Here is a 115,343-nt window from a genome sequence, read left to right on the forward strand (position 1 = left end):
CAGGCAGCGGGCCCGGGTGCCGGGTGCCAGACGAGCCACCGCCTTCGTGCCTGCCGGGCCCGGCTGGCGCGACTGCCCCAGGGCAGCCCCGGCCCCACCCCAGAGGTCGGTCGCGGGGGCCCGTGCCGCCGCGGCCTCCGCCTCCCGCCGCCGCACGGCGGCCAGCTGCGCTTCGTAGGACGCCGACATCGCCACGGCGCGGCCGCGGTGGGTCCACGCGAAGAGGTGGCGCAGGTCGAACGACGGCCGGCATCGGGAGCAGGACTGGGGCCGCTGCGGACGGCGGTGCCGGTGCACCTCGTGCCCGGCAGGGCAGGTGCCGAGCCAGTCGCCGGCCACCTTCGGCGCGTCGGGGGGCACGCACCGCTGCCCGGTGCACCCGATCTTCACAGCGGTGGCCCGCCACACCTCGTCGTGGCGGTGCTTCGGCCCCACGAGGGCGTGCGCGATCTCGTGGAGGATGGTGTCGCGCACGTCGGCCTCGGAGTGCAGCCGCGTCAAGGGGCCGCTCAGGGTGATCAGCCGCTTGCCGTAGTGGCACGCGCCGGCCCTGGTCTTGGCGCGGTCGAGAGCCACCGTCCAGCCCCGCAGCCCGTGCGCGGCGACCAGGGTGCGAGCCAGGGCGAGGGCGTCGCGGGTCTGCATGGGCGCCTCCTGGTGGGCCGGGGATGACAGACCCTGAACTCTAGGCGGACCCCCCGACAACGATGGTTCGAGCTCGCCGGGCGGCGCCCGTGATCGCGGCTTGGGCCTCCTGCGCCAGCGCGGTGGCCTCCTCCTGCGAGCCCGCGATGGCCGTGAGCCCGCACCTGCCGTCGATGCCCAGCCCCGACAGCATGTGCAGCACGACCCCCGACCTCGTCGAGTCGGAGAAGTCCACCCGCGCCGCAGCGACCGCGTCGATGGCCGCATCGGCGCGCAGCCCCACCCAGGCCGGGTCGAGCAGGTTGTCCGTCGAGGAGTAGCACCGGACCCCGCCCTGCTCGGGCAACCACTGGCCGTGGACGGGGTCGTAGCGACCGGGCACGAGGTGCCGCAGGGCCGTCAGCGGGTGGGTGGTGCCGCCCTTGCGCAGGTTCACCTCGATGGCCAGCACGTCCCACTCCTCCCGCCGCACTGCCACGAAGTCCACGCTCAGGCGCCCGCGGGCACCCAGCGCGGCCAGCCGGGTGCCCACGGCGTCGGCGTAGGCGGCCAGCACGCCGGTGTACTCGGGGTTCGCCGGGAAGGTGCACCCGGCATACACCTGGCCTGTCTCCCCGGAGAGCACCTGCTCGTGGGTCGCGGCCACCGAGACCGACCCGTCCGGGGCCACGTCGACCTGCGCGCTGGGACTCGCGAAGGGCTGGCCGGACACCAGCTCCTCCACGACCCCGCCGCCCAACAGGTCGAGGCGGTACCACTGGGGGATGGCCTGCTCCAGCAGCTCGGCGAGGGCAGGACCGTTGACCGCCCGCCCCCCGAGGTCGCGGATGCCCACCACGATGTTGCCCTCGCCCGAGCCGCTGTTGTCGTGCTTGATGACCACGCCACGGGCGTTCGGGCAGGTCTCGATGATGTCGGTGACGGCATCAGCCACCTCCTCGACCGTGCGCACGCCCTCGCGACCAGCCGGGACGGGGACACCGCTCTCGCGGAAGATGCGACGCCCGGCGCTCTTGAAGGCCACCGGCCACAGGTCGGGAGGCGTGCCGTTGAGCGGCAGACCGAGCCGCTCGGCGACGGCGACCTCGGTGGTGGTGACGTTCCAGGGCTCGATCATCGCCGGGCGCCCGGCCACGACCTCACTGATGCGCGACAGCGCCAGCGGGTTCTCGAGCAGCTTCTCGGCCACGGGCCGGGCCGACAGGTCCTCGACCGCCACGACGTGCACCCGCGCGCGCACGCCGGCCTGCAGGTGCGAGGGCACCAGGCCCGCGTAGTAGTCCAGGACGGCGGGTCCGGGGTGGGTGGAGCAGACGAACACGAGCTCGCAGCCGGGGACCCGGGCGAGCATGAGCATCTCGGTCAGGTACCGGTGCTCCAACGACAGCAGGCGCGGCCCGTAGTGCTTGAGCATGCTCTGCGAGACGTTGAGCGAGGGCAGCACGACCACGACGTGCTCGGCGGTGCACCCGGGCCGGTTCAGGCCCCAGACGGCACCGAGGCCGTCCTGCAGGACATGGAGTGGGTCCATGTGCCCTCCAGCTTCTACATGAGACGCGCGACCTCGTCGAGCTCCGTCGCGTCGTACCAGAGCAGGTCCTCCGCCCCGTCCGCGTTCGGGAGCTCGTCGATGTGGAAGGAGACGATGTGCCGAAGCGGCACCGCCTCCCCCACGTCAACGGACGAAAGGGCACCAGCCTCCCCGCCCGCCATCACCGAGTCCGCCTCGACGTCGGCCGCCGCCACCACCCGCTTGGCGCCCGGCGTCTCCCTCAGCTCCGAAGCCGCCTCGACTGCGTCGCACAGCGCGGCGTACTCCCACTCCTCCTCGTCCCCCGTCGGCAGTGAGCGCTCCAGCCGTGCCGTCACCGCGAAGGCAGCCAGCGGCGTCCCGGTGAGCGTGCGCGTCCGGCTCAGCTCGCGCAGGCGCGAGGCGTTCAGCGGCACGTAGACCCGGGTCTGGCTCATCCCACATCCTCGAAGTCGGTGGCGTCCGGCAGGGGCGCCGGGTCGCGCAGGGAGTGCGCCGATGTTCGCAGGGACGTCTCGATGACGCGCGGCCGCCGCCCCACGTCCATGAGGTTGGCGCCGAACGCCTCGAGGTCCTCCTCGCCCGGACCGAGCACGGTGACGTGGGTCCCCTCCCGGTGCACCCGGCGCAGCTCGCGCAGGCAGCGCTGGGTCACCCGGTTGCGCCACTGCCGCTCCACCCGGGTCCTCCAGTGCTTGGGCGCGTCCCGGACGAAGCTCACCGAGGGCGCCAGCACGTAGACCTCGTCGAGGCCCAGGCCGGCCATCAGGTCGAGGTTGGTCGACGACCACGCCCCGCCGTCGATGTAGCGGCGCTCGCCCAACCGCACCGGCTGGTACCAGCCCGGGATGGCGCACGAGGCCATCACCGCCGACGACAGCGGCGCGGGAGGAGCGCCCTCGCGGCCGAACGCCACCCGCTGACCGGCATCGAAGTCCAGAGCCACGACGCACACGCCGTCGCGGGGCGCCCAGGCGTCCCCCGCCACCCAGGAGACGAGCGCCCCGACCGCCTCGATGCTGCCCCGGCCCTCGGGCACGATCGCGGACAGCACCGCGGTCGGCGGGAGCTGGCGCAGCTGGCGGGCGTTGGCGCGCAGCAGCTCGGGCGAGCCGAGGCTGACCCGCGGCCGCGGCGGCCGGTCGCCGCCGGTGTCGCGGTGGTAGTCCCACTCGTAGCCCGCGAGCGGCCCCACGTCGATGGTCCCCTCGAGCTGGTGGCGCACGAGGTCTCCAACCGAGACCCCGCAGCCGAGCAGCGCCGTGAGCACGGCGCCGGCCGATGTGCCGACGTACTCGTCGAAGTGACGGGCGTCCATGCCCAGCTCGTCCTCGAGCGCCTTGAGCGCCCCCACCATCCACGCCGCGCCGAGCACGCCCCCGCCGCCCAGCACGAGCCCCCGCCGAGGGCGTCCGGCGTCGGTGGGAACGAGCTCGGTGCTCACGGCGTCCCGCCTACCGCTGACTCGACTTGCTCTCGAGGAGCTCGCCGAGGGAGTCGACGACTCCCTGGCCGAGCACATCGATGTCGGGCATCGCGTCGCGGTCGGCGTTGAGGCCGTAGTAGACCCCGCCGTCGTAGGAGGTCAGGCCGATCGACAGCCCCTGTCCCTTGGCGAGTGGCATCACCGGGTAGGTGGCCACCATCTTGGCGTCACCGGCATACAGGGCCTGCTGCGGACCGGGGACGTTGGTGATGACGACGTTGAACAGCCGCCGCGACACGGCGCTGCCGAGGCGGGCACCGAGCGAGTGCAGCGTGGGCGGGGCGAAGCCCGCGAGCTCGGCGAGCGAGTCGGCACCCACGGCCTGCCCGCCCTCCATCTGCTGGCGCATCGCGAAGGCGATCTGGTGCAGCCGCATGGAGGCGCCCGGCTCCCCCACCGGCAGGTCGACGAAGCACGCCTTCAGGCGGGTACCAGCATGGTGCGTCTGCTCCTCGTCGTAGACGCTGACCGGCACCATCGCCCGCACCGTCGTGCCCGAGTGCACGGCCTCGCCGCGCGTGAGCAGCCACGACCGGAAGGCGCCGGAGATCGTCGCCAGGATGACGTCGTTGATGGTGACGTCGTCGGCGTAGTTGCCGCGGGCCAGCTTGCTGCGCACCTTCTTGTAGTCGTCGAGGTCCGTGCCGATCATCACGTAGCGGCGGGCCTCGCCCACCGAGGCGTTGAGCGGTGAGGTGGGCGCCGGGCGGGTCGCGGTGCGCGCGAGCGTCGACACGACGTGGCCGGCTGCCGACAGGGCCCTGCCGCCGACGGCCTTCAGGTCGACGATGCCGCCCCGCACGTTCTCGACGATCTCGCTGGGGCGGCGCACGGCGTCGACCAGCGCACCGGTGAGCAGCTCGATGTCGCTCGGCTCGTGCGACGGCCGCCACGTGTCGGTGACCAGGCCCTCGGCCGCCGGGTCGTCGTCGACGATGACGTGGGCGATGTCGACGGCGTGCACCCCGTCGACCAGCGCCTGGTGCGACTTGGTCACGATCGCGAAGCGTCCGTCCTCGAGGCCCTCGACGAGGTAGACCTCCCACAGCGGTCGGTGGCGATCGAGGGGACGCGGCTGGATCCGGGCGACGAACTCCTGCAGCTGCTCGTCGGTGCCCGGGCGGGGCAGGGCCGACCGGCGCACGTGGTAGGTGACGTCGAAGTCCTCGTCGTCGACCCACACCGGGTTCGCCAGGCGCCCGGGGATCTGCCGGATCCGCTGCCGGTACCGCGGCACGAAGGCGATGCGCTGCGAGATGAGCTGCACCAGACGGTCGTAGTCGAAGCCGTCGTCCGGAGGGTCGAACACCATGACCGAGCCGACGTGCATGGGCGTGGTCGCATCCTCCAGGTAGAGGAAGGACGCGTCGAGCGAGCTCAGGCGGTCGGGCACGCGTCCATGGTGTCAGATCGCGCTGTCTAGACTGCAGCGCGTGACGAAGATGACCCTCTCAAGGGGCACCTGGTATGCCGCGGGGGCGGCGCTGGCGCTCGCCGTCACCGCCTGCGGGGAAGGCTCAGGCTCGCCTGCCGCGAGCGGCAGCCCGAGCCCGTCGGCCACCTCGTCGAGCCCGGCCGCCAAGGACACGACGCCGCCGTCGGCCAAGACCCCGACCACTCCCCCACCCCCGAGCGACACCCCCGCGGGCCGGACCATCGAGGTCACCATCACGGGCAAGAAGGTCACCCCGGCTCCCGCCACGATCGACCTCAAGGTCGGCGAGAAGCTCACGCTCGTCGTCACCAGCGACCACGACGACGAGATCCACGCCCACGGGTTCGACGTCACCGGCACGCTCGAGGCCGGGAAGCCCTCGACCGTCACGGTGACGGGCACCGAGCCGGGCGTCTTCGAGGTCGAGACCCACGAGCCGCCCCTGATGCTCATGAGGATCGCCGTCCGATGACGGCTCTCCCGACGGTGCTGCCGGCGCACGGTGTGGGCTCGCGGCAGGACCTGCCCCTGCCCTTCGACCTGCTGCTCATCGGCGCCGGCCTGGCCCTGGCGATCTCGTTCGTGGCCCTCGGCGTGCTGTGGAAGCAGCCCCGACTGCACCGCACCGACGGCCGCCTGCTGCCCCCGGCACTGGCCCTCGCCCTCGACTCCCCCTTCGTCCGGGGCGTCTTCGCCGCCCTCTCCCTGGCCCTGACGGCGTGGACCCTGCTGGCGCTGTTCTTCGGCAAGGACGACGCCAACAACCCGGTCCCCTACGTCGTCTACGTGTACCTGTGGGTCGGCCTGGGCCTGTTGTCGTTGGTCTTCGGGCCGATCTGGAGGGTGCTCAACCCGGTGCGCCAGCTCCACCGCGGCGTGCTGGCCCTGGCCCGGGTCCCACCGGACTTCTCCCTCGCGCCCTACCGCCTCGGCTGGTGGCCGGCCGCCCTGGGCCTGTTCGCCTTCACCTGGCTCGAGCTCATCGCCCCCGACAACACGACCCTGCCCGTGCTGCGGGTGGCCATCGTGGGCTTCCTGCTCGTCTCGCTGCTGCTCGCGCTGGTGTTCGGCCGCGACTACTTCGCCACCGGCGACCCGTTCGAGGCCTGGTCGGGTCTCTACGGCTCGCTCAGCCCGCTCGGCCGCCGGGCCGACGGACGGTGGGTGCTGCGCACGCCCCTGCACGGGCCGAACGAGATCGCCGCGCGCCCCGGGCTCGTCGCCACGACGTCGGTCATGCTCGGCGGCACCGCCTACGACGGGTTCTCGTCCGAGACGTGGTGGTACACCTTCGTGCAGTCCTCCGACCTGCCCGGCCGGCTGTGGCAGACCCTGGCCCTGGTCGTGCTGTGCCTGCTCGTGGCCGGGATGCTCTGGGCCGCCGCTGCGTTCTCGGCGCTGCTCGCCAAGATGCCGGCGCGCGGCCTGGCCACCGCCTTCGCCCCCTCGTTGGTGCCCATCGCGGCGGGCTACCTCGTCGCGCACTACTGGTCGCTGTTCGTCTACGAGGGGGTCAACGGACTGGCCAAGCTGTCCGACCCGCTGGGCTCCGGCGCCAACTGGCTGGGCACCGCCGGGCTGGAGCCGAGCCTGGCGCTGATCGAGCCGACCCTCGTGGCGACCATCCAGGTCGTCGGCATCATCACCGGCCACCTGCTCGGCGTCGTCGTGGCGCACGAGCGTGCCGTCGCCCTCTTCCCCCGCCGGGTCGCGGTCACCGGCCAGGTGCCGCTGCTGGTGCTGATGGTGCTCTACACCGTCGGCGGCCTCACGCTGCTCTTCTCGGCGTAGGACACGGCGACGCCGACCGCACCGTCAGCGACGGCGCCGGCCTCCAGCCGGGTCGGGTGCGGCGACGCCACACCGGGCCGCCACGGCGGCCATCGCGCGGCGCAGCTCGGACTGCGGCGCGAACTCGAGCAGCGTCCTGCCGGCGAACAGGGCCCCGTCGAGCGTGTGCTGGTCCCAGGGCAGGAAGAGCAGGTCGTCCATCCCCGAGAACCGGCTCAGCGCCTCACTGATGCGCCGCTCCGGCCGGCTGCCCACCGCCGAGGCGCGCACCCTGTTGACCACCACCTGGGGTTTCGGCGAGGGGATGCTGCCCACGTCCTGCACCGCGCGCACCAGTCGCTGGAGCCCGATCGGGTCGGCGCTGCCCACCACCAGCAGGTCGTCGGCCTGCTCCAGCGCGGTCAGGGTGGCGGCGTTGCGGCGGGGCGCCAGGGTGTCGTAGCTGAGCTCCTCGTCGTCCTCGATGGCGAAGCCGCAGTCGACGACCACGACCTCCGCCAGCTGCCGCGCGACGGTGAGCACGTGCTCCACCGCCGGGGCGCGCAGCTCCGGCCACCGCTCCGCACGGGGTATGCCGGTCAGCACCCGCAGGCGCGGGCTCACCTCGGGCGCGAGCCGGGCCAGCGCGGGGAGGTCGAGGGCACCCTGGTCGGCTGCGCGGGCTGCGGCCGCCATGCCCGGCGCCTCGTCGAGCAGGGAGAGGGCCTGAGCGATGGACGAGCCATAGGTGTCGCAGTCCACGAGGAGCGTGCGCGAGCCGGCGGCGGCCGCCTCTGCCGCCAGGCCGAGGGCCACCGTGCTGCGGCCGGGCGCACCGGTGGGCCCCCAGACCGCGATGAGGCGGCACTGCTCCACGGGCCGCCACGTGTCGCCGTCCAGCTGTTCGCCGAGGCCCTCGCGGTCGCCGTCCGGACTCGCACCGGGCTCGCCGGTGCCTGGCTCGGATCCCGGGGCCTCGGCCGCCTCGAGCCCGACGAGGGCGTCCTCGATCTCGTGGGGTGCGGCGTCGGCCCGCACCACGACGTGGAGGCCGAGCTGGCGCAGGTGCCGCTCGGCGGCCTCGTCACCCGGCGCAACGGCGCCGGCCGCACGCACCCCGTGGCTCGCGAGGTGGTGCAGCGCCGCCCGGTCGAGGGCGCGCAGGTCGGCGGAGACCACCGCGACGTCGGCCAGCCCTGCCGAGGCGGCGGCGAGCAGGTCGGCGAGGTCGGCGCACCGGCGCACGACCGTCAGCCCGGGGGCCGACTCGAGAGAGGTGACGAGCTCGCTCTCCCACTGGTGGCTGACGGCGGTGAGGACCGCCGTGCTCACTGGTCCCCGCCCAGAGGTGACCCGGGCACCGGCACGAGGGTGACCCTGGCGCCGAGGTCGACGTCGCCGATGAGGTCCCGGATCCGCTCCGTGGGCACCATCACCTGCACCGCGCGCTCGGCCTGCGAGCCGCTGAGCCGCCCACCGGTCTGTGGCAGCCCGGCCACGGTGGCCGACTCGAGCGCGAGCCGCGCGCCCTCGAAGTCGCGCCCTGCCGCGTCGCCCTCGGGGTTCACCGGGTTGACGTAGACGTCGACCACCGAGCCGACGACCAGCGGTGCGGCCGAGCGGGAGTCGACGACGAGGGTGAGCGGTTGGAGGTCGACGTCCTCCTTGCTGCCGATCGCCGACAGGGGTACCAGCTCGCCGGGACGGACCTCGCGCAGCACGTGGGCGCCGGGCGGCAGGGGCGACGAGGCGGAGAGGTAGCGCTCCGCGCGGTCCCCGAGCTGGACGTCGACGCGGGTGAGCCGATCCGCGCTGAGCGGCTGGCCGGGGACCAGCTGGCCCGACGCGGCATACATCGGCACGCGGTCGTCGGCGGCCGCCACGGTCAGCGACCCCAGCACGGTGGCGGCGAGGACCAGCAGGATGCCGACCAGCAGACGCGTGTCCCTCCACGACGGCTTCTGTAGGCGCGCGGCCCTGGGCGTGGCGATGTCGGGCACGACGTGGCTCCCCCTTGCTGACTGGCTGCGGTCTGGTGCGTCATCATGGCGCACCGGGCCACGCTGCGGTTCGTCCAGTCCACAGTGGCGGGGATGTCCACAGGTCTTGACCGTTCAATGCGGTGAAATCGCGGTGATGCGAGACTGACGGCAATCAGCAGACGCAGCCGAACGCTTATGGTAAAAATTTGGTCAAGGACAGGTAACCTCCTGTCCAAGGGAAAGGCAGGGGCAGCCGTGACCAAGCGCTTCATCCAGCTCTCGGAGGTCTCCGAGGTGCTCGATATCTCCTCCGCCCAGGCATACGCCCTTGTCCGCTCCGGCGAGCTGCCCGCCATCAAGGTCGGCGGCCGAGGGCAGTGGCGCGTCGAGGTGTCCGAGCTCGAGAGCTACATCCAGCGCATGTACGACGAGACGAAGAGCTTCGTGGCGGCGCACCCCTTCGGCCAGAACCCGGAGTGAGGCGGGCGCGCCATGCCCGCGACCCTCGACTCGACCCTACCCGCCCCTCGCCGGGCGGGTCCGCTCATTCCAGGGAGGCCGGAGCGCCGGCCGGGCGCAGGCACGCCACGGCCGAGAACGGCACGAGGAGCCGGCCCGTGACGTTCGCGGAGCGCCTGGGCTCCTCAGGCGCGTGCTCGCTGAGGTCGAAGCAGTCCGACCCGACCGCGTCGATGGTGCCGGTCGCCACGGCGCCGGCCACGTCGGTGAGAGCCACGACCGCACGGTCACGACTCAGCCCACGCAGGGCGTAGCCGAGGCCGAAGCGCCTGCCCAGGGCCGACTCCGATGCCCGGGCGCCGACGCCCGTCACGGCTGCCACTGCCGCCAGCGGCACCAGGGCGGCCCGCCCCAGCTCGCCGCCGAGCAGCAGCCACCCGTCGCCGACGTCGGCCACGACGCCGGCCAGCGGCGGGCCGGCGACCAGGCGCAGGCTCACCGAGTCACCGACCGAGGCGGCCAGGCGCTCGTACAGCCCCACGGTCGCCCGCTCGCGCCGCGTGCGGTCCGCGACCTCCTGGTCGAGGTCGCGGCGAGCCTCCGCCTCCCACTGCCCCTCGAGGTCGGCGAAGAGCCGCTCCCAACGCATGACACCCCCCGATCTGTCGCCGGCCCGTGGCGGCCTCCGCGCCCCGCCGCTGCGCTCGAAGCCTAGCCTCGCGAAAGCACCCCTTGCCAAACGCAGGCAAACGTGCCTGACTGCACCTGAACGCAAACGAAGGCAAACGAACACTGGGGGCACCAATGCAGGGAGCGCAGATCGGCAGGGTCATCGGAGCGGGCGTCGGCATTCCTCTCGCCGGGGGCTGGCTGGGCGTGGTGGCGGTGTCGCTGGTCCGGGAGGTCGGGGCACCCACGCCCGCGAGCCCGCAGCAGGCCCTGACCCTGGTGGTGGCGCTCGGCGGGGCCGTGGTCGCGGCGTGGCTGTGGGCGGGCCTGGTCCTCGCCCTGCTCGGTCACCTGCCGGGGCGGGTCGGGCTCTGGTGCCGCCGGGCGGCGGAGCAGAGCGCGCCGCGAATGGTGCGCCGCCTCGCGGCGGTGGTCGTCGGCGCAAGCCTGGCCGGCGCCCTCGCACCCGGCACCGCCCTCGCCGAGGGCACCGGGACCTCCGCCGCCGCCGGCACGGCCGCGTCGCCGGGCTTCCGGGCCACTGGTCTGCTGCCCAGCCCTCTCGCCCACACCCCCACATCCAGCCCCACCCCCACGTCCGCCTCCGCACCCGCCCCTTCGTCCACCGCCCCGTCACCCGGATTCGGCTCCTCCCCCGTGCCCCCTGAGAAGCCGTCCGCTGCCGGCAGCGAGGTCCCTGCGCCGCCCGCGCCGGGATGGACCCCGAGCCGCCCACCGGTGCGCCCCCAGCCGTCGACCCGGCTGGTGGCGACCGCGCCACCGGCCGGGGAGCGCCTCGATGCCGTCGTACGCCGCGGAGACACCCTGTGGGACCTCGTGCGCCACCACCTCGGCCCCGAGGCGACCGACGCCGAGGTCGCAGCGGAGTGGCCACGCTGGCACGAGGCGAACCGCGCAGTCATCGGGCCCGACCCCGGCCTCCTCCTGCCGGGCCAGGTGCTCCGCGTGCCCGTCGCGACCGGAGCCCTCCGGTGAGCGCGGCGAGGAACCCCGCGGCGGAGGCAGGAAGCAGGCCCGCACGTCCGGGCCCTGCGCTGCAGCCGATCCGGGTGCTGCCCATCCCGCAGCCGCGCCCTGCGCTGCTGCCCCAGGCCACCCCCGCCGGCTCCGGCGCCCTGCCGCCCGACGGCGCGCGGGGCGGCCCCCGCTACATCCAGGACGCCTTGGCGGTGGACTTCGCCTCGGCCAGCGACGAGCAGCTCTTCGGGCCGCAGGCCACCGGCCGCAGCGGGCTGCCCGACCCGGTCCACTGGGCCGGGCACCTGGCCCAGGCGGTGGTCGAGGTGATGTCGGGCCTGCGGCAGCCGCCGCAGATCCTGCGCTGGACCACGCCCGAGGTCTATGCCGTGGTCGCGCGTCGCGGGGCCGTCTCGGCGCGCCGCGGCTCGACGGCCGCCCGCCGCGCCGTGGTCCGCAGCGTGCGGGTGTGCGAGCCCGCCGACGGGGTCGCCGAGGCCTGCGCGGTGGTGCTCGACGGCCCGCGCGTCAGGGCGCTGGCGATGCGGCTCGTCGGCGTCGACGGCCGCTGGCGCATCGAGGCGCTCCAGGTCGGCTGACCAGCTGAGGGCGGCCGAGCAGCTGGGGCAAAGGTGAACGCGCCGGCTGCTGCCGGCGCGTTCACCCTGCTGTTAGGGGGGACCCTCAGGCCTTGGCCCCGTGGCACATCTTGAACTTCTTGCCCGAGCCGCAGGGGCAGGGCGCGTTCTTCGGGGTCTCGTCGAGCTGCTCCTGCGTCAGGGTCGCCCCGGTGGAGCCCACGTCGCGGACCTCGACGCCGCCCTCGGCGGTGGGAGCCGAGTAGTGCAGCTGCGAGGCGCGCACCGGCTGCTCGAGGCCCTTGGCGCGGATCGCGATGCGCTCGCGCTCGGCCCGCTCCTCCTCGCTCTCCCCCGCGGGGGCGGCGGCGAGGACGTCCTCGCCGACCGGAGCGGCCTCGGCCGCCGGGCTGGGCTCCTCGGCTGCGGTGGGGATGCCCGAGCCGGCCAGCATGTCGGAGACGCTGACCGGAGCGACGGCCGGAGCCGGCTTCTCCACCTCGACGTTGACGTTGAACAGGTAGCCGACGGACTCCTCCTTGATCGACTCCATCATCGCCTGGAAGAGCTGGAAGCCCTCACGCTGGTACTCCACGAGCGGGTCGCGCTGGGCCATCGCGCGCAGGCCGATGCCCTCCTGCAGGTAGTCCATCTCGTAGAGGTGCTCGCGCCACTTGCGGTCGAGCACGGACAGCACGACGCGGCGCTCGACCTCGCGCATGACCTCGGCGCCGAGCTCCTCCTCCCGGGCGTCGTAGGCGTGGTGGGCGTCGGAGAGCAGCTGCTCGCGCAGGACGTCGGCGGTCAGGGCGCTGCGGCCGCCCGCGGCCTCCTCGACCTCCTCGGGGGTGACCGACACCGGGTAGAGCGTCTTCAGCGCGGTCCAGAGGCGATCGAGGTCCCAGTCGTCGGGGAAGCCCTCCGCCGTCTCGGCGTCGATGTAGCCGTTGACGACGTCGTTGACGAAGTGGCGGATCTGCTCGTGCAGGTCCTCGCCCTCGAGCACCCGGCGGCGCTCGTCGTAGATGACGGTGCGCTGGCGGTTGAGGACGTCGTCGTACTTCAGGACGTTCTTGCGGATCTCGAAGTTGCGGCCCTCGACCTGGCCCTGCGCGCTCTGGATCGAGCGGGTCACGAGCTTGGACTCGATCGGGACGTTGTCGTCCATCTTCGCGGTCGTCATGAACCGGTCGACCATCGCCGCGTTGAACAGGCGCATCAGGTCGTCCTGCAGGGACAGGTAGAACCGGGACTCGCCCGGGTCGCCCTGACGGCCGGAGCGACCGCGCAGCTGGTTGTCGATGCGGCGCGACTCGTGGCGCTCGGTGCCGAGCACGTAGAGGCCGCCGAGCTCGGTGACCTCGTTGTGCTCCGCGGCCACGGACTCCTCGGCCTTGGCGAGCGCGTCGTCCCAGGCGGCCTCGTACTCCTCCGGGGTCTCCACCGGGTCGAGGCCGCGCTGCTTGAGAGTGGCGACGGCCATGAACTCGGGGTTGCCGCCGAGCATGATGTCGGTGCCTCGACCGGCCATGTTGGTGGCGACGGTGACGGCGCCCTTGCGACCCGCCTGGGCGACGATCGCGGCCTCACGCTCGTGGTGCTTGGCGTTGAGGACCTCGTGCGGGATGCCCTTGCGGCGCAGCTGGTCGGAGAGGTACTCGCTCTTCTCGACGCTGACGGTGCCGACGAGCACGGGCTGACCCTGCTTGTGCTTCTCCACGATGTCGTCGACCACCGCGGAGAACTTGGCCTCCTCGGTGCGGTAGACGAGGTCGGCCTGGTCCTTGCGGATCATCGGCCGGTTCGTCGGGATCGGCACGACGCCCAGCTTGTAGATCGAGTGCAGCTCGGCCGCCTCGGTCTGGGCGGTGCCCGTCATGCCCGAGAGCTTGTCGTACATGCGGAAGTAGTTCTGGAGGGTGATCGTGGCGAGGGTCTGGTTCTCGTTCTGGATCTCGACGCCCTCCTTCGCCTCGATCGCCTGGTGCATGCCCTCGTTGTAGCGGCGGCCGGCGAGGAGGCGGCCGGTGTGCTCGTCGACGATGAGGATCTCGCCGTTCATGACGACGTAGTCCTTGTCGCGCTTGAACAGCTCCTTGGCCTTGATGGAGTTGTTCAGGTAGCCGATGAGCGGCGTGTTGACCGACTCGTAGAGGTTGTCGATCCCGAGGTAGTCCTCGACCTTGGCGATGCCTGCCTCGAGCACGCCGACGGTGCGCTTCTTCTCGTCGACCTCGTAGTCGCCCTCGCCGGACTCGAGCTCGCCGCGCTTGAGCATCTTCGCGATCTTGGAGAACTCGGTGTACCACTTCGTCGCCGCGTCGGCCGGGCCGCTGATGATGAGCGGGGTGCGGGCCTCGTCGATGAGGATGGAGTCGACCTCGTCGACGATGGCGAAGTGGTGGCCGCGCTGGACGAGCTCCTCCATCGACCAGGCCATGTTGTCGCGCAGGTAGTCGAAGCCGAACTCGTTGTTGGTGCCGTAGGTGATGTCCTTGGCGTACTCGGCCCGGCGCTGCTCCGGGGTCATCGAGGCCAGAATGCAGCCGGTCTCGAGGCCGAGCAGGCGGTGCACGCGGCCCATGAGCTCGGACTGGTACTCCGCGAGGTAGTCATTGACGGTGACGACGTGCACGCCCTTGCCGGTCAGCGCGTTGAGGTACGACGGCAGCGTCGCGACGAGGGTCTTGCCCTCACCGGTCTTCATCTCGGAGACGTTGCCGAGGTGCAGGGCGGCGCCACCCATGAGCTGCACGTCGAAGTGCCGCTTGCCCAGGGTGCGCTTGGAGGCCTCGCGCACCGCGGCGAAGGCCTCGGGCAGGATGTCGTCGAGGGTCTCCCCGTCGGCGAGGCGCTTGCGGAAGACATCGGTCTCGGCGCGCAGCTCGGCGTCGGTCAGCTTCTCGAAGTCCTCCTCGATCGCGTTGACCTGGGCAGCGACGCCCTGCAGCTTCTTGAGGGTGCGTCCCTCACCAGCTCGCAGCAGCTTTTCGACGATCTTGACCACGCAGTATCTCCTGGAGTTTGCGGCCGTCCTCGTCAGACGGCCCCGCCTAGGTTAGTCGAGTCGGTCGGCGCGGTGTGACCCCCCACACCATGCGCCCCTCAAGGCGCAACGCCCCGGCCCCGCGGGCCGGTTCCCACCACCGTATGCCGGGTGGCCGGCACGCGGGCGCCGCTCAGGACTGCGGCGCGCCCTCGAGCAGGTGCTGGTAGCCGGGGTGGCGCCCGATCCAGGCCCTGATGAACGGGCAGACCACCTTGATGCGACGGTCTCCGCGCTGGATGGCGTCGTCCAGGACGCCCTTGGCGAGGGCGGAGCCGACGCCCTGCCCCTCGTAGGCGGGGTCGACCACGGTGTGGGTGAACGTGATCACCGTCGAGGTGAGGGTGTACTCCGCGAAGCCCGCGAGCGCGCCATCCACGTGGGCCTCGTACCGGCCGGCCTCGTCGTTGCGGGTGATCACGGTGTCGGTGTGCGCCATGGGTCCCATTCAACACACCCGTCAGGCGTGCCGCTCCCCGGCGCCCTCGAGAGCCGGCCGCGGCTGCGGACCGGCGGGCCCCCTGCCTGCGCCCGTCGTCCGGGCGATGGCCAGGCAGGCGGCGGCGGCGCCGAGGCAGAGCGCGCCGGCCGTCAGCCAGGCGGCCAGGTACTCCCCTGTCGAGCTGCGGACCCAGCCTGCGTAGCTGGCGGCCACCCCGGCGCCGACCATGTGCGAGGCGAAGACCCAGCCGAACACGACGCTCGATCGCGCGACGCCGAAGTGCCGACGGCACAGGGCGATGGTCGGCGGCACCGTGGCCACCCAGTCGAGCCCGTAGAAGACGATGAAGAGGAACAGGTTGGGGTGCACCTGCGGGCCGAGCAGCGACGGCACGGCCAGGAGCGCCAGGCCACGCAGGCTGTAGTAGCCGAAGAGCAGGAAGCGCGGGTCGACCCGGTCGGTGAGCCAGCCGGAGGCCACGGTGCCGACGATGTCGAAGATGCCGACCAGGGCCAGCAGCCCGGCCGCGGTGGTCTGCGGCATGCCGTGGTCATGAGCGGCGGGGATGAAGTGGGTGCCGATGAGGCCGTTCGTCGACCAGCCGCAGATCCAGAAGGTGCCCACCAGGATCCAGAACGTGCGGCTCGCCAAGCTGTCGCGCAGGGTCTGCACCGCCATCCGGGCGGGTGAGGCCGCCCGCGGCGCGATCAGCGCCTGGCTCTCCCCCATCTCGTGCGGCTGCGCCCCGAGCGGGTGGGTGCCGACGTCGTGCGGGTGGTCGGCGACGACGAACAGCACCACGGGCACGAGGAGCACGGCCGCCACGGTGGTGACCAGCGCGGCATACCGCCAGCCCGGCCCGGTGGCGAGGGCAGCGATGCCCGGCAGGAAGACCAGCTGGCCGGTGGCGTTGGCAGCGCCGAAGATGCCGGTCACGAGCCCGCGCCGGTTCTCGGCGAACCAGCGGTTCGCGACGACCGCCCCGAGCACGAGCGCCATGGCCCCGGTGCCGACGCCGACCGCGAGGCCCCAGAGCAGCCACAGCTGCCACGCCTCGGTCATGACGAGGGTCAGGCCGCTGCCGGCCGCCACGAGCAGGAGCGCGCCGCTCACCACCCGGCGGATGCCGAACCGCTCCATGAGGGCTGCCGCGAAGGGTGCGGTGAGGCCGTAGATGACGAGGTTGGCGCTGACGGCTCCGGACGTGGTGGCCCGGGACCAGCCGAACTCGCTCTCCAGCGGCTCGAGCAGCGCCCCCGTGGACGAGCGGAACCCGGCCGCCGCCACCAGGGCCCCGAGCACGACCAGCGCCACCCACCAGGCACGGTGGAGGCGGCGACGTCGACCGGCGGTGGTGGGCACCGGCGGAACATAACGCGCACCACCGGTGGGGCGACAGGCGTATCCGGCCAATGAGCGGCAGGATCCCGCCTTCGTCAGCCGACGGAGCCCAGGCCCAGCCAGCCGGCCATCGAGGCGAGCTCCTCCTCGAGCGCCGGCCTAGCCTCCGGCGGGGCGTCCGGCTCCCAGTGCACCGCGTGCACGCGCAGCAGACCGGCCGCCCGGTCGGCCTTGAGGTCGCAGCGGGCGACCAGCTGTTCGCCGAGGAGGAAGGGCAGCACGTAGTAGCCGTGCACCCTGAGGTGGGCCGGCACGTAGATCTCGAGGCGGTAGGCGAAGTCGAACAGCGCGGCGGTGCGGTCGCGCTGCCAGATCAGCGAGTCGAACGGGCTCAGCAGGGCCCGCGCGGTCACGCGTCGTGGCCGGCGGGCTTCCGGGTGCAGGTATGCCGGGCGCGCCCACCCGTCGATGGTGGCGGGCAGGAGGGCGCCCTCCTCGACGAGGGAGGCGATGGCGGGCCGGGCCTGCTCGGGCTTGAGCCGGAAGTAGTCGCGCAGGCACTGCTCGGTGCCGACGCCGTGGGCGCGGGCGGCGATCATGACCAGCTCGCGCCAGGCCTGCTCGTGCGTCGGTCGCAGGGACGGGTCGAGGGCCAGGGGGGCGACGTCACGGGGCAGCACGCGCTCCAGCGCGGCATACCGGCGCTCGAACTGCTGGGTGCGGCCGGCGCTGGTGATCTGACCCGACCAGAACAGGTGCTCGAGGGCGTTCTTGACCAATGACCAGTTCCAGCCCCACTCGTCGCGCTCTCGGGGAAGGTCGTGCTCCAGGGCGACCTCCACCTGCCGGGAGGTCAGCGGGCCACGGGCGACGACCTCGCCGAGCACCGCGTCGACGAGCTCGGGGTGGTCGCGGGCGACCCGCTGCATGCCGCCCCACGAGTCGTCGAGCGCCCGCTGCATGCGGAAGTCGAGCAGCGGCCAGGTCTGCGGCGGGATGAGGCTGGCCTCGTGCGCCCAGTACTCGACGAGCCTGCGCGGCGCCCGGTCGCGCGCACGCTCGAGCAGTGCGCGGTCGTAGGGCCCGAGGCGGGAGTAGAACGGCAGGTAGTGGCTGCGAACGAGGACGTTGACGCTGTCGATCTGGACGACGCCGACCCGGTCGATGACGCGCTGGAGGTGGCGCATGGTGACCGCACCCGGGCCAGGGCGGGGGTCGGAGAAGCCCTGGGCCGCCAGCGCGATGCGCCGAGCCTGGGCCTTGGTCAGGCGGACCGGCTCGGGGGCCGACGGCGCAGCGGTGAGGCGTCCGGCAACCGTCATTCTTCGGGGTCGAGCAGGTTCTCGCGCACGGCATACATGGCCGCCTCCATGCGCGAGTGGAGCTGGAGCTTCTCCAGGATGTTGCGGACGTGGTTCTTCACGGTGTTCTCGGAGATGAAGAGCTGGTGCGCGATCTCCTTGTTGGCCATCCCGCGCGCCACGAGCTTGAGCACCTCGAGCTCGCGCTCGGTGAGTCGCGGAGCGCCCACGGTGGTGGGGCGGTCGGGGCTCTTCTTGCTCATCTGCGCGAACTCGGCCAGCAGCTTGGAGGCCATCGACGGGGAGATCAGCGAGTCGCCGCCCATGACCGCCTTGATGCCAGCGGCGATCTCCTCGCCGGGCACGTCCTTGAGCAGGTAGCCGTTGGCCCCGGCCTTGACGGCCTCGTAGAGGTCGGACTCCTCGTCCGACATCGTCAGCATGATGATCTTGGTGGACGGGACCTGGCTCTTGATCGCGGCGCAGGCCTCGATGCCCGACACGCGCGGCATCCGCACGTCCATGAGCACGACGTCGGGCAACATCTCGACGGTGCGGTCGATGGCCTCCTGGCCGTCACTCGCCTCGCCGATGATGTCGATGTCCTCCTCCTGGGTGACGACCGTCTGGAGACCGCGTCGGTACAGCACGTGGTCGTCGGCGATCACCACCCGGATGGGCTCCTGCGCCGTCTGCGCGCTCTCCCCTGCGTTCACGGTGCACATCCTGTCATGCGTGAGCGGCGGCACCGGCCCTTTTCAGCTGACCTGTCCTCGCATGGGCGCAGGTCACGGGGCAGGCGCCGCCGCTCAACGGGTGGTCAGCTCACCTTCTCCATCTCGTCCAGCGGCGCTGCCAGCGGCTGCCCGTGGCGGTCCACGTCGAGGTGGATGACGCCGTAGGACCAGCCGCGGCGGCGGTAGACGACGCTCGGCTTGTCGGTGTCGCTGTCGTGGAAGAGGTAGAAGTCGTGTCCGACGAGCTCCATCTCGTTCACGGCCTGGTCCAGCGTCATCGGTGTGGTGGCGTGGACCTTCTCGCGCACCTCGATGGGTGAGTTCCCCTGGGCCCCGAAGGGCTCGTGCTCCTCCTCCTCACCCCCGTGGGCGTGCTCCCCACTCACGCCGTTGAGCGAGGGCGCGAGGCGCGCTGTCGCCTGGGCCACCGACTCCGGGGCGTGACGGCCTCGATGGACCCTGCGCTTGTCGTGGGCCCGCCTCAGGCGCTCCATGAGCTTGTCCATGGCCAGGTCGAGTGCGGCGTACTTGTCGTCAAGACAGGCCTCGGCCCGCACGATGGGGCCCTTCACATGACAGGTGATCTCGATCCGGTCGCAGGCCTTGGCCTGGCGCTTGTTCGGCTCGTGGGTCACGACCACGTCGACGCGCTGCGCCCGCGGCGCGAGCTGCGGGATCTTGGCGAGCTTCTCGTCGAGGTGGGACCTGAACCGATCGGAAACCTGCATGTTGCGTCCGGTGACGACAATCTCCACAGTGTCCTCCTTGGGGGATTCGTGGGGTGCATGAGACGGGCCTGCGAAGCCCTCGTCAACCGCGGCACCACTCCCCTCGCCGGCTCCGCCGGCCGCCCGCTCCCCGGGCCGGGACGCCGCCGGAGGAGTGCCGGGGGCGCCCTGTCGTCGTGTTCTCCACGAGGACCGGGGGGGCCATACAGAGAAGGTAGTCGACGTCCCCGCATTCCGACAGTGGACGAATGGCCTATACCGGGGTGGGTTTGTGGTGATAAGCGCGAGCACCCCTGCGGGGCGTCGCGCAGACGGTGGCGGCGACGACCTCCCGGGCGCCCTCGCGCCGCAGCGCACGAGCCGCCTCGACCAGGGTGGCGCCCGTGGTCAGGACGTCGTCGGCGACCACGCACACGGCGCCGGCGACGCTGGGGGTCCAGCGGGGCCGCACCTCGATGGCCTCTTCGAGGTTGGCCCGACGCTGCTGCGCCGTCAGGCCGGCCTGGTCCGCGACAGCGCGCCGCAGCCTCAGCACGTCGGCGCAGAGCACCTCCGTCGGCGCGTACCCCGCGACGGCGCCGCGCACGAGCCCGAGCAGTGGCGCGTCACCGCGCCGTCGCCTGGCCTGTCGTGAGGTGGGAGCCGGCACGACCAGCACCGGGCCGTCGCCCTGCGCCAGCGTCGAGCGCGCGGCCGACCCGCGGATCGCGGCGTCGACGGCCGCAGCGAGGAGCGGGGTCAGCAGGGCGGCCAGGTCGCGGCGGTCGTCGTCCTTGTATGCCGTGACGAGGTGCCCGAGCGCGCCGCCGTAGGGCGCGCTCCCCCAGACCCGGGGCATCCCCTCCGGGCAGGGACGCGGACGGACCACCCGCGGGCCGTCGACCCACACGGCCGCGCTGACCGCGGCCCGGCACGCACGGCATACGGGCTCGTCGGCGGCACCGCAGGAGGCGCAGGCGGCCGGCAGGGCGAGCGCAGCGAGGGTGCCCAGCGCGGTGGCGCACTCGTGGACGAACCGGCCTCGCATGCCGCAAGACTGGACGTCGTCGCGATTCCCGCGTTGCGGTGGCCCGGGCGTTGTGGGCGGGGATACGCTGCCCGAGGTACCTGTGGACAAATCCCGGCCAAAGACCGGAACCGCAGGACACCGCGATCCGATAGGGCGAAAATGGCAGGCGCCGGGGTGCACAGAGCGGAGGTTGGCATGCGCTGGTTGCCGCGGCTGTCGATGGCCACGCTCATCCGGATCGGCTTCGCCCTGGCAGCCCTGACCGTCGCGGCCCTGCGCGGCGACGTCGCCGAGGCCCTCCCCTGGGTGCTGCTGGTCACGACCCTGGACCTGGTGGCCACCATGCTGCTCGCCCCCAAGCCGCCGACGCGGACCAGGCGGATCCAGGGACTGGCCGTGATCAGCATCGAGGCCCTCGCCGCAGGGGCGGCCATGGCGTACGGCGGGGTGGGCCCCAAGGCCCTGATCGTGATCCCCGCCTTCAACATCGGCCTGAACTACCGGCCGCGCTGGGTGCTGTGGATCGTCGGTCTCGGCGCCGGCACGGGGTTCGCCATCCTCTGGGCCACCGACAAGCTCAAGGACGGCGCGAGCAGCCGCATGCTGCTGTGGATCCTGGGGGCGGCGCTCATCGGCCTGCTCGGCGCGCTGTCGCGGCAGATGGAGGCGCAGGCCGCGTCGGCGTCGGTGTCGGTCGACCCCTCGCTCGCTGCCGAGGCCAGCATGCTGCTGCGCAGGCTCCACGAGCTGGCCGACTCCCTCGACACCGGCTTCGACGCCCCGGCCTCGGCGGAGATGGCGCTGCAGGACCTGGCCGGCCGCACGCGCTCGGCGCGCAGCGCCATCCTCGTGGGCTACGGCGACGATCCGGCCGTGCCGCTGGCCATCCGCGGGGCCGACCGCACCCCGTGGCCGGACCCGACCGAGCCCGGCTCGGTGCTGTGGCACGCATGGCACGAGGGCGACCCGACGCTGTCGGTCTGGGACGGGGACTACGTCGAGCGGTCGGTGATCTCGGTGCCGATGTACGACGAGACCGGGAAGCGGCTCGGGGTGCTGGTGGCGGACCGGCCGGCGATGACGCCCTTCTCCGAGGACGACCTCACGGCGGCGGTCGAGGTGGCCGCGGCCCACTCCGCCCACATCGACCTGTCGGTGGTCTTCGCCAGCCTGCGCGAGCGGGCCGGGCTCGAGGAGCGCGAGCGCCTGGCCCGGGAGATGCACGACGGCATCGCGCAGGAGATGGTGGCGCTCGGCTTCGGCCTCGACTCCGTGCGCAGGCGGGCACGCGACCTCGAGTCGCCGCTCGCCGACGACCTCGACACGCTGCGCAAGGAGGTCTCGCGGGTGCTCGCCGACCTGCGCCTGCACATCGCGGACCTGCGCATCGCCGTGCGGCCCGACACCGGCCTCGGCGCCATGATCGGCGCCCGGCTGCAGAACTTCGGCTCGGCCACGGGCATGACGACCCGCATGCACCTCTCCGAGACCGGGTTCCGGCTGCCGGCGCACACCGAGGTGCTGATCTACCGCCTGTTCCTCCAGGTGCTGACCGATGCCCGGCACGCTGCCGACACGACGTCGATGGACGTGCGCCTCAACGTGGCCGCCCCACGGGCCGAGCTCTGGGTCTCGCACAACGGCACCTCCACCCTGAGGCGCAAGGACTTCGCCGAGCACCCGCTGCGGGCTCTCGGTGCCGAGATCACCGTCGACCCGTATGGTGAGCGCGGTGTCTCCGTCCGCATGAGAATGCGGGCACGCGGCGCGGCTCCTTCCGCGACGCTGTCACACGAAAGGATCCCTCAGCCGTCATGAGCATCAACGTGATGGTGATCGACGACCACACACTGGTCCGAGAAGCCGTCTGCCGCATGATCGACAGCGAGCCCGACCTCCACGTCGTCGGGCAGGCCGGTTCGCTGACCGAGGGCCGCGTGCTGCTCCAGCAGCAGCCCTTCCACGTGCTCGTGATCGACGTGTCGATGCCGGACGGCTCCGGCCTGACGCTGGCGCGCGCGGCGCGCGAGGCGTCGCCGCGCCTGGGGATCGTCGTGCTGACCATGCACAACGACGACGAGACGCTGCTCGAGGCGCTCGACCTCGGGGCCTCTGCCCTGGTGCTGAAGTCGGCGCCCTCGGAGGAGGTCATCGCGGCGGTGCGTCGCGCCGCTGTCGCGCCGGACGCCTTCATGGCCACCGGCCTCGCGGAGGCGCTGCGCCGGCGGTCGTCGTCGGACAAGCCGAAGCTGACTCCGCGCGAGACCGAGGTGCTCGACCGGCTCGTGGCCGGTGACTCCATCGCCGCGGTGGCGAAGAAGCTCTACATGAGCGAGTCGACCGTCAAGACCCACGTCTCGAAGGTCTACGAGAAGCTCGGGGCCCACAACCGGGCGTCCGCCGTGATGGCGGCGCTGCGGCTGGGACTGGTGAAGCCGGAGTCAGCGAGCAACCTGCCCCGCTGACCCCGGCTTGGAGTCAACTCAGAAGCCAGAAAAGGCTGCGGCCATCCGAATCATTCCGGGTCCCACCACGATGATCATGAGAGCCGGGAAGATAAAGAACAGCATCGGGAAGAGGATTTTGACCGGCACTTTCTGTGCCATCTCTTCAGCCCTTTGGCGCCTGACCAAACGCATCTGATGGGACTGTTCCCGCAGGACATTGGCGATGGGTAGACCCAGTCGGTCCGCCTGCACGAGCGAGCTCACGAAGTTCTTTGCCTCGGGAACAGTAGTCCTCGCGGCCAATGAACTGAACGCCTCACCTCTCGACTTTCCGATCTGAATCTCAGAAAGCACCCGGGCGAACTCTCCTGCGATCGGCCCCGTCACCGAACGAGCGACCTGCAGGAGCGCCGCATCGAAGCCTTGACCAGCTTCGACGCAGACGGTCAGCATGTCGAGCGCGTCGGCCAACCCTCTGCGCAGTTGCTCCTGCCGCTTGGCGCCCGCGTTGTACAGAAGGATGTCGGGGAGGAAGAAGCCCGCCGCTGCAGCCCCCAAGCAGATGAGCAAGCCCCGTGCCTGGAAACCGCCAACAAGTAGCCCGAAGGCAGCTCCGACGAGTAAGCCCGTACCCTTCGCGCCCATCACGCGCTCGGGTGTCCACTTCTCGGGATTGCCTGCGAGATCAAGGCGTCGCGACAGGGAAGACGAAGCGCCAGAGGGCGACAGTCTGAAGGCGAGACGTCGCGTTTTGTCAAAGAAAGGGTCGATAAGACGGTCGGAGACGCTCAGTTCCTGGCGCGAGACTTCCCCGGGGCTAACCTGACGCTCAATGATTTGGAGGGACCGAGCGACACCCGTGACCTCGCCGGCCCCCCACGTAGCGGCAAGAACCAAGGTCGCCAAAGCAAGGGCAGTAGCCGTCAGGCCGATGATCAGCAAAAGACCAGGCACGGTCATACCTCGACTTCCACGACTTTGCGCATCCAAGCGATGCCGATTGCCAGCGAAACGAGCATCGCACCCGTCATGGCCCAACCCATGGGGTCAGTCCACAACAGCGAAATGTAGTCATGGTTGGCCTTTAACATGTAGAAGAACATGCCGATAGGAAGACCTATTAGGATATATGAGGAAAGTCGACCCTCTGCGGACAGGGCGCGTACATGGCGGTGGAGTTCCTCCCTCTCACGGATAGTCTTTGCCGTAGTCCGAAGGGTCTCCGCCAAGTTACCGCCAACCTCACGCTGAATCCGGATAGCCATGCTCGTCCATCGCATCGACTCACTAGCCATGCGCTCCGACATGTGGTCCAGTGCGTCCCCCACATCGGCGCCGATCCGTGTCTCGGCCAGAGCCCGGGCGAACTCCTTCGCCGCTGGCTGAGCCGCGTCTTTCGCCACCGCATCAAGCGCCTGGAGGAGGGAAAACCCCGTCGAGAGGCTACTCGCCACCAGTGCAAGTACGTCGGGAAGCTGCGCCTCGAACTTCTTGCAGCGACGCCTGGCCAGAAATCGGAGAACAACCGCAGGGAGGAGATACCCCAACATAGCGCCCACGCCGAGCGCGACGAGCGTCATTCCCAAGCCCCCGCGAAGAAGCATGAAGAAGAGCGCCGTTCCGACAACGACGGAGATAATGCGCAGCACCCACCATTCCCCGGCTCTGAGCGGCAAGTCTGCTCGCTCGATGAGAGCCATAGTCTTGCTGGTCGACTCTCGGCCACTCATGACCTTGTCCCCAAGGCTCACGAGACTTGCTGAGATCGCCTGCGGGTTGACAGCCCTTTCCTTGTCAGGCGCAGCCTTGAGTGCAGGAGCCACGTACCGCTCAATCCCCTCCACGCGCTGTTTGCGATTTGAGGTGAACAATGGGGCGGCCAGCGCGGCACCGACTCCAAGCAAACCTAGCCCGGTCGTAACGAGAGCGATCAGTAGCTGGAGTGGCATGCCCTGCTGGCGCGGCGCCGCCGAGATTACCGTGCTGTCGTCGCCATCGGGCGAGAGGGTTGCAGTCTGGCTGGGGACCGGCGTGGTGACTACCGGAGCGGCCCCGAAGTCGACCGTGGCCTGGGCTCGGAAGGGCTGCTTGCTGGCCGTACCGCTCACCGTCACCACCTGCTTCGACCGCACTGCAGAGTCCGGCGTGAAGTTAATGGTGACCTGCGAGTCGAGAGCCTTGGCGGCAGCGCGGAAAGCTAGACGTACCTCATCGTCATCACCAGCGGCTGCCACGCTCCCACCTCCAGCAGCAGCGAAGGCCTTTAGGACGGTGTTATCACTGTCGGCGGTCTTGAAGCCGATGACCTCCGCGCGAACACCGTTGCGCTGCAACGCTGCTGTGGCGCTGACTCTGGTGGCCGTGGTGCTGCGCGTGTCCCCACCGTCGCTCAGGAGCAGCAGGCTCCGCTCGTCATAGCCCGCCAGACCTGCGGCAGCAAGGGCCACTCCGTCGTAGAGCGTGGTCTCGCCCCGGGACCGAAGCGCGTTGACAGCCTTCTGCACCCGAGCGCGGTCCTTGGTCGGAGGCACGTCCACACCCGCGGTCGCCGCGAAGGAGACCAGGCCAACGGACACATCCTGCGGTACATCCGCAAGGAATGCGGCCACCGAGCTACGCACAGTGGCCATGCCGGCCTCACCCATGGATCCACTCGTGTCAACCACCAGCATGGTGGCTCTCTTGGCCTGGGCGACCGGTTGAATGGTGACGGGGTAGGTCTTCCCCTGGACACTTGCCGTGAGCGACTTGGGATCGATGGACACAGCTGACTGGCCGGCTCGAAAAGTCAGGACGCCCGTGAACGTCCCTGCGGCGAACTTCGTCGAACTGATCGACGCGGTGCCTGGGTCCTGGACAGCGGTCGACGCCGGGGCGGCGAGCGCAATCGCGAAGAGGGCAGCGGCCACGGCCGCGCCTGAACGGCGCAAGCGTCGAGGGAGCCCTTCTCGAGTCGTTCGCACTACATCCCCCGGACGAACAGATTCGGGGGGAGTTCGATGCCCTGGTCGTGCAGTTCCTCCGCGAACTTGGGACGCAGACCGGTGCTCACCAACGAGCCCCGGAAGCGGCCATTCTCATCGCGGCCCGCGCCATAATTGAAGGTGAAGATGTCCTGCATGGTGATGATTTCACCCTCCATGCCTGCGACCTCGGAGATCGCCACAACGCGGCGCGAGCCGTCCTTCAGGCGCGCCTGCTGGATGACAAGGTCCACCGCGCCAGAGACCTGCTCCCGGATGGCCCGGACGGGGAGATCGACGCCCGCCATGAGGACGAGGGTCTCGAGGCGGGAAAGGCTGTCCCGGGGGCTGTTGGCGTGCACCGTGGTGATCGAGCCGTCGTGACCCGTGTTCATGGCTTGCAGCATGTCGAGCGCGGCACCATCACGGATCTCACCGACGACGATGCGGTCGGGTCGCATACGCAGCGAGTTCTTCACCAGGTCACGAATAGCGATCTGGCCCTTCCCCTCAATGTTCGCCGGACGCGACTCGAGCCGGAGGACGTGGTCCTGGTGGAGCTGGAGCTCGGCCGCGTCCTCGATGGTGACGATGCGCTCGTCCTCAGGGATGAACGAGGAGATCACGTTGAGCAGGGTGGTCTTACCCGAGCCAGTACCACCGGAGATGATGATGTTACGGCGTCCGCGAACGCAGGCCACGAGGAAGTCTCGGACCTGCACGCTGAACGTGCCAAAGGCGATCAGGTCCTTGTCGGTGAAGGGGTCTGTAGAGAATTTGCGGATCGTCAGCATCGAACCGTCGAGGGCGATCGGCGGGATGACCGCGTTGACGCGCGAGCCATCGGGAAGACGTGCGTCCACGAGCGGGCTTGCCTCGTCGATACGACGGCCGACCCGACCGACGATCTTGTCGATCGTCCGGCGAAGGTGTGCGTCGCTGCTGAAGTGCGTGTCGACGGAGTAGATCTTACCTGCCCGCTCGACGTAGATCTTGTCGGGACCGTTGACCATGATCTCGCTGATCTCACTGTCGCGAAGGAGGGGCTCCAGGGGCCCGTGTCCGAGGATCTCGTCCGCCACCTCCTGAGCGATGCGGGTGCGGTCCGCGAGGGAGAGCGGTGTCTCCTCGGAGTCGATGACCTCCTGCAGGGTGTGCCGGACTCGAGTCTCGAGTTCACCCTGGTCCAAGTGCGGGTCGTACAGCTGGGGCCCCAAGGAGTCGAGCAGCGCCTGGTGGACGCTCGCCTTTACAGCTGCGAAAGGGTCCACGATGCGCGCGCGCTCCGGCGTCGCATGCGTAGGGTCCCCGACGGGCTGTTGGGCGCGTCGGACATTTTCAAGGCGATCCGCAAGGCTCATCGGCGGCCTCCCCAACTCAGGATGCGACGGCGTGTGTGCTCATCAGAACTACGACGCTCCTTTGACTCTGACCTCGACACGTTCGCCGCGACCGGCTTGACGAAGTTGTCGGCAAGGTCGCGAATAGCGACGCTGACCGGGTGCTTCGGCTCGTCGAGGACGATCGGCACTCCGCGATTGACCGACGCCGGCACCGCAGTGCTGTTGGGCACCATGACTGCGATGTCCTGCTTGATGACGGCGACAACGTCTTCGCTCCGCAGGCCCACCTTGGCATCGGATCGGTTAAGCACCACGACCCTGTCCTCTCTGGGGCTGCCGAGAAGGTCCAACGTGTCGAGCGTGAGCCGCAGGTTCTTGACTGCCGGGATGTCCAGAGTGGCGATCAGAACCAGCAGGTCGCTGTTGTCGAAAGCAGCCAGAACGTGTTCTGTGAACGCAGGCGGCGTGTCCACCACGATGAAGTCGTAGCTGCGCTTAGCCACCTTGAGTAGTTCACCAATGATGGTGCCGGGGATACGGTCGGCGTCGCTCGGCTCGGCGGGTGCGCAAGCGGCATCCAAGCCGCTGTCATGGTGCGTCACGACGGACTGCAGGCCCGGTTCATCTAGGTGGCCTGCCATCTGGACCAGATCAATGATGGAATTCTGAGGCAACATCTGCAGACTGATGCCCACATCGCCGAAGGCCAGATCGAGGTCGACCACCAAGACACGGGCGCCGGTGGAGGCTAAGTAGCTCCCGAGATTGGTGGAGAAAGTGGTCTTACCCACGCCGCCCTTGGCGGAGAAGACCGTGACGACCTTGCCGTCCTGGACTGCCTGATCGTGCTGACCCAGCATTTTCTGGGACAACTCTCGACTGCGGCGCACCGCATCCGCCAGCCCCGTCAGGTCGTCCGCTGGTATCACCTCACGGACACCAGCACGGAGTGCCTGTCCGAGCACGGCGACATCGAGTCGACGACGCAGAAGGACGACGCCCACGTCAGACCTCAAAACGCGCACTGCTTCAGAGAGGTCGCAGGCGCTCTGCATGTCGATGTCGGGACCTATAAGGACCAGGTTTTCACGCGGCGAATCCTCTAGGGACCGCATTAGCGAGACGTGGCTATCCACGCGCACTATGTCGCCACCAACCGCATAGTTGTAGCGATCGGCGCCACCAGAGTCATTGTCCCAGAGCAGGGTCACTTGCCCACCCCAGACAGGTCGAAGAGGTTTAGGTCATCGACTCGCGGGACACCGGTCATCTTGACGTCCGAGCCGCGAAGGGCCGCGTACAACTCGCCCGTATTAATACCGTGAATCAACCTGGCTGCGTCCTTTGGGGTCACGGCAACTGTGACGAGGAAGCTTGGGGCAGTCGGCTGGCCCGCCTCTCCATCGCCTTCCTTCTTTTGCCCCCCAGCAAGTGCGGTGTCTCCCATGGCGATGACCAGTACGTCCTCGAGCAGGACGCTTGTTCCCTTGACGTCCGCGTCGTTGAGAGTCTTCGATTTGTCATCATCACCAATCGCCTTGATCTTGTAACTGTCGAAGATGGCGATTCGGGTCCCCGGTGTCACGAAGGTGCCCACGCGGGCTGGATCGGATAGCTCCACCGAGACGGCGACCATGCCAGCGGGTACCTCGATCGCCTTCGTGCCGGTAGGCGTGGTTCCGAATCGGGCGGACAAAACGTACTCGCCCGGCGGAATGTCAGTTAGCGCGAGGAGGGAGCTGTTGCTGTCGGTAATTCGCGTTAGGGCCCCCGCCGGCAATCCCTTGGATGCGACAGACGTCTTGACAATGGCCCCGCTACGAACGGCATCCTTCAACGTTGTGCCGGAAGCGACCAGCTTGTTTGCCACATATACGTCCGCCGGCTGCTGCGCAGCGACAGCCCTGGAGTCCGCCCCGCGCGCATAGAGCAACACGGCGGCTACACCTACGAGCGCCACCACCGCAGCAGCGAAAATTGCTATGATTCTACGCCCCATTGGTGGACCGTCTTTCTATTGAGAGGAATTTCTTAGCCTAGGAGGCTAACCGTCTTGGGCCCAAAAGAACCTCCGCCGGACCAGACTGCGCCCCCCGGGATCAGAGGCTGCAGGTACCATCCCCACAGACATCCTTGGGTCGACTTGTCACAACCGAGCAGAACCTTCTTGCTTACCGCGGGATCATAAACCTCCGGGTCGAAGCCATTGAACAGCTTATTCGCGGCGTCGCCCTCGAAGTCGACTCCGGCAAGGTAAAAGGCTGCCATCCCAGCGACGTTGTAAACCGTGTTTTGGCCGGTGCCGGACGAGCCATTTGTGATGGGGATGTACACCACCTGCCCGACCTTCTGTGGCAGCAACGTCGAACAGTCGGAGCTGGACGACACGCCGCCGGTGCCACCAATGGTGTCGCCTATTGACGCAGCCTGACATGCCGACGACTCATCCAACCATCCGAAATTTCCTGGCGTGTATAGGCCAGGCGAAGTTGGATCCTTCCCGCAGTCCGCCACACCAGCATTAGGGTCGCTCATGACAACGATCTTTGCGATTTGATCTAGGTCAACCTCGGCTGGGACTGTAACGGTCGGGTTCTGCGATGCCGGTACCTGTGGTGACGTTGAATATGGAGGCAGAGGGGGAAAGTCGGTTCCATTGTCGGTTGCAGCCTCCCAAGCGCAGAGGCTTTGGGTTAGGGGCAAGACATTCTTTGCGTCATACGACGAGACCAATCCGGCCTGTGCGCACGCTTGAACTCCGACACCGGCGGCCTGGCCGGTCATTGCTTGCGCGAAGGCGTACGGCAGGATCGTGTCACCGTTCGTCTCTCGCGTTTTCGTGTAGACGCGCACCCACTCAGTCGGCATTGTTGCCGCCGCGACGCAGTCCGTCAGCTTCGTAGACAGCGGCGGACATGAACTCAAACCTGGGCCTGTTCCACAAATAGCGGTGAGGCCATCGGTACGGCCGATAGTTGTCGTGCCGTCAGCCGCATTCTTGTCCGCTAGGTCCTGGCGCTTCCCGGCATCTCCAGACAGGCAGTTCCCAAGCTTCGCACAATCCATCGCGACGGAGAGGGCCACAGCGTCCGCACCGTTCTGAAGTTGCCGTCTTTCGGAGTTGATGCGACCGAGATCAACAGTCAGAGCGGCGCAGCCGATCAGAACCATGCTGGAAAAGAGGAGGACAACCACGACAGCGATGGCCCCACGCTCGGAGTTTCGGCGTGGCCGCCAAATGCTGTTCATCCCCCGCACCTCATCCTGGCTGACTGACTGAAAGTCTTACCGGCTCCTGGGTGAAAGAGAATGCCGGAGAAGTTGAATGAAACCGTGACCTGCGCGTAGTCGTCACCATTAGGGCAGGTTTTGTCCAATGCTACGACAGCCGTCCCGCCGAATCCTGGATTGGGAGCCGCATCCTTGGCCCTTTGAGTCACTTGAGCCGTGGTGTAGTTGGGTGCCAAGGAGGCGAGCCGTACGCCCTCACGAGCTCCCTGACTCACCTCCAGCATGCCGCTCAGAATGCGGGAAAAGTCGATGATGCCGAAGACGAGCAGAATGAGGACCGGCAAGATGATCGCCATCTCAACTGCCGCTGCGCCGCGATCGCGCGGTATGGCCATGCCAATCCTCATTTCCTTGCTCTACCAGATGGCGGACTGAAACATCGCCAGAACTTTGGTGCCCGTAATCGTGACGGCCGCGACGATAACCGCTGCGATGAATGCCAGCAGGAGGCCGTACTCGACTGCTGTTGCACCGCGCTCAGCTCCGCGCCTCCACGGACTCATGATCTTCAGACTGCGTTGTTGACAGTGGTGAAAGCGTCGTTGATCTTGCCGCCAAGGAGCGCCACAACGGTGACGATGACCGCCGCGATGAGGGCGACAAGAAGGCCGTACTCGACGGCGGTCGCACCGCGCTCGCTGCGGGCGTGGAAGGCGCTGACCTGGAACTTGACGAGCTGACGGAGCATGTTTCCTCCTATGTTGTTCGAAGGGCATCGAGAGGCCAGCCCGGCCCCCTGATCCATCTGGGGACCGGGCCGCGCCACTCAGACCGCGTTGTTGACAGTGGTGAACGCGCCGTTGATCTTGCCGCCAAGGAGCGCCACAACGGTGACGATGACCGCCGCGATCAGGGCGACAAGAAGGCCGTACTCGACGGCGGTCGCACCGCGCTCGCTGCGGGCGTGGAAGGCGCTGACCTGGAACTTGACAAGGTGCTTGAGCATTTCAGAATCCCTTTCGAGGCTTCGGTTGCGGCTCAGACCACTGCGGTACTGCGCCGAAGTAGACGATGCCTTGGGCACGGAGCCCTACACATCGACTGTTGGGTTTCTCTGTCGGTGGCCGTTGGTCGACGTTCCCCTCAGCCGAACGGATGAGCGCCCAACCTGCAGCTCACGTGGCAGGTACGGCGAAATCCGTGCCCTTGGCGACGTCGAGCCAACTGCTGCCTGCTCGGAGCAGGACCTGGCCCCGATCTGTTGTCACGACCAGCCCGCGCTCGCCATTGATGGTGGTGATCGCCTGCGCCTCAGGCACATCCGAGACCTCCGCGGCGACCATCCGACCGCCGACCTCGGCGATCCACACCCGCACCGGGGAGGTGCTGTTGATGCGGCCCAGGACGGCCACGCGGGTCTGGTCGACCCACACGAGATCTCGGACAAGGGTGAGGGCAGGGCCGACCTCGACCGGTTCTGCCAGGCGCTCGGGCATGCCGTTGGACGCGCGCACGACGCCCGCCACGTCGACGCGCGGGTCCTGCCCTGACTCGGCGGTGGAGGCGATGGCTACGCGCTGCCCGTCGGGTGCGACCCTCAAGGCGACGACGGTACGCCCCTCCAGCCAGCCCGCGTCGACGCTCAACGGTCGGCTCCGTTCTGCGTCCGAGGGATCCGCGGCAGGGTTCACCGCCCATACCTGCGCGCGGCCACCTGCCTTGCCTGCCACCCACAGGATGTTCTGCCCGTCGAAGGCAGGCCTCGTCAAGCGCGTGCCGAATGACGGCACGCCAATCTGCCTGCCACCGCGCCAACGGGCAAGCTCGGCGCGGTTGCCGCCCACGGCGGCGATCTCATCGCCGGATCGCGAAACCGCCAGCCAGACCCAACCGGTGGGGATGCTCGGCGTGCCGGTTGGGCGCAGGGACGGCTCGGAGTCACGCTCGTCACCCAGCCGCGCCGGGTCGACGGTGAACAGCTGTCCGCCCGTCCGGAGGACTGGACTGGCGGCGGCCGATGCCGGGGCCGAGGGGAATCCCAGGTCTCCAAGGCTCGCGGGCGCCTGCTCCACTCCGGGCAGGTCGAGAGTGGAGCCCTCGACCCTGAGCGCCACCCGGTTGACCTCCGGGATCTGGGTGAGGGTTGCCACGAACTGCGCCCACAGGTTCTGCCGCCGCACGGGATCCCCTCCCGGCTTGGTCGCGGTGAGGTCGACCGTGGCCACGCCGCCTTCCACGGGCACCGCGTCGACAGTCAGACGAGTCCCCACCGGGACGTCGCTCCTGGCTGCCCCCAGCAGGTAGGCCGGCGGAGGGCTCAGCTGCGCCCGGGCAAGGCGCGTCGCCAACCCCTTGCCGACAGAGAACCAACGGACGTCGGGAACCATCCGCCGCTCGAACGACGAGATGTAGTGGATGCGGAAGGGTTTGTAGAGTCGGTCGACGTCCGATGCACTCAGCCACAGCCCAAAAACCTCCGGAACCGTGCTGATGCGCCACTCCCCCGCCGCTCGCTGAAGGGTGAAGTCGGCCTCCACGGTCGTGCCTGCCGGCAGATCGCGGTAGCGGCCGTTGGCGTCGATGCTGGCGGTCACCTTCGCCGTCGCCCGAACGGTGTTCTCCCTCAGCGCCCTGACCGAGACCGCTGACTCGTCGGTGAAGATCATGATCGAGGAGTCCGGCCGCCAGGTCGCGTCTGACGACAGCGCCATGAACGAACGGGCGACCTGGAACTCCTGGTCACTCGCGGCCCCCGCCCGCAAGAAGCCCTGGACGATCTGCTCGGGCGCCGACCCGTCTGCCGGACCGGGAAACAGGACCTTCACCGGGTCTGCTGCTGCCGCACCGACCTCCAACCCAGGCCGCACCGCGGAGTCGTTGGAGATGCCACCGCAACCACTCACCAGCAGGCTCGCGCACACGACGGACATCAGGCGACGCGGCTTCACGGCTGGCCCTTTGTCGCCGCGGGCAGTGGCTCGAGGGGCAAGGGGGCCTCGTCGATGGGAGCCCCCGAGCGCCGAGGCAGGGTCAGGCGGAAACACGAACCGTCGCCGGGCTCTCCCCAAGCCTGCAGCCACCCGTCATGGAGACGCGCGTCCTCGAGGGAGATGGCCAGGCCGAGCCCGGTCCCTCCCGTGGTCCGCGCCCGAGCAGGATCGGCGCGCCAGAAGCGGTTGAAGACGAGGGCGGACTCCCCCGGGCGAAGGCCCACACCGTGGTCCCGTACGGTGACGGCGACAGCCGACTCATTCCCCGCAAGTGTGATCTCAACGGGCCGGCCCTCGCCGTGCTCGACAGCGTTGACCACCAGGTTGCGGAGGATCCGCTCGACCCGACGTGAGTCCATCTCTGCCACGCAGTCACCTTTTGCTCGGACGGTGACCGGGCTGCCTCGCCGCGTGGCAATCGGCTGTGCCGCCTCGACGGCCCGAGCGACCGGGTCCCGCAGGTCGGTAGGCTCAGCGTCCAGCGCGGCGGCACCGGCATCGAAGCGGCTGATCTCCAAAAGGTCGGCCAGCAGTTCCTCGAACCGGTCCAGCTCGTTGTGGAGCAGCTCAGCCGACCGAGCCGTGACGGGGTCGAAGTCCTGTCTGGAGTCGTGGAGCAGGTCGGCGGCCATGCGGATGGTCGTCAGCGGAGTGCGCAGCTCGTGGGAGACATCCGACACGAAGCGCTGTTGCACCCGTGACAGGCCCTCGAGCTGGCGGATCTGCGACTGGAGACTGTCGGCCATGCCGTTGAACGACTTGCCCAGCATGGCGAGGTCGTCTTCGCCACGCGCCCGCATCCGCTCGTTCAGTTTCCCCGAGGAGAGGCGCTCCGCCACGACCGCTGCTCGTCGCACGGGGATGACCACCTGCCGGGTGACGACGAAGGCGACCGCGCCGACGAGCAGGACGAGGACCACCCCTCCGAACGCGAACGTGTTGGTGATGATCTCGAGGGTCTGCTCCTCTCGCTGCATGGGAAAGATGAAGTAGAGGTCGTAGGCGCCGGCCACCGGCAGCTCGATCTGCGAGCCAACGAGAACGGCAGGCACCGTGTCACCCGACTCGTCCGTGATGCTCGTCAGCTTGTACTGCTGCCGCCGGGGGTTGTCGCTGACCGCGGCGCGAAGATCGCTGGGGATGCTGGGGAGGCACGCCTCGTCGGAGCACACCGTCGCCACGAAGGTAGGGCTGTCGTTGTCGAGCGAACGCGTGAACACCACCTGGCGACTCGCATCGGCACCGGGCGACGCCAGTCTCTGCTGCACGAGGTCGCGCGCGAACAGACCCAGATCCGCCGCGGTCTCCGTTCTGTCCGTCGCGTCGAACGCCTGCTGCGCCTCCGTCGCCAGCCCCGAGGCCTCCAACGTGGCGATCGAGATGCGGTCCTCCTCGAGACCGTTGGAGATCGACTGGTAGAGGTAGGAGCCGAGCAACATGATGACGAGCAGGCCGAGCAGCATGGTCGTGGTGACGACCCGGAACTGCAACGAGGAGCGCCACATGTGCCGCAGAGTCCGCAGCGCGCGAACGGCGACTCTCCGGGCACCTGCCACGACACGGCCTGTGACCCCGCTGAATCCTGACCACCGATCCCTCAGGGCCGAGGTCGGCCCCGGGTGAGGCCTGGCCAACCCGGACATGGCTAGCTCGGCCCTGCCTTGTAGCCCACGCCACGCACGGTCACGACGATTTCCGGCTTCTCGGGGTCGTGCTCGATCTTGGACCGGAGCCGCTGCACGTGGACGTTGACCAGACGGGTGTCACCGGCGTGGCGGTAGCCCCACACCTGCTCCAGCAGGACCTCGCGCGTGAAGACCTGCCAAGGCTTGCGGGCAAGCGCCACCAGTAGGTCGAACTCCAAAGGAGTCAGGGAGAGCGCCCGACCATCGCGCTTCACGGAGTGCCCGGCGACGTCAATGACGAGGTCGCCGATCTCGAGGCGCTCTGGCTCCGGCTCGTCGCCGCGACGCAACCGGGCACGGATCCGGGCGATGAGCTCCTGCGGTTTGAACGGCTTGACGACGTAGTCGTCCGCGCCCGACTCCAGGCCGACCACGACATCGACGGTGTCGGTGCGAGCTGTGAGCATCACGATCGGAACTCCGGACTCGGCCCGGATCCGGCGGCAGACCTCCATGCCGTCCAGCCCGGGCAGCATGACGTCGAGGAGCACGAGGTCGGGCTTGCTCTCACGGAAGGCGCCCACCGCGGCGGAGCCGTCGGCGACGTGGAACACCTCGAGACCCTCGTTGCGCAGGACGATGCCGAGCATCTCGGCAAGCGCGAGGTCGTCGTCGACGATCAGAACGCGGCCCTTCACCAGGTCAGTCCTTCCCCGCGGTTGGTCAAGATCTCATCATGAATCATCACATAGGGAGTGCATACCTCCGCGCATGTTGGGCGCTACACGCCAGCGATGGGCGGACCTTCGCGGCGCCTGCCCGTGCCAGCGGCTACCGGCGCACGTAGACCAACCACCCCGACACCATGCGGTTCAGCAAAAAGCGCTCGTCCGCCTCAGTGGCTTTCGCAGCGGCAGTTCCCGACTCCACCAGGACAACGTCCGCAGCGCTGCGGGCCTCATCACTCCCGGCTCGACCCTCCAGGAAGTCAAGGAAGGCATCTTGGTCTCTGAGGGAGAACGCATCAATGGGGTTACTCATCCAGACTCTCACACCGGCAGCAGCAAGGGACTCTGCTAAGGGTTCGTCAGCGAGCACCACCGTGTTGACATCGGATAGCTGACGCACCACTGGCAGCAAGGCTTTCGCAGGATCAGGCGCAGCGGCGGACCCGCGTGAAAGACCCACCACCGCCAGACATAGCGCCATCAGAGTGCAGGTCAGAGTGACTGCGCGGCTCCACACAAAGGATCCGAGCGCTGAACGTCGCGAAAAGCCCAAGGCCGCAGGTGTCACGAGGAACAGGAGAAGCCAGACGCCGTGGCGCGTCGCTTCTGCGGTTGCCGCCACCAGACACACAAGGACTATGTACTCCCAAAGCGGCCGACGGCGTCGAAGGCTCGCGAGTAGAAGAGCACTCGCGGCCAGGACCATCATGAGGTCAAGTGGCGTGCCGAGATCAGGGCGGGCCCAAAGCCCCGAGTCCCGTGCGGCCGCAGCATTGGTCAAGGCCTCGACGTAGTACTCCCCCGTCCCCGGCCCGGCCGGCGTCAGCCACAGGGCCGCCATTACAGCCAGCCCAATCGTCACCGCCAGTTTGGGTTGCCGCCATACCCTCGAGAACAAGAGGTAGGCGCCGATTACCCCGACACCCAGAAGGATTGCTCCATGGAGATTGGACCACAGGGAACACAAAGGGACGAGCCACCACACCCGGGGTGACGGATTGGCATGTTCCGAGCGTAGTAGGACGAGCATGATGACGAAGGGAAGCAGTGAAAGAGCCTGAAGGCGGATGACGCCTACAGTGGCGAGGGCTCCAAGCCCGGCCAGAGCCACTGCGCCACTGAGAGCTACCGGCCCCACGGACTCACGGGCAGCGGACCAGGCCAACAGCGCGAGCGAAGAGCCTACAAGCACAAGGTTCATGGCTATAAGCCCCTGAGGGCCGACTGACGCAACAAGAGCAAGCACGAGCTCGGCAAGAACTGGGACATTGTTCCACTCACTGCTGTCCGCTACGGCGAACGGAATCCCTTCCGGGATCGAGCGCCTCTTAGAGATGTACCGCCCCATGGCGACGGCCCAATAAAGATCCGCCCCGATAACGCCGAAGAAGGCAACGATCGCGAGCACGGGAGCGATTGCTCCGGGAATCAGGACCCAAGTCGCCGTTGAGCCCGTGACGCGACGCTCCCGGTCCAGGGGCGAGATATCAGGCGATTGGCTGGCATGTGACGCGGAGGATCTTCCTACTTGAGGCACTAGACGACCATGAGAGGTGTTACCGAGCTGATCACGAGGGCATTCTTGATGAACCACCACTGACAGAGCAACCCCAAGCACACACCGCCAGCGATCGCGACGAGGCGCTTCTGGCGGGCGGCGGCAGAATTGACCAGCAGCAGACCCAAACTGGGGGCGAGGAGCGCGTAACGAATGATGCCTGACCCCATCGGCGTCAGCAAGAAGATGTATAAAGGGTAGGCCACGGACCAGGTGCGCATCTCCAGGCCCCATCCTGAGAAACGACGATCAAGTGCTGACGCGCCCAGAAGAAGCAACAGTAAGGGAACCACGGATAGTGCCGCGGCACCGAACACATCGTCGATTTGAGTGAACCAACTGAACGTGAGTCCCTTTAGAGTCCCACTCGCCCGATTGAATCGGGCGGCAGAGCCCATGAGATTCGAGGCCAGCGCTGGCCACGCGAGCGCTCCGGCGACTGACCATACGCCAAGAACAGCTGAGCCGAATGCGGCCCGCACCGGAATGGACGACCACCCCTCAGCCCGGGCACGGGAAAGCAAGTGCACGACCAAGACGACCGCCAGCACTGGGGTGATTAACCTGGTGAAGGACAGGGCTGTGACTGGGAGCAGACACCACCAGTACGCGCGCCTCCGAATCATCAGGAGCGCCGCGATTAGCAGCAGAAAGGCCAATCCCTCGCTGTAGGCGGCTTGAAACAGGGGTGCACTAATGAACGCAGAGGTCGTGACAACTCCGGCCCTCGCTATGTAGCGCCCTCCGGTCTCGCTGAGGTATCGATACAGCACCACGTGACCTAGAGCTCCTGCAGTGAGGCTAACGACCGAGGCCGCAGGGCCGAAGGCCAAGCCAGTTCCGGACATCACGAACCCGACCAGCAGTGGATAGAAAGGCGGAAACGCCCAGGCCCACGCCTTTGTGCGGAGTTCGGGATCCCCCGCTAAAGGTCGCTTATAGCCATCCGAGGCGATCGCCTGATACCACTGGCCGTCCCAATTCGTGATCACTCCCCAATAGCCGGGATCCGCAGGCTTGGCTTCGAAGACGAAGACACCTCTCATGGTTGAGGAATCGAGCGCGATTTGCCCCTTCGAGGCGGTAACAATCATGAACACGTTGATCAATCGGGCGGTCACGAACACGATCAGCGGGAAGGCGATTGGCCCCTGAAGCCACGCAAGGCGCTCGACCAAGGGCGTACGACTCCCGGAAGGCATGAGGGTTGTCACTGAAGAGGTCCTTGGTCACTCGTCACCGCGGGACGCATGAAACGACTCCTCCCGGGGATCAACCTTCGCAATCTCGCCGCTGCAGAACGTCTCACCCACAGAATTTGGCGTCGAATATGCACACCCCCTGCGCCTTCACTCGGATCCGAGTGGGGCACCAGCAAACGGAGAAGTAAACAGACGCCGAACACGACGTACGTTGCGGCCGCCAACTGTTGCATCAGGTTGAGATCTGTAGCCTCTGAGTCAGCGAGTTTGAAGGGTCCGAACCAGAAGACTGCTGCGCCGACAATTAGGGAGCCGTAGAGGCGGTTCGCCTTGAGGAACAGCAGGACAGGGCAGATCCACACCCAATGGTGCGTCCAGGATATCGGCGATGCCAGTAGTCCCCCTAGTGCCAGCGCCAGCGTTGCGCCAACATCATCGCCCAATCGACTTGCTCGCAATGCAAGCGCCACGCTCAGGCCCAAGCCGATGCAACCCAGCAGCATGAGAGCTGCAAGACCTCCACCCCAACCGCTGCCAACATGCCTGGTCCAGACGCCGTTCAGTGACTGGTTCCATACTCCAGCCACCGTGCCCTCGCCCCAGCGGTTGAGATTTACGAACGCTCCTAGCCAATAGTCGAGGCTGGCGCGGGGTGCAACGATGAAACCTGCGATAACCGTTCCGAGAAACGCTCCACCGAAACGTATAGCAGATGCCCAATCTCTCTTCACCAGGAAGAAAAGCAGGAACACGCCCGGGACCAGCTTTATGCCTGCGGCGAGGCCCACAAGCCAGCCACGGTGCCTTTTTGGGACGAGCAGAGAGTCAAGGACCACCAGGAACATCAGGTACAGGTTGATCTGGCCAAGGGTGATGTTGAAGCGAATCGGTTCCAGGGCGAGGCCCACCAGACCCACAAGCGCTACATCCAGACTCCTGAGCCCCAGCCGCGTCCCCAGCAGCGCCAACACGAAGGCATAGCTGGCCAGAGAACCAGCTGTGAAGATCGCCTCGAGTAGCCAAGGGCTTAACGATCCAACGGGCACAAAGAGCAGCGCGGCGAAGGGCGGGTAAGTGAAGGGAAGACCGTGGACAGACACGTTGTACAGGTCTTCCCCACGAACGAGCGCTTGAGCGCCGCGGATGTAGACGTCCAGATCAAACCAGCCACCGTTGCGGCCATAACGCCAGCCGATCCAGGACGCCCCCAACGCCGTCGCCGTCGCCCCCAGGTACCGGACAGACACCTGCCGACCTCCGCGCGGGGACACCGCGCCCGACCACGTGCCTGCCTGCTGGGTCGGCATGGACTCGGCTCTGGACGATGTAGAGCTGCGGGACGAGGTCACCGGAAGACCATAAGTTGGTACGCGGCCCTCGGAACGAGGATCAGTCCAAAATTACCCGTTCGGGCCATGTGGGACAAACGTACGCCGCCCACTCAAACCGTGAGCGGGCGGCATACCCCTGCGGTGCAAGCGCCTGAGACCAGCCTCAGTAGCGGTAGTGCTCCGGCTTGTACGGGCCTGCCACGTCGACCCCAAGGTACTCCGCCTGGCCCTTGGTCAGCTCGGTGAGCTTGGCGCCGAGCGCATCGAGGTGGAGACGGGCGACCTTCTCGTCGAGGTGCTTGGGCAGCACGTAAACCTTGTTCTCATACTCCCCCGGCTTCGTCCAGAGCTCGATCTGGGCGATCGTCTGGTTCGAGAAGGAGTTCGACATGACGAACGAGGGGTGGCCGGTCGCGTTGCCGAGGTTCATCAGGCGCCCCTCGGAGAGCACGATGATCGAGGAGCCGCTAGCGAAGGTCCACTCGTGGACCTGCGGCTTGATCTCGGTCTTCTGCACACCGGGCACCTTGGCGAGACCGGCCATGTCGATCTCGTTGTCGAAGTGACCGATGTTGGCGACGATCGCCTTGTTCTTCATCTGCTGCATGTGCTCGGCGGTGATGACGTCGTAGCAGCCGGTGGTGGTGATGAAGATGTCGGCGGTGTCGACGACGTCCTCGAGGCGGGCGACCTGGAAGCCCTCCATCGCGGCCTGCAGGGCGCAGATGGGGTCGACCTCGGTGACGATGACGCGGGCGCCCTGACCGGCGAGCGACTGGGCACATCCCTTGCCGACGTCGCCGTAGCCGCAGACGACAGCCACCTTGCCGCCGATGAGGACGTCGGTGGCGCGGTTCAGGCCGTCGATGAGCGAGTGGCGGCAGCCGTACTTGTTGTCGAACTTGGACTTGGTGACCGAGTCGTTGACGTTGATAGCCGGGAAGAGCAGGTTGCCGGCCTCGGCCAGCTGGTAGAGGCGGTGTACCCCGGTGGTGGTCTCCTCCGTGACGCCCTTGATGCCCTCGGAGACCTTGGTCCACTTGGTGGCATCGGCCTCGATGGTCTTGCGGACCAGGGCCTTGAAGATGGCGAACTCCTCGGAGTCCTCTTCGGTGGTGGGCGGCACCTGGCCGGCGGCCTCCCACTCGCGGCCCTTGTGGACCAGCATCGTGGCGTCGCCGCCGTCGTCGAGGATCATGTTCGGGCCGTCACCGTTCGGCCAGGTGAGAATCTGCTCGGTGCAGTCCCAGTACTCCTCGAGGGTCTCGCCCTTCCAGGCAAAGACGGGGACGCCGGCCGGCGCCTCGGTGGTGCCCTTGCCGACGACGACCGCGGCGGCGGCCTCGTCCTGGGTCGAGTAGATGTTGCAGGAGGCCCAGCGGACCTCGGCGCCGAGGGCGGTGAGGGTCTCGATGAGCACGGCGGTCTGCACGGTCATGTGCAGCGAACCGGCGATCTTGGCGCCCTTGAGGGGCTGGCTCTCGCCGAACTCCTCGCGCAGGGACATCAGGCCGGGCATCTCGTGCTCGGCCAGGCGGATCTGGTGACGGCCGGCCTCGGCGAGGCTCAGGTCGGCCACCTTGTAGTCAAAGGACATGGAAGAACTCCTGTGGGTTGACTCGTTCGGTGTGCGACCCGGCGTAGCCCCTCTGGGCGCGCTGAGCGGGTTATCACCCACGCCGGCACTATTCCAGTCTAGCGGGGGAGGGCCCGGCTACCCCAACCGATAAGACAAGGCCCGTCGCGCAGTCCGGGTGTGCGGAGTCCTCCTCGCCCATTCCGCCGGGGCGGACTCCCCGAACTGCCGCCCGGCCGGCGACGAGGGGACGGGAACCGAAGGGGTTGGGTGGCATCCTCCGTTCAGACATATCCGGCACCGATCCCTCGTCACGGGAGACCGGTGCTGTCACCGTAATGGCATGTCCTCGAGCATTCGCCTTCGCGTGCTCGTTGTGATACCCGCGTACAACGAGGGCGCGAGCATTGCGGACGTCGTGCTGGGGGTCCGCGACCGCGTACCCGACGCAGACATTCTCGTGGTTGACGACGGGTCGACCGACGCGACCTCGGAGGTCGCTCGGGCTGCTGGGGCGACCGTGGCGCGCCTTCCGTTCAACCTCGGCGTCGGCGGCGCGATGCGGACCGGGTTCCGGCACGCGGCCCGCCACGGGTACGACGCCGTCGTCCAGGTCGACGGCGATGGCCAGCACGACCCGGCATACATTCCGCTCCTGATCGCAAAGCTGGATCGATCGGACGTCGTAATCGGTGCCCGCTTCGCCGGCACCGGGGACTACCGCGTTAGCGGTGCCCGCCGCGTAGCCATGTCAACACTGTCGACGGTCATGTCAGCACTCACGGGCACCCATCTCGCCGACACCACGTCAGGTTTCCGCGCGACGGGTCGCCGGGGCATCCGGGTGTTCGCACACCACTACCCCACTGAGTACCTCGGCGACACCGTGGAGACCTTGGTGATCGCGCGCAAGTGCGGTTTGGCCGTGTCGCAGGTTCCGGTCGCCATGCACCACCGGACCGCGGGCCGACCGAGCCGTGGCCCGGTCGGCGCCAGCCTCGACCTCGCCCGTGCTTGTGTCGTGGTGGCGCTGGGCCTGGTGCGGGACTGGTCGCTCGCACCCGAGAAGGCCACATCATGACGAACGACGCCTACTGGCTCGGCGTGGCCGGCGGTGTGCTCATCGTCGCGGTCGTGGTCGAGATGGTGCGACGGCGCTACTTGCGTGGCCGGTATGCCGTGGTGTGGGTAGTGCTGGGTGCAGGCGCCGCGATTCTCGCGCTCTTTCCCGACCTGCTCGGGCGTGTGGCCAATGCCCTGGGCGTCGTAGTCCCCCTCAACCTGCTGCTCTTCCTAGGCATGCTGGTCATGCTCGTCATGATCATGCAGCTGAGCTCAGAGACCGGCCGGTTGCGAGAGCGCACCCGGATCTTGGCCGAGGAGGTGGCACTCATGCGTGCCGAGGCCGACGGCCGCGCCGCCGAGGGTCACCCTGCGGCGAGCCTCGACGTCGTGTGGGCGGACGGCCCTTGAGGCCTCGCCCACGGTTTACCCAGCGCACCACCTGATTCCGCGGACCGCGGCGCTAACCGTTCTCCAGATACCAGCGGTACGCGTCGTGTAGGCCCTCCCGCAGCTCGACCCGGTGCCCCCAGCCGAGCGCGTGGATCCGGCTGACGTCGAGCAGCTTGCGCGGCGTCCCGTCGGGTTTGCTGGTGTCCCACTCGATAGCGCCCTCGTACCCGACCTCCGTGGCGACCAGGTGGGCCAGTTCGGCGACCGTTAGGTCTACTCCGGTCCCGATGTTGACGGGCATCGGGTCGTCGTAGGCCTCGAGCAGCCGGAGCACCGCAGAGGCGAGGTCGTCCACATGAAGGAACTCGCGGCGCGGCCGGCCGCTCCCCCAGTTGGTCACCGTGGTGGCGCCCTCGCGCACCGCCTGGTCAAAGCGGCGGATAAGCGCGGCCAGTACGTGTGACGAGCCCTCGTCGTAGTTGTCTCCTGGCCCGTAGAGGTTCGTCGGCATCGCACTGATCCAGCGATGCCCATACTGGCGCCGCATGGCCTGGACGTGCATCACACCAGCGATCTTGGCGATGGCGTACGCGTCGTTCGTCGGCTCGAGCGGACCCGTGAGCAGCGAGGACTCCTCGATGGGCTGGGGCGCGAGCTTGGGGTAGATGCATGACGAGCCGAGGAAGAGCAGCCGCTCGACACCCACGTCATGGGCGGCGTCGAGGACATTGACCTGCATTCGCACGTTGTCCGAGAGGAAGTCGACAGGAAAGGTCGAGTTGGCACCGATCCCTCCAACGCGCGCGGCAGCCATGACGACGTACCGGGGCCGGTGGTCCTCGAAGAACTCGCGCACCGGCGCCCGCTCGCGAAGGTCCAGCTCACCCGAAGTGCGCCCGACGAGCCGGGAGAAGCCCTCCTGCTGCAAGTGGCGCCACACCGCGCCGCCGGCCAAACCACGGTGGCCGGCCACATAGAACGTGGCGTCGCGGTCGAGGGTCACCGCACGGGCTCCGGTCGCCGGGCACGCGTGGACAGCCGGACGGACACCACCGAAATGGCGGCCCGCACCGGGAGCTCCCACAACGGCGCAACCGGACGGGCCCACCTGGGCAGATGGCGACGCTTCACCATCTCGGCTTCGGTGATTGACAGCCCCCGGTTGGCCACCGTCAACGCGTCGGGGTGCCAGCGGTAGCAGGCAACTGTACGACCGGTGCTGAGAAAGCGGCCCAGCGCCCGCAGGCGCAGGAACATGTCGAGGTCCATGACGAATCGAAGTGACTCGTCGTAGGGGCCGACGGTCTCCATCGCGTCGAGCCGTGTGAGCGAGGCGGGCTGCGGAATGAGGTCGGGTCCCCAGCGCAGGATGCGGGTCGCGAGGGCCCCGGCACGGCTCACCGCGAAGACCTCGTCGTCGGCGTTCATGTACTCACATGCACCGAAGGCGACGACCGCAGCGGGGTCTCTGTCGAGCATGTCCGCCAAGGTCTGCAGCCCGCCGTCGCGCATGACGTCGTCGTCGCCAATCCACGCGAGGTAGTCCTCCCCCCGCCGCGCGGCTAGACCGGCGTTCATTGCGGCTGACAGCCCGCGACGCGGGTCGTCCACGACCTCCGCCCCGGCGTCGGCAGCGATGGCGCGCGCCTCCGTGGCAGTCGGAGGCGCCACGACGACGACGCGGCACACCGGTCCGTCCTGCTGAAGAAGGGATTCCAGAGCAGACCCCAGGGTGTTGGTGCGCTCTCCCAAGGTGGGGACGATGGCGAGCACCGACCCCTTAGCCACGGACCCACGCCCGGTGGACCCAAGTGGTGCCCTCGGTCTCGAGGGCGGCCATGTCGGCGTCGACCATGATCCGCGCCAATTCGGGCGTACGCACCTTCGGCTCCCACCCGAGGGCCTGCCGCGCACGGGTGGAGTCGCCGATCAGCGAGTCCACCTCGGTGGGTCTCAGGTACCGCTCGTCGAAGCGCACGTGCTCCTCCCAGTCGAGGCCGGCGTGCTCGAAGGAGAAGCGGACGAAGTCCCGCACGGAGTACGCGTCACCGGTGGCCACGACGTAGTCGGCCGGGCTGTCGTGCTGCAGCGTCAGCCACATCGCCTCAACGTACTCGGGCGCATAACCCCAGTCGCGCACTGCGTCGAGGTTACCCATGTACACCTCGGTCTCGAGGCCCGCCTTGATGCGAGCCACCGCGCGAGTGATCTTGCGGGTCACGAAGGTCTCGCCGCGTCGCGGGCTCTCGTGGTTGAAGAGAATCCCGTTGACCGCGAACATGCCGTAGGCCTCGCGGTAGTTGCGAGTGACCCAGTAGCTGTAGACCTTGGCTGCGCCGTACGGGCTGCGCGGGTAGAACGCCGTGGTCTCTGACTGCGGCGGCGACGCGGCTCCGAACATCTCCGAGGACGAGGCCTGGTAGTAGCGGCAGTCGAGCCCGATCATGCGGATGGCCTCGAGGATCCGGATCGACCCTAGCCCCGTGGTGTCGCCGGTGTATTCGGGCTCGTCGAAGCTCACGCGTACGTGCGATTGTGCGGCAAGGTGGTAGACCTCGTCCGGCGCCACCTGGTTGAGCAAGGTCACGAGCCGTGACCCGTCAGTGATGTCGCCGTAGTGGAGGAAGAGGCGGGCGCCCTGCTCGTGCGGGTCGACGTACAGGTGGTCGATGCGGCGCGTGTTGAAGGTGGACGCCCGCCGGATCAGGCCGTGGACCTCGTAGCCCTTGGCAAGCAGGAGCTCGGCCAGGTACGACCCGTCCTGACCCGTGATTCCTGTGATCAGCGCTCGCTTGGTCATGTCTCCCCGCACGTCGTGGTCCTCGTCTGGTCGGCGGCCGCCACCCACGAAAGAGTCATGCTAGTGCCCGGTACGGCCCGGTTCATGGCGTTGCGGAACTGCGCGTCGCAGCGAGGTCGCGCAACATCTCGTCGATGCCCACCCGGGGGGCCCAGCCGGTGTCGGCCATGATGCGACGGACGTCAGCGACGAAGACTGGTTGGTCCACAGCTCGCATCCGGGCCGGGTCCGCAACGACCGCCGCCTCGCTGCCGAACGCGGTGAGCAGGCCATCGAGTAGCGCCCCCATGGAGGTCGGCACGCCGCTGGCCAAGTTGTAAGTGCGCCCCGGGACGCCATGCGTCGCGAGGGCGAAGTAACCCGCTGCGGCGTCGCGCACGTCGAGGTAGTCCCTGATCACGTCGAGCCGGCCGACCCTCACTTCGTCGGCCCCGGACGCCAACATCCCCGCCCACTCGGCAAGGGCGTACGCGCCGGTGTGCCCCGGACCGGACACCTGAAACCCCCGAGCCACCACCGTCTCGGTCCCGGTCTGCTCGGACCACTGGCGCACGATGGTCTCGGCGGCAGCCTTCGACGCGCCGTAGGCCGTGCGGGGCCTCAGCGGGGTGTCCTCCCTGACGTGCTCCGACCCCTGGTCGATGTACCCGTAGGCGAAGGCGCTGCTGGCGAACACCACCCGACCGACGTTGCCGGCCAGACGCACCGCTTCGAGCAGCGCCACCGTTCCCATGGTGTTGACGCGGAACAGCTCGGTGACCGAAGTAGTGCTCACAGTGTCCACCGCCGCGGCCAGATGGAAGACGACGTCGGGACGGAACCCGGCGATGGCCTCGCCGAGGCCGGCGCCGTCGCCGATGTCGACGGCCCAGGAGGCCGACACCCCGTCCCGGTCTACCGCGCGGCGGCCGCACGCGCCGACCTCCCACCCCTCCCGCACCAGCAGGTTCACGAGATGTCGACCGATGAAACCGTCAGGGCCGGTCACAAACGCTCGGCCGGTCACGAGCACACCTCGCGCAGAACCTTTTGTACCACACGGTCCCACGTGTAGTCCGACTCGATGCGGCCGCGTCCCGCCATCCCCATCGCCGCGGCGCGGTCGCGATCGGCTAGCAGGTCGGCGAGTCTGCCGCCGGTGGCCTCGGCGTCTCGGGGGTCGACCAGGTATCCGCTGACCCCGTCCTGCACATCTTCGTGGGTCGCGGCGGAGCGGACCACCGCCGTGCCACAGGCGAGCGCCTCCTTGACTGGCAGCGACATCGTGGTCGCCCCGGAACCGGCGGCCGTCCCCGTCTGCAGGACTACAGTCGCGAGGGAGTAGAGGCGCGGCAGGTCGCCGAAGGCGAGGAAGCCTGCGAACGTTACGGCGTCCGAGATGCCCAGGCTGGCCGCCCTGTCCTCCAAGGCGGCCAGCTCCGAGGCGGACTCGCGCGTGCTCGTCACCACCATCCTGGCGTCCGGGACTGCACGGCGAGCGACGGCGAACGCTTCGAGGGCGAGGTCGGTCCGCTTGATCGGGGAGTAGTCGGTCGAGTGGACGACGAGCGGGCCGTCACCGAAAAGGGTCACGAGGTCGTCCAGCTCGTCGGGTGAGTACGGCCGGAACAGTTCAGTGTCGACGCCCGCGTAAACCGGGACGGCATCGTCTCGGCCGTAGACGCGTGCGATCTGACCTGCTGTGCTCTCGTTGAGGGTCATCACGCGCTCGGCTGAGGCGACACCGCCCCGGTCGAGCCCTTGGTACACAGCTGCCAGGACGGCGAGCAGGGCCCTGCGGTGTCGCGGGTACAGGCCGATGACCTCGGTGTCGTGGAAGAAGGGAAACGGCTCGAAGCACAGCGACACGTGGCGGACCCGGGTTCGACGGGTCAGGCGCGCCGCAAGCCACGGCATGGGGAAGAAGCTCGTGACCACAACGTCGGCATGCTTCGCCTCCTTCGCGATGGCGCGCAGGTCGCGCAGTAGGAAGAACGGGAAGGCGGCCCAGTAGCCAAGGCTCGTCGAGGTGGGGCCGCCCACCTCCACCAACGTCGTCCCGGACTCCCGGTAGCGGTCGCGCCACAGGGACGAGGCGTGCTCCACCATGACGGTGACGGGCACCTCACGCCCCAGTCGCCGCGTCACCTCGTGAATGTACTTGGTCCCGCCCGTGGGGAGCTCGAAGTGGCTGTGCAGCCACAACACCCTCGGTGTCGACATCAGCCGGCCGACCCACCGAAGAACGACTCGAAGCTCTCGACGATGTGGTCCAAATGTTGTCGTCCCAAGTTGGGGTGGTTGCCTATGAACAGTCCTCGCTCACCGACTTGGGTGGCCCCGGCTAGCGAGCCGACGGTGCGATGGGGGTTGTCCCGGAAGGCCGGCTGGACCGCCAGGTTGCCAGCCACGATGGGCCTGGTCGCGATGCCGCGCTCCTCGAGGTGGGCGCTGAGCGCCCGCCGTACGTCCCCACTGCGAGTCATCACGGTGAAGCCGAACCAGGTGCTGCGCCCGCCCCCCTGTTCGGTGACGAAGGTGAGCTCGTCCTCGAGGGAGACAAGGCGCTTCAGCAGGTAGGAGGCGTTGTCCCGGCGGGCTGCGTTGAACTCCTCGAGCCGCCTGAGCTGGACGAGCCCGAAGTCCGCTTGCAGCTCCATCGGCCGCAGGTTGTAGCCGAGGTTGACGAAGAGGAACCGTGGGTCGATCCACGGGTTTGCCGCCTCTAGCTCGGCGCGTGAGCGCATATCGCGGGTCCAGCCGTGGGCCCGAATCGAACGCGCCAACTCGGCTAGCGCGTCGTCGTCCGTGACGAGCATCCCGCCCTCGATCGTCGTGATGTGGTGGGAGAAGTAGAAGGAGTAGGTCCCGAAGTTGCCGATCGAACCCACCATACGTCCGCCGACACTGCTGCCGAGGCTCTCGCAGGTGTCCTCGACCACCCACAGGGAGTGCTCGCGCGCGAACTCCATGAGGGGTGCCATGTCGACCGGGTTGCCGAGGAGGTGCACTGGCATGATTGCCCGGGTGTCCCGCGACAGGGCATGGGGCAGGTCCTCGGGCCGCAGGTTCAGCGTGTCCGGGCTGATGTCGACGAGGACCGGTACGCAACCGTGCTGGAGGATGGGCGACACGGTCGTCGCCCACGTCACGGCGGGGACGATGACCTCGTCACCGGGGCGCAACGCGCCGGGGACCGACGGGTTGGACAACACCGCCAGTGCGAGAAGGTTCGCTGATGAGCCGCTGTTCACCATGACGGCGTGCGTGCTGCCGACGTAGGCGGCGAAGGCCGACTCGAACTCGCAAACCTTCCTGCCCATGGTCACGTTCTGCTCGAGCAGGGACCCGAGCGCGGCCGCCACCTCGTCGCCCCCGTACAGAGGCACGGACAGCGGGCAGCGGTCTGCCGGCAGGTTGGGGACCAGGGTGAAGTACTCGTAGACGAGTTCGTCCAACGATGCCCGGATCTCGGCCCTACGTGCGTCCGCTTGAGTCTGGTCTGCGTCTGCGCTAACTCCCTGTGGCACGCGCCGATGCTACCGACGACCACGTGTCGACGCGGGAGGCTCGCAAGGGCTGCACCTGCTCCGTCAAAGGTGCGCGAGTCAATACACTCCGATCGAGTCAGACGGCGAGTGCGGAAGGGCGGGTCCTGGTGAGGAGGTGGCGCACAGGTGCGAGCGCCATCGGCCTGGGCAACGCGCTCGTGGCCCTGTCTGTCGCTGGCATGCTCATCGCCGGACCCCGGGTGCTCGATGCGGCACCGTTCGCGGGGCTCGGTGTCGCATGGACGGTGACGACCGTCTTCGGCTTCGGCTTGGCAGTGCCCCTTGAGCAGGTGTGGACCCGCCGGCTTGCTGGCGGAATGCAGCGTGGGTCCGTGGCACTGTGGACCGTCATCGCCGCGGCCGTCATCGTCTTCGCAGTAGTGGTCCCTTGGGCCAGCCGGTCACCTGCCACTGCCGCGTTCCCGGCGTTTGCAATGGCCGCAGGGTCAGGGCTGGCAGGGTGGGTCGCTGCGTCCTATATGCGGTCCAGCCTCGCCGGGCGCGGGGACCTCGGACGGTATGCTGTGACACTGGGGGTCGAGGCCTTCGCCCGGTTACTTCTCGTCCTTTCCGCCCTGCTCGCTCCAGACGGCACGTGGCTGCTCGCGGCATCGGTGGGGACACCGTTGCTAGCGGCCGGCTGTGCCGGACTCGGCGGAGGCCATGAGCCCCCTCCAGTGGCACGTGATGTGCGACACAGCGCGCTCGAGGCCCCTTACGTCATTGGCGCTGCCTTCGGCTACCAAGCTTGCCTCAACGGCATGCCCCTCTTCCTTTCGTCATTCGGCACAATCCCTGCCCCCCTTGTCGGCACATTCGTACTCGCGAACAGCTATTTTCGGGTGCCCACGGTCCTCGCCGGGGGGTTTGCGACTCAAACACTCGTGCGCGCAGGCACCTTGGGCGCCGGTCGACAGCGCATTCGCAGCCACGACGTCCGCGGGGACGTCCTGGCCGCGGCAGGCTGGGCGACCGCTCTCGGGGTTCCCCTGCTGCTCCTGTCTGGCCCGGTGCTTAGTGAGCTTGTGGGCCGGCCACACGGCCTTGGCATCTTCGTGCTCGCCGCATTGTCCGCCTCGTCGGTCGCCGCCGTCGCGGCTGCCGTTCTCACCGCGTTCTTCGTGGGCAACGCTCGCGCGCGGGTGCCAGCGGTGGCGTGGAGCCTCGGCACTCTGGCCATGATGGTGCCAGTCGCCAGAGCCGGGGGGCACTTGGGCGCGGGCTTCGCCGTCGGCATCTTCATAGGGCCCTGCCTGACCCTCGCAGTCCTCGCCGTGATCCTGTTCCGCGACGGCCGCATACATGGGTGAACCTCACATAGGCCGCACACATTTTGGGGGAACCCAAAGGTCGTAGCCTCGGCGACGGTGCCTGACGAGCATTGACACCGCCAGGCATGTGGTCCTCGCGTCGAAGGCGTCCTGCTGCTTCGCTTCAGGGCGTTCCGCTGCGACCGGCCAGAGCCTAGTCAGACCCTTCAGACCTCAGTCGAAAGACCGGATGGCTGCCTGCCGCAACCAGCAGCTGAGCCACCAGCACGGTGTCCTCGAGCGCCCCGCCACCCTCGCCCCAGTGGGTCGCGGAAAGGCGCACGACCACCTGAACATCCCCCGGCCGCCCGCACCGCGGCATACGTCTCCATCAGCGGACGAGTGCGACCCTCGAAGCCGCCGTCATAGCGGCGGTGCGGCTGTTCAATGGCAGTGAGAGGAATTCGTGCAGAAAGCACTGGGTCGCGCAGACGGGCTGCTCGACCCTCCCGGCACCCAAGAGCTCCTGCTCGCTCAGTAGCCACCGACCGGGCCAAGGTCGGCGACCGAGACAGCCGCCTCGCCAGCCTCGTCAGAAGCCGCCAGGTCGACGACCGCTGTGATCGCCCAGTCGTGGTCGCCCTCGGGGTCGTCGATGACCTGCCGCACCAGCCAGCGCCCCGGCTCCCGGGTCACCTGCAGAAGAGCCGGCCCGCGAGAGTCCGGCCCGGTCCCGATCGAGTCGTACTCCTCGAAGTAGTCCTCGATCGCCTCCCGCCACCGCTCGGCGTCCCCACCCGGAGTCAGCATCGAGCTCGCCCAGGTCGTTCCACCGGCGCAGCGCGGCCAGCTCCACCCGCCGGAACATCGCGTTGCGCACGAGCACCCGGAAGGCCCCGCTCGTTGGCGGTGATGGGCCGCGGCCCGTCCCCCACTCCCCCGGGCAGGACCTCAGCGGCAGCAGCCAGCGCGGCCACCGCGGAGGTGTCGGTCAGCTGCTCCCACTCGTCCAGCAGGCTCGAGTCGGTCTGCCGCGGCCTCACCGCGTGCCTCGAACTGCTGCGCCAGCAGTACCTGCCGCGGACGATCGAGGTCGCCCGTCCTAGCACCTCAGCGGTTCAGCAGATGATCGGCGCGTCCGCGATCACCGACCTGTTACCAGTCAACAGCACGTCCTGACTGCCTTGGTTCGAGTCCGTCGAGCGCCAAGTCCGCCATCTATCTATCGGCGGCGCCGAGCAAGGTGCTCGCATCGCTCCGCAGTGGAATCGCAGCGGCTCCGCAGCGCGTCCCGAAACCGTAGGTCCCGTCGAACTCCGGCAGCGGCAATCGGCCGCTGCGACCAGAAGGGACAACTTATGAGGACTTCCATCACCAAGCGCACCGGCTCCCGTCGCGCCGGTCTCGTGACCGTCGCAGCGGCGCTCACGCTCGCGATTGCACCAGGCGTGGCCTTCGCCGCGGTGCTCGAGGGCGATGGCGGAGACAACGAGATCCACGGCACGGTCAACGCTGACACCATCAACGGCCGCGGCGGCCAGGACCGCCTCTTCGGCAGCGAGGGCCCCGACATCGTCGACGGTGACACCGGTGCCGACCACGTCGTCGGTGGCGACGGCAACGACGAGGTCATCGGCGACGACGGCGAGGACGAGATGTTCGGCGGCACCGGCGCCGACATCATGCGTGCCCGCGACGGCATGACCGACCGCATCAACTGCGGTGATGGCACCGACACCGTGTTCGCCGACTCGCAGGACCTCTTCCCGACGGCCACCAACACCGACCCCAAGGGCAACTGCGAGGACATCAACTGGGTCAACCCGACCGTGCTCCCCGTCGCCCTGGCTGACATGCCCGAGGGCAAGGCCGGTCTCGACGACCCGCACCACGACTACCCCTCCTCCGACCTGCAGGCCCCGGCCGGCGCGAACATCCGTGCCCTGCGCGGTGGCCACGTCGAGGCGGCCGGCTGGGCCCCGCTCGGCCAGAGCTGGTGCGGCTACGGCGTCGTAATCCGCGGCATCGGCGGCGGCCAGTACATGTACTGCCACATGTACGACCAGCCGGATGTCTCCGCCGGTCAGGGCATCAGCCCGGGGCTCAAGATCGGTGACGTCGGCAGCACCGGCCAGTCCAGCGGCAACCACCTCCACCTGCAGGTGTGGAAGAACAGCATGCAGAGCGACGGCTACTACAACAGCGTGTGCCCGCAGAGGATGCTGACCGCCATCGCGAACGACAACCCGGTCCCCCTCCCCAAGGACCTGCCCTCCACCGGCTGCACGTACTGACAGCAGGCGCCTCCACCTAGAGCCAACAGCGCCGACATGGCGCCGCGGAGTCCGCGGCGCCATGTTGGTCTGCCATTGGTAAAGAGGTAGTGACACCGTCACTTTCGTCCCATATGTTCCGCCTGTGCCGATTCCAGAGGCTGCCGAAGGTGCCGTCGAGTTGCGGGTGCTGGGCCAGGTCGAGCTCTGCCCGGTGACCGACGGGCCGGTCCGGTTGAGCGGGCTCGAGCGCGGTCTGCTCTCCCTCGCCGCATTCGGTGGCGGCCTCACGACCACCAGTCTCAGCGAGTGGCTCTGGGGCGACGCCCCACCACCCTCGGCACGCAACCGCGTCCAGGCCCTCGTGAGCGGCATCCGCCGCAAGGCGGGCGGGGCGGGCAGCACGGTGCTCCTGACCGACGGCTCGGGCTACCGCCTCGACGCCCGCCTTCGCGTCGACCTGACCACGTGGGAACAGCTGGTATGCCGCGCGCGCACCGCCCGAGCGCAGGGGCCACAGGAGAGCCTCCACCTGTACGAGCAGGCCCTCGACCTGTTCGGCGACAAACCCCTGCAGGGCGCCCCCGAGACGCCTGCTGTCCAGCTCGAGCGCGACCGCCTCTCGCACGCCCGCCTCACCGTGCTCGAGGAGCGCATCGACACCGCCCTGGTCGTCGGGCGTCTCGACGGGCTGGTGGCCGAGCTCGCCGCGTTGACGAACCGGCACCCCTACAACGAGACCTTCCTCGCCCAGTTCGTGCTCGCCCTGGCCGCGTGCGGCCAGCAGGCGAAGGCCCTGGAGGTCTACCGCACGGCCTACCACCGGCTCGACGACGAGCTCGGCGTCGAGCCGTCGCCCCGGTTGCAGGAGGCCCATCGCCGCGTGTTGTCCGGTGAGGTGCCACAGCCTGCGCCGGTGTCGACGGGATCCGCTGCAGGAGAGCCGAAGCCGCAGCCAGCAGCCTCCGAGCTCAAGACGCCAGAGACACCAGCGAAGCCGCAACCCGCTCCTTCGGACCCGAGTCCGACTCCTGCACGCGACATCGTGGGAACCGTGGCCGAGTCCCTCCCCTCACCTGTCCCCTCCGTGGGGCAGGCGCTACCCACCCCCAGGACGCTTCCCCGGCGCCCGCACGGGTTCCTCGGCCGCGAGCCGGAGCTGGAAACCATCAGCGCCGCGGGGGCGTGCAGCACGGAGGCAGCGGCCACGGTGCTCGTCACCGGCCTCGCGGGCGTGGGCAAGAGCGCCCTCGTCGTGGAGGCCGGCGCCCGCGTGCGCGACACCTTCCCCGGCGGCACGCTCTACGTCGACGTGTCGAGTGAGCAGAGCACGGGCGAGGCCGACTCCGTCATTGCCGTGTTCCTGCACCTCCTGGGGGTGATGCCCGAGGCGATCCCGGAGACCCCCGCCGCCCGCGCCGGTCTCTACCGCTCCCTGATCGACGGCCGTCGGTTGCTCGTCGTGCTCGACAATGTCGACCACCGCGCCGACCAGATCGACCAGAGCCTGCTCGACCTCCTTCCCACCTCGGCGGGTTCGATGGCGCTCGTCACCGCCCGCACTCCCCCGTCACGCCTGCAGCCCACGCACCACCTGCGTCTGCGCCCGCTCCCCACGCAGGACGCCGTCCGCCTCCTCGCGGGGGTGGCCGGAGCCGAGCGCGTCGAGGCCGACCCGGCCGCCGCGGAGGAGCTCGCCTCCCACACCGGGTGCCTGCCGCTGGCCCTGCGCCTGGTGGGCGGCAGGCTCGCACAGCGCCCCGACCTCAGCGTCCGCCGCATGGCCCGGAGGCTGCAGGACATCGCGAGGGGCCTGGACGACATCGAGACCGGCGGCCCCGAGAACGCGTCCGTGCGGGCCAGCCTGACGATGGTGTGGGACCGGCTCCCCGAACGCACCCGCCAGACCGCCGCCCTCTTGGCGGTGCTGCCGCTGCAGACGTTCTCCCCGTGGGTGCCGCAGGCCCTGCTCGACGACCAGGTCGCGGGTGAGCGGGCGATGGACGCCCTCATCGACGCGAGCTTCGTCGAGCCGGTGATCGTGCCGGGCCACGAGGCGCAGTACCGGCTGCACAACCTCGTCGCCCGCTTCGCTCGCGAGCACGCACCAGTCAGCGAGGCGGAGGCCGAGGCTGCCGTGCTTTCCGTCAGTGCGAGCCTGCTGGTCCTGGTGGAGGGCTACCGCCACGCCTTCCCTCTGCAGTTCCTGCCGGCCGCCCCGCCACCCCGGGACGCGCGTCAGGACGAGCGGCGGGTGACCATCGAGGTGGAGACCGGTCTCGACTCCGATGAGGCCCGCGAGGCCTGCATGACCGCCCTCGAGGCCGTGAGGTCCTGTGCCCGTGCGGTCGCCCATCACCGACCGCAGCTTGCCTGGCGGCTGCTGGCCGCTGCGGGCAACGCCCACCACGTGTCCCCCGAGCACCTGTCCTGGCTGGCCGCTTGCGAGTCGGTCACCGCCGAGCTCGCCCAGGACTGTGAGGACCAGCGGCTTGGCCGCGCCGTGCTCTCCGTGGCCAGGGCATGGCATCAGCACGACCACCTGGGGCGTTCGACGCCGGCCCTGACGCTGGCCTCCCAGGCCCGCCGGGACCTCACCCTCCTCGGGGCCGCGACGCAGGCCGCAGCGGCGGGACTCGTCGCCTCGCATGCCGCCCTGGCCCTCGGGCGCCGGGATACGGCCGAGGCCGAGCTGGCGAGGGCGGCCGACCTGCTGTCGCGCCACCCCGACCGGTCGCTGGAGGGCTGGACGCACATCGTGCGGGGCGAGCTCCACAACGACTACGACGAGCTGGTGCAGTCGCGACACGAGTTCACGACCGCCCGCTCGCTGTTGGACGACTCCGCCGACCGGCTGGCCCATGCACTGGCGACGGTCTACCTGTCGCGCACCTGCCGACGGCTCGGTGAGCTCGAGATCGCACAGCAGCTCGTGCGTGAGTCGCTGGTGGTCCTGCAGCGCTTCGGCGCCGAACACCTCTTCACCGTCGCCCTCGACGCGAGCGCCGAGGTGGAGGCCGCCCTCGGAGACGGTGCAGCGGCCCTCGACCACGCCACGGTGGCGCACCAGCGCGCGGTCGCCGCCCAGGACGCCTTCCTGACGGCGCGCACCAGCCGGACCCGCGGTCGCGCGCTCCTCGCTCTGGGACGACTGGCCGAGGCCGCCGACGAGTTCCGTCGCTCGGTCGACGCCTTCGCCGTGCTGGGCCGCGACCTCAGCGTCGCGGGCACGCTGCGGGACCTCGCGCACGTCCAGCGACTGCAGGGGCAGGCTGCGGCAGCCAAGGAGTCAACCCGCCGCGAGCAGGCGGCGCTGGCCCGTGCCGGAGTCGTCCCCGACGAGGTCGACCTCGCCGAGCACCAGCCGGCAGGCGGCCTGCTGCGCTGAGCCACGACGCGTAGCGCATCCGCAGCGGTTTCGCAGCGGCGCCCGCGACGGTCTCCCCAGGGCTCACCGCAGCGGTGGGCCGGAGCAGGCGGCGACCACGCGGCACACGAGGGTCGCCGACACGGACCCAAGGAGCACCACCATGAAGCGCACCTTCAGCCGCGTCACGGGCACGACAGTCCTCGCCGCGGCGATCCTCGCCAGCGGGCAAGCGGCCTACGCGGCCACCTGGACCGGCACCGACGCCGACAACACCAAGGAGGGGACCAGCGCCGCCGACACCTACTACGGACGAGGCGGCAGCGACCACCTCGAGGGTGCCGGTGACGACGACGACCTCTACGGCGAGGACGGCAACGACACCCTGTTCGGCAACACGGGTGCTGATCGGCTCTTCGGCGGGGCCAACCCCGACCGGCTCTACGGCGGCCCAGGACGCGACGTCATCGACGGCGGCTCCGGTGACGACCGGCTGTACGCCGACGACGACACGGACTCCAGCACCTCCGGCAGCGGCGACACGGTGCGCGGCGACTTGGGCAACGACACGATCTTCACCCGTGACGGCGAGGTCGACGTGGTGCAGTGCGGCGACGGCACGCGCGACGTCGTGATCGCCGACAACGTCGACGAGGTGGCCGGCGACTGCGAGAGGGTCGCCCGGGCGGCCGAGCGCAGTGGTGAGGCCGACGCCCTCGCCGAGCGTGCGACGGAGTGGGCGAAGGCCTTCATCGGTCTCGACGAGAAGCAGCTCTACAACCTGGGGTACTGGCAGGTGTGGACCGAGCGCACGGGCAACGCCAGCGGCACGCCCGGCTCTCCGGAGTGGTGCGGCATCTTCGCCCACGAGGCCTACTTCCAGGCTGGCCGCGACCTTCCCAACGAGATGGACTACACCAACTGGCTCTACAGCACGACGAGCCCGGCGTTCTCCACGGTCGCGTCCGAGGGCAACATCAAGCGGGGCGACCTGCTCCTCTTCGACTGGAACGGCGACAACGACCCCGACCACATCGGCATCGCCGCCAAGGACTACGTGGAAGGCGACGGGGGCAAGGTGCAGGTCGTCTCGGGCAACAGCAGCATGCCGGACGGTGGCCCGAACGGTGTCGACCTCGACACCAACACCTTCGGGGAGATCATCAAGGTGCGCCGGGTCAACTGACCCCGAACACACACCCTCGAGCGGGTCGCGACGGGAGGGGGTCGCGGCCCGCTCGCCGTGTGAGCGGAGTGCGGTCATCTCGTGACTGCTGCCGAGGGAAACCTGACATCTCCTTTGCCCTCAGGACGAAACTGCTGGCACCGGTAGCGTCTCTGCTCGACCTGCCCAACGCAGAGGATCTGCAGCGCGCGCAGTAGCCGGCTCGACGCAGACGTCGGGTGGGCTACTCGCGCTCGGCTGCGAACCCGCCGACGGGGCCGAAGCCGGTGACCGTGACAGCCGCCTCGCCAGCCTCGTCCGAAGCCGCAAGGTCGACGACCGCCGTGATGGCCCAGTCGTGGTCGCCCTCGGGGTCGTCGATGACCTGCCGCACCAGCCAGCGCCCCGGCTCCCGGGTCACCTGCAGGAGAGCAGGCCCGCGCGCATCCGGCCCGGTCCCGATCGAGTCGTACTCCTCGAAGTAGTCCTCGATCGCCTCCCGCCAACGCTCGGCGTCCCACCCGGAGTCGGCATCAAGCTCGCCCAGGTCGTTCCACCGGCGCAGGGCGGCCAGCTCCACCCGCCGGAACATGGCGTTGCGCACGAGCACCCGGAAGGCCCGCTCGTTGGCGGTGATCGGCCGCGGCTCGTCCCCCACTCCCCCGGGCCGCACCTCGACCATGCCGTCGGCACCCCCAAGAGCCAACGAGGGGTCGGTCAGCTGCTCCCACTCGTCCAGCAGGCTCGAGTCGGTCTGCCGCACCACCTCGCCCAGCCACTCGACGAGGTCCGAGACCTCCTCGGTCTTCAGTGAGTCCGGCACGGTCTGGCGCAGCGCCTTGTAGGCGTCGGAGAGGTACCGCAGCACCAGTCCCTCGGAGCGCGACAGCCCGTAGTAGGCGACGAACTCGCCGAAGGTCATGGCGCGCTCCCACAGGTCGCGCACCACCGACTTCGGCGACAGCGGCGTCTCCGCCACCCAGGGGTGCCCCTGCCGGTAGGTCTCGAACACCGCCTCGAGGAGCTCCTGCAGCGGTTTGGGCCACGTGACGTCGTCGAGCAGCTCCATCCGCTCGTCGTAGTCGATGCCCTCGGCCTTCATCTCCGCCACGGCCTCGCCTCGCGCCTTGAACTGCTGCGCCAGCAGCACCTGCCGCGGGTCGTCCAGCGTCGCCTCCACCACCGAGAGCACGTCGAGGGCGTAGGTCGGGGACTCGGGATCGAGCACCGAGAAGGCAGCCAGCGCGAAGGGCGACAGCGGCTGGTTGAGCGCGAAACCGAACTGCAGGTCCTCGACCAGCCGCACCGTCCGACCGTCGTCGTCCGGTGAAGGGAGCCGCTCCACCACCCCCGCCGTCAGCAGCGACCGGTAGATCTGGATCGCCCGCTTCGACAGCCTGGCCTGCCTGCGCGGGTCCTCGTGGTTGTCGCGCAGCAGTTTCGCCATCGCCAGGTAGGGATCGCCTTCTCTCGCGAGGACGTTCAGCAGCATCGAGTGGCTCACCTGCATGCGCGAGACCAGCGGCTCCGGCTCGGCCTCGACGAGCCGGTGGAACTGCTCCTCCGTCCAGGTCACGAACCCCTCGGGCGGCTTCTTCCGCTGCACCTTGCGCTGCTTCTTAGGGTCGTCGCCCGCCTTCTGCAGCGCCTTGTGGTTCTCGACGACGTGCTCTGGCGCCTGCACGACAACGGATCCCGAGGTGTCGTAGCCGGCGCGACCCGCGCGTCCCGCGATCTGGTGGAACTCGCGAGCCTTGAGCAGCCGCTGCCGCGACCCGTCGAACTTCGTCAGCCCGGTCAGCACCACCGTGCGGATCGGCACGTTGATGCCCACCCCGAGAGTGTCCGTGCCGCAGATGACCTTGAGCAGCCCGGCCTGCGCGAGCTGCTCCACGAGCCGCCGGTACTTGGGCAGCATGCCAGCGTGGTGCACCCCGATCCCGTGCCGCACGAGGCGCGACAGCGTCTTGCCGAACCCGGCCGAGAAGCGGAACCCGCCCATGAGAGCAGCGATCTCGTCCTTCTCGGCACGGGTGCAGACGTTGATCGACATCAGCGCCTGCGCCCGCTCCAGCGCCGCGGCCTGCGTGAAGTGCACGACGTAGACCGGCGCCTGGTGCGTGGTCAGCAGCTCCTCGAGCGTCTCGTGAAGCGGCGTCAGCGCCCACGAGTACGACAGCGGCACCGGCCGCTGCGCCGACGTCACCACCGCGGTCGTGCGCCCGGTGCGACGCGTCAGGTCCTTCTGGAACGGCGTGACGTCACCCAGCGTCGCCGACATCAGCACGAACTGGGTGCGCGCCAGCTCGAGCAGCGGCACCTGCCAGGCCCACCCCCGGTCGGGCTCGGAGTAGAAGTGGAACTCGTCCATCACCACCTGCCCGATGTCGGGCGAGGCACCGGTGCGCAGGGCGATGTTCGCCAGCACCTCAGCGGTGCAGCAGATGATCGGCGCGTCCGCGTTGACCGAGGCATCCCCGGTCAGCATCCCCACGTTGGCCGGTCCGAACAGGTCGCACAGCGCGAAGAACTTCTCCGACACCAGCGCCTTGATCGGTGCCGTGTAGTAGGTGCGCACCCCCGCCGCCAGGGCCGCGAAGTGGGCCCCGGTGGCGACCAGGCTCTTCCCCGACCCGGTCGGCGTCGACAGGATCACGTTGGACCCCGTCATCACCTCGATGAGCGCCTCCTCCTGCGCCGGGTAGAGCGTCAGGCCCTGCGAGGCGGCCCAGGCGACGAACGCGTCGAACAGCGAGTCGGGGTCCCGCTGCCCCTGCGGCGGGAGGTGGTCGAGCAGCGTCACTGGCGGCCCGAGCGCAGGCCGGCGACGTGGGGGGCCACGGCGGGGTCGAGCCCGAGGCCGAGGGCGAGGTAGGTGGCGGCGAAGTCGGTCGTGGCGATCTGGCCGGCCAGCCGCACCAGGGGGTGACCCGGCTCGGCCGTCACCTGCGAGACCCGCACGCCGGTCTCGCGGGCCGACTCCACGACCGCCTCGGTCAGGGCCTCGGCCTCGGCGACCTCGGGCGAGGGGTTCTCCGGCACGGCGTCGCGCAGCATGAGCAGGCCCAGCCGCGGCGGCGTGGGGCCGTCGAGGTAGGGGTCGGCGAAGACGTCGTCCGCGGCGCGACCTGCCGAGCCCCCGCCGAAGGCCGCCGTGAAGGGACCGTCGAAGCAGGCCACGATCTGGGAGGCGGCGTCCGGCAGCTCGCCGGACGTCGCCGGCATACGGGCGGTGCGCGCCAGCATCGAGGCCGCGCGCGAGGCCGCCACGCCGTTGAGCGGGCCGTCGCCGAGCACCACGGGCACGGTGTCGGCGAGGTCGACGGCGAGCACCTTGGCGGGGTTGACGAAGGACTCCGAAGACGGCCGGCAGGCGTCCGCACGGTCGTCGAGCCGGTCGGCCACCGCCTCGAGCACGGCCGCGTCGACATCGGCCAGACCGAGGTGGCCGGCGGCGAGCATGACGGGGGCGAGCATCGCCCACAGGTGGGTGCGCGAGCCGTCGCGGTCGTTGCCGACGTCGATGTGCACGCCGTGGGCCCGGGCGCACACGTCGGCCAGCGGCGACTCGTCAGCCCCCACCGTCAGCAGCGACGCCCCCCGGCGCCCTGCCTCGGCCGCCAGGGCCAGCGGTCCGGCGGCCCGACCCGACTGCGACACGGCGATGACGAGGTCGAGCGGCCCCACCCAGCCCGGCAGCGGCACGTTGCGGCGCACGCTGACCGGCACCGGTGAGCCGGGCTCGGCCAGCGTCTCCAGCACGTCGCACACGACGGCGGTGCCGCCGAGCGAGGCCACCAGCACCGACCGCGGACGCTGTCCCCCGCCGACCCGCTCGATGCCCGCCTCCTGCGACAGGGTCAGCGCTTGGCGCACCTGGGCGCCGGCCATGGCGAGCGAGCGCAGGGTGCCGTGGGAGTCGAGGGCGGCACACGCCTCCTCGCTGTCGAAGCGCGCCTCGTCGAGCAGCGGTGCCATCGCCGTGCCCGTCAGCCGGGCTTGCGGGCTTCGTCGACGAGGAGGACGGGCACACCGTCGTCGATGCGGTACTGCAGGCCGCACGCGGGCGTGTTCGTGCAGTGCAGCTCGGGCGACCCCGACGGCCCCTGCGCGTCCGCGAGCTCGGCATGGCACGCCGGGCAGCGCAGGATCTCGCGCAGCCAGGGCTCCACCAGGGGTGCGCCGGCCTTGTCGGTCATCGGGCCTCTCCTCTCACCAGGGCCAGGACGTCGTCCCGGACCCGCTCCATTGTGGCCTCATCGGCGGCTTCCACGTTGAGCCTCAGCAGGGGCTCGGTGTTCGACGCCCGCAGGTTGAACCACCACATCGGGTCTCCTTCTCCCCCACGGTGGGTCGCGGTCAGCCCGTCGAGGGTGTCGAACTCCGCCCCCCGACCCGCAGCCCACTCTCGCACCAACTCGGTCGCGCCGGCAGCATCGGCGACCGTCGAGTTGATCTCGCCGGACGCGGCATACCGGCTGTATGCCGCGGTGAGCCGGCTGAGCGGCCCGTCCTGGGTCCCCAGGGCGGCGAGCACGTGCATCGCCGCGAGCATGCCCGTGTCGGCGAACCAGAAGTCGCGGAAGTAGTAGTGGGCGCTGTGCTCGCCGCCGAACACCGCCCCCGCCCGCGCCATCTCCGCCTTGATGAACGAGTGCCCGACCCGGGTGCGCACGCCCACCGCGCCGACCTCGTCGATGATCTCGGGGACCGACGCCGAGGAGATGACGTTGTAGACGATGCTGACCTTCTCGGCCGGGGTGCCGGCGGCCGCCTCGCGGGCCACCTCACGGGAGGCCACCAGCGCGGTGATGGCGCTCGGGCTGACCGGCTCGCCCCGCTCGTCGACGACGAAGCAGCGGTCGGCGTCGCCGTCGAAGGCCAGGCCGATGTCGGCGCCGTGCTCGCGGACCGCGGCCTGCAGGTCGCGCAGGTTCTCGGGCTCGAGCGGGTTGGCCTCGTGGTTGGGGAAGGTGCCGTCGAGCTCGAAGTAGAGCTCGACCACCTCGAGCGGCAGGGCGTCGAGCCCGGCGGCGGTGCCGAGCACGGCGGGGACGGTGTGCCCGCCCATCCCGTTGCCGGCGTCCACGACGACCTTGAGCGGCCGGACGTGCGAGAGGTCGACGAGTGAGCGGAGGAACCCGGCGTAGTCGGCCAGCACGTCGCGCTCGGTGACGGTGCCGGTCTCGGTGTCCTCCCGGGCGAAGGAGTTGCCCCCGTCGAGGATCGCCTGGCCGAGGTCGCGGATGTCGCCCAGGCCGGAGTCCTGCCCGACCGGCCGGGCGCCGGCGCGGCAGAGCTTGATGCCGTTGTACTGCGCCGGGTTGTGGCTCGCGGTGAACATCGCGCCGGGCAGGTCGAGCGCGCCGCTGGCGTAGTAGAGACCGTCGGTGCTGCACAGGCCGATGAGCACGGCGTCGACCCCGTGCGAGGCCACGCCGTCGGCGAAGGCCCGCGACAGCTCGGGCGACGAGGGCCGCATGTCGTGGCCGATGACGACGGCCTCGGCCTGCTCCGGCAGGGCGACCACCTGGGCGAAGGCCGAGCCGAGGGCGTAGGCGACGTCGACGTTGAGCTGGTCGGGCACGACGCCACGGACGTCATAGGCCTTGATGAAGTCGGCAAGCACGGGGGCGGTCACGCCGAAACCCTAGCGGTGCGGTCGCGGCGCCCACGTGGCGGCGCCGCCGAGCCCTTCCCCTGCCCTGCCCTGCCCTGCCCTGCCCTGCCGCGGTTAGGGTCCGAACGTGACTGCCGAAGGACACCTGAGCTGGACGCCCGCCCACGACCCCTCCCAGCAGGCCCTCCTCGCGCCGCCCGTGGCCCGGGCCGTCCACGCCCTCCCGGGCGCGAGGGTCGCCCCCATCGACCCTGACCTCGCGGACACGGCCGCCTTCTGCGCGGCCTACGGCTCCCCCCTCGAGCACTCGGCCAACTGCGTCGTCGTGGCCGGCAGGCGGGCCGGCGAGGTCAGGTATGCCGCGGTGCTGGTGCTCGCGAACATGCGCGCCGACATCAACGGCGTCGTCCGCCGGCACCTCGACGTGCGCAAGATCTCCTTCGCCCCGCAGGACGAGGCGGTGGAGCTCACCGGCATGGAGTTCGGCGGGATCACCCCCGTGGGCCTGCCCCCGGCCTGGCCGGTGCTCATCGACCCCGCGGTGGTCGAGGCCGGCGACGTCGTCATCGGCAGCGGCATCCGCGCCAGCAAGCTGCTCGTGCCGGCGGCGCAGATCGCCGCCCTGCCCAGCGCCCAGGTGCTTCCGCTGGCGCTGTAAGGCCTGGCGCTGTAGGACTCAGAGGTCGCGCAGGACGCGGAGGTGACCGCGGCGGCCGGTCTCGACGGCCCCCGAGCGGGTCTCGTCGGTGCGACCGACCTGGCCCGGCACCGCGGTCGGCGTGGGGTGCTCGGTCAAGCGGGGCTTGCCGGCCTCGCGCACGGCGTTGGCGAGGGCGAGCAGGTCGTCGTGGGTCGGCTCCGGCTCGACGTACTCCCCCGACAGGCGCACGACCTCCCAGCCCCGGGGCGCGGACAGGCGCTCGGCGTGGACGGTGCACAGGTCGTAGGTGTGCGGCTCGGCGTAGGTCGCGAGCGGGCCGACGACGGCCGTCGAGTCGGAGTAGACGTAGGTCAGGGTCGCGATCGCGGCGTTGGGGCACGCGGTGCGCGAACACCTCCTCGTCAGACTCACGCGGGGACTCTAAACCACGACCGGCCGGATCCTGCAACGGCACGCCGTAGCATGGCGGGCATGACGGCTGCCGGCTCCTCCGCGAGCTCCTCCCGCGCCGCTGCGGTGCCCCCGCGGCTGCGCCGGGACCGCCGGGGCCGGGGCCGCCGCGGCCCCCTCGCCTGGCCGGCCGTGCCCGCGATGGCCTCGCGCCGGGAGCAGTTCGACGAGCTCGTGCTCGACGCCGCGTCCCGCCTCGAGCCGCGCCTGGGCCCGCAGTACCCGGAGGTCGAGTTCGCCGTCGAGGACGTGCCCCCGAGCGACCCGGCCCCGTGGGAGAGCGCCGTCGTGCCGCTGGGCCGGCTCTTCCCCGCCCAGGGCAAGCTGCCCGCTCGCATCGTCGTCTACCGGCGACCCGTCGAGAGCCGCGCCCACGACACCCGCGAGCTCACCGCGATCGTGCAGGACGTCGTGGTCGAGCAGGTGGCGGCGCTGCTCGGGGTCTCCCCCGCCGAGCTCGACCCCCGCTACGGCGACGACCTCGACTGATGGCCCGGGGCCCCCTGAGCCCGCCCGGCACACCACAGTGACCCTCGGGTTCGCTTCCGCTACTGGGGCACCTCGAGCAGGCCCACGCTGGTCGTCCGCAAGGTGGCGTCCGACAGCGGCATCAGGGAGATGAGCTCGCCGCGGGAGTCCTCGCCCCCGGCGACGACGCCCGCGCGCACGTGGCCCCTGCCCGACAGGCGGTGCACCCACACCGTCGTGGCCCCCGCTAGGTCGACGGTGGCCGCGGAGTCGGCCCGCACGGTCAGGCGACGCGAGGTCGCCCTGCCCGACGCATCGGTGGTCACCACCTCGACGCCGGCCCCGGCCCCCGTGCTGGTCAGGGCGAGGGAGAGGTCGAGCGATTTGCCCGCCAGGGTGTGGGCGGGCAGGGGCGCGCCGGCCACGCCGCGGATCGGTGGGGTGGACGTCGTCCAGGCGAAGTCACCCACCGTGGTGGGCCCGCCCCGGCGCTGCACACCCACCCCGGCGACGACGGGCACGTCGGCCCGCACCTGCACGCCGTAGGTGCCCGGCGGCAGCCCCCTCAGGCTGATGTTGCGCACTGCGCCGCCCGGCACCCGCACGACGCCGTCCCGGGGCAGCGCCCGCGGGCCGGAGGGGGTCAACGCACGGGCCTGCACGACAGCCTCCCCGTCGCCCGGCACGGCCACGCGCAGCGCCGCGTAACCGTCGACGGCGACAGCGGGCACGACCTGCTCACGCGAGGGTGCTGCGGCCGCGACCGCGTCGTCGCTGCCTGCGGCGACCGAGCCGTCGAGCCAGCGGTCGTTGAGCACCGCGTGCACCACACCGCCCTGGGCCACGACGTGCACGACGGGCGACGCCTCGGCCCCGGAGATCGAGTCGAGCAGCACGACCGTCCGCCCCCGCGACGGGACGACGACGCCCTTCCCGACGGGCGACTCGACCGCGCCCTCGGCGCCGTGGAGGGTGAGGTCCACCGTGACCGGGTTCTCCCCCGGGTTGGTCAGCACGAGTCGCTCCTGGCGGCCGGCCGCACCGGCCCCGGCGACGAGCCAGGCGTCCGCGCTCGGCTGGCCGCACGGGGTCATGCCGAGGCTGCGGTTGTCGCCGTCGGGCACCAGCCACGACTGGGTGGCCGCCAGGCCCGGGGCCATCGACTGCTGCCCGCGCACCATGACCGGGGCCGCCTCCGACAGTGGCGTGGTCGCCACCAGGCCTCGAGCCGTCGTCCTCGCGCGGACCGAGCCGCCGTCGAGGCCCGTGAGCACGAAGGCACCCTCCTCCTTCGGCAGCGCCAGGCCGGTGAGCACGCGCACCGGCGCGGCGGAGGCTGCGACCGTCACGTCGACCGGGAGGTCGCCGAGACCGGCAAGGCCCTTCATCTCGGGGCCGGAGCAGACCAGCGCCGCGCTGCGCACGGTGCTCATCCCGCCGTCGGTGCTGGTGTCGGCGTTGCCGGACGGCCCCAGGGCCACCGCACCCGGAGCCTGCATGGCGGCATACACGAGTCCGGCACCGGCACCGGCAGCGAGCACGGTGCGGGCGATGCCCTTGACAGAGACGGTCACGAGCGGCTCCTGGTGCGACGGCCGCCGACGGGCAGCGCCACGAACGCCACGGCGACGAGGAGTCCGAGCTGCGCCCACCGCCACAGCGGATGGGTGGGAAGGACCTCGACGACGAGCCGGCCCGGCTCGGCGGGCAGCGCGTAGGTGGGCTGGGCGGCCCCGGGGTCAGCCCGCAGCACCTCGCCGTCGTAGGTGACCCGCGCGTGCTCGGCCCACTCGGCCGGCACGGCGACCACCAGGGTCGCGCCGCGCCCCGGCGACAGCGACGTGGCGGTGCGCCCGTGATCGCCGGTGACCTCCACCTCGCGGCTCACACCCTTGGCGTCGACGAGCCGGGCGCGGGAGGGAGCGAGGGTGCCCTCGGCCGCCCGATCGGGCAGCACCCGCCAGAACATCACGCCGCGGTGCTCGCCGAGCCTGGACAGGCCGGCAGTGGCGTCGAGCGCGCGGATGGTGGGGTCGGTGTCCTCGGCGCGCAGGCCGACGAAGCCGACGGCGTGGTCGGACAGCGCTGCGGCAGGCTCGGGCGAGTCGGGCGAACCGCCCTGCTCGAAGAGGCGGCCGACCGCCTGCGCCAAGCCGGTGCGGTCGGGCAGCTGGGTCGCGGTCAGCGGCAGGTCGCGGGTCACGCCCGAGACCTCCCGGCCGAGCAGCCGGTAGCGCACCTGGCCGTCGACGGGCTCGAGCAGCAGCATCCTGTTGGACAGGGTGCCCTCGGCCTGGTCGATGGCAACGGCGGGCCGCGGGTCGTCCCAGGCGGAGAGCTCGGTGCCGACGGCCTTCCACGCCGTCCAGCCGGTGCTGGCCAGCACCGCCACGACCACCGCGGCGCCCACCGGCCAGCGGGCCACGGCCGGCCAGCCACCGGACGAGCGCCGCACCGGCAGGCGGTCGGCCCCCAGCAGCGCCGCCGCCAGGAGTGCCAGCACGTAGACGAGCAGACCGGTGCCGGGCCAGGCCAGGATCGGCTCACCGGCTGCCTCGAGGCCCTCCGGGACGGTGCCGAGCTGCAGGCGCGGCGCCGCGAGCCCGAACGCCAGCCCGACGAGGGCGAGCAGGGCGAGGAAGGTGGCGGCCGCCGACCGCGGGCCGCAGCGCAGCAGGCCCACCAGTCCGGCCAGCACGAGCGGGGCGGTGAACAGCACCGGGTGCGAGCCCGGCCCCCCGGGGTGGGCCAACGCGATCTCCCACGGCTGGGCGCTGGCCGCGCCCCACAGGGCGAGGCCGGGACCGGAGAGCAGTCGGTACGGTGCCTCGACCAGCGCAAGGAGCCAGGGCCCCATCAGCGCCGGTGGCAGCACCAGCAGCACGAGCCCGCGCACCCGGGGCCCGGTGCCGCGGCCCAGGGCGACGAGCACCAGGGACGCGGCGGCGAGCAGGACGAGCATGGCCGGGACGAACGCGGCCAGGACGGCTGCGGCCAGGGCTGTGGCCGCCGTGGCCGTGGCGCTGCTGCGGCGGCGGGCGGCGAGCGCGAAGCCCGCGGCGACCGCGGGCAGCAGGATCGCGGCGACGACGCCGCCGAGCCGGCCGGCGCCGACGGCGGTGGCGACCACGGCGGTGCTCGACCATGCCAGGGCGGCGAGCGCGCGCGGCCACGGCGAGCGGGTGACCACCCGCGCCGACAGGTATGCCGTGAGCGTGGCGAGCGGGAAGGCCAGGCCCACCAGCGCGGCCACCGTCGCGCCCACAGGTGAGGCGGCCGGCGTGGACCACGGCAGGTGCTCCCCGAGCCAGGCCAGTGCGGCGACGACCGCGAGGTAGGGGCCCTGCTCCCCGGCAAAGCCCGAGGCGGCTCCGTGCCAGCCGTCGAGCCAGGCGTGCCAGAGGGTGCGCGAGTCGGCCCGCACCCCGACGAGCTCGCCACCGGCCAGTCCGCCCTCGAGCCGGCCGGCGAAGCCGCCCGGCAGGTGCCGGCCGGCGAAGAGCGTGACGACGGAGGCCACCGCCACCGCGAGGACTCCCGGGTTGCGCAGGACGCGGGAGACCCACGACGCGGAGAGGACGTGCAGGTCCATCGCCTCGTCCGAGACGGGCCCGCTCTCGAGGGCTTCGACCGGAGTGTGGGCACGCTGCGCGGGACCGCGCTCGAGCACGACCTGGTCGTGCACCAGGTCCGCGGTGTGGCGCATCGCCGCAGCAGGGCGGATGAACAGGCCGGCGAGGTCGCGGCGCCGCAGGGTGCGGGTGCCGCGCGAGCGCCACCGCGCGCCCAGGCTGCGCCACGGGTCGAGCAGCGCGCCGAAGTCGGACAGCTCCCGCCAGGCGGCCCGCGGCTGCTTGGCCACCAGGAGCACCAGGCCCCCGAGCACGGCGCTCGCCGCGACCCACAGGGCGAGGAACGGCGCGGCCGCCAGGGAGCACCGGGTGAGCGCGACGCGGCGGGCTGCCCGGCGACGTGATGCGACGCCCTCGCCGCAGCGCGGTCGCGTGCGCACGACCGCTCGCGGGACGACGACTACGCGGTGACCAGCCTGGTGGGCCCGCCAGGAGAGGTCGAGGTCGGCGCCGAAGTCGCCGAAGGCCGGCTCGTGGCCGCCCAGTTCGTCGAGGAGGTCGCGTTCGAGCAGCATGCCCTCGAACGGCACGGCCAACGCGTCGGTGCGCCGGTCGTACTGGCCCTGGTCGGGCTCCCCCGGCCACGGCGAGGGAATGATGCGCCCCGCTCGGGTGAGCTGGATGCCCACCGACTCCAGGCTGCGCGGGTCGTCCCAGCGGACCAGCTTCGGCCCGGCGGCGCCGACGGAGGGCGAGCGGCGCACGGCGTCGAGGAGGCGGGCCAGCGCCATCGGGTCGGGGGCAGCGCCGTCCGTGAGCAGCCAGAGGTGCTCGGCCTGCTCGGCCTGCTCGGCCTGCTCGGCCTGCTCGGCAGGCTCGGCAGGCTCGGCCGTGTCGGCGGGCTCGCCCTGCTCGGCCGGCTGGGCCGGCTGGGCCGGCTGGGCCGACTGCGCGGAACCCGGCGAGGCTGGGGAGCCGGAGGGGCCCGCGTGCTCGTAGGAGTCGGAGGGGGTCGCGAGCGCGGCGCGGACGGCGGACCCGAGGGAGGTGCCGGGTGCCACCGTGGTGAAGCGGATCTCGGCCACGGCGTCGTGGAGGGCCGCGTGCCCCCGGACCGTCTCGACGGCCTCGCCGTGGGCCCCGTCGTCGACCACCAGCAGCCGCTCCGGCGTGCGGGTCTGGCGGGCAAGGGAGTCGAGGACCTCGCCGACCCAGGGGCCGGGGTTGCGGAGCACCAGCACCGCGGTCACCGTGGCGGTGGCTGCGGCAGCTCCGTCGCGGGCGTGGGCGTGCGCTGGGGCGAGCGTCATGCGTTCTGCGTCAGGTGCGGTGTCGCCGGGGGGCGACTAGACCGCACGCTTCTTCAGCTTGCGGCGCTCCCGCTCGGAGAGCCCGCCCCAGATGCCGAAGCGCTCGTCGTTGGCGAGGGCGTACTCGAGGCACTCGGCCCGGACCTCGCAGCCGACGCAGACCTTCTTGGCCTCGCGGGTGCTGCCGCCCTTCTCGGGGAAGAACGCCTCCGGGTCGGTCTGAGCGCACAGAGAGCGCTCCTGCCAAGACAGCTCTGCCTCGTCAGCTGAGCTGACGGAGACCAGTTGAAGTTCGTGCACGGTTCCCTCCTCGACCCGGTGGTTGCCCCGCTGTGCGTGATCGAGACAACGATGGAATTACACGCGTGTCATACGTGTTTCGTCAAGCGGAAGTCTGATATTCGCCCCGTACGGCCGACCCTGATCCTCGACCGGCCGGATGCGGGTCCACCACCGCGCCCTGACACACTGGCCGCCATGCGCATCACGGCACTCGCAGGCGGCGTCGGGGGGGCCCGTTTCCTCCGCGGCCTGCGCGCCCACCTCGACCGGACACCCGAGCTGGCGGACAGCACGACCACCGTCATCGGCAACACCGGCGACGACATCACCCTCTTCGGCCTGCGCGTCTGTCCCGACCTCGACACCATCCTCTACACGCTCGGCGGGGGCGTGCACGAGGGGCAGGGCTGGGGGCGCGCGGACGAGACGTTCAGCGTGCAGGGCGAGCTGGCGGCATACGGCGCCCTGCCGCAGTGGTTCCACCTCGGCGACCAGGACTTCGGCACCCACATCGCCCGCTCCCAGTGGCTCGGCCAGGGCCTGACGCTGTCGGAGGTGACCGCGCGGCTCGCCGAGCGGTGGGGGCTGCCGCAGCAGGGGGTCACCCTGCTGCCGATGACCGACTCCCCCGTCGAGACGCACGTCGTCGTCGACGAGGGCGACGGCCCGCAGGCAGTGCACTTCCAGGAGTGGTGGGTGCGGATGCAGGCCGCGGTGCCGGCGAGCCGGTTCGTGGCCGTCGGCATGGACCGGGCCACCGCCGCGCCCGGCGTGCTCGATGCGATCCGGCAGGCCGACGTCGTGCTGCTGCCCCCGAGCAACCCCGTCGTGTCGATCGGCATCATCCTCGGCGTGCCGGGCGTGCGCGACGCGCTGCGCGGCACCAGCGCGCCCGTGGTCGGCGTCTCGCCGCTGATCTCCGGCGCACCCGTGCGCGGGCACGCCGACGCCTGCCTGAACGCGATCGGGCTCGAGTCCACGACCACCGCCGTGACAGGGCTCTACGCCGACTTCCTCGACGGCTGGCTCGTCGCACCCGACGACGCCGCAGCCTTCGCCGGCCAGCGGTTCACCGTGCGCGGCCGCCCGCTGCTCATGACCGACGTCGGCGCCGCCGCCGACATCGCCGGCGCCGCGCTCGACCTCGCCCTCGAGCTGCGGCAGCCCTGACCGTGCCGCTCACCCTCACCGCCCTGCCCGGTATGCCGGAGGTGCCGGCGGGCGCCGACCTCGCCGCGCTGCTCCTGGCCGCCGTGGGTGCCGCGGGCGAGCGCCTCGCCGACGGCGACGTGCTCGTGGTCTCGAGCAAGGTCGTCTCCAAGGCCCTCGGGCTGTGGGGTGAGCCGGGTATGGGCCGGGAGGCCGTCATCGCCGGGCAGACCCGGCGCGTGGTGGCCGAGCGGCGCTCGGGTGAGCGGGTGACCCGCATCGTGCACGCAGAGGCAGGGCCGGTCATGGCGGCGGCCGGGGTGGACGCCTCGAACACCGGGGCGGGCGACCGCCTCCTGCTGCTGCCCGACGACCCCGACGCCGAGGCACGCCGGCTGCGCGCCGACCTGGTGGCGCGCTCCGGGTGCCGGCGCCTGGGCCTGGTGCTCAGTGACACCGCCGGGCGTCCGTGGCGCGCCGGCCAGGTCGACTTCGCGCTCGGTGCCGCCGGCCTCGCCGTGCTCGACGACCTGCGTGGCGGGGTCGACGCCGACGGCCGCGCCCTCTCGGTGACCGCGCGCGCCCTGGCAGACGAGCTGGCCGCCGCGGCCGACCTGGTCAAGGGCAAGGCCGACGGGGTGCCCGCCGCGCTGGTCCGCGGTGCCGGCCACTGGGTGGCCGAGACCGACGGCGATGGCGCCGCGGTCCTGGTGCGCACCGGTCGCGAGGACTGGTTCGACTACGGCCGCGCCGAGGCCGTGCGCGCGAGCCTGGGGGTCGAGCCGGGCACGCCCGCGGCGGCCCACTGCGGCATACCCGCGGTGCACCCCGAGCCGGTGGCCGACCGGGTCAGCCGCGCCGTGCGGGTCGCGCTGCACGACCTGCCCGACGTCGGGGTCGATGTCGGGAGCAGCGACGTGCGCGTCTCGGCCGGCGAGCCGTTCACCCTCGGGCGTGCGGTGGCCCGGCTCGAGGTGGCGCTGTGGGGCGAGGGCCTGAGCGCGGAGCTGACGTCGCCGCCCGACGTCGTCGAGGCCGTGCTCGCGATCACCGAACGCTGAACATCGCTGCCTCGCCACGGCACTCAGCAGAGGGCGCTGCCGCTGAGCAAGGTTGCTACATACCCCTACGGCAGCAACCTGAGCTAGCAGAAGTTGCTGCAGGACAAGCCGGTCAGCGGGGGCGGGTCGGCAGGTGGCGGCGCGGCGCCATCCTCGGCCCACGCCGGGGCCGCACCGCGCCGTCGAGCTCGAGGAGCCGCTGCACGCGGTAGCGGTGCCCGGCATACGGCTCGAGCAGCTCGGCGCAGGCGTCGTCGTCGAGCGCCTCGCCGGTCAGCGCCCAGGTGATGTTCTTGGCCACGTGGTAGTCGCCGAAGCTGACGGAGTCGGGGTCGCCGAGCGCGCGCTGGGCCACCTCGGCAGCGGTCCAGACGCCGATGCCCGGGATCGACCGCAGCCGCCGGTGCGCCTCCTCCAGACCCAGCGACGCGGCCTCCTCGAGGCGTCCGGCGCGCTGGGCGGCGCGCACCGCCGTGCCGGAGCGGGCGCCGTCGACGCTGGCCCGCAGCCACTCCCACGACGGGATGGCCGCCCAGGCCCTGGCGTCCGGCGCGACCCACAGCCCGCGGGCCGCCCCGGGCCCGGGCGCGCGCTGGCCGTACCTGCGCACCAGCACGCGCTGGGCCGAGAAGGCCTCCTGCCCAGTCACCTTCTGCTCGATGACCGCGGGCACCAGCGCGTGCATCACCAGGCCCGACCGCGGCACGTGCCACCCGGCATACTGCGCCCTGGCCCGCGCCACCTGCGGGTGGTGCGCGACGAAACCGTCGGCGTCGTCACCGTCGCCGAGCAGCGCCGGCACCTGGTCGAGCACCCACTGCGCACCGGGCCCCCACGCGCGGGCCACCACCTCGTCGTCCGTGGGCCGGGCCTGCAGGCGCAGCGTGGCGGGGCCGAGCGTGGTCGGGAGCCCGAGCCACCACCCCTGACCCTGGTCGGTCTCGAACGTCGGGTCGCCGCTGCCCCGGCGGAAGACCGTCAGGATCGCCCCCAGCGAGACCGGCCGCCTGGGCCGCCACACCCGCTCCACCCCGGGCGCGGGGTCGGGCGCAGGGTCCGGTGCAGGTGTGCGGGCCGGCGGACGGGACGGGGACACACGGACAGTCTGACCCGTTGCACCGGCGAGGCCGCACATCGGCCCTGCGTAGACTGCGCGCGAACTCCAGTACCCCCGAACGCGAGGATCCCGTGAGCAACAAGAAGGCGAGCCAGGACCGCAAGGCGCGACTGGCGGAGGTCCAGAAGGCACAGCAGGCGAAGGAGAAGAGGGTCGTCGTCGGCATCGTCGTCGGCATCCTCGTCCTCCTCGGCGGCCTGGGCGCCGTGGTGACGTACGCGATCAACGACGCCAAGAGCCAGCAGCTGCCCAACCTCGGCGTGAGCGCGTCGGCCGCCTCCTGCGACCCCGTCGCCTCGGACTCGGGCGAGGGCCAGGGCGAGCACATCGGCCCGGGCACCCCCAAGGCCGACCAGCTCACCGCCGAGTACACCACCGTTCCGCCGTCGAGCGGACCCCACTTCGCCGCCCCGGCGGTCAGCGAGCGGAAGTTCTACACCGCCGCGGACCGCCCGCCGCTCGAGACCCTCGTGCACAACCTCGAGCACGGCTACACGGTGCTCTGGTACGACGGCGAGAAGGCCAAGGGCAAGGAGCAGCTGCTGCGCGACATCGCCGAGCAGGGCAACAAGCAGCCCGAGGCGCAGGACAAGTTCCTCGTCGTCGAGTGGGACAGCTCGCGCGGGGCGTTCCCGGCCGACAAGCCCTACGCCCTCGCGCACTGGGCCAAGGACACCGGCAAGCGCCAGATGTGCGGCGACCTCTCCGGCGCGGTGGTCGTCGACTTCATCAAGAAGTACCCCGCCAGCGACACCCAGGAGCCGGGCGCGGCCTGACCCCGCCTCTCGGCACCACGACCACGGCGCCGGTCACCCGAGGGGTGGCCGGCGCCGTGGTCGTCTCGAAGGGCTGTCGCCGTGTCGCGACGCTGTCGCCGCCTACCGGCGGCGGAAGGTCAGCAGGATGAAGGTGTAGTCGAGGCCGAGCCGGGCCCAGCGCACGGGCCGCTCGCGGTGGGCCAGCGCCTCGTCGGTGAGCTCGCCGACGAGCTCGAGACCGACGCGGTCGGCGGCCGCCACCAGCTCGCGGACCTGCGCCGGGTCGAAGATCCGCACCGGTGTGCCGTATGCCGTGAGGCCGGCGGTGTCGGGCGGGTTCTGGTCGTAGTCGGTGGAGACGCACAGCACCCCTCCGGGCCGCAGCACCCGGGCGGTCTCGGCGAGGAACGGCTCGACCGGCACCCCGTGCTCGATCACCGACATGCAGGTCACGGCGTCGAGCGCGCTGTCGCCGAGGCCGGTGGCGGTGACGTCGCCATAGCGGAACTCCACCCCGTCGCGGAGGGTGGGCTCACCGAACTCGAGGTTGATGCCGAGCAGCGAGCCGGGCTCGGAGCCGAGGCCGTAGAGCCGCAGCCACGGCAGGACCGGCGAGTACCGGGCGCTCCCGGCGTCCATGACGCGCGCGGTGCGCGACCCGTCGTCGGCCAGGGCCAGCACGGCAGCGACGGCCCCGAGGGCGTCCCAGTTCTTCGGCCGGTCACGGTGCAGCGGGAGCCGGAGGTGACGCGCCTCGGCGACGGCCTTCTCCCACTCCGCGCGGGTGCGCAGCACCCCGGTCGGTGGCACGGAGGTCGGCACTGGGCGCGACTCCCCGTCGCGCTCCTGCAGGCGCCGCTCGACCCGTCGCTGGACGGCGACGCGGCCCCACAGCAGGCGCTCGGCGCCCCGCTTGGCCACGCCGAGGAGACGGCCACCGGGCGGGGCTGCGACCTGGGCCTCGGACTGGTTGTCGGGAGTGGTCATGGGAGGAACCTATCCGCCTGCGGGGTTGTGGCCTGACGCCGTGGACGCGTCGGGCACCTCTTCGTCGAGCTCGAGCAGCACGCCCTCCGCGACCCGCTCGCGCCGCGAGGTGACCAGGTGGTGCGAACGGGCCCACAGCCAGCCGGCCGCCGCGAAGACGATGTCGCTGAGCACGGTGAGGAACCGCGACAGCACCACCACAGCGGTGGCCGCCGAGGTCGAGGTCACCGGGGCGAGCAGGAGCACCAGCAGGCCCTCGCGCGCACCGACCCCAGCAGGGAGCACGAATGTGAACATGGCCATCGACGAGGACAGCACGAAGCCGCAGATCGACACCAGGGCCAGCCGCTGGGGGGACACGACCGCCTCGTCGACACCGCGGACCAGCACCCAGGCGTGGGCCCCCGAGGCCAGCCAGGCGCCGATGAAGCAGGTCGCCGAGAGCAGGACGGCACGACCCGACAGGCTGTGCTCGAGCGGCTCGCGGCGCATGAGGCGCAGCCCCAGCGCGATCCCCCAGTTCAGCAGGCGGGGCCAGAGCAGCACGGCGAACAGCGGGAGCGCGAGCACGAAGGCCAACACGACCGCCTCGGTGTCGTCGCGCCCGAAGAGCAGCGGCAGGGCGGGCAGGCCCACGGCCAGGCCGCAGATGACCGCGATGCCGAGGGTGATGAGGCCGACGACCGCCGAGCGGCGCCGCGGGATGTGCAGCCGTGCTCCCATCTCGGCCTGGGCCACGATGCTCCACACGGATCCGGGCACGTACTTGCCGAGCTGGCCGACGAAGAAGATGCCACCGGCGGGCGCGAGGTGGAGCGGGGAACCGAGGTCTGCGAGCAGGGTCCGCCAGCCGAGCATGGTGAGGATCGGGGCCAGTGCGACCAGCCCCGCCGCCAGCAGCAGCGAACCCGCGTCGATCTTGCGCAGGTCGGCGGAGACCTCGGTCCAGTTGCGGGCCACGGCGACGGCCACGGCGACGGTCACCAGCACCGCCAGGGTGATGCGCAGCGTGTTGAGCACCCGGTGGCGCGGCACCGCTGCCATCAGCGCCTCCGGAGCGTGAGCCGCAGCAGGCCGTAGGCCGCGTCGGCCGAGGTCGAGGCGCTCGCGGCACGGCGCATCCGCTCGGTGATGTCGCGGTCGAGGTCGCCGACCAGCACGAAGCCGAGGTCGTGCGCGCGCGCCAGGACCCCGCGCACGTCGGCAGGGCCTAGGGCGCCCTCGGCCCCGGACGGTCCGATGGGCAGGGTGAGCAGGAGCAGGCCACCGGAGCGCAGTGCCCACGACGCCTGGCTCATGGCCTCGTCGACGTCGTCGGCGTCGCAACCGCCGGGGTGCAGTCTGGCGATGACGTCGAGCGAGGCGGTGTCGACGTCGAGCACCTCGACGGAGGACCGCCCACCGGTCAGGTCGAGCTCGACGGGCGCGAAGCCGATGGCGCGGACCCACCTCGACAGGGGTGAGCGGCTGCCGGACTCGTCGACGATGACGGCGCTGCGCCGGCCGTCGTCGCGGACCCGGACGATCGCGGCCAGGGCGCCGAGCGCGGCCCAGGCGGCGATGCCGTCGCTGCAGCGGGGCAGGCCGGCCCGACGCGCGACGTCGCGTGCGTCGTCGGCGTCCTGGGCGTCGGCGAGCACGTCCGTGGCCCGGATCCACTCCGGGAGGTCGGAGGCCTGCAGCGACAGGGCGGGCCGCCGGGCGGCCAGGGCGCGCCGCGCGCGGTCGACCGCCCGGGCCGGCAGCGAGGCGAGCGGCGGCCGTGGCGCCTGGGGCGCCACCTCCTCCGCGACGTCCTCCGCCGCCCCCTCCGAGGAGGCGAGCGCCTCGAGGGTGCCGACGTATGTCGCCCACGGCCCGGAGAGGTCGGGGGCGTCGACCGCGGACCGCAACTGGGCGGCATACGAGGGATCGGCGAGGCGCTCGAGCGCCGCCACGAGCGAGTCCTCGTCGTCCGGGGGCACGAGCAGGCCGTCGACCCCGTCGCGCACCTGGTTCCCGAAGGTGCCCACGTCGGAGGCGAGCACGGGCAGGCCGTGGCTCAGGCCGAGCAGGACGTTCTGCGAGGCCGTGGCCGTGCGGTAGGTGAGCGCCAGCACGTCGTGGCTGGCGAGCAGGGGGGCCAGCCGGTCGGCCGGCACGTAGCCGCTGTGCACCTCGACGCGGTCGCGCAGGCGCGGGTCCTGGGCCAGCGCCTTGACGCGCTCACCGGCCTCGCCCCACATCTCGCCGGCCACCGTCAGGGTGGGGCCGGGCACCCGCGCCAGGGCGCGCATGAGCAGGTCGACGCCCTTGTACTCGCGGACGATGCCGAGCGCGAGCAGGCGCGTGGGCCCCTCGTAGGCGGGGCGTTCGGCGGGCGCGCCGCCGGGCAGGTGAGGAGGCAGCTCGGCGAGCGACACCCGTGCCGCGCCGAGGTCGTGCGCCAGGCGGGCCTGCTCGGCCGAGTGCACCAGCACGGCGTCGACCCGCTCGAAGAGCCGGCGCACCAGGGCCCGGTCGCCCGGGTGGGTCTCGTGCGGCAGGACGTTGTGGGCGATCACGACCGAACGGGGTGCGTCGGCGCTGCGGCTGCCGACCCCGGCCGCTCGCAGCATCGCGAGGTGGGCGGGCACGACCGCCGGGATGACGTGCACGACGACGACGGCGTCGAACCCGCGCAGCCGACGGCCGGTGCGCACCCAGGTGTCCGGCCGCGCCCAGCTCAGCGCGCGCACGGTGCGCGGGAACGGCGGCACGTCGGGCGCACCGCCCGGCACGGCCTGCTCACCCGGGTAGAGCCGGCTCGGGTAGAGGTGCGACCACGACACCAGCGTGACGTCGTGACCCGCCTCGGCCAGCTCGTGCGCCAGCGTCGTCGTGTGGGCGGCAACGCCCCCCTTGTAGGGGTGGGCCGGCCCGACGACGGCGACCCGCAGGGCCGCCGCGCTCACACGCCCTCGCGGGATCTGACGACGAGGTCGGCCAGCAGGGCAAGGGTGCCGATCATGATGCCGCTGATCACCAGCAGGACGGTGCTCGCCGGGAAGTAGAACGGGTGCCGGACCATGTCGACGACGCCCTTGACGACGCCGATCACGAACAGCCACAGGGCCGGCGGCATGAGCACCTTGAGCGGGTCGAAGTACATCACCATGCGCAGGACCTGGAGGATGTAGCGGTAGGCGTCGCGCGCGAAGTGGAACTTCGACTCCCCCGCGCGCTTGGCGTAGGACGTCGGCACGTACTTGATGTCGTGCTGGTTCTGCAGGAACGCCAAGGTGATCGTCGTGACGCAGGAGAACCCGGGCGGCAGCAGCCGCAGGTAGGGCAGCGACACCTCGCGGCGGAACGCCCGCAGGCCCGAGTTGAGGTCGGGGATCGTCTGGTTGCTCAGGCGCTCGGCGATCTTGCGGATCAGCCACTTCGCCGGCACCCGGGCCCACTTGTGGGTGCCCTCCTCGGTGGTCCGCGCGCCGACGACCTGGTCGTAGGACTCGTCGTCGCGCAGGATCCGCACCAGCTCGGGGATCCGCTCGTTCTCGTAGGTCATGTCGGCATCGGTCCACACGACGATCTCGCCATAGGCCTGCTGGGTGCCGATGCGTCGGGCCGTGCCGCTGCCACCGTTGCGCCGGAAGGGCATCACGCGGATGTTGGCGTAGCGCTGGGCCGCGTCGTTCAGCACCTCGAGGGTGTTGTCGGTCGACGCGTCGTCGATGCAGAGCAGCTCGTAGGTGAACTCGCTCGCGTTCATCGCCGCGGTGATGCGGTCGATCTCGCGCAGCACGTGCTCACCCTCGTTGAAGCAGGGCAGCACGATCGTGACGTAGGGCCGCGGCTGCGCCCCGTCCGTCTCCTGCGGTGCGGCCTGGGTGGCCGGCGGCATCTCGTGCGCGGGCGCCCGGAGCGCGTCCTCGTATGCCGGCTGGCCGGCCGGCGCTGCCGGGGCACCGAGGCCGGCGTCGACGGGAAGCGGCTCGGTGGGCGGGGACGCTGCCGGAGCGGGCGCCGAGGGGGTGTCGGTGGCGGTGTGCTCGTTCATCGTGCTCAGGAGCCTACCCGGCACGCGGGGCGCCCTGATTAACGCCGAGCCGGGCCCGTGTGGAACGGTGGGACCCGTGGACACCAACGCGGTGCTTGACCTGATGAAAGACGTCGCGGCCGAGGTCATCACGCCGCGCTTCCGCTCCCTCGCCTCGGGCGAGGTCATGGAGAAGAACCCGGGCGACCTGGTCACCGTGGCGGACCAGGAGTCCGAGGTGCTGCTGACGCGGGCCCTCAACGCGGCCTACCCCGACGCCTTCGTCCTGGGCGAGGAGGTGTCCTCCGTCGACCCGACCGTCCTCGAGCGCTACCTCGCCGCCGACCACGCCTTCACCGTCGACCCGGTGGACGGCACCAAGAACTTCGTGCACGGCTCGCTCGACCACGCCGTGATGGTCTCGGAGACCCGCGCCGGCGAGACGGTGCGGGCGTGGATCTGGCAGCCCGAGCACGAGGTGGCCTGGGTCGCCGAGAGGGGCGCCGGCGTCTGGCGCAACGGCGAGCGCGTCGTCCGCAAGCCGGTGGCCGACGCCGACGAGCCCCGCGGATGCACGTCGATGTGGCCCCTGCGCGGCCACTCCTTCGGGCCCATGCCCCCGCTCGTCGGGTCGTGGGTCTGCTGCGGGGTCGACTACCCCAAGCTCATCGAGGGCGCCGTCGACTACGTGCTCTACGGCCGCAACAGCCCCTGGGACCACTCCCCCGGCTCGCTGATGGTGCACGAGGCCGGCGGCTGGGTCGGGCACCCGGACGGCACGGTCTACGGCCCGCGCAGCCGGGTCTCCGGCATCATCGTCGCCGCCGACAGGGCGACGTTCGCCCACGTGCGCCGGCACGCGGGCGAGGCCATCGCCCGCCGCTGAGCCGCGGGGCCGCCGGCCGCTGAGCCGCAAGGTCAGCGGGCCGGGCCGAGCCACACCTGCAGCGGCAGGGTGACGAGGTGGTCGGGCCGGCGCTCGAGCAGCCGGGGGTCCTCCAGCACCGTCGTGTCGAGCACCTGCTCGACCTCCCCCGACGAGAGGGATCGGACGGCTTCGTCGGAGTCGGCGCCGAGCAGCACCAGGCGCATCCCCCGGTCCTCGACGGCCCGACTCACCCGGGTGACGGCGTCGGCGAGCGCCTCCGGGTCCTTGCGCAGCGTGCCGGTGGTCGACAGGGCCGACACCCCGCACTGGCCGCGCAGCACCTGGGGCCACTCGTTCGCGGCACGCGAGTCGACCATGAGGGCCACGTCCCCGGGGCGGAACGAGCGGCACACCTGCTCGACTGCGGCCAGCTCCCCCTTCTCGACGCGCTCCGTGGCGTGCGGCCAGGTGGCGAGCGCTGTGGGCACGAGCAGGGCGAGCACCGCCAGGGCGCTCGTCGCGACCAGCACCGGGGCCGGCATGCGCCGCGCCGACCAGCGGGTGCACACCGCCGCTGCGGCCACGACCAGGAGGATCACCGTCGGCAGGGCGATGACGAGCCGGCGGTCGGCCCACGGGTGGTCGGGGGTGATGCCCGGGCGGTACCACGTCAGCACCGAGGAGCCGAGACCCACGAGGAGCGGCCCCACCCACGGCTGGAGGTCGCGTCCGGCCGTCCACGCGCGCAGCGCCCGGCGGACCAGTGCCACCGCGGCAACCAGGGCGATCACCAGCGCGACGGGCCCGACCCACCACGACATCCAGACCAGCGACTGCTCGGCGTAGGTGCGTCCGCCGTCGACGGGCAAACCCTGGCGGAGCTGCAGCCCCGCGACCACCCGCGAGCCGGGGTCGGCGGCGGACTGGCGCACGGTCTGCCACAGCGGCCGGCTGGCCAGGACGAGCGCCACGAGCACGACGGCCGCGGCACCCGCCCGGGGCAGCCAGAGCGCGGCGGCCGCGGGGAGCCGGCGGTGCCGCCCCGCCCGGAGCAGGGCGGCACAGACGACCACCACGGCGACACCGAGGGCGACCAGGGGCAGCAGCGAGCCTGCGATGCTCCTGAGGTACTCGCTCGAGGTCAGCCAGGTCAGCCCGAAGGCAGCCGCCGCAGAGCCACCGGCTGCCAGCAGGAGCGGCCGGGCGTGGGGCTGGCGCTGCGCCGCGGCGAGCGCGGCCACCGGCACGAGGAGCACGACCTCCCTCAGGCTGTCGACCCTGACGAGCACCCCGGCCCCGACCAGTCCCCCGGCCACGGCTGCCGCCCCGCGGGCGACCGCCACCTCCCGCGCGCGCGCCGCCCGGGACGCCTGCACGAGCGCCGCCATCGCCGCCATGAGGACCACCACCGCCAGCGGCTCGCTGTAGGTCGACCGGTTCACGTGCAGGAGCGGGAAGCACAGCGCCAGCCCGAGCGCCGCCAGGGGCGACCAGCGCGGCCCGACGGTCAGGGCCGCGAGCAGGCCGAAGGCGAGGACGCCGAGCCCCCCGAGCACGGCGGGGGCCCAGAAGGCTGCGCCCGCGCCGCCCAGCCACCACGCGAGCGAGTACCACGCGGACGGCCCGACGGGGAACTGTGGCTGGATGGCGGGGTCGTCGGGTGTGCCGACCTGGTAGAAGGCCGGGCTGTCGAGCGTGATGCCGTCGATGCGCAGCACGTCCGGTCCGCCGACCGACTCGGGCGAGAGCTCGATCGGCCGCTCGTGCCCGCGCGCCAGCTCGAGCGAGGACTGCAGGTAGCTGCCGGAGTCACGGCGGGGCAGGACCTGCTCGGAGTGGGTGAGCCCGGCCCACAGGGTGGCGCCCAGCGCCACGACCGCCAGGGCGAGCGCCACCCAGACCGGCATGGGGCGCGATGGGACGAGTGCGGCGACCCGGACGGCGACGGCGGCGAGCACGAGCAGGACGACCGCCGCGACGAGCGGCTGCCACAGGCCGGCCAGGGCGAGCAGCCCGCAGGCGGCGGCGCCGAGGAGCACCCAGACGGCTGTGGTGACGACCACCCGCCCGACCAGCCAACCGGCGAACGCCTCTCCCCGCAGGAGCGGCAGGTCGGTGGGCTCGGTGGCCATCGGGTAGCTGCGGGGCGCGCGGCTGCTCACGGGCGGCCACGCTATCGCTCCTAGGCTGGGGGCCATGCGCGCCCCACGCACCCCTGCCGAAGTCCTCGCCGAGATGCTCCGCTCCGACCCCGCCAAGCCGCGGGTCACGTGGTACGACGACACCCCGGGCCCGACGGCGGGTGAGCGGATCGAGCTGAGTGCCAAGGTGCTGGCGAACTGGGTGAGCAAGGCCGCGAACGCCCTGCAGGACGAGTTCGACGTCGCCCCCGGGTCGACCGTGCGGCTGGCCCTGCCGCCGCACTGGCGGGCGCTCTACTGGGCGCTGGCCGTGTGGTCGGTGGGCGGGTGCGTCAGCCTCGAGGACGGGGACGCCGACCTCACCGTCACCGACGACCCCGAGGTGGCCGGCGACGCCACCGCAGCCGTGCTCGTGACGCTCCCCGCGCTGGCCCGCTCGGCTCCGGGTGGTGCGCCCGCCGGTGTCGTCGACGAGGCGCGCGAGCTTCCCTCCTTCGGCGACCAGTTCGTCGCCTGGGAGGAGCCCTCCGCGGACGACGCCGCGCTGCGCACGTCCGCCGGCACCACGGCATACGGCGCCATCGTGCCCGGTCGGGACTGGCCGGTGGGCACCCGTCTGCACACCCGCTCCACCGACCTCGAGCCGGTGCTGCGCGACGCGCTCGCCGTGTGGGCGGTCGACGGCTCCCTCGTGCTCTCGCGCGGGCCGGCCGCGGCCGAGCGCGACCAGGCGCGCCTCGAGGCCGAGGGCGTCACCCGCGAGGGCTGAGGCCGGTCAGCGGCGGCGCAGCTCCGCCTCGAGGGCCTGCCAGGTCAGCGACGCGACCACGCCGGTGCGGGCGATCTTGGCGCGGCCCTGGAGCGCCTTGACGGCGGCCTCGGTCTGCGGGCCGAACATGCCGTCGGCGCCCACCCGCAGCGCCTTCTGCAGCACCACCACGGCGGCGCCCGAGGACCCCTTCTTGAGGACAGTGCCCCGGTACGCCAGCAGCGGGTAGTCGCGGGCCTCGAGGGCCTTCCACACCTTCGCGTCGGTCACGCCGGTGGCCTTGAGCTTGTGCGCCTTCTGGAACGCGGCGACGGCCGTGGCGGTGCGGGGGCCGTAGTGGCCGTCGACGGCCAGTCCCCCGAGGGCGCGCTGGAGCACCCGCACGGCGGTGCCCGTGGAGCCCGGCCGCAGCACCACCTTCGAGACGGCCGTGTATGCCGTGGTGGACGACGGCTTCACGGCCACCTTGGGCGGGGTGCTCTGCACGGGCGGCCGGGCCGTGCTGCGCGAGGGCGTCGAGGCGGTGCCGGGGCCCTGCCCCATCAGGGCCTTCCACGTCGACGCCGACACGATGCCGTTCACCGTGAGCTTCGCGCGGCTCTGGTAGACCCGGACGGCGCCGTCTGTCTGGGGGCCGAAGTGGCCGTCGGCGGTGATCTTGAGGGCCTTCTGGAGGGCGACGACCGCGGCGCCCGTGGACCCCTTCCGCAGGGTCGTGCCCGCGTAGGGGGCGAGCGGCGAGGTGGCCGGCTTGGCCGTCGTCGACGGGGTGGACGGCGTGGCGGTGCCCGGCTGCACCGAGCCGCGCGCCGGCACCTTGCCGAGGGCGACCATCCTGGCCCAGGTGGCCGCGTCGAGCCGGCCGGTGACCGGCACCTTGTTCGCCGCCTGCCACTTCTTCAGCGCCGCCAGCGTGACGGGGCCGAAGTGGCCGTCCGCCGGCACGCCGATCACCTTCTGGGCGAGCGCCACGTCGGGGCCGGTGCTGCCCTGCACCAGGATGGCGTAGACACCGGTGGGCGCCGTGGGAGGGGCGCTCGGGCTCGGCTTCGCCGGCGCGGGGCCGGGGTCGATGGTGGTGACCGCCTTGCCGGTCCACCAGGAGGTGCGCTTCATCGCGCCGTCCCACGTGAACGAGAAGTGGATGTGGTCGGTGTGGGGCGAGGAGCCGGAGTAGGCCGCCCAGCCGCGCGCGGGGTCGTAGGCACGCCACATCCGCTTGTTCCAGATGATGTACATGATCCCGAAGCGCCGGGCCATCGCGCCCTGCCTGCCCTGGGCGTCGGGCGCGGTCAGCCACGCCACCACCGAGTCGGCGATGGCCTTCTGGTCCTTGTTGCCGGCGTTGAGCATCCAGTCCCACGCGCGGCCGTCGGAGTGCTCGGTGACCCCGCTGTTGCAGCTCCGCTCGATGTACCACGGCGCCGCCGAGCCGACCTTGTAGTGCGCCACCATCAGCCCGGCGAAGGCGACCACGCCCGGCTTGGCGTGGGGGTCGCAAACCTTCTGGCCGTTGTAGGGCGGGGCGATGTCGAGCGCGGCCGGGAGCGACTTCGTCGGCGGCTTGGGCACGGAGGCCGCCTGCGCGCCCCCCGCCACGAGGGGCACACCGAGGACGGGGATGGACAGGGCACCGAACGCGCGGGCGGCGAAGGACACGGGCACTCCTTGTGACGTCGCCACCTTGGGTAGGAGGCGGATCGGTACGCAAAAGGCACAACACCCAGAGTCCCCAGACGTCCCTGCAGTCCCCGAGCCAGACATTTGTCCCACTGGTTCAATCAGGCCACAACCGCTTCCGTCGAACTACAGACGTGGAATTTCGCTCCCCATCGGCCGAACGGCTGATGCCGCCCAGGGCGCGTCCGCGCCGGGGATGCCGTTCGGCCCTGTCCCGTCGCACTCCGCTTCGTCGTCGGCTCACCGCGTGTGTGGTGAGCATGCTCGCTGCGGCCTTTGGTGGTGCGGGGGCACGCATGGACCGGCTAGGCGCGGCGCTAGAGTCCGGCCATGGACAAAGTCGTCTCCTCAGCATCCGGGGCCATCGACGGGATCGTCGACGGCTCCTCCCTCGCGGTCGGTGGGTTCGGCCTGTGCGGTGTGCCCAGCGTGCTCATCGCCGCACTGCACGACGCGGGGGTGACCGACCTCGAGGCCATCTCCAACAACTGCGGCGTCGACGACTGGGGACTCGGCATCCTGCTGCGCGACAAGCGCATCCGGCGCATGGTGTCGTCGTACGTCGGTGAGAACAAGGAGTTCGCCCGCCAGTACCTCCAGGGCGAGCTCGAGGTCGAGCTGACGCCGCAGGGCACGCTCGCCGAGCGGCTGCGCGCCGGCGGCGCGGGCATCCCCGGCTTCTACACGATCACCGGTGCCGGCACGCAGATCGCCGAGGGCGGCCTGCCCTGGCGCTACAACACCGACGGCTCCGTCGCGGTGGCCTCGCCGCCCAAGGAGACCAAGGTCTTCGAGGTCGACGGCGAGGAGAAGGAGTTCGTCCTCGAGCGCGCCATCGTGGCCGACTTCGGCCTGGTGCGGGCGTGGAAGGGCGACCGGCACGGCAACCTCGTCTTCAACAAGTCGGCCCGCAACTTCAACCCGCTGTGCGCCATGGCCGGACGGGTCACCATCGCCGAGGTCGAGGAGCTCTACGAGCCCGGCGAGCTCGACCCCGACGAGATCCACCTGCCCGGCATCTACGTGCAGCGGGTGCTGCCGCTGACGCCGGAGCAGGCCGCCGAGAAGCGCATCGAGCGCCGCACCACCCGACCCCGCCCCGCAGCGGCCGACCAGAACCAGGAGGCCTGAGATGGCCCTGACCCGTGAGCAGATGGCGGCCCGCGCGGCCGAGGAGCTCTCCGACGGCGCCTACGTCAACCTCGGCATCGGACTACCCACCCTGGTGCCGAACTACGTGCCCGACGACGTCGAGATCGTGCTGCAGTCCGAGAACGGCATCCTGGGCGTCGGCGCGTATCCCTTTGAGGGAGAAGAGGACCCCGACCTCATCAATGCCGGCAAGGAGACCGTGACCCTGCGCAAGGGCTCCTCGTTCTTCGACTCGGCCACCTCGTTCGGGATGATCCGGGGCGGCAAGGTCGACGCCGCCATCCTCGGCGCGATGCAGGTCTCGGCCAAGGGCGACATCGCCAACTGGATGATCCCCGGCAAGATGGTCAAGGGCATGGGCGGCGCGATGGACCTGGTCCACGGCGCCAAGAAGGTCATCGTGCTGATGGAGCACAACGCCAAGGACGGCTCCTACAAGATCGTCGACGAGTGCTCGCTGCCCTACACCGGCCGCGGCGTGGTCGAGCGGATCATCACCGACCTGTGCGTCTTCGACGTCACGGGCGACGGCCTGGTGCTGCGCGAGCTGGCCCCCGGCGTGACCGAGGACGAGGTCCGCGAGCGAACCGAGCCGGCGTTCACGGTCGACCTGGCCTGACCGGCGCACCGGAGCACGACGCGAAGGGGCGGGACCCTGCCGGGTCCCGCCCCTTCGCGCTAGCGGGCCTTGGTGCCCTACAGGGGCAGCCTCGAGAAGACGTTCCATCCGTGCCCGATCTGCACACGCGCCCAGAACGTGCCCTTGCCAGTGCCGCGGTAGAGCCAGAGTCGACCATCCGTACCGCGGGCGATGATGTCGCCTCGGCCATCGCCGTTGAAGTCTCCCGGCGAGAACAGCGCGTTGTACGAACCCCAGCCGGACGAGACCGTCCTGCGAGGGAGCCAACCTCCTCCGCCGTTGCCTGGATAGATGTAGAGCTGACCCGACGAGGTCCGCGCCATGACGTCAGGGTTGCCGTCACCGGTGACGTCGCCGCCGCTGAAGACGGCGGTAAAGACATGCCAGCCCGACCCGACACGCGCCCTCCCTGAAAACCCTCCCTGACAGTTGCCGGCGTAGACCCAGAGCGTGGCGTCGTCGCTGCGCCGGCCGAGCAGGTCGGTGCAACCGTCGCCGGTGAAGTCCCCGACCGGAAGCGCAATGTCGATCACCTGCCAGCCGCTCCCGATCTTGCGAGCCGAGCCGAGGCCACCCCCCGATAGGGTCGGGTATTGGTAGAGGGAGCCGTCCGCTGACACCGCCATGACGTCCGAACGCGCGTCACCATCCCAGGTCCCTGCGGTGAAGACCATGCGATGGACGTTCCAGTTGGCGGCGCTGATGTCGGATGCGACATCCCACCCGCCAGACCCGTTTCCCCGATAAAGCCGCATCGAGCCGTTTGCGGCGTTGACGCCGAGCACGTCGGCCTTCGCGTCACCACTGAGGTCGCGTGGGAAGGACGGCCACGACTGGGTGGCAGTTGGCTTGAACCAGTCGGAGCGACCGATTCCCAGCGTTGAGCGCAGTTGGTCGCCGGTGACGGTGAGGCTGCCCTTGGAGCCGGTGAGGGTGGCGCTGACCACACGTCCGCCCATGTCTCCCAGACCGTTGCGCTGCGAGATGAGAAGCCTCTGAAACGATCCGATCGCCGGAAACCGGGACTCCAGGGTCGATACGGGCACAGTCCTGGTCCACGTGTTGTACGGGTTGTCCGCCACGGCGTCCCAGTCATCCCTTTGCGCCACGAGGTACGGCTTGCTGCCTGCCGAGGTCCAACCCCCGCTAGAGGCACTGAACTGGGTGTACGCCGGATGGCCGCCGTACAGGACTGCGGTCTGTGCGGTGGAGGCGATGGCATCATTCGTCGTGATGGCCTCATTGGACGAGCCGTTGACGAAAGTGGGCTTGAAGACCTGGCTCCTCGTGTCGTCGTAGACGTCGTAGAACAACGGCGAGATCGGTGCGTTCCGGCGGTGGTACTCCGCGAAGCTCCTGGCCGCGACGCTCTGCGCTCGCAAAGTTGCCTGCGGCCAGGAGGCGAAAACCTCCCCCGGAACGACGGTGCGCAGATAGGTCTCCAACGGCAGGGCAACTACGGGAACGAGGGCCTCAGCGCCTGCACTGCCGATTAGGGTGGTGCGAACTTGTCCGGAGTAGGTCAGACGGTCACTCCCCCGACGGGTCGTGACCTGACCTGACGTGGAGTTGAGAAACGCACCGACTGACGGAGCGTTCGACGTGGCGAAGTAGCGCCACGTCGACGAACCAGTCGGGAGGTACTCCAGACGAACCCTGGTCGCGGTGCCGGCGACTTTCGCGTTCGGCAGCATGCGCCAACGGGCCACAGCCGCCCCGCCCTGGGTCGTCGGGAGCAGCCACGAGGTGCTCATGTCCCACGAGTAGCGGAGCCCCGCCTCGGGATAAGCCTCCACCGCGCTGCCCAGGCTGGCGACCCGCACCCTGATCATGGGGTTGCCGATCGAGCCGAGAGTTGTCCCGCGGTAGTAGAACCCAAGGATCTCTTGCCACGTCTTGCCCGCCCGGGCAGCCCCTAGCGCGCCGTACTGCGACATCCCGCGGCCGTGGCCGAAGCCATGTCCCGTCACCGTCCAGGATGAGGTGTAGGGCAGCGGGTACACCTCGCTGGCAGCCCCTGCTTGAGGCGCACCGACGACCACCCCTGCGGCGGCGGCCATCAGGACGGCGACTGTGACCAGACCCCGTCGCACGACTGATCCCGCTGTTGCTGACCTAGCCAAGAACCATCCCTCCACCCTGGCCGCCACGCACGACCTGCCTGCTGCCCTGAAGCCCACCCTTGCCGTTGCCTGCGTAGAGCCACAACCGGCCGTCTCGTCCGGCGGCCAGGATGTCCCTGTGTCCGTCCCCGTTGACGTCATCGACGCCAAGAATGCGGACGACGTCGCTTTGTGCCGACGCAATGACGTACTCGTCCAGTAGGGCAGCGCCGTGGCCTCCACCTCGCCACATCACGATCGCGTGGTCGCCACGTAGGGCGATGATGTCTCCGTTGACATCTGAACCGCTGAACGAGCCCGCGCCGGTCGCACTGAGCACCGTCCCCCATCCGTAATCGAGGTCGATGGGCTTTGAGAACGTCAAGTCGCGGCGCATGGGGTAGAGCGACACTGTGCCGTTGGTGCGCCGCACCAAGAGGTCAGGTACTCCGTCCTGCGTGACATCCCCCACGGGCTCGAGCATGCTGAAGGACTTCCAGCCCCATCCGATCGTCACGGGGGAGCCGAACGTGCCACCGGCCTGTCCCGGTTGAAAGGCCAGTGTGTCCTTCGCCGGCAGCCTGGAGACCAGATCAGCCCAACCGTCACCGTTGACGTCGCCCACGACTCGCACCAGGTCAGCCCCAGCGGGCGCGGCTACGGGTGCAGCCTGCCTGGTGAAGTCACGCTGCCCGTTACCCGCGTAGAGGGTGAGGGTGCCGCTGTCGACGCCGGGGTTGACCGCAAGCACGTCGTTTCGGCCGTCGGAGTCGAAATCTACGCTCGACGACACGTCGCGCATACCCGTCCACCCTGAGCCCCACACGTTCCAGCGCTCCACCTTGCCGGTGGCGCCTAGGTAGTAGGTACGCATGCGTCCCGACGCCTCGCGGGCCACCAGGTCCGGGCGCCCGTCACCGTCGAGATCACCTGCTGCGGCGAGTGCGGTGAAACCTCCCCAGCCGGAGCCCCACATCACGCCCGACTGGACCCCTCCGGTGGCGGAGCCGGCATACATCCTCAACTGGCCGTCGGAGGGAGTCACCGCCAACAGATCTGGGTGACCGTCAGAGTTCAGGTCGCCAGCGGACAACGGGTGATTCACGGCGTTCCACCCCGTACCGATGACCCGGGCTGCCGTCACGTAGCCGGTCCCCTTGCCGGGGTACAGCCTGAGCTCGCCGTTGCTGAAGACAGCCAGCAAGTCGTTGAGACCGTCACCGGTGCGGTCGCCAGCGGCTATGAGGATCTCGGCGTGCTCCCATCCGCTGCCATAGGTTCGGCGACCCAAGAAGCCGCCGTGCCCGTCCCCGAGGTAGACACGCAGTCCGCCACTCGACTCGACACCGACAACGTCGGGCTTGCCGTCGCCGGTCAAGTCAGGGGTCGCCGTGATACTGCTCAGCGCGTTCCACCCCGAGCCGAGCCGCCTTCCCCAAGCGACTGGGATCGGCCTGGCGCCCCGCAGCAGCGAGACGGTGCCGGTCATCGTGGCGGTCGTCAGTGTCCCGGGGTAGGACACGAGATCGGAGGATGCGTCGCCGGTGACGTCACGCTTGGCGGTCGCCACCGGCAGGCGTCCGACCAAGCTCGCGACCGTCGATCGGATGGACGGCAGCTTCGCGTACAGCTGCGCGCCAGGACATGAAGTCGGGTAGCCGTCACGGTGCCCGGAGATGCGCTCGAAGTACTTGTCGCGAGCGTAGACCTTCCCGGTCGCAGGGATGCCCGCAAGGCTGAACTTCCAGGCGAGCACACGGCTCACCGCGCTCGTCACGGCGGACGGCACCGCGGCATCCCGGTAGTCCCCGATCACCGACACGCCGGTGGACCAGGAGTTGTAGTTGGCCGTCTGCGCCCCGATGACGGCCCGATCCATGCCACCGTAACGCCCCTCCCAGGTCCTACCGAAGCGGTCGACGAGGAAGTTGTAACCGATGTCGCTCCAGCCCTGGCCGTCGACGTGGTAGGCATAGATGCCCCGAATGATGCCGGGCACCTGGGCGGCGGTGTAGTTGTTGGTGTCGACGGTGTGGTGGACGAAGCCGAGTTGAACTTGGCCGTATGCCGGGCTCCCCGTTCGCTTGGACTCATCGGCCCCCCACTGCGCACGCGAGTAGATCGTCGGTTTAGCCGCGGCGGCCGAGGCCGAGGCCGGCGGCCCCGACGCGGCGGGGGCGTCGGCCGGCGACGCGCCCGGGTCGATGACCTCGACCCGTGCGTCCTGGGGGAGGCTCCCGTCGCTCGAGACGATGCGGACCTCGACCTGCTCGGCCGCGGTCACGACGAGGGGGGCTGAGCCGCCGCGGGCGGCGTCGCCCTCGGGTCTGCCAGCGTCGGGTCCGTGGTCGTCATCGACCTCCAGGTCCTGCCACGGCCCCCAGGTCCCAGCAGTGCGGACGCGCGCCTGCGGCGTGTCGCCCGGGGAGCCGGCAGCCCACGTGGCCCCAACCACCGCCAAATCGGTCGGCAGGTCCACCGGTGCGGCTGACAGCACGGCGCCCTTCTGCGCCACCGTGCCGCGAGCTGTCGCCGATGAGCCCGACGAGGAAGGCGGCGCGCCCGGCGGTTCGCTCTTCACAACGGAGAGCGGCACCCTTGTCACGGCGGTCTTCACCGGACGGGGCTTCGGCGTCTCCTTGAGCGACCAGGCTCCCGACACCGGCAGCGACCCGCACAGCAGGGTGAGGCCGAGCGCCCCTGCCACCCGGCGTGCGACCGGGCTCTGATGGGTTGGTGTCGTCACAGTCAGCTCCCTCACGTGCGGCCGTCGGATCGGCACATTTGTCACAGAGCCGCCACCATCTCCCATCAGGCACGCTGGTTCCAGTGGAACCACCAGAGGTCGACCGTTTTGTGACCTCTGCGTCCCCATACACTTGCTGCGGTCATCAGCCATTCAGAGGAGGAACCCGTGCACGACACGTGGTTCGTGATCCCCCTGTTCAACGAGGAACAGGTCATCGCGGAAGTAGTGCGCGACGTCCTCGCGACGTGCCCGAACGTCGTCTGTGTGGACGACGGCAGCAGCGACGGATCGGCCGCCGCGGCACATGCCGCCGGGGCCGTGGTGGTGCGTCACCCGGTCAACCTCGGCCAGGGCGCCGCCCTCCAGACCGGCTTCGCGTACGCGCTGTCCCGGCCCGACATGCGCTGGGTCGTGACCTTCGACGCCGACGGCCAGCACCAGGTCTCCGACGTCGTCGCGATGCTCAAGAAGGCCAGGGCCGAGGACCTCGACGTGGTCTTCGGCTCCCGCTTCCTCGACAAGCGCACGGAGGCCGGCGCCCTGAAGCGGCTCGTGCTGCGGATGGCCGTCGCCTACACCAACCTGACCACCCGCACGAAGCTCACCGACGCGCACAACGGCCTGCGGCTGATCTCGCGCGACGTGGTCTCGCGCCTGTCGATCACGCAGAACCGCATGGCGCACGCGTCAGAGCTGGTCGCGCAGATCGGCGGCCTCGGCATCCGCTACGGGGAGTCCCCGGTCCACGTGCTGTACACCGACTACTCTCGAGCCAAGGGCCAGTCCCTCTGGAACGCCGTCAACATCCTCGTGGAGTTGATCCTGAGATGAAGATCCTGCTCATCCAGGTCCTGCTGATCATCGTCGTGGTCGCCGTTGTGGCCAGGCTGTTCCGCTCCCGGGGCGCCCGTTCCCAGGCGATCCGGCGCCTCGGCCTGCTGCTCTTCGCCGGGTTCGCCGTCGTGTCGATCCTTTTCCCCACCGTGTGGAACCGGATTGCCGGCCTCGTGGGTGTTGGTCGAGGCACCGACATGGTGCTGTACGCGCTGGTGGTGGCCTTCCTCAGCTTCACGGTGACCACCTACCTGCGGTTCCGGGAGATCGAGACGCGGTACACGAAGCTCGCGCGGCGCCTGGCCCTCGACGAGGCCGAGCGCGACTACCCGTCGCCGGGCTCCCCTGCGACCGGCCCCACCGGCCCCACCGGTGCCGGCGGGCCTGCCGCGCCGGGTGCACCGGAGGGGTCAGCGGGAGATCTTGGCGATGTGCTCGATCAGCCCCGTGGTCGAGACTGACGGTGTCCGCGGCAGGTAGACGACCTCACAGACGTCGGAGACCCAGTCGAACTTCCCGGCCCAGTCGTCGCCCATGACGAGGACCTGCGCGTTGTGCTCGACGATGTAGTCGCGCTTCTTCTCCAGCGACTCCTCGAGGAACACCTCGTCGACCATCTTCAGGCTGCTGAGGATCTCGAGCCGCTCGTCCTGGTCGAAGACCGGTGCCCGGCCCTTCTTCTTGATGTTCAGCTCGTCCGCCGAGACACCGACGACGAGGCGGTCGCCGAACTCCGCGGCTCGCTTGAGGACTCGGATGTGGCCGACGTGCAGCACGTCGAACGTGCCGAACGTGATGACGGTGCGAGTGCTCACCAATGCTCCTTGGGTATGCCGGTGCGAGACCTTGTGCCGGGCCCCTCGGGGCCGTTGTCCGTGCGCGGTGGCACGTTCTCGTGCCGAGAGGCTACCGTCCGGTCACGCTGAGGGCAGCATCGCGGCCACCGCGCCGTGGACCGCCTCCAGGAGGCCGGTGGTGGCCAGCCCCTCGCCGGCGCTCCGGCGTCCGCCGTGCACCACGGCCTCGGCGAGGGCGGCGGCGTCGAGCGCGGCCAGCTCCACCCCGGCCGGACGCGCCGCCACGTCGGAGGCGACCACGCGGGCGCCGAGGGCGAGGGCCTCGCGGACGACCACGGAGTCGCCGTCCCAGCTGGTGGGCCTGAGGAAGACGGCCGACTGCTCCAGCACCGCGCGCACCTCGGCCGGGCCGGCGTCGAAGCTGAGCTCCACCCAGTCGAGGGGGGAGACGGCGGACCGCAGGCGCGCCATCGCGTCGCCGTCGTGGCCGTAGGCGAGGATCCGCAGGGTGGCGTCGGGCCACACCTCGCGCACCCGCCGCACTGCCTCGACCCCGAGCTCGGCGTTGTAGTGCGGCAGGCCCGCGTTCGTCGCCAGGCTGATGAGGTGGCCGGTCCGCTGCGGCCCCTCTCCCGCCGCGGGCTCGACGGCGAACGGTGTCACCACCCGCACCACCCGCGAGCCGGGAGGAAGGAGCCGGCCGATCTCCTCGTTGACCGCCCACACCTCGTCGTAGGCCGCCAGGGACACCCGCAGCAGGGCCGCCCGGACGCGGCCCATCGACGCGAGCTGCCCCGCGACCGACCCCGAGTGCAGGACCAGCACGGTGCGCCCGCGCTGGAGGGCGAAGACCGGGGCGAGGAGGATGGCCCTCCAGAGCCGGGTGATGTGGAACAGGTGGACCGCCGGCCGCTGCCAGAGCCTCGGCAGGGCGCCGAGTGCCCGGCGAGCCGAGCCGGTGTCGACGTAGAGCACCTCGCTGCCCTCGGCCCGCAGCTGCGCGGTCAGCTGGGTGTGGCTGGTGAGCACTCCGCCGACCTCGCCGTGCTCCTGGGCCCACTGCACGACGCGATTCCGGGGGCCGGCTCCCGCCATCAGTCGAGCCTCGAGCTGGTGAGCACGCCGACCAGGTGCCCCCCGGCGGTCACGAGCGCCAGCGGCACCATCACCACGACGAGCACCTGGGTGCCCAGCAGGTCGCCCCGCACGACGTCCACCAGCCCTGCCGCCAGCGCCAGGAGCGAGGCCTCGACGGCGACGAAGGCCCGGAAGACCGGCAGGTACCCCATGGCCCGCCGGACGGCGGCCAGGCCCGAGACCTTCGAGCGCGTCGTGGCGGCGACGTCCTCGAGTGGCGGTCGCCCGGCCTTGGCCCGCGCCACGTGCACGAGGTCGGTGAACGCCTTGTTCATGAGCACGACGACCGCGACGAGCAGGCCGAGCACCGTCCAGCCGCCGACCCGCAGCGGGTCCGTGGCCGACCAGGCGTCGGCGCGCAGCCCGAGCGCCACGGGGATGGCCGCCTCCGTCGCGTAGTGGCCGATCCGGTCGAGGTAGATGCCGGCCGGCGAGAAGCGCTGCCGCCAGCGGGCGACCTCGCCGTCGCTGCAGTCGAGGAGGATCTGCACCTGCATCGCCAGGGCGCACAGCAGCGGCCCGACCAGTCCCGGCAGGGGCAGGGCGAAGGCGCCCAGCACGCCGACCGCGACCATCAGCCAGGTCACCCCGTTGGGGCTGATGCCCGTGGGCAGCAGGGCCCTGGTCGCGTAGATGCTCAGGTGGCGGATGTACAGCGCACCGGCCCAGTGCTCGGCGTTGTAGCGCGCGATGTGCTCCGGCGGCTGGGCGACCGCCCGCAGCTGGGCGAGGCCGGGGTGGTTGTCCGTCGGGTCGTGCGCCGGGGAGCTCACGCCTGCACCCCTGCCCGAGCGGTGCGCTGACCGGCGATCCACGTCCGCCAGCCCCGGATCGACTCGCCGAGGTAGAGCGCGGCCAGCAGCAGCGCGAGCGCCCACAGCACGGGGACGACCGCCCCCGGGGCGAGGAGGGCGAGCAGCAGCACCACGATGAGCCGCCCGTCGGTCCCGCCCCCGGCCCACGTCAGCCACGGGGCAGGAGGCGTGCCGGTGTCGCGGAGCCGGTAGACGACGTCGTAGCGGTGGTAGGCCACGGCGCTCAGGTACGCGTAGGCGGCGGCGCTCATGACACCGACGACGTGGTGGACCACCAGGCCCACCACGAGCACCTCGGCGACCCACAGCGCCGCCGGCGCCTGCCACCCGAGGGGGTGGTGCACAGGGCTCTGCCACCCCAGCCCGACGAGGGCGCTGCCGACGAGGGCGAGCGCGAGGGCCGCCCCGACGGAGTCGAACCACAGGGCCAGCGGGACCAGGAGGGTGAGGACGCCCGCCCCGGCCAGTCCGACGGGGAAGGTGGCACGCCCCAGGCGGCCGGCCAGGCGGGCGACGGGTCCGAGGTCGAGCTGGTGGTCGAGGTGCCCCGGGCCGCTGCCCGGCGTGACCGCGAACCAGGACGGGTCGCGGCGCACGAGCACCCGCACCACCCGGCCGCCCTGGGTCCAGAGCACGGCCACCACCACCGCGACGAGCAGGGTCCACAGGACCAGCATCGGTCGGCGGGTGAGCAGCGTGAGCGCGATGAGCAGGTAGCGCTCGGCGATGGGCAGGTGGACGACCTTCTTGGCCCAGTGCACCGCCCGCGCCCGCCGCCCGGCCGGCTCGGGGAGGGTGCCCCTCGCACCGGCTGGGCCGCCATCTCCGGCCTCGTCCACGGGCAGGACGACGGGGTTGCTGCGCCGGGCGAAGCCCAGCCGGTGCTCGTAGGCGTAGTCCTCGAGGTGGCGCACCGTCACCGCGGCCAGCACCGCGACCGCCAGCGGCCAGCCCGGCTCCCCCTCGCGCACGGCCACGGCGGCGACCGCCGCCACGACGGCATACTCCTTGACGCGGTCGCCGACCGCGTCAAGGAAGGCGCCCAGGGGGCTGAACCTGCGCGTGAACCGGGCGATCTCGCCGTCGACGCAGTCGACCACGAGCGCCGCGAGCAGCAGGACGGCCGCGACGACCCACGCCCACCAGGCCCCCGTGGCCACCAGGCCGGCCGCCACGAGCCCGAGCACCAGGGAGACCACGGTCACCCCGTTGGGCGTCCACCCGTGTGCCAGCCCGACCGCGGTCAGCCGCCGCGAGAGGGGGCGCACGGCGAACGTGGAGAAGAAGCCGTCACCACCGCGGGACGCCCCGCGCAGGCGCTGCCGCCACGGGTCGCCCGCCGCCCCCTTCGCGCGCACCGCCCCGCGGGACCAGTCGAAGGGCCCGAGCCCGGACGCCTGCACGGGCATCCCGCCCCGGACGAGCACGAGCAGCACGACGGCCAGAGCGTCGCTGCCCCAGGCCGGGCCGGCGTGGCCGGCTGCCTCACGCAGCAGCCGGGTCGCCTCGGCCCGGTCGCCGGCGGCGATCCGCAGCACCCCCGGGAGCGCGTGGGTGGGGTCGCTGACCGCGTGGGCGGCCGTGCCGACCGACTCGACCAGCCGGCCGTCGCCCCCGACCCGCACGCGGGCCGCCTCGTCCCGGCCCTCGGCGACCGCGAAGGGGTCGGCCACGAGCGCCGCGGTTCGCACGCCGGGGCGGTCGAGCAGGTCGAGGAGCGCCACGCCGGAGATGTCGAGGTCGGCGGCGGCCACGACGGCAGGGGCGGCCTCGCCGGCGCAGAGCACCTCTGCGAGTGACCGCAGCAGCTCCGGCAGCGACCCGGTGAGGTGCACCGGGCGCTCGCCGAGCCCGAGGCCGGCGAGCGATGCCGCCACGCCCGCGCCACCCGCGCCGCCCGCGCCGAGCAGCACGACGTCGGCTCCCGCGGTGTAGCCGTGGACGGCCCGGGACGCCTCGTTGCCCACCGAGGGACCTGCCGAGGGGGCTGCCGACGCGGTCACGCCCCGGCGTCCATGTCGGCGTTGTAGCGGTCGAGCACCTCGAGCATCGGGCCGTCCATCATCAGGCGACCCTTGCGCAGGTAAAGGCCGCGCGTGCTGAACCGCTTGAGGTCGTTCTCGGAGTGGGACACGAGGAAGAGCGTGCGGCCCTGCGCGAGCAGCGACTCCATCCGCTGGTAGCACTTCTCCCGGAAGGCGCGGTCACCGACGGCGAGCACCTCGTCGACGAGGATGATCGGCTCGTCCAACGTCGTGATGACGGCGAAGCCGAGGCGCACCTTCATGCCCGACGAGAAGTGCCGGTACGGCGTGTCGAGCCCCTCGCGCACCTCCCGGCCGGCGAAGTCGACGATCTCGTCGAAGCGCTCGTCGACCTGTGCCCTGCTCAGCCCGTGCAGGCCGGCCGTGAGGTAGATGTTGTCGCGCGCCGAGAGCTCGCCGACGAAGCCGCCGGTGAGCTCGATGAGCGGCGCCACGCCGCCGTCGACCCGCACCGACCCCTCGTCGGGCAGCAGCACGCCGGCGATCATCTTCAGCAGGGTGCTCTTGCCACCGCCGTTGCCACCCACGAGGCCGACCGCCTCGCCGGGGTAGATGTCGAAGGAGACGTCGCGCAGCGCCCAGAAGGTCGCCTTGGGGGCTCCGCTGCGTCCGTGGAAGAGCAGCTCGCGCAGCTGCATACGGCGCCGCCGCGACCGGTAGAACTCGATCCCGAGTCCGTTGACGGAGATGACCGGCTCTGCCATCAGATCTCCTTCAGGACGGCACGCTCGAGCCGGCCGAAGACCGCCACACCGAGCAGGAGGAGGACCACGGACAGGACTGCGGACACAGCCACGGCGCCCCAGACGATCGGGAACTGGTCGTGGGAGAAGAAGCCGGCCCGCATGAGCTCGAGGATGCCCGTCAGCGGGTTGAGCCAGGCGACCTTGTCGTAGGGCTCGGGCACGAGCTGGTTGGCGTAGATCACCGGCGTCGCGTAGAAGAGCATCCGGATGACGATGCGGATGACGCGCTGCATGTCGGTCACCAGGGCCGTCACGGGGGCCAGGAGCAGGCCGATGCCCACGAGCGTGACGCCCTGCAGCAGGATTCCCAGCGGGAGCAGGACGACCCAGCCGTTGAGCTCGGCCACGCCCTGCACCAGGTAGAGCACGAGGAAGGCCAGCAGCACCGGCAACGACAGCAGGTACTCGATGCCCTTGGACAGCACCACGCGCAGCACCCACATCTCACGGGGCAGGTTGGTGGAGCGGACCAGCTTGGCCTCCTGGATGAGCGCCCGGGACGTGTCCGTCAGGCAGCCGGAGAACCACTGCCACGACAGCAGGCCGACGAGGAGGAACAGGAAGTACGGCTCGTGCCCGAGGTCGTCACGGCGGAAGATGTGCACGAAGACCAGGTAGTAGATGAGCGACATCAGCAGCGGGTCGAGCACGGTCCACACGTAGCCGAGCACGCTGCGGGAGTAGCGGACGCGCAGGTCGCGCAGGACGAGGGTCCAGAGCACGCTCCGCCTGCCCGTGATGGCCTGCGTGCGGGTGATCAGTCTCATGCGTCCTTGCCTGTCGTATGCCGTGGCACATGCCGGTCCGGCATCCGGGGGGACACCCGCACGCCAGGTCCGAGGTCCGAGGGTACGCCACGGCGACGGCGGCGGACCGCGGTGGTGGCGCGGCCCGCCGAGCCGGTCAGCGGGCCCTCCCGGCGCCCTTGCCCGAGCCCCGAGTGGCGAGCGCGACCCGGGCCCTGCGGGGCAGCACCGACTTGACCGCCCGCGACGCGGCGTGTCGCACGATCTGGGGCAGCCCGGCCAGCCCCAGCTCGTGCTCGAGCCGGTAGGCGGCGACCTCGTCGCGGGCCCGCTGCAACAGCCGGCGGTCGTCCTGGGCCCACGCGCGTTCACCCCGGCGGGCGCGGACCGCCCGCACCAGGTCGTCCATCCGGCCTGCGTCGGCGAGCTCGACGTAGAGCCGCAGGGTCGGCGGCAGGGACTGGCGGCGCTGCGACGGGAGGCCGCCCGCGAGGTGGCGGAAGAACGACAGGTATGCCGTGCGGTAGGCCTCGTCGGCCTCCGGCAGCGCCGAGGTGTAGAGCGGCAGGTCGAGTCGCAGGACCTTGACGTCATGCGCCTCGCGCAGGTCGTGCAGCCCCTCGGCCTCGAGGAACCGGTCGACGTCGCGCACGGCTGCGAACCGGTCGGTGAGGTTGCCCAGCTCGTTGCGCCGCTGGGTGATCGACCGCTCCCCCTCCCGTGCGCGCCAGAGGTAGACCGGCTCGTGCACGCACTCCACCGTGCCCGCGAAGTGCAGGGCCCGCACGGTCACGGGCAGGTCCTCGTAGAGCACGCCCTCGGGGAAGCGCAGGCCGCGGTCGGCGAGGAAGGACCGGCGGTAGACCTTGTTCCACGCGGTGGTGTCGTAGAGCAGGGAGGGCTGCTGGGTGAGGGTTGCCTGCTCCCCCACTCCGGCCAGCGCCTGGGCGTGCAGCCCGGACGGCCAGCGGCGGCGACCCTCGAGGCGCTGCACCGCGCCGGTCGCCACGTCACCGCCCGCCGCCTGCGCGCGGGCGGGCAGCGCGGCATACGCCGGCAGCAGCTCGTCGTCGCCGTCGACGAAGCCGACGAACTCGCCCGTCGCCGCGTCGAGCCCGGCGTTGCGCGCCGCGCCGAGGCCGGCGTTGGCCTGGTGGAGCACGCGCCAGCCGTCCCTGCCGGCCGCGAACCCGTCGCAGATGGCTGCGCTGCCGTCCGTGGACCCGTCGTCGACGACGATGACCTCGGTGCCCGCCAGCACGGAGGCCTCGATGGAGCCGAGGCAGGCTGCCAGCCAGCGCTCGACGTTGTAGACGGCCACCACCACGCTGAGGAGGGGGGACGAGTGGCGCGGGGCGGGTTCAGGGGTCATCGGGCAGTCACCGGACTCGGTAGAGGACAAGGTTGTCGTGCTCGGCGGTGTAGAGGACCTCCCACCGCGCGGGGGACCCTCCAGGTGCTTCTCCAGCCACGGCGCCAAGGCGTTGCGGCCGAACAAGCAGCTCTGCGAGGTCGCACTGAACAGCAGCACGTGGTCGCCCGGTCCGGGGCCTCACGGGACCGGTGATGCTGCGCAGTCGCCCGACCGGTGGGCCCCGCCTGCGCGCCGGACGGCGGCGCTGGTCATCGAGTCACACATAAGGTCATCAGCGCAGCCTGTTGAGCCCCCATCTGTCATGGGGCGCCACCGTGACGACGCAGGCACACCAGGTCGCCCGGCTCGGAGACCACCTCGAAGCCGATCTCCTCGAGGGCGTCGACGGCCTTGCCCCGCTCGTCGGAGACGCACGCGGTGTCGACGCTCAGCGCCTCGACGAGGGGGCGCAGCGTCTGCGCCGGGGGCGTGCGCGAGTCCGCGAACTTCTGCAGCTCGGTGCGCTCATCGACCTTGGCGTCGGGGATCCCCGCGTAGGCCGGCAGGTAGATGCCGCGCGCAGAGACCGGGTGGACGTCCACGGACATGCCCGCGAGCACGCGGGCGGCGTCCCATGGGACCAGCACCACGTCGCCGTCCTTCGAGACCTCGAGGGCGCCGCGTGCCTCGACCTCGGCGCCCACCGGAACCTTCCAGGACAGCGGGGAGACCCAGCGGGCGCCGTTGGCGGTGGTCCAGATCCACTTGCCCCCCACGAGCGGCACGAGGGCCATGGCCAGGGCGGCCGCAACCGGCACGGCCGGCGCCAGGCGGCCGAGCGCGCCGGTGACGGGGAACGGCCGGCGCACCACGTCGGCGGCCAGGCCGACGACGCCGGCGACCAGGAGCGGCACGGGGACGGTCCACCACATCCGCCAGATCACCGACCCGACGCCCGCGGCCGACACGAGCACGTCGGTGACCGGGGGCAGCAGGGCCACCCCCGCTGCGAGGGTGACGCAGACGGCGACGGCGCGCGCGGCCCGGGACCGCAGGCCCGCCCAGCCGAGCGTCACGGCGACGATGGTCATGACGAAAAGCCCATGCCGTCCTGGCACCGCGACCAGGGGGTTGAGGGGCCGCCGCGATACGGTCTCGACGGCGGCAACCGGTTCCGGGATGTCGGGCGCGAGCAGCAGCACCAACACCCCGCAGAGCAGCGGGTAGGCGAGGGTGGCGGCGGCGCCGGCAGCACGACGGAAACCCCGGCGCACCCACGCCGCGACGATGATGCCGCCGAGCAGAACCGGCACGAGGAACACCGCCGTGTTGCTTGCGCCGACCGTGCCGACCACCGCCAAGGTGAGCACGGTCAGGCGGCGCCAGCCGCCCCTGCCGATGTAGGCGATCGCCGCCGCGGTGACGAGTGGGATGACCAGGCTCGCGAGGGTGGCCTTGCCCTGCCAGATTCGCACGGCGAAGAAGTTGCCGAAGCTCGCCCCAGAACCCCCGGAGGCCAGCAGGAAGACGACAGCGGCCGACAGTGCCAAAGGGGCCACCCGCACCCGGCTCAGCGACACCAGCCAGGCCAGGGTCAGGACCGCGAGGGCGGTCAGGGCCGGGGCCGCCACGATGTAGGTGACGACCCCTCCCCGCATGCCCGCCACGTGGCCGACCGCCCCGAACAGCCCCTCGATCGAGTGCACCGGCGGACTGTGGGACCTCAGGGCCGGGAACACCTCGTCCCCCAGCATGGTGTCGCGGGTCGGGAAGGTTCCGCGGTCGGCCACCCACTCTGCCAGGTTGACGAAGTAGGCGTCATCGCCGTCGGGCTTGGCCGTCACAGCGGTGAGGACCGCGCATGCCAAGGCCCAGAACCACGCGACCAGCCACAGACCTGCCTCCCCCGGCCGCCCCTGTCGAAGGACCGTGCGGGGCCGGCCTGGCTCCGCCTCGGCTGCGCCACCCCTGCGGCGGACCACGGTCTGGACGACGACCCAAGCGGCCGCGGTCGCCACGACGACCGCGATCATCAGGCCTCGTCGACCCGCCATGCCGAGGGCCCCGGCGACGAGGGCGGTGGACGCCCCCACGGCGAGGGCCGCCCAGCCGGGGCGCGTGGCCACGTCGCGGCTCGCGCCGGGAGCGAAGGCCGGCAGGACGGCATACCCGACCACCGCCGTGAGCACGAGGGTGCCCACGAGCGCGTAGGTGGCACGCAGGCCGGTGACGAGCGCGACCTGGTAGACGAGGGTCCACGAGCCGAAGGCCACGGTAGCCAGCACGAGCAGGGCGAGGGTGCCCCGCTCGAGCAGGGCCAGTGCACGCACGAGGCCGTCGGAGAGCGGGCCGGCCTCGCTCGGCTCGAGCGACTGCTGGGGGGACACCGTGTCGACGGCGATCACAGGAACCTCTCGATGAAGCGCTCGGCGGACCGCCCGTCCTCGAGGCCGGTGAAGCGGTCGCGGAAGGCCTGGTACCGCTCGGCGTACTCCTGGCCGACGGCGTCGAGCCGTTGCAGCGCGTCGATCACGCCGCTGGTCTCGGTCAGCAGCGGCCCGGGCGCCTCGGCCTCGAAGTCGAAGTAGAACCCGCGCAGGTTGTCGCGGTACTCCTCGAGGTCCCAGGTGAAGAACAGCAGGGGCCGGCCGGTGTTGACGAAGTCGAACATCACCGACGAGTAGTCCGTGACGAGCACGTCGGCCACCAGGTACAGGTCGCGGATGTCGGGATAGCCCGACACGTTGCGGACGAAGCCGCCGAACATCGAGGAGTCGATCCCGGAGGACACCAGCTGGTGGCCACGGATGAGCAGGACGCTGTCATCGCCGAAGGCCCGGTGCAGCCGCTCGAGGTCCAGCTTCATCGTGAACTGGTAGCGGCCCGCGGCGCTGTAGTCGTTGTCGCGCCACGTGGGGGCGTAGAGGATGACGCGCTTGCCCTCGGGCAGGCCGAGCCGGGCCCGGGTCGCCGCCGCCTGCTGCTCACGCAGCTCGGGGCGGTGGAAGATGTCGTTGCGCGGGTAGCCGATCTCGAGGATCTCCCCGCCGTACCGGAAGGCGCGGCGCAGGATGTCGGTCGAGAACGCGTTCGGGGAGACCAGGATGTCCCACTTGGCGACGTCCCTGGCGAACTGCTTCAGGTAGTCTCTGTTCGACATCTGGAGGGTCTCGATGTCGAAGCCGACGCGCTTCAGGGGCGTGCCGTGCCACGTCTGGGCGTATCGGCTGCCCTTGCGCTTGACGTAGTGGACCGGCATGGAGTCGTTGCTGACCACCCAGCGCGCCCGGGCCAGCCGGCGGTAGTACTCCCGGCTCCCCGTCACCACGGTGGCCACCCCCTCGGGCACCTCGACCCCGTGGTTCGCCACCGCCCAGACGCACTCACGCGGGTCCCCGCGGCGCTGGAGCTCCTCGAAGACGGCCCGCGGGCTGTCGGAGTACTGGTTGCCCTTCCACGACTCGAAAAAGATGGTGTCCTCGAGGGGCAGACGGCGCTGCACCCGGTAGAAGTACTTGCGGTTGCGCTCCCGGTGGAGGGCTCCACGGTCGCGGAAGTCACCGGAAGCGTCGACCGCGAGCTGCAGGTCGTGGTCGGGGCTCGCGCGCATCAGGTAGGTCAGGCCGTCGACCCGGCCCTGCTCGCCCAAGCGGTGCTCGGCAGTGCTGGAGGAGCGCACAGCGCGCTGGCGCTGACCCTCGTCCTCGGTGGTCACGCTCCAGAACCACCGGCCCGGGGCGAGCCAGCGCAGGCACGCCGAGCCCGGCTCGCCCAGGGCGGGCACCACGGCTCGCCAGGTGTCCCCAGCGGAGTGCACTGGAATGGTGTGTGTCGTCCCGGACCCCGACGACAGTGAGAGGGAGCGGGGCACCGGACCGTTGGTGACGCCCTCGAGGCAGAGCCCGTCGGGCTGCCACGCGAAGGACGTCAGTACCGGTCCCGGTCGGGTGTCACGCACGGTGACACCGTACTCGGCGCTCTGGCGCACCTCGATCGAGCGACCGCGCATCGTGATGAACACGTCGTCCATCTGCGGGGCCATGTCGAGGGGGCTGCGGGGCCCGTCCCCGGGCCGGGCGTCAGCACGCGTCAGCTCGACGACCCACTCGCGGTCCCCGAGCGAGGAGGAACGGACCTCGAGCACGTCGGCGCTGACCGTCGCCGTGGAGCACTCGCCGTCGTCGACCAGGGGCACCATGACCCCCGTCAGGGCGTCGGTACGGCGCAGGTAGAGCCCGGTGTCGCGCAGCGGGCCATCGGTACCGCGCACCCGGAACCGCACGGCATCCCCGACGTGCTCGACCGACTCGAGCAGCCCCTCGGCGCGGCGCACCGTGACGACGAGGCGCCGGCCCTCATAGCCCGGGATGGCGATCTGGCCGGGGGCGACGAGCGATCGGCGGGGGTGCCTGCCAGGACCGAGGTCTGGGTTGCCGATGCTGGAGCCGCGGCGCGCCGCGGGGGTCGCCACCTGGGCCAGCAGCTCGAACCGGCCCTGCTGCTCGCCCGGCTCGAGGCGGAGCGCGCGGGCGGGGACCCGCACCCGGAAGCCGGCCGCGTCGTAGGACAGCAGGGCGCCGGTCGTGCGCGCGGTGAGGTCGGGCCGGTGCACGCGCTTGCCGGGGATGGACTGGCGCCTGCCCGACCCGCCGTCGAGGCGGCGCAGCTGGAAGCGGCGCAGGGACGAGGCCCGGGTCGCCTCGGGGACCCGGTGGATGAAGGCGTGGCCGTCGACCACGAGGTCGCCGTCCTCCCAGGCGACGTCGCGCACCCCGGTCCGCAGGGGTTGGGAACGGGTGACGTCGTACACGCTGTCCGGCACCCCGAGCGCGGGGTCCTTGCGGAAGGGCAGGTCGGCGTACATGCGCAGGCCGGAGCGCACGAAGAGACCGCGGTTGGCAGGGATGCGGTAGTACTCGTGGAGCTCGATGAGCTCGCTGAGCATCCCCCGCTGGATGAGGTGGTACTGCAGCCGCCGGATCGGCGGCATCCGCGCGATGCTGGCGGCCGGCACCCGACGGAGGTAGTCCCCGACCAGGCTGATGACCTGCTCCTGGAACTCCGCAGTGCCCTCGTGCAGCACGTCGAGGAACAGCGGGATGTCGACGGTGAGGACCTTGCGGTCGTGGATCTCCTTGCCGGCTGTGTCGCCCCGCTCGGTGAGGAAGTCGTCGACGGAGGACACCGCGGCCATCCGGTCGACGAGGTTCTTGGTCTCGGCCCGGCGCTGGGTGATCGAGAGCACCGCCGTCTGGCGCTCCCGCCACAGGTAGACCGGGTCGGCCAGCACGTCGACGGACTTGGCCAGGAAGTGCGCCGGCAGCGTCAGCGGGATGTCCTCGTAGTAGACGCCCTCGGGGAACCGCAGCCCGTGCTCCACGAGGAAGGACCGCCGGTAGACCTTGTTCCACGCCGTGGAGTCGAAGACCAGCGACGGCGTCTGGTGGATGTGGGTGCGCATCTGCGTCCGCGTGATCGCGCGCCGGTGCAGCGGGGAGGTGAAGGTGCGGGCGCCGTCGAAGCGCAGCACGCCGCCGCAGACGATGTCCGAGCCGCTCTCGCGCACCGCGTGGAGCATCAGCTCGTAGGCGTCCCGCGGGATCAGGTCGTCGGAGTCGACGAAGGCCACGAACTCGCTCGTGGAGGCGTCCATCCCGATGTTCCGAGCCCGGCCCAGGCCGCCGTTGTCGACGTGCAGGACCCGCCAGCTCGGTCGCCCGGCCGCGAACTCGTCCGCCATCTGCCCTGAGCCGTCGGTCGACCCGTCGTCGACCAGGATGACCTCGAGGTCGCCCAGGGTCTGCGCGACGAGGGACTCCAGGCATGCCACGAGGTAGTCGCTGACGTTGTAGATGGGGACGACCACGCTCAGCAGGGGCATCGGCGGGCGACTCCTTTCCTTGCAGGTGGTTCCGGGCAGTGCTCAGCGCGCCCGACCGGCCGCAGCCGTCGGGACGCGCGGAGACCACCTTCCCACGAGCGGCCGCCCACCCGTAATCGAGCAGCCCGGCAGGTGGTCACAGGCGGACCCTGCTGGTGAGGAACCCCCACCCCCACGACAGGTGCATCGTCGGCAGGATGACGGGCAGCAGCAGCCGCTCCCGCAGCGTCAGGTCGCCCTTGATGGCCAGCCCACCGACCGTGGTCACCGCGAGGTATGCCGCGGGCGCGGCCCACAGGGGCCACCAGACGAAGCCGCCCACGAGGCCGCCCGCCACGCCGAGCAGCGCCACCGGTGGCGCGAGGTAGCGCAGGTTGATGGTGCCCTTGTGGGTGCGTGCGACGACGCGCCGCCACCGGCCGTAGTCGCGGTACTGCCGCGCCAGGGCGGGGAGGGTGGGCCGTGGCCGGTACGAGACCCGCAGGCGGGGCGAGAACCACACGGTGCCGCCGGCCTCGCGGATGCGGTGGTTGAGCTCCCAGTCCTGCGCCCGGACGAAGCGCGGGTCGTAGCCGCCCATGCGCTGGAGCCACTCCCTGCGGAACACCCCGAGGTAGACGGTGTCGGCGGGCCCGGCCGCTCCCCCGGTGTGGAACCGTGCCGCGCCCACGCCGAGCCGGGAGGTCATCGCCGCTGCCACCGCCCGCTCGAACGTCGTGGCGCCCTCGGCGTCCATGAGGCCCCCGACGTTGGCGGCGCCCGTCTCCTGCAAGAGCTCCCACGCCGTGCGGACGTAGTCGTGGTCGAGGACCCCGTGTCCGTCGACCCGCACGACCACGCCGACGTCGTCGGACAGGCCGGCCAGCGCCGCGTTGAGCGAGTCCGGCGTGCGACCCGTGGGACTGGGGACGGTGCGAACCCGGGGGTCCCGCTTGGCGAGCGCATGCGCGATCTCGTCGGTGCGGTCGCGACTCGGGCCGATGGCGAGCACCAGCTCGACCTGCCCGGGGTAGCTCTGGCCGAGGACGGCCGCGACGGCCTCCTCGAGGTGGCGCTCCTCGTTGAGGATGGGCATCACCACGCCGACCTTGGGCCAGTGGGCAGGCGTGGGCTCGGCCCCGCCCGTGGGGGGTGTCGGGTCGGTCATCAGCTCGAGCACACCGCCGACAGGTCGGCCTCGGAGGCCTGGCCGCCCGCGGTCGCGGGGTCAGCCGCCGGCTTGGCCGGCGCGGAGGTCGCTGCCGGCGCGGTGGGCTTCGGCGTCCGCGGGACGGCCGCGGCCGGGCGAGCGGTCGCCTTGGTCCGCGGCTTCTCGGGGGACTTCTCAGAGGCGGCGATGGTCGAGCGCACGGTGCGGCGCACGAAGTCGGCGTCGTAGTCCCAGGGCTTGATGAGGGGCGGCACGAAATTCACACTCTTGATCTTCTGCGTCCGGGTCTTCAGGGCCAGGTCGGCAAAGTATCCCAGCTCCGACTGTGGGAGGTCGGTGCGGACCAGCCCTGAGCTGGCCCCGGCGATCTTCGGGAAGCGGGTGAGCACGGTCTGGGGGTCGACCTGGTCGACGAGCGCCGTCATGACGCAGCGCTGGCGGGCCATCCGCTCGTAGTTCGTCGAGCCGTGCCGTGACCGGGCGTACCAGAGGGCGCGGTAGCCGTCGAGGTGCTGGCGGCCGGGCTCGATCCACCCGACGACCGGTGAGGTGCCGCCGCCGATCGGGGTCCGCCGCTGCACCGTGATGTCGAGGCCGCCCACGGCGTCGACCATCTTGCGGAAGCCGCGCAGGTCGACCATGGCGTAGTAGTGCACGTCGAGGCCGCTCACGGCCTCGACGGCCTCCCGGGTGGCCAGCACGCCCGCACTCTGGGTTCCCGCCGGGAACTGGTCGCGGTGGTCCTCGGCCCAGGTGTAGAGGCCGTTCAGCAGGCACTCGTCGCCGCAGTTCCAGCCCTCCGGCATGAGCCGCTGCATGACCGAGCCGGGCCGGAAGTCGATGTTCTCCATGTCACGCGAGAAGCCGAACACGACCGCCCGGCCCGTCTCGGCGTCGATGCTGGCCAGCTGGATGCTGTCGGGCCGCGTCCCGACCCGCGACTTCCCGGTGTCGCCGCCGAGGAGCAGGATGTTGTATCGGCCGTCGGTGGGCTCCACCGCCCGGTTGCCGCTGAACAGGGCGTTCAGGGCGTCCTTGCCGGCGGCCACGTTGCTGGCCGCGTAGACGAGCCCTCCCGAGGTCACGACCAGGAGCCCGGCCGTGAGCCCGGTGAGCCACCGCCTGGCACGCAGGACCAACCGCCCCGGCTGGCCGAGCCGCCACGCGTCGAGGAACAGCGCGCCCCAGAACAGCGCGAAGCCGAGCAGGGCCCACTGGAGCACGGTGAGGAACCACGCGCGGCCGAACAGCCCGAGGAACCAGCCGCGGTTGACGAGGAAGAGCAGGCCGAAGAACAGGGCCAGCGCCCACAGCCCCAGCCAGCACCGCACCGCCACCCTGCCCACAGTGCGGCTGCCGGCGGCCAGCTGCGCGCTCCCGGGGAAGGCGAGGGTGAGCAGGACGAGGGCGAAGGCGCGCCGCCTGCGCGTCCGCGGGCCCATGGACTCCGGGTCGGCGAGCCGGCGGTCCGGCCGACCCGACACGTAGACGCTCACCTCGGCGTCCCACTCCAGCGCTGCAGGGGGTCGACTCATGGTCGCCCAGTATCGGGGACGGGACTGCTGTGGCTCCTGAGGCGCGCGGGCCGTTCCGGGCCTTGTCGGATGCGTCCTTTTTGGCACGGGACGTGCCTGACGAGGATCATGTCCGCATGACCCCCCGCGACACCCGGCCGGACGACGCCCGCCCCCTCCCCCAGGGCAGGCGCGGCGCAGCGATGAGCTCAGAGGACGACGACGTCTACACCGTCGACGTCCGCCGCGGCGCCGGCCGACCACCCGCTCGTCCGGCGAAGGCCTCGCGTCCGCGCCGTCGGCTGCGGTGGGGCTGGCTCGTCGCGCTCGTCGTCGTCGGCTGGCTGGCCTTCATGGTCGGCACCCCGCTGCACGCGTGGAGCAACGTCACCAAGGTCGACACCGCACCGTCGGGCGAGCGGCCCGCTGACGGCAAGGGCTACAACTACCTGCTCGTCGGGTCCGACAGCCGCGAGGGCCTGACCGACGAGCAGAAGAAGGAGTACGCCACCGGCAGTGCCGAGGGCCGCCGCACCGACTCGATCATCCTCGTCCACGTGCCCGAGGGCGGCGGCAAGCCTGCCCTCATCTCCCTTCCGCGCGACTCCTTCGTGCCGATCCCGGGCAAGGGCAGCAACAAGATCAACGCCGCCTTCGCCTTCGGCGGCCCGAAGCTCCTGGTCAACACCGTCGAGCAGGTCACCGACCTGCGCATCGACGGCTACGTCGAGATCGGCTTCGCCGGGTTCGCCTCGGTGGTCGACAGCCTGGGCGGCGTCGACATCTGCGTGAAGTTCAACATGAACGACAAGAAGGCCGGCATCAACCTCAAGAAGGGCTGCCAGACGCTGAACGGCAAGAACGCCCTCGGCTACGTGCGCGCCCGCTACTCCGACCCGCGCGGCGACATCGGCCGCGCCGACCGGCAGCGCCAGTTCCTCGCCGCGATCATGAAGAAGGCGGCCACCCCGTCGACCGTCCTCATCCCCACCCGCTACTGGGGCTTCACCCACGCCTCCGCCGAGGGCCTCATCGTCGGCGAGGACACCTCGATGACCGACGCCGGCCGGGTCATGCTGGCGATGCGTGCCGTCTCCCGCGACGAGGGCCTCAGCCTCGTGGTCCCGATCCAGAGCGAGAACTACCAGACCAGTGCGGGCAGCGCCGTCAAGTGGGACACCGAGCGCGCCAAGGCGCTGTTCTCGCTGCTGCGCAACGACGAGCCGCTCGAGGAGCCGCCGCCCGGCACCGACGGCAAGCCCTCCGAGGGCTGAGTCGCTCGAGCAGTGCGAGGGGCGGTATGCCGCGTGGCCGGCGCACCGCCCCTCCCTCGTGTTGCGAGCTCAACGGGCGGTATGCCGCGTGGCCGGTACACCACCCTCCGCCGTCTTCAAGCCCGGGACGAGTCCCGGTGCAGGTCAGCACCTGCACCCCTCAGGGGCCTGCGGCATGCGTGTTGCCCCGCCGATGGTCGGCGGGGTGTGGGGCGGGGTCACGCTGGTTCCTGCGCGGCGCGTCTCGCGAGGAGCTCGTCGTAGGAGCCACGGGTGAGGTCCCACTCGACCCGTTCCCCGTCGGTGTCGTTGACGACCCGGCCGGCGTGGCGGCGGTTGTGCACGACCGTGTGGTGCCGCTCGCACAGCAGGGCGGCGTTGCCCAGGTTCGAGGGGCCGGCATCTGCCCAGTGCACGAGGTGGTGGGCGTCGGTCCACTGCGGCGGGGCGTCGCAGCCGGGGTAGGTGCAGCCGCCGTCGCGGAGCCAGAGCCGCTTGGTCTGGGCGTCGCTGAAGTACCGCTTGTCCAGCCCCCAGTCCATGACCTCGCCCCGGCCGCCCAGGACGATCGGGATGACGGAGCCGTCGCAGCACAGCCGGCGCACCGTCTCCGGGGCGAGGTGGGTGCCGGCGTCGAGCCCGCCCAGGGTGGTGGCCGCACCCAGCCCGTCGCGCAAGGACTCCCAGTCCATGGTCAGCAGCAGGGTGGTCTTGTTCGTCCTGCCCACCTCGCCCCCGGCCGCCACCGCCCGCCGCACCAACGTCACCAGGGCGTCGCCGCGGCGCCGGTCGCTGGAGCGTAGGTCGCGTTCCCCGTCGACCGGCTTCGGCGCCGACAACGGCCCCAGCGCGGCCTCCAGGACTGCCTTGCCCTCGACGTCGAGGGTGAGCCGGTACTCGAACGTCTCCGCGCCGGTGTCGCGCGGCTGGGACAGGGAGATGAAGGACTTGCCCAGGTTCTGCTGGTCCTGCAGCACCCCGTGGCGTCCGTACCTGGCCAGCAGGGCGTCACGCAGCATCCGGCACCCGGACGGGCCGTGCTGCTCGGCCATGCTGACCAGGCCCTCGAGCACGTGGGGCTCGGCGCCCTCGGCCAGCAGCGGGCGCAGCTTGTCCGCCTCCGAGACGACCGCCGCCGCGGACCTCACCGGCAACCGGCCCGCGTCGAAGGCCTCCTTCACCGGGGCGTTGACCCGCTTCTGGAAGGCCTGCGCGACGCTGACGATGGTCCCGGCGCCGCCGGCTCTGGTCGACGGCGCGTGGTGGCGCACCCACTGGGTCACCGACATCGCCGCCGATCCGCCGGAGGTCTCACCCCGGTCCATGGCCTCACCGACCACCGCCACCATCGCGGTACCGCAGGCCACACCGAGCGCATCGACCTCCGACAGCAGACCGGCCAGGCCTTCCGGACCGCCGCCCGAGGGCACCTGCCACAGCACCGCACCGACGGAGGCCATCGCCGCCCGGGCAGCCGCGAGCCGCTCGCGACACTCCGCCATGCTCAGCTGCTGCTTCGCCTCCATGACGACCACACTAGAGGCGACCACCGACAGCCCAGCTTGACCGAGCCCAGTGGAAACCGTTGTCGCGCAACGGTTTCCGACGGCATACCGAGCCACGGTGCGCAAGGCGCACATCAACGCATGTGGACGGTGTGACGATCCGAGCCGCCCTGTGGACAGGAGGCCGGGGAACCCCTACTTCAGGAGCTGGCGGGCCATCACCACGCGCTGCACCTGGTTGGTGCCCTCGTAGATCTGGGTGATCTTCGCGTCGCGCATCATGCGCTCGACCGGGAAGTCCTTGGTGTAGCCGTAGCCGCCGAGCAGCTGCACCGCGTCGGTGGTCACCTTCATGGCGACGTCGGACGCGAGGCACTTCGCGGCCGCACCGAAGAACGGCAGGTCGGCGTCACCGCGCTCGGACTTGGCCGCGGCGACGTAGACCATCTGGCGCGCCGCCTCGAGCTCCATGGCCATGTCGGCGAGCATGAACTGGATGCCCTGGAAGTCGGCGATGGCCTTGCCGAACTGCTTGCGCTCCTTGACGTAGTCGAGCGCGAAGTCCAGCGCACCCTGGGCGATGCCGACCGCCTGCGCGCCGATGGTGACGCGGGTGTGGTCGAGGGTGCGCAGCGCGATCTTGAGGCCCTCGCCGGGCGCGCCGACCATGCGGTCGCCGGGCAGGCGCACGTTGTCGAAGTGCAGCTCGCGCGTCGGGGAGCCCTTGATCCCGAGCTTGCGCTCCTTCTCGCCGAAGGTGAAGCCCTCGTCGGACCTCTCGACGACGAAGGCGCTCACGTTGTTGCCGCGACGACCCTCGGGGTCGGTGACGGCCAGCACGGTGTAGTAGTCGGAGACGCCCGCGTTGGTGATCCAGGACTTCTGCCCGTTCAGCACCCAGTCGTCGCCGTCGCGGCGCGCGCGGGTCTTCATCGCGGCGGTGTCCGAGCCGGCCTCCCGCTCGGAGAGGCCGTAGGAGAAGGTCGACTCGCCCCGGGCCACCGGCGGCAGGTACTTCGCCTTGACCTCCTGCGAGGCCGCCAGGAGCAGCGGCATCGTGCCCAGCTTGTTGACCGCCGGGATCAGCGAGGCGGAGGCGTCCGCACGGGCGACCTCCTCGATGACGATGCAGGTCGCGAGCGCGTCTGCCCCGACGCCGTCGTACTCCTCGGGGATGTGCGGCGCGAAGAAGTCGGAGGCGACGAGGGCGTCGTGGGCCTCCTGGGGGTAGCGCCCCTCCTCGTCGACCGCTGCGGCGAACGGCGCGATCTTGTCGCGTGCCACCGCGCGGACCGCGTCGCGCAGGGCCTCGTGGTCCTCGGACGTCTTGAACAGGTCGAAGTCGGCGTTTCCGGTGCTCACGGCCGCAGGTTACCTCCCGGTATGCCGTCCCGAAGAGCCTCGCAGGTGTGGCGCGCGCCACCTCCTCGGCGAGCCCCTTTCGGGGGATCCGAGCGAATCGCCCCACTTCGCGACGGTACGCGGCTAGATTCGCCCACTGCTGCTCCATCGCGTCGGCGTGTGCCGGCCTCACTCCTGGGGGACCATGACCACCACACCCGGACCTGCCCGCCTGGTTCTGACCGCCCTCGTGGCGACCTCGCTCGCCGCTGGCACCACCTCGGTCGCCGAGGCTACGGCGTCGACGTCGTACCGCGACGGCATGGACCTGAAGACGCGCGCCATCAACGCCCTCCTCGACGGGAGCACGACGGACCACTCGGCACCAAAGCCAGCCCCCGCTCCCGTGGCCCGAAACCTGGCGGGTTCAGCGACCGCCGGCCCATCTGCCGGTGACGGCACGACACCGGCTCAGCCGCAGGCGGCGGGCGACCTCGGTGACTGCACCGGGCTTGCGCTCGACTGGACGCCCACCCACGACCGGGTCTGGCTGCACTGGAACGACATGGCGCGCGACAACTACACGATCCTCGCGCGGCGTGACGGCGGGTCCTGGCGTCAGCTGGGCTCGACGACCGAGACGTCCTTCATGGATGCTTCGTCCAACACGCACGGCTTCGTGACCTACCGCCTCGACTCCGACGAGCTCATCTGCAGCCTCGGCGACTGGGTCACCATGGTCACGCCGAACGGGCGGGGCGAGGTGGACGCCGTCTACGGAGCCACCGCGAGCGGGACCGGCACGCCGGGACTGATGGAGCAGGACGCCTACTCCTACGCGATGCCGGTGGGTCGCGCCGGTGTCGATCCTGCCTTTTCCCCCGACGGCCGGTTCGTGGCCTCGACCCGGCAGGACGCCGCGGGCGTGTGGCAGCTGTCGGTGAACGCCGCCGGCAGCACCCGCCGCTCGGTGAGGTCACTTGCCATGCCGGCCGGGTTCGTGGGCGCCGAGGCGGCGTGGTCGCCCGACGGCTCGGAGATCGTCTACACGCGCTACGCCCTCGACGCGCAGGGCGCCGCGACCGACCCGGAGCTGCACGTCCTGACCGTCGCCACCGGCGCCGACAGGGTGGTGGCCGGCTCCCAGGGATTGGTGCAGTCGGACTGGCGATCACGGGCACAGCTCGTGGCCGCGGGTTTCGCGCCGGGCACGGGCCTCTACAACCTGCCCGCCGCGGGAGGTGCCGCCACCGAGATCACCGGCACCGCGAACGCCGGTGACCCTGAGGTGGCTCCGGACGGACGCGTGTGGTTCGTTGAAGGGAACGGCACCACCTTCACTGTCCGGACGCTGACGGGCGACCTGGCCCGGACGGTGCACACAAGCACCACGCACTGGTTCGAGCAGCCGCGCGTCGCGCAGGACGGCACCGTCTACATCCTGGACGTCGACATGCACGACGTGGGCAACCCCGACGACAACACCTTCACCGTGACGCGCGGCACGTTCGGTGCCGACGGGATGCAACAGACGGGTATCGGCGCACCGCGAGACGCCAGGGTGGTCGGCTTCCACGGGTTCGACGTGCGCCAGCCGCTCAGCACGGGCACCTCGGACTTCGTCGGCGACGCCAACCCCGACGTCCTCGCCCGCGACAACTCGGGCCGGCAGTGGGTCTACCCGATGACGCAGGACCTCTCCTCGGGTGCCCCGCGCCTTGGCACGCGGGTGCAGGTCGGCACGGGGTGGAACATCTACAACGCCATCGTCGCCGCCGGTGACCTCACCGGCGATGGTCGCGGCGACATCGTGACCCGCGACACCAGTGGGGTGCTCTGGCGGTATGACGGCCTCGGCGGCGGGAGGGTGTCGGCACGGGTCAGGATCGGCACTAGCTGGAGCGGCTACCTCATCGTCGGGACCGGCGATTTCAACGGGGACAGTCGTGCCGACCTGCTGGCCCGCGACAAGTACGGGGTTCTCTGGCTGTACCCAGGTACCGGCCGTGGTGGTCTCACCACCCGTACGAAGCTCGGGACCGGCTGGCAGGGCATGACCGCGATCCTTGGCTCCGGAGACTTCGATTACGACAACGACGCCGACGTGCTGGCGCGGGACGGCAGTGGTGTGCTGTGGCTGTACCCGAACAGTGGCCGGGGCTCCTTCCAGCCCCGTCGCAAGGTCGGCTCGGGATGGGGCGGCTTCAGCGCCCTGCTGGCGCCCGAGAGCGTCGGTTCCCTCCTAAACGTCCTTGGCCGTGACCGCTACGGCAACCTTGTCGCCTACGGAGTCATCGGCGACGGCCGATTCGAATCAAACCTGTCGGGCCGGATCGGCACCGGGTGGAGCGGATACGCCATGACAAGCTGAACGAAGACCCGAGGGCCGTGAAGGGGTGTGCGGCGAAGGCACTCGCGGCACACCCCTTCACGCCGTGGTGCCGGTGCCACACCGTCAGCGGCGCCGCAGGTGGAAGTGGCGGCCGTGCTCCTCGCGGTCCACGAGCTCCGGCAGTACCTCCTGCTCGAAGAGCTTGATGCTCGTGATGTCGTAGGCGGCGTCGGCGAAGTAGGTGATGGCGTAGGTCATCCCTGCGGCCTCGAGCTTCCTGAACGTCTCGACGATCTGCTCCGGCGTGCCGACGGCGGGGCCGTTGCGGAACGAGCGGACCTGCTCGTCGGCCTTCTCCTCGCTGAGGCCCGCCCGCAGGTACTGCTCGCGGATCCACGCCAGCCGGTTCTCGACCTCGCGCTCGTCCCGGCCGATCACGACGTTGTAGTTGGCGCTGCGGACGATCTCGTCGAAGTCCCGGCCGACGTCCCGGCAGTGGGCCCGCAGGACCTCGCTCTTGTGCCGGAAGCCCTCGGGCGTGCCGTCGAAGTTGGTGTAGTCGGCGTACTGCGCGGCGATGCGCAGCGTCTTCCGCTCGCCGCCGCCCGCCACCCACATCGGGATGCCGTTCTCCTTCGACCCCGGCAGCACGGTGCCCTGCAACGGCTGCGGGGCGCAGCGCGCGCCGTCGACCTGGTAGTGCTCGCCATGGAAGGTGGCCGAGCCCTTGGTCCACATGTCGCGCATGATCTGCACGCCCTCCTCGAGGGCCTTGATCCGCTCCCCCGCGCGCGGGAAGCCGTAGCCGTAGGCGCGCCACTCGTGCTCGTACCAGCCGGCGCCGATGCCCATGTCGATGCGCCCCTCCGACACGATGTCGGCGGTGGCCGCCACCTTCGCGAGGTATGCGGGGTTGCGGTAGCTCATGCACGTGCACATCTGGCCCAGGCGGACCCGTCCGGTCACCGCCCCGAGCGCCGCCATCAGCGTCCAGGCCTCGTGGGTGGCCTCACCGGTCGGCACCGGGGTGGTGTGGAAGTGGTCGTAGACCCAGATGGAGGACCAGTCGTCGTTCGCGTCCACGCGCCGCGCGAGGCCGGCCATGACGCCCCAGTGCTGCGACGGGTCGATGCCGACCAGGTCCATGCGCCATCCCTGCGGGACGAACAGTCCGAACTTCATCAACGCTCCTGGGGGTGTGGACGAGCTGGCGGGCCCGGGCGGGCCCGGCTGTGGGGCCCCTCCGTGGGCCCCACTCTACGGACGCCGGGCCACGACGCCTGTTGGGAGCCCAGGTGCCCGCGCCGCTACAGTCTCCCGCGTGAAGATCCTCAGCGTCGTCGGTGCCCGTCCCCAGTTCGT

General features: G+C 70.8%; 97 protein-coding genes (2 of these 97 running past the window's edge). 27 read left to right on the forward strand and 70 right to left on the reverse strand.

The genetic code is table 11. The annotated features are described in order from the left end of the window. The 5 genes in view from P2F65_RS15480 to P2F65_RS15500 are tightly spaced (at most 40 nt apart) and all read right to left on the reverse strand, a layout consistent with a single transcriptional unit that may run on beyond the window. A protein-coding gene (locus tag P2F65_RS15480; protein ID WP_275809644.1) for a SprT-like domain-containing protein crosses the window boundary here: on the reverse strand, window positions 1–645 show its 5' portion. 120 nt of this gene lie to the left of the window's left edge; the window shows 645 of its 765 coding nt (coding positions 1–645); its start codon is at window positions 643–645; its stop codon lies beyond the left edge, outside the window. A gap of 40 nt (window positions 646–685) precedes the next feature. Next, window positions 686–2,176 (reverse strand): hypothetical protein, encoded by a 1,491-nt coding sequence (locus P2F65_RS15485; protein ID WP_275809647.1) that lies wholly within the window; start codon window positions 2,174–2,176, stop codon window positions 686–688. Between the two features lie 14 nt (window positions 2,177–2,190). Beyond that, window positions 2,191–2,613, reverse strand: coding sequence for a hypothetical protein (locus P2F65_RS15490; RefSeq protein WP_275809650.1), 423 nt, complete (start codon window positions 2,611–2,613; stop codon window positions 2,191–2,193). After that, a complete protein-coding gene (locus P2F65_RS15495) occupies window positions 2,610–3,620 on the reverse strand; it encodes a patatin-like phospholipase family protein (protein ID WP_275809653.1) in 1,011 nt (336 codons plus the stop codon). The genes P2F65_RS15490 and P2F65_RS15495 overlap by 4 nt, the downstream gene beginning before the upstream one ends. A gap of 10 nt (window positions 3,621–3,630) precedes the next feature. Continuing rightward, on the reverse strand, window positions 3,631–5,055 hold the full coding sequence (locus tag P2F65_RS15500; RefSeq protein ID WP_275809656.1) for a wax ester/triacylglycerol synthase family O-acyltransferase: 1,425 nt from the start codon (window positions 5,053–5,055) through the stop codon (window positions 3,631–3,633). A 40-nt stretch (window positions 5,056–5,095) separates the two neighbouring features. Here P2F65_RS15500 and P2F65_RS15505 point away from each other — a divergent pair, with 40 nt between their 5' ends. Further along, a complete protein-coding gene (locus P2F65_RS15505; protein ID WP_275809659.1) occupies window positions 5,096–5,569 on the forward strand; it encodes a hypothetical protein in 474 nt (157 codons plus the stop codon). Continuing rightward, window positions 5,566–6,888: a hypothetical protein gene (locus P2F65_RS15510; protein WP_275809662.1), complete on the forward strand. Its 1,323-nt coding sequence runs from the start codon at window positions 5,566–5,568 to the stop codon at window positions 6,886–6,888. The genes P2F65_RS15505 and P2F65_RS15510 overlap by 4 nt, the downstream gene beginning before the upstream one ends. Before the next feature lie 24 nt (window positions 6,889–6,912). Here P2F65_RS15510 and P2F65_RS15515 read toward each other — a convergent pair whose 3' ends face one another. Together P2F65_RS15515 and P2F65_RS15520 are read right to left on the reverse strand one after the other, a co-directional pair. After that, window positions 6,913–8,199, reverse strand: coding sequence for a hypothetical protein (locus tag P2F65_RS15515; RefSeq protein WP_275809665.1), 1,287 nt, complete (start codon window positions 8,197–8,199; stop codon window positions 6,913–6,915). Then, window positions 8,196–8,867, reverse strand: coding sequence for a hypothetical protein (locus P2F65_RS15520; protein WP_275809667.1), 672 nt, complete (start codon window positions 8,865–8,867; stop codon window positions 8,196–8,198). The genes P2F65_RS15515 and P2F65_RS15520 overlap by 4 nt, the downstream gene beginning before the upstream one ends. Window positions 8,868–9,104: 237 nt before the next feature. Here P2F65_RS15520 and P2F65_RS15525 point away from each other — a divergent pair, with 237 nt between their 5' ends. Next, window positions 9,105–9,329 carry a helix-turn-helix domain-containing protein gene (locus P2F65_RS15525; protein WP_141777395.1) on the forward strand — a complete coding sequence of 75 codons (225 nt, stop codon included), beginning with the start codon at window positions 9,105–9,107 and terminating at the stop codon, window positions 9,327–9,329. A 64-nt stretch (window positions 9,330–9,393) separates the two neighbouring features. On the opposite strand, the gene P2F65_RS15530 is transcribed toward P2F65_RS15525, so the two are convergent. Further along, entirely contained in the window at window positions 9,394–9,957 is a 564-nt protein-coding gene (locus tag P2F65_RS15530) for a hypothetical protein (protein WP_275809674.1), read from the reverse strand. A 155-nt stretch (window positions 9,958–10,112) separates the two neighbouring features. Here P2F65_RS15530 and P2F65_RS15535 point away from each other — a divergent pair, with 155 nt between their 5' ends. Further along, window positions 10,113–10,973 (forward strand): hypothetical protein, encoded by an 861-nt coding sequence (locus P2F65_RS15535; protein WP_275809677.1) that lies wholly within the window; start codon window positions 10,113–10,115, stop codon window positions 10,971–10,973. Continuing rightward, window positions 10,970–11,554, forward strand: coding sequence for an Rv3235 family protein (locus tag P2F65_RS15540; protein WP_275809679.1), 585 nt, complete (start codon window positions 10,970–10,972; stop codon window positions 11,552–11,554). Before P2F65_RS15535 ends, P2F65_RS15540 begins: the two co-directional genes overlap by 4 nt. An 85-nt stretch (window positions 11,555–11,639) precedes the next feature. On the opposite strand, the gene secA is transcribed toward P2F65_RS15540, so the two are convergent. From secA to P2F65_RS15575, 7 genes are all read right to left on the reverse strand, one after another. Further along, window positions 11,640–14,540, reverse strand: coding sequence for a preprotein translocase subunit SecA (secA, locus tag P2F65_RS15545; RefSeq protein WP_275809683.1), 2,901 nt, complete (start codon window positions 14,538–14,540; stop codon window positions 11,640–11,642). A 172-nt stretch (window positions 14,541–14,712) separates the two neighbouring features. Then, a complete protein-coding gene (locus P2F65_RS15550; protein WP_275809686.1) occupies window positions 14,713–15,018 on the reverse strand; it encodes a GNAT family N-acetyltransferase in 306 nt (101 codons plus the stop codon). A 21-nt stretch (window positions 15,019–15,039) separates the two neighbouring features. Next, a complete protein-coding gene (locus P2F65_RS15555) occupies window positions 15,040–16,383 on the reverse strand; it encodes an MFS transporter (RefSeq protein WP_275809689.1) in 1,344 nt (447 codons plus the stop codon). Window positions 16,384–16,457: 74 nt separating this feature from the next. Continuing rightward, window positions 16,458–17,684, reverse strand: coding sequence for a crosslink repair DNA glycosylase YcaQ family protein (locus P2F65_RS15560; RefSeq protein ID WP_275809692.1), 1,227 nt, complete (start codon window positions 17,682–17,684; stop codon window positions 16,458–16,460). Continuing rightward, entirely contained in the window at window positions 17,681–18,379 is a 699-nt protein-coding gene (locus P2F65_RS15565; protein WP_275809695.1) for a response regulator transcription factor, read from the reverse strand. The genes P2F65_RS15560 and P2F65_RS15565 overlap by 4 nt, the downstream gene beginning before the upstream one ends. Window positions 18,380–18,483: 104 nt before the next feature. Continuing rightward, on the reverse strand, window positions 18,484–19,155 hold the full coding sequence (gene raiA, locus P2F65_RS15570; RefSeq protein WP_275809698.1) for a ribosome-associated translation inhibitor RaiA: 672 nt from the start codon (window positions 19,153–19,155) through the stop codon (window positions 18,484–18,486). A 226-nt stretch (window positions 19,156–19,381) separates the two neighbouring features. Further along, window positions 19,382–20,155 (reverse strand): phosphoribosyltransferase family protein, encoded by a 774-nt coding sequence (locus tag P2F65_RS15575; RefSeq protein ID WP_275809701.1) that lies wholly within the window; start codon window positions 20,153–20,155, stop codon window positions 19,382–19,384. A 177-nt stretch (window positions 20,156–20,332) separates the two neighbouring features. On the opposite strand from P2F65_RS15575, the gene P2F65_RS15580 reads away from it, so the two are divergent. Then, window positions 20,333–21,955 carry a histidine kinase gene (locus P2F65_RS15580; protein ID WP_275809704.1) on the forward strand — a complete coding sequence of 541 codons (1,623 nt, stop codon included), beginning with the start codon at window positions 20,333–20,335 and terminating at the stop codon, window positions 21,953–21,955. Beyond that, window positions 21,952–22,602, forward strand: coding sequence for a response regulator transcription factor (locus P2F65_RS15585; RefSeq protein ID WP_275809707.1), 651 nt, complete (start codon window positions 21,952–21,954; stop codon window positions 22,600–22,602). Before P2F65_RS15580 ends, P2F65_RS15585 begins: the two co-directional genes overlap by 4 nt. 18 nt (window positions 22,603–22,620) lie before the next feature. Here the strand turns inward: P2F65_RS15585 and P2F65_RS15590 are convergent, their stop codons facing one another. From P2F65_RS15590 to ahcY, 17 genes are all read right to left on the reverse strand, one after another. Then, window positions 22,621–23,544, reverse strand: a complete 924-nt coding sequence (locus tag P2F65_RS15590) for a type II secretion system F family protein (RefSeq protein WP_275809710.1) — start codon at window positions 23,542–23,544, stop codon at window positions 22,621–22,623. Next, the gene (locus tag P2F65_RS15595; RefSeq protein ID WP_275809713.1) at window positions 23,541–25,493 is read right to left on the reverse strand and encodes a type II secretion system F family protein; all 1,953 of its coding nucleotides are present in this window, start codon (window positions 25,491–25,493) and stop codon (window positions 23,541–23,543) included. Before P2F65_RS15595 ends, P2F65_RS15590 begins: the two co-directional genes overlap by 4 nt. 53 nt (window positions 25,494–25,546) lie before the next feature. After that, window positions 25,547–26,908, reverse strand: coding sequence for a CpaF family protein (locus P2F65_RS15600; protein WP_275809716.1), 1,362 nt, complete (start codon window positions 26,906–26,908; stop codon window positions 25,547–25,549). After that, the gene (locus P2F65_RS15605) at window positions 26,905–28,101 is read right to left on the reverse strand and encodes an AAA family ATPase (protein ID WP_275809718.1); all 1,197 of its coding nucleotides are present in this window, start codon (window positions 28,099–28,101) and stop codon (window positions 26,905–26,907) included. Before P2F65_RS15605 ends, P2F65_RS15600 begins: the two co-directional genes overlap by 4 nt. Next, entirely contained in the window at window positions 28,098–28,889 is a 792-nt protein-coding gene (locus tag P2F65_RS15610) for an RcpC/CpaB family pilus assembly protein (protein WP_275809721.1), read from the reverse strand. The genes P2F65_RS15605 and P2F65_RS15610 overlap by 4 nt, the downstream gene beginning before the upstream one ends. Before the next feature lie 32 nt (window positions 28,890–28,921). Then, entirely contained in the window at window positions 28,922–30,139 is a 1,218-nt protein-coding gene (locus P2F65_RS15615; protein ID WP_275809724.1) for a Tad domain-containing protein, read from the reverse strand. Continuing rightward, window positions 30,136–30,516, reverse strand: a complete 381-nt coding sequence (locus P2F65_RS15620; RefSeq protein ID WP_275809727.1) for a TadE family protein — start codon at window positions 30,514–30,516, stop codon at window positions 30,136–30,138. The genes P2F65_RS15615 and P2F65_RS15620 overlap by 4 nt, the downstream gene beginning before the upstream one ends. A gap of 21 nt (window positions 30,517–30,537) precedes the next feature. After that, window positions 30,538–30,684 (reverse strand): Flp family type IVb pilin, encoded by a 147-nt coding sequence (locus P2F65_RS15625; RefSeq protein WP_275809730.1) that lies wholly within the window; start codon window positions 30,682–30,684, stop codon window positions 30,538–30,540. Window positions 30,685–30,689: 5 nt separating this feature from the next. Then, complete coding sequence (locus tag P2F65_RS15630) at window positions 30,690–30,869, reverse strand: Flp family type IVb pilin (protein ID WP_275809733.1); 180 nt, start codon at window positions 30,867–30,869, stop codon at window positions 30,690–30,692. 78 nt (window positions 30,870–30,947) lie between these two features. Next, entirely contained in the window at window positions 30,948–31,127 is a 180-nt protein-coding gene (locus tag P2F65_RS15635) for a Flp family type IVb pilin (RefSeq protein ID WP_275809736.1), read from the reverse strand. A 169-nt stretch (window positions 31,128–31,296) separates the two neighbouring features. Continuing rightward, window positions 31,297–33,069, reverse strand: coding sequence for an LpqB family beta-propeller domain-containing protein (locus P2F65_RS15640; protein ID WP_275809739.1), 1,773 nt, complete (start codon window positions 33,067–33,069; stop codon window positions 31,297–31,299). Next, the gene (mtrB, locus tag P2F65_RS15645; RefSeq protein WP_275809742.1) at window positions 33,066–34,616 is read right to left on the reverse strand and encodes an MtrAB system histidine kinase MtrB; all 1,551 of its coding nucleotides are present in this window, start codon (window positions 34,614–34,616) and stop codon (window positions 33,066–33,068) included. The genes P2F65_RS15640 and mtrB overlap by 4 nt, the downstream gene beginning before the upstream one ends. 140 nt (window positions 34,617–34,756) lie before the next feature. After that, complete coding sequence (gene mtrA / locus P2F65_RS15650) at window positions 34,757–35,434, reverse strand: MtrAB system response regulator MtrA (RefSeq protein ID WP_275809744.1); 678 nt, start codon at window positions 35,432–35,434, stop codon at window positions 34,757–34,759. 133 nt (window positions 35,435–35,567) lie between these two features. Further along, complete coding sequence (locus tag P2F65_RS15655; RefSeq protein ID WP_275809747.1) at window positions 35,568–36,872, reverse strand: hypothetical protein; 1,305 nt, start codon at window positions 36,870–36,872, stop codon at window positions 35,568–35,570. A 128-nt stretch (window positions 36,873–37,000) separates the two neighbouring features. Continuing rightward, the gene (locus tag P2F65_RS15660) at window positions 37,001–38,236 is read right to left on the reverse strand and encodes a hypothetical protein (RefSeq protein WP_275809750.1); all 1,236 of its coding nucleotides are present in this window, start codon (window positions 38,234–38,236) and stop codon (window positions 37,001–37,003) included. After that, a complete protein-coding gene (locus P2F65_RS15665; RefSeq protein ID WP_275809754.1) occupies window positions 38,233–39,531 on the reverse strand; it encodes a glycosyltransferase 87 family protein in 1,299 nt (432 codons plus the stop codon). The genes P2F65_RS15660 and P2F65_RS15665 overlap by 4 nt, the downstream gene beginning before the upstream one ends. Window positions 39,532–39,718: 187 nt before the next feature. Next, complete coding sequence (gene ahcY, locus P2F65_RS15670; RefSeq protein WP_275809757.1) at window positions 39,719–41,152, reverse strand: adenosylhomocysteinase; 1,434 nt, start codon at window positions 41,150–41,152, stop codon at window positions 39,719–39,721. Window positions 41,153–41,474: 322 nt separating this feature from the next. On the opposite strand from ahcY, the gene P2F65_RS15675 reads away from it, so the two are divergent. Beyond that, complete coding sequence (locus P2F65_RS15675; RefSeq protein ID WP_275809760.1) at window positions 41,475–42,212, forward strand: glycosyltransferase family 2 protein; 738 nt, start codon at window positions 41,475–41,477, stop codon at window positions 42,210–42,212. Continuing rightward, window positions 42,209–42,604: a DUF2304 domain-containing protein gene (locus tag P2F65_RS15680; protein WP_275809762.1), complete on the forward strand. Its 396-nt coding sequence runs from the start codon at window positions 42,209–42,211 to the stop codon at window positions 42,602–42,604. Before P2F65_RS15675 ends, P2F65_RS15680 begins: the two co-directional genes overlap by 4 nt. Before the next feature lie 52 nt (window positions 42,605–42,656). Here the strand turns inward: P2F65_RS15680 and P2F65_RS15685 are convergent, their stop codons facing one another. The 6 genes from P2F65_RS15685 to P2F65_RS15710 all read right to left on the reverse strand — a co-directional run bounded on the left by P2F65_RS15685 (window position 42,657) and on the right by P2F65_RS15710 (window position 48,823). After that, the gene (locus P2F65_RS15685) at window positions 42,657–43,589 is read right to left on the reverse strand and encodes a GDP-L-fucose synthase (protein ID WP_275809765.1); all 933 of its coding nucleotides are present in this window, start codon (window positions 43,587–43,589) and stop codon (window positions 42,657–42,659) included. Continuing rightward, entirely contained in the window at window positions 43,586–44,359 is a 774-nt protein-coding gene (locus P2F65_RS15690) for a glycosyltransferase (RefSeq protein ID WP_275809768.1), read from the reverse strand. The genes P2F65_RS15685 and P2F65_RS15690 overlap by 4 nt, the downstream gene beginning before the upstream one ends. 7 nt (window positions 44,360–44,366) lie before the next feature. After that, window positions 44,367–45,386 carry a GDP-mannose 4,6-dehydratase gene (gene gmd / locus P2F65_RS15695; RefSeq protein WP_275809771.1) on the reverse strand — a complete coding sequence of 340 codons (1,020 nt, stop codon included), beginning with the start codon at window positions 45,384–45,386 and terminating at the stop codon, window positions 44,367–44,369. Between the two features lie 82 nt (window positions 45,387–45,468). Then, the gene (locus P2F65_RS15700) at window positions 45,469–46,392 is read right to left on the reverse strand and encodes an NAD-dependent epimerase/dehydratase family protein (protein ID WP_275809774.1); all 924 of its coding nucleotides are present in this window, start codon (window positions 46,390–46,392) and stop codon (window positions 45,469–45,471) included. Then, complete coding sequence (locus tag P2F65_RS15705) at window positions 46,389–47,588, reverse strand: glycosyltransferase family 4 protein (RefSeq protein ID WP_275809777.1); 1,200 nt, start codon at window positions 47,586–47,588, stop codon at window positions 46,389–46,391. The genes P2F65_RS15700 and P2F65_RS15705 overlap by 4 nt, the downstream gene beginning before the upstream one ends. Continuing rightward, the gene (locus tag P2F65_RS15710) at window positions 47,588–48,823 is read right to left on the reverse strand and encodes a DegT/DnrJ/EryC1/StrS family aminotransferase (protein WP_275809779.1); all 1,236 of its coding nucleotides are present in this window, start codon (window positions 48,821–48,823) and stop codon (window positions 47,588–47,590) included. The genes P2F65_RS15705 and P2F65_RS15710 overlap by 1 nt, the downstream gene beginning before the upstream one ends. Before the next feature lie 200 nt (window positions 48,824–49,023). Here P2F65_RS15710 and P2F65_RS15715 point away from each other — a divergent pair, with 200 nt between their 5' ends. Next, entirely contained in the window at window positions 49,024–50,226 is a 1,203-nt protein-coding gene (locus P2F65_RS15715; protein WP_275809781.1) for a hypothetical protein, read from the forward strand. A gap of 474 nt (window positions 50,227–50,700) precedes the next feature. Here the strand turns inward: P2F65_RS15715 and P2F65_RS15720 are convergent, their stop codons facing one another. Next, the gene (locus P2F65_RS15720; protein WP_275809784.1) at window positions 50,701–50,976 is read right to left on the reverse strand and encodes a DUF3516 domain-containing protein; all 276 of its coding nucleotides are present in this window, start codon (window positions 50,974–50,976) and stop codon (window positions 50,701–50,703) included. Window positions 50,977–51,524: 548 nt separating this feature from the next. On the opposite strand from P2F65_RS15720, the gene P2F65_RS15725 reads away from it, so the two are divergent. From P2F65_RS15725 to P2F65_RS15735, 3 genes are all read left to right on the forward strand, one after another. After that, window positions 51,525–52,460, forward strand: a complete 936-nt coding sequence (locus P2F65_RS15725) for a peptidoglycan DD-metalloendopeptidase family protein (RefSeq protein WP_275809787.1) — start codon at window positions 51,525–51,527, stop codon at window positions 52,458–52,460. Between the two features lie 124 nt (window positions 52,461–52,584). Then, window positions 52,585–55,827 (forward strand): BTAD domain-containing putative transcriptional regulator, encoded by a 3,243-nt coding sequence (locus P2F65_RS15730; protein ID WP_275809790.1) that lies wholly within the window; start codon window positions 52,585–52,587, stop codon window positions 55,825–55,827. A 142-nt stretch (window positions 55,828–55,969) separates the two neighbouring features. Continuing rightward, a complete protein-coding gene (locus P2F65_RS15735; RefSeq protein ID WP_275809793.1) occupies window positions 55,970–56,992 on the forward strand; it encodes a calcium-binding protein in 1,023 nt (340 codons plus the stop codon). A 223-nt stretch (window positions 56,993–57,215) separates the two neighbouring features. On the opposite strand, the gene P2F65_RS15740 is transcribed toward P2F65_RS15735, so the two are convergent. From P2F65_RS15740 to P2F65_RS15755, 4 genes are read right to left on the reverse strand one after another with little or no spacing between them, the layout of a single operon-like run. Then, a complete protein-coding gene (locus P2F65_RS15740) occupies window positions 57,216–59,774 on the reverse strand; it encodes a DEAD/DEAH box helicase (protein WP_275809796.1) in 2,559 nt (852 codons plus the stop codon). Next, complete coding sequence (locus tag P2F65_RS15745) at window positions 59,771–60,949, reverse strand: SIS domain-containing protein (RefSeq protein WP_275809799.1); 1,179 nt, start codon at window positions 60,947–60,949, stop codon at window positions 59,771–59,773. Before P2F65_RS15745 ends, P2F65_RS15740 begins: the two co-directional genes overlap by 4 nt. Before the next feature lie 11 nt (window positions 60,950–60,960). Beyond that, the gene (locus P2F65_RS15750) at window positions 60,961–61,170 is read right to left on the reverse strand and encodes a hypothetical protein (RefSeq protein ID WP_275809801.1); all 210 of its coding nucleotides are present in this window, start codon (window positions 61,168–61,170) and stop codon (window positions 60,961–60,963) included. Further along, complete coding sequence (locus P2F65_RS15755; protein ID WP_275809805.1) at window positions 61,167–62,612, reverse strand: phosphomannomutase/phosphoglucomutase; 1,446 nt, start codon at window positions 62,610–62,612, stop codon at window positions 61,167–61,169. The genes P2F65_RS15750 and P2F65_RS15755 overlap by 4 nt, the downstream gene beginning before the upstream one ends. A gap of 106 nt (window positions 62,613–62,718) precedes the next feature. On the opposite strand from P2F65_RS15755, the gene P2F65_RS15760 reads away from it, so the two are divergent. Then, the gene (locus tag P2F65_RS15760; protein WP_275809808.1) at window positions 62,719–63,249 is read left to right on the forward strand and encodes a YbaK/EbsC family protein; all 531 of its coding nucleotides are present in this window, start codon (window positions 62,719–62,721) and stop codon (window positions 63,247–63,249) included. A gap of 18 nt (window positions 63,250–63,267) precedes the next feature. On the opposite strand, the gene P2F65_RS15765 is transcribed toward P2F65_RS15760, so the two are convergent. After that, entirely contained in the window at window positions 63,268–63,663 is a 396-nt protein-coding gene (locus P2F65_RS15765; protein ID WP_275809811.1) for a DUF3499 domain-containing protein, read from the reverse strand. A gap of 60 nt (window positions 63,664–63,723) precedes the next feature. On the opposite strand from P2F65_RS15765, the gene P2F65_RS15770 reads away from it, so the two are divergent. Then, complete coding sequence (locus tag P2F65_RS15770) at window positions 63,724–64,191, forward strand: metallopeptidase family protein (protein ID WP_275809814.1); 468 nt, start codon at window positions 63,724–63,726, stop codon at window positions 64,189–64,191. A gap of 59 nt (window positions 64,192–64,250) precedes the next feature. Here the strand turns inward: P2F65_RS15770 and P2F65_RS15775 are convergent, their stop codons facing one another. Genes P2F65_RS15775 through P2F65_RS15785 form a run of 3 tightly spaced genes read right to left on the reverse strand, consistent with a single transcriptional unit; the run spans window position 64,251 to window position 69,352 of the window. Further along, window positions 64,251–65,744, reverse strand: a complete 1,494-nt coding sequence (locus P2F65_RS15775; protein ID WP_275809817.1) for a DUF5719 family protein — start codon at window positions 65,742–65,744, stop codon at window positions 64,251–64,253. After that, window positions 65,741–69,052: a glycosyltransferase family 2 protein gene (locus P2F65_RS15780; protein ID WP_275809819.1), complete on the reverse strand. Its 3,312-nt coding sequence runs from the start codon at window positions 69,050–69,052 to the stop codon at window positions 65,741–65,743. Before P2F65_RS15780 ends, P2F65_RS15775 begins: the two co-directional genes overlap by 4 nt. Window positions 69,053–69,088: 36 nt before the next feature. Then, window positions 69,089–69,352, reverse strand: coding sequence for a WhiB family transcriptional regulator (locus P2F65_RS15785; protein ID WP_275809821.1), 264 nt, complete (start codon window positions 69,350–69,352; stop codon window positions 69,089–69,091). 177 nt (window positions 69,353–69,529) lie between these two features. Between P2F65_RS15785 and cofD the strand changes: the two genes are divergently transcribed. Together cofD and P2F65_RS15795 are read left to right on the forward strand one after the other, a co-directional pair. After that, entirely contained in the window at window positions 69,530–70,504 is a 975-nt protein-coding gene (gene cofD / locus P2F65_RS15790; RefSeq protein ID WP_275809823.1) for a 2-phospho-L-lactate transferase, read from the forward strand. 2 nt (window positions 70,505–70,506) lie between these two features. After that, complete coding sequence (locus P2F65_RS15795) at window positions 70,507–71,544, forward strand: coenzyme F420-0:L-glutamate ligase (protein WP_275809825.1); 1,038 nt, start codon at window positions 70,507–70,509, stop codon at window positions 71,542–71,544. Window positions 71,545–71,656: 112 nt separating this feature from the next. Here the strand turns inward: P2F65_RS15795 and P2F65_RS15800 are convergent, their stop codons facing one another. Further along, the gene (locus tag P2F65_RS15800) at window positions 71,657–72,640 is read right to left on the reverse strand and encodes a DNA-3-methyladenine glycosylase 2 family protein (protein WP_275809827.1); all 984 of its coding nucleotides are present in this window, start codon (window positions 72,638–72,640) and stop codon (window positions 71,657–71,659) included. Window positions 72,641–72,732: 92 nt separating this feature from the next. On the opposite strand from P2F65_RS15800, the gene P2F65_RS15805 reads away from it, so the two are divergent. Beyond that, a complete protein-coding gene (locus P2F65_RS15805) occupies window positions 72,733–73,437 on the forward strand; it encodes a DUF3105 domain-containing protein (protein ID WP_275809830.1) in 705 nt (234 codons plus the stop codon). A 102-nt stretch (window positions 73,438–73,539) separates the two neighbouring features. Here P2F65_RS15805 and P2F65_RS15810 read toward each other — a convergent pair whose 3' ends face one another. From P2F65_RS15810 to P2F65_RS15825, 4 genes are read right to left on the reverse strand one after another with little or no spacing between them, the layout of a single operon-like run. Beyond that, the gene (locus P2F65_RS15810; protein ID WP_275809832.1) at window positions 73,540–74,406 is read right to left on the reverse strand and encodes a methyltransferase domain-containing protein; all 867 of its coding nucleotides are present in this window, start codon (window positions 74,404–74,406) and stop codon (window positions 73,540–73,542) included. Between the two features lie 9 nt (window positions 74,407–74,415). Beyond that, window positions 74,416–75,450, reverse strand: a complete 1,035-nt coding sequence (locus tag P2F65_RS15815; RefSeq protein ID WP_275809835.1) for a lysylphosphatidylglycerol synthase domain-containing protein — start codon at window positions 75,448–75,450, stop codon at window positions 74,416–74,418. Then, complete coding sequence (locus tag P2F65_RS15820) at window positions 75,450–77,339, reverse strand: glycosyltransferase family 4 protein (RefSeq protein ID WP_275809838.1); 1,890 nt, start codon at window positions 77,337–77,339, stop codon at window positions 75,450–75,452. Before P2F65_RS15820 ends, P2F65_RS15815 begins: the two co-directional genes overlap by 1 nt. Continuing rightward, entirely contained in the window at window positions 77,336–78,430 is a 1,095-nt protein-coding gene (locus P2F65_RS15825; protein WP_275809841.1) for a glycosyltransferase family 2 protein, read from the reverse strand. The genes P2F65_RS15820 and P2F65_RS15825 overlap by 4 nt, the downstream gene beginning before the upstream one ends. Window positions 78,431–78,506: 76 nt before the next feature. Here P2F65_RS15825 and P2F65_RS15830 point away from each other — a divergent pair, with 76 nt between their 5' ends. Further along, window positions 78,507–79,295 carry an inositol monophosphatase family protein gene (locus P2F65_RS15830; RefSeq protein ID WP_275809844.1) on the forward strand — a complete coding sequence of 263 codons (789 nt, stop codon included), beginning with the start codon at window positions 78,507–78,509 and terminating at the stop codon, window positions 79,293–79,295. Between the two features lie 32 nt (window positions 79,296–79,327). Here the strand turns inward: P2F65_RS15830 and P2F65_RS15835 are convergent, their stop codons facing one another. Then, window positions 79,328–81,439, reverse strand: coding sequence for a hypothetical protein (locus P2F65_RS15835; RefSeq protein WP_275809847.1), 2,112 nt, complete (start codon window positions 81,437–81,439; stop codon window positions 79,328–79,330). Window positions 81,440–81,473: 34 nt separating this feature from the next. On the opposite strand from P2F65_RS15835, the gene P2F65_RS15840 reads away from it, so the two are divergent. Further along, entirely contained in the window at window positions 81,474–82,187 is a 714-nt protein-coding gene (locus P2F65_RS15840) for a TIGR03089 family protein (RefSeq protein ID WP_275809850.1), read from the forward strand. 6 nt (window positions 82,188–82,193) lie between these two features. On the opposite strand, the gene P2F65_RS15845 is transcribed toward P2F65_RS15840, so the two are convergent. Continuing rightward, entirely contained in the window at window positions 82,194–83,846 is a 1,653-nt protein-coding gene (locus P2F65_RS15845) for a peptidoglycan-binding protein (RefSeq protein ID WP_275809853.1), read from the reverse strand. 351 nt (window positions 83,847–84,197) lie between these two features. Here P2F65_RS15845 and P2F65_RS15850 point away from each other — a divergent pair, with 351 nt between their 5' ends. Together P2F65_RS15850 and P2F65_RS15855 are read left to right on the forward strand one after the other, a co-directional pair. Then, window positions 84,198–84,998 (forward strand): CoA transferase subunit A, encoded by an 801-nt coding sequence (locus tag P2F65_RS15850; protein ID WP_275809856.1) that lies wholly within the window; start codon window positions 84,198–84,200, stop codon window positions 84,996–84,998. Window position 84,999: 1 nt separating this feature from the next. Further along, window positions 85,000–85,638 (forward strand): CoA transferase subunit B, encoded by a 639-nt coding sequence (locus P2F65_RS15855; protein WP_275809859.1) that lies wholly within the window; start codon window positions 85,000–85,002, stop codon window positions 85,636–85,638. A gap of 77 nt (window positions 85,639–85,715) precedes the next feature. Here P2F65_RS15855 and P2F65_RS15860 read toward each other — a convergent pair whose 3' ends face one another. Both P2F65_RS15860 and P2F65_RS15865 read right to left on the reverse strand, forming a co-directional pair. Next, the gene (locus P2F65_RS15860) at window positions 85,716–87,719 is read right to left on the reverse strand and encodes a SpoIID/LytB domain-containing protein (protein ID WP_275809863.1); all 2,004 of its coding nucleotides are present in this window, start codon (window positions 87,717–87,719) and stop codon (window positions 85,716–85,718) included. 55 nt (window positions 87,720–87,774) lie between these two features. Beyond that, entirely contained in the window at window positions 87,775–90,507 is a 2,733-nt protein-coding gene (locus P2F65_RS15865; protein ID WP_275809865.1) for an FG-GAP-like repeat-containing protein, read from the reverse strand. 168 nt (window positions 90,508–90,675) lie between these two features. Between P2F65_RS15865 and P2F65_RS15870 the strand changes: the two genes are divergently transcribed. Both P2F65_RS15870 and P2F65_RS15875 read left to right on the forward strand, forming a co-directional pair. After that, complete coding sequence (locus P2F65_RS15870; protein ID WP_275809868.1) at window positions 90,676–91,341, forward strand: glycosyltransferase family 2 protein; 666 nt, start codon at window positions 90,676–90,678, stop codon at window positions 91,339–91,341. Next, window positions 91,338–91,805, forward strand: a complete 468-nt coding sequence (locus tag P2F65_RS15875) for a DUF2304 domain-containing protein (protein ID WP_275809872.1) — start codon at window positions 91,338–91,340, stop codon at window positions 91,803–91,805. The genes P2F65_RS15870 and P2F65_RS15875 overlap by 4 nt, the downstream gene beginning before the upstream one ends. Here the strand turns inward: P2F65_RS15875 and P2F65_RS15880 are convergent. The 11 genes from P2F65_RS15880 to P2F65_RS15930 form a co-directional block, all read right to left on the reverse strand. Then, window positions 91,755–92,159 carry an adenylyltransferase/cytidyltransferase family protein gene (locus tag P2F65_RS15880; RefSeq protein WP_275809875.1) on the reverse strand — a complete coding sequence of 135 codons (405 nt, stop codon included), beginning with the start codon at window positions 92,157–92,159 and terminating at the stop codon, window positions 91,755–91,757. The two genes, P2F65_RS15875 and P2F65_RS15880, sit on opposite strands and share 51 nt — an antisense overlap. A gap of 102 nt (window positions 92,160–92,261) precedes the next feature. Next, complete coding sequence (locus P2F65_RS15885; protein WP_275809878.1) at window positions 92,262–93,206, reverse strand: glycosyltransferase; 945 nt, start codon at window positions 93,204–93,206, stop codon at window positions 92,262–92,264. Between the two features lie 29 nt (window positions 93,207–93,235). Continuing rightward, a complete protein-coding gene (locus tag P2F65_RS15890; protein WP_275809881.1) occupies window positions 93,236–94,051 on the reverse strand; it encodes a CDP-alcohol phosphatidyltransferase family protein in 816 nt (271 codons plus the stop codon). After that, window positions 94,048–96,096 carry a DUF5941 domain-containing protein gene (locus P2F65_RS15895; protein ID WP_275809884.1) on the reverse strand — a complete coding sequence of 683 codons (2,049 nt, stop codon included), beginning with the start codon at window positions 96,094–96,096 and terminating at the stop codon, window positions 94,048–94,050. The genes P2F65_RS15890 and P2F65_RS15895 overlap by 4 nt, the downstream gene beginning before the upstream one ends. Continuing rightward, window positions 96,093–96,842 (reverse strand): ABC transporter ATP-binding protein, encoded by a 750-nt coding sequence (locus P2F65_RS15900; protein WP_275809887.1) that lies wholly within the window; start codon window positions 96,840–96,842, stop codon window positions 96,093–96,095. Before P2F65_RS15900 ends, P2F65_RS15895 begins: the two co-directional genes overlap by 4 nt. Beyond that, window positions 96,842–97,651 carry an ABC transporter permease gene (locus tag P2F65_RS15905; protein WP_275809890.1) on the reverse strand — a complete coding sequence of 270 codons (810 nt, stop codon included), beginning with the start codon at window positions 97,649–97,651 and terminating at the stop codon, window positions 96,842–96,844. The genes P2F65_RS15900 and P2F65_RS15905 overlap by 1 nt, the downstream gene beginning before the upstream one ends. Window positions 97,652–97,787: 136 nt before the next feature. Continuing rightward, window positions 97,788–99,002: a glycosyltransferase gene (locus P2F65_RS15910; protein WP_275809893.1), complete on the reverse strand. Its 1,215-nt coding sequence runs from the start codon at window positions 99,000–99,002 to the stop codon at window positions 97,788–97,790. A 302-nt stretch (window positions 99,003–99,304) separates the two neighbouring features. After that, window positions 99,305–101,389, reverse strand: coding sequence for a DUF6077 domain-containing protein (locus P2F65_RS15915; RefSeq protein WP_275809896.1), 2,085 nt, complete (start codon window positions 101,387–101,389; stop codon window positions 99,305–99,307). Next, complete coding sequence (locus P2F65_RS15920) at window positions 101,386–104,865, reverse strand: bifunctional glycosyltransferase/CDP-glycerol:glycerophosphate glycerophosphotransferase (protein WP_275809899.1); 3,480 nt, start codon at window positions 104,863–104,865, stop codon at window positions 101,386–101,388. Before P2F65_RS15920 ends, P2F65_RS15915 begins: the two co-directional genes overlap by 4 nt. A 136-nt stretch (window positions 104,866–105,001) precedes the next feature. Next, complete coding sequence (locus tag P2F65_RS15925; RefSeq protein WP_275809901.1) at window positions 105,002–106,012, reverse strand: glycosyltransferase family 2 protein; 1,011 nt, start codon at window positions 106,010–106,012, stop codon at window positions 105,002–105,004. Continuing rightward, window positions 106,012–107,550 carry an LCP family protein gene (locus P2F65_RS15930; RefSeq protein WP_275809904.1) on the reverse strand — a complete coding sequence of 513 codons (1,539 nt, stop codon included), beginning with the start codon at window positions 107,548–107,550 and terminating at the stop codon, window positions 106,012–106,014. Before P2F65_RS15930 ends, P2F65_RS15925 begins: the two co-directional genes overlap by 1 nt. A gap of 116 nt (window positions 107,551–107,666) precedes the next feature. On the opposite strand from P2F65_RS15930, the gene P2F65_RS15935 reads away from it, so the two are divergent. Beyond that, a complete protein-coding gene (locus tag P2F65_RS15935; protein ID WP_275809906.1) occupies window positions 107,667–108,803 on the forward strand; it encodes an LCP family protein in 1,137 nt (378 codons plus the stop codon). Between the two features lie 218 nt (window positions 108,804–109,021). Here P2F65_RS15935 and P2F65_RS15940 read toward each other — a convergent pair whose 3' ends face one another. Together P2F65_RS15940 and P2F65_RS15945 are read right to left on the reverse strand one after the other, a co-directional pair. Then, window positions 109,022–110,329 (reverse strand): HNH endonuclease signature motif containing protein, encoded by a 1,308-nt coding sequence (locus P2F65_RS15940; RefSeq protein WP_275809909.1) that lies wholly within the window; start codon window positions 110,327–110,329, stop codon window positions 109,022–109,024. Window positions 110,330–110,503: 174 nt separating this feature from the next. Beyond that, the gene (locus P2F65_RS15945) at window positions 110,504–111,670 is read right to left on the reverse strand and encodes an acyl-CoA dehydrogenase family protein (RefSeq protein WP_275809912.1); all 1,167 of its coding nucleotides are present in this window, start codon (window positions 111,668–111,670) and stop codon (window positions 110,504–110,506) included. 184 nt (window positions 111,671–111,854) lie between these two features. Here P2F65_RS15945 and P2F65_RS15950 point away from each other — a divergent pair, with 184 nt between their 5' ends. Continuing rightward, window positions 111,855–114,020 (forward strand): FG-GAP-like repeat-containing protein, encoded by a 2,166-nt coding sequence (locus P2F65_RS15950; RefSeq protein WP_275809915.1) that lies wholly within the window; start codon window positions 111,855–111,857, stop codon window positions 114,018–114,020. Window positions 114,021–114,104: 84 nt separating this feature from the next. Here the strand turns inward: P2F65_RS15950 and P2F65_RS15955 are convergent, their stop codons facing one another. After that, window positions 114,105–115,163 carry a TIGR03560 family F420-dependent LLM class oxidoreductase gene (locus P2F65_RS15955; protein ID WP_275809918.1) on the reverse strand — a complete coding sequence of 353 codons (1,059 nt, stop codon included), beginning with the start codon at window positions 115,161–115,163 and terminating at the stop codon, window positions 114,105–114,107. Window positions 115,164–115,302: 139 nt separating this feature from the next. Here P2F65_RS15955 and wecB point away from each other — a divergent pair, with 139 nt between their 5' ends. Further along, on the forward strand, window positions 115,303–115,343 hold the 5' end (the start) of the coding sequence (gene wecB, locus P2F65_RS15960; RefSeq protein WP_275809921.1) for a UDP-N-acetylglucosamine 2-epimerase (non-hydrolyzing). Its footprint extends 1,039 nt past the window's final position; 41 of the gene's 1,080 nt are visible here — the first part of the coding sequence; the start codon lies at window positions 115,303–115,305; its stop codon lies beyond the right edge, outside the window.

Origin of the sequence: Knoellia sp. p5-6-4 (assembly GCF_029222705.1) — a bacterium.
Lineage (GTDB): Bacteria > Actinomycetota > Actinomycetes > Actinomycetales > Dermatophilaceae > Pedococcus_A.

Coding starts and splice junctions, on each gene's coding strand:
- P2F65_RS15625 (WP_275809730.1), bottom strand. CDS start 30,684: ATGAGTCCGTGGAGGCGCGGAGCTGAGCGCGGTGCAACAGCAGTCGAG.
- P2F65_RS15535 (WP_275809677.1), top strand. CDS start 10,113: ATGCAGGGAGCGCAGATCGGCAGGGTCATCGGAGCGGGCGTCGGCATT.
- P2F65_RS15490 (WP_275809650.1), bottom strand. CDS start 2,613: ATGAGCCAGACCCGGGTCTACGTGCCGCTGAACGCCTCGCGCCTGCGC.
- P2F65_RS15875 (WP_275809872.1), top strand. CDS start 91,338: ATGAAGATCCTGCTCATCCAGGTCCTGCTGATCATCGTCGTGGTCGCC.
- P2F65_RS15585 (WP_275809707.1), top strand. CDS start 21,952: ATGAGCATCAACGTGATGGTGATCGACGACCACACACTGGTCCGAGAA.
- P2F65_RS15815 (WP_275809835.1), bottom strand. CDS start 75,450: ATGGCAGCGGTGCCGCGCCACCGGGTGCTCAACACGCTGCGCATCACC.
- P2F65_RS15855 (WP_275809859.1), top strand. CDS start 85,000: ATGGCCCTGACCCGTGAGCAGATGGCGGCCCGCGCGGCCGAGGAGCTC.
- P2F65_RS15725 (WP_275809787.1), top strand. CDS start 51,525: ATGAGGACTTCCATCACCAAGCGCACCGGCTCCCGTCGCGCCGGTCTC.
- P2F65_RS15810 (WP_275809832.1), bottom strand. CDS start 74,406: ATGACCACTCCCGACAACCAGTCCGAGGCCCAGGTCGCAGCCCCGCCC.
- P2F65_RS15575 (WP_275809701.1), bottom strand. CDS start 20,155: ATGCGAGGCCGGTTCGTCCACGAGTGCGCCACCGCGCTGGGCACCCTC.
- P2F65_RS15910 (WP_275809893.1), bottom strand. CDS start 99,002: ATGACCCCTGAACCCGCCCCGCGCCACTCGTCCCCCCTCCTCAGCGTG.
- P2F65_RS15935 (WP_275809906.1), top strand. CDS start 107,667: ATGACCCCCCGCGACACCCGGCCGGACGACGCCCGCCCCCTCCCCCAG.
- P2F65_RS15620 (WP_275809727.1), bottom strand. CDS start 30,516: ATGGCCATACCGCGCGATCGCGGCGCAGCGGCAGTTGAGATGGCGATC.
- P2F65_RS15560 (WP_275809692.1), bottom strand. CDS start 17,684: ATGACGGTTGCCGGACGCCTCACCGCTGCGCCGTCGGCCCCCGAGCCG.
- P2F65_RS15680 (WP_275809762.1), top strand. CDS start 42,209: ATGACGAACGACGCCTACTGGCTCGGCGTGGCCGGCGGTGTGCTCATC.
- P2F65_RS15720 (WP_275809784.1), bottom strand. CDS start 50,976: ATGCTGACTCCGGGTGGGGACGCCGAGCGGTGGCGGGAGGCGATCGAG.
- gmd (WP_275809771.1), bottom strand. CDS start 45,386: ATGACCAAGCGAGCGCTGATCACAGGAATCACGGGTCAGGACGGGTCG.
- P2F65_RS15530 (WP_275809674.1), bottom strand. CDS start 9,957: ATGCGTTGGGAGCGGCTCTTCGCCGACCTCGAGGGGCAGTGGGAGGCG.
- P2F65_RS15825 (WP_275809841.1), bottom strand. CDS start 78,430: ATGAACGAGCACACCGCCACCGACACCCCCTCGGCGCCCGCTCCGGCA.
- P2F65_RS15745 (WP_275809799.1), bottom strand. CDS start 60,949: ATGGCACCGCTGCTCGACGAGGCGCGCTTCGACAGCGAGGAGGCGTGT.
- P2F65_RS15590 (WP_275809710.1), bottom strand. CDS start 23,544: ATGACCGTGCCTGGTCTTTTGCTGATCATCGGCCTGACGGCTACTGCC.
- P2F65_RS15840 (WP_275809850.1), top strand. CDS start 81,474: ATGCGCGCCCCACGCACCCCTGCCGAAGTCCTCGCCGAGATGCTCCGC.
- P2F65_RS15550 (WP_275809686.1), bottom strand. CDS start 15,018: ATGGCGCACACCGACACCGTGATCACCCGCAACGACGAGGCCGGCCGG.
- P2F65_RS15900 (WP_275809887.1), bottom strand. CDS start 96,842: ATGGCAGAGCCGGTCATCTCCGTCAACGGACTCGGGATCGAGTTCTAC.
- ahcY (WP_275809757.1), bottom strand. CDS start 41,152: ATGTCCTTTGACTACAAGGTGGCCGACCTGAGCCTCGCCGAGGCCGGC.
- P2F65_RS15950 (WP_275809915.1), top strand. CDS start 111,855: ATGACCACCACACCCGGACCTGCCCGCCTGGTTCTGACCGCCCTCGTG.
- P2F65_RS15665 (WP_275809754.1), bottom strand. CDS start 39,531: ATGCCGACCCAGCAGGCAGGCACGTGGTCGGGCGCGGTGTCCCCGCGC.
- P2F65_RS15635 (WP_275809736.1), bottom strand. CDS start 31,127: ATGCTCAAGCACCTTGTCAAGTTCCAGGTCAGCGCCTTCCACGCCCGC.
- mtrB (WP_275809742.1), bottom strand. CDS start 34,616: ATGTGGCGCTCCTCGTTGCAGTTCCGGGTCGTCACCACGACCATGCTG.
- P2F65_RS15615 (WP_275809724.1), bottom strand. CDS start 30,139: ATGAACAGCATTTGGCGGCCACGCCGAAACTCCGAGCGTGGGGCCATC.
- P2F65_RS15705 (WP_275809777.1), bottom strand. CDS start 47,588: ATGTCGACACCGAGGGTGTTGTGGCTGCACAGCCACTTCGAGCTCCCC.
- P2F65_RS15630 (WP_275809733.1), bottom strand. CDS start 30,869: ATGCTCCGTCAGCTCGTCAAGTTCCAGGTCAGCGCCTTCCACGCCCGC.
- P2F65_RS15735 (WP_275809793.1), top strand. CDS start 55,970: ATGAAGCGCACCTTCAGCCGCGTCACGGGCACGACAGTCCTCGCCGCG.
- P2F65_RS15955 (WP_275809918.1), bottom strand. CDS start 115,163: ATGAAGTTCGGACTGTTCGTCCCGCAGGGATGGCGCATGGACCTGGTC.
- P2F65_RS15780 (WP_275809819.1), bottom strand. CDS start 69,052: ATGACGCTCGCCCCAGCGCACGCCCACGCCCGCGACGGAGCTGCCGCA.
- P2F65_RS15925 (WP_275809901.1), bottom strand. CDS start 106,012: ATGACCGACCCGACACCCCCCACGGGCGGGGCCGAGCCCACGCCTGCC.
- P2F65_RS15600 (WP_275809716.1), bottom strand. CDS start 26,908: ATGAGCCTTGCGGATCGCCTTGAAAATGTCCGACGCGCCCAACAGCCC.
- P2F65_RS15860 (WP_275809863.1), bottom strand. CDS start 87,719: ATGGCCGCCGCCGCAGGGGTGGTCGTCGGTGCGCCTCAAGCAGGGGCT.
- P2F65_RS15920 (WP_275809899.1), bottom strand. CDS start 104,865: ATGCCCCTGCTGAGCGTGGTCGTCCCCATCTACAACGTCAGCGACTAC.
- P2F65_RS15580 (WP_275809704.1), top strand. CDS start 20,333: ATGCGCTGGTTGCCGCGGCTGTCGATGGCCACGCTCATCCGGATCGGC.
- P2F65_RS15485 (WP_275809647.1), bottom strand. CDS start 2,176: ATGGACCCACTCCATGTCCTGCAGGACGGCCTCGGTGCCGTCTGGGGC.
- cofD (WP_275809823.1), top strand. CDS start 69,530: ATGCGCATCACGGCACTCGCAGGCGGCGTCGGGGGGGCCCGTTTCCTC.
- P2F65_RS15675 (WP_275809760.1), top strand. CDS start 41,475: ATGTCCTCGAGCATTCGCCTTCGCGTGCTCGTTGTGATACCCGCGTAC.
- P2F65_RS15940 (WP_275809909.1), bottom strand. CDS start 110,329: ATGGAGGCGAAGCAGCAGCTGAGCATGGCGGAGTGTCGCGAGCGGCTC.
- P2F65_RS15850 (WP_275809856.1), top strand. CDS start 84,198: ATGGACAAAGTCGTCTCCTCAGCATCCGGGGCCATCGACGGGATCGTC.
- P2F65_RS15905 (WP_275809890.1), bottom strand. CDS start 97,651: ATGAGACTGATCACCCGCACGCAGGCCATCACGGGCAGGCGGAGCGTG.
- P2F65_RS15770 (WP_275809814.1), top strand. CDS start 63,724: ATGACGGCTGCCGGCTCCTCCGCGAGCTCCTCCCGCGCCGCTGCGGTG.
- P2F65_RS15610 (WP_275809721.1), bottom strand. CDS start 28,889: ATGGGGCGTAGAATCATAGCAATTTTCGCTGCTGCGGTGGTGGCGCTC.
- P2F65_RS15750 (WP_275809801.1), bottom strand. CDS start 61,170: ATGACCGACAAGGCCGGCGCACCCCTGGTGGAGCCCTGGCTGCGCGAG.
- P2F65_RS15510 (WP_275809662.1), top strand. CDS start 5,566: ATGACGGCTCTCCCGACGGTGCTGCCGGCGCACGGTGTGGGCTCGCGG.
- P2F65_RS15930 (WP_275809904.1), bottom strand. CDS start 107,550: ATGAGTCGACCCCCTGCAGCGCTGGAGTGGGACGCCGAGGTGAGCGTC.